General features: G+C 57.4%; 106 protein-coding genes and 2 tRNA genes. 58 read left to right on the top strand and 50 right to left on the bottom strand.

Annotated elements, in window-relative coordinates:
- Positions 1-76 precede the first annotated feature (76 nt).
- From ARC85_RS08935 to ARC85_RS08895, 9 genes are all read right to left on the bottom strand, one after another.
- Positions 77-153 (bottom strand) — tRNA-Met (locus ARC85_RS08935).
- 91 nt (positions 154-244) lie between these two features.
- Entirely contained in the window at positions 245-1,336 is a 1,092-nt protein-coding gene (ychF, locus tag ARC85_RS08930; RefSeq protein ID WP_011785831.1) for a redox-regulated ATPase YchF, read from the bottom strand.
- An 83-nt stretch (positions 1,337-1,419) separates the two neighbouring features.
- The gene (pth, locus tag ARC85_RS08925; protein ID WP_141067724.1) at positions 1,420-2,010 is read right to left on the bottom strand and encodes an aminoacyl-tRNA hydrolase; all 591 of its coding nucleotides are present in this window, start codon (positions 2,008-2,010) and stop codon (positions 1,420-1,422) included.
- 21 nt (positions 2,011-2,031) lie between these two features.
- Positions 2,032-2,670 (bottom strand): 50S ribosomal protein L25/general stress protein Ctc, encoded by a 639-nt coding sequence (locus ARC85_RS08920; RefSeq protein ID WP_141067811.1) that lies wholly within the window; start codon positions 2,668-2,670, stop codon positions 2,032-2,034.
- A gap of 165 nt (positions 2,671-2,835) precedes the next feature.
- Positions 2,836-3,786: a ribose-phosphate diphosphokinase gene (locus ARC85_RS08915; protein ID WP_011785828.1), complete on the bottom strand. Its 951-nt coding sequence runs from the start codon at positions 3,784-3,786 to the stop codon at positions 2,836-2,838.
- Positions 3,787-3,838: 52 nt separating this feature from the next.
- Positions 3,839-3,913, bottom strand: a tRNA-Gln gene (locus ARC85_RS08910).
- Between the two features lie 22 nt (positions 3,914-3,935).
- The gene (ispE, locus tag ARC85_RS08905) at positions 3,936-4,799 is read right to left on the bottom strand and encodes a 4-(cytidine 5'-diphospho)-2-C-methyl-D-erythritol kinase (protein ID WP_141067725.1); all 864 of its coding nucleotides are present in this window, start codon (positions 4,797-4,799) and stop codon (positions 3,936-3,938) included.
- Between the two features lie 3 nt (positions 4,800-4,802).
- Positions 4,803-5,429, bottom strand: a complete 627-nt coding sequence (gene lolB, locus ARC85_RS08900) for a lipoprotein insertase outer membrane protein LolB (protein WP_022991936.1) — start codon at positions 5,427-5,429, stop codon at positions 4,803-4,805.
- Positions 5,426-7,183, bottom strand: coding sequence for a tetratricopeptide repeat protein (locus ARC85_RS08895; protein ID WP_141067726.1), 1,758 nt, complete (start codon positions 7,181-7,183; stop codon positions 5,426-5,428). The genes lolB and ARC85_RS08895 overlap by 4 nt, the downstream gene beginning before the upstream one ends.
- Positions 7,184-7,417: 234 nt before the next feature.
- Here ARC85_RS08895 and hemA point away from each other — a divergent pair, with 234 nt between their 5' ends.
- The 4 genes from hemA to ARC85_RS08875 are packed head-to-tail and all read left to right on the top strand — an operon-like array spanning position 7,418 to position 11,397.
- Complete coding sequence (hemA, locus tag ARC85_RS08890) at positions 7,418-8,707, top strand: glutamyl-tRNA reductase (RefSeq protein ID WP_014420702.1); 1,290 nt, start codon at positions 7,418-7,420, stop codon at positions 8,705-8,707.
- Positions 8,704-9,795 carry a peptide chain release factor 1 gene (gene prfA / locus ARC85_RS08885; protein ID WP_011785823.1) on the top strand — a complete coding sequence of 364 codons (1,092 nt, stop codon included), beginning with the start codon at positions 8,704-8,706 and terminating at the stop codon, positions 9,793-9,795. The genes hemA and prfA overlap by 4 nt, the downstream gene beginning before the upstream one ends.
- On the top strand, positions 9,782-10,639 hold the full coding sequence (gene prmC / locus ARC85_RS08880) for a peptide chain release factor N(5)-glutamine methyltransferase (protein WP_141067727.1): 858 nt from the start codon (positions 9,782-9,784) through the stop codon (positions 10,637-10,639). Before prfA ends, prmC begins: the two co-directional genes overlap by 14 nt.
- An 11-nt stretch (positions 10,640-10,650) precedes the next feature.
- Positions 10,651-11,397: a HesA/MoeB/ThiF family protein gene (locus ARC85_RS08875; RefSeq protein ID WP_141067728.1), complete on the top strand. Its 747-nt coding sequence runs from the start codon at positions 10,651-10,653 to the stop codon at positions 11,395-11,397.
- A gap of 147 nt (positions 11,398-11,544) precedes the next feature.
- Here the strand turns inward: ARC85_RS08875 and phrB are convergent, their stop codons facing one another.
- The gene (phrB, locus tag ARC85_RS08870; protein WP_286714729.1) at positions 11,545-12,936 is read right to left on the bottom strand and encodes a deoxyribodipyrimidine photo-lyase; all 1,392 of its coding nucleotides are present in this window, start codon (positions 12,934-12,936) and stop codon (positions 11,545-11,547) included.
- 151 nt (positions 12,937-13,087) lie between these two features.
- Between phrB and ARC85_RS08865 the strand changes: the two genes are divergently transcribed.
- The 11 genes from ARC85_RS08865 (at position 13,088) to ARC85_RS08815 (ending at position 26,300) form a co-directional block, all read left to right on the top strand.
- Positions 13,088-13,900: a DUF432 domain-containing protein gene (locus ARC85_RS08865; RefSeq protein WP_141067730.1), complete on the top strand. Its 813-nt coding sequence runs from the start codon at positions 13,088-13,090 to the stop codon at positions 13,898-13,900.
- A gap of 20 nt (positions 13,901-13,920) precedes the next feature.
- Positions 13,921-14,808, top strand: coding sequence for a mechanosensitive ion channel family protein (locus ARC85_RS08860; RefSeq protein ID WP_023008868.1), 888 nt, complete (start codon positions 13,921-13,923; stop codon positions 14,806-14,808).
- Positions 14,789-15,280 carry an ATP-dependent zinc protease family protein gene (locus tag ARC85_RS08855; protein ID WP_141067731.1) on the top strand — a complete coding sequence of 164 codons (492 nt, stop codon included), beginning with the start codon at positions 14,789-14,791 and terminating at the stop codon, positions 15,278-15,280. The genes ARC85_RS08860 and ARC85_RS08855 overlap by 20 nt, the downstream gene beginning before the upstream one ends.
- A gap of 2 nt (positions 15,281-15,282) precedes the next feature.
- Entirely contained in the window at positions 15,283-16,188 is a 906-nt protein-coding gene (gene rimK / locus ARC85_RS08850; RefSeq protein WP_011785816.1) for a 30S ribosomal protein S6--L-glutamate ligase, read from the top strand.
- 6 nt (positions 16,189-16,194) lie between these two features.
- Positions 16,195-17,262, top strand: coding sequence for a succinylglutamate desuccinylase/aspartoacylase family protein (locus ARC85_RS08845; protein WP_011785815.1), 1,068 nt, complete (start codon positions 16,195-16,197; stop codon positions 17,260-17,262).
- Positions 17,263-17,280: 18 nt separating this feature from the next.
- Positions 17,281-17,706: a secondary thiamine-phosphate synthase enzyme YjbQ gene (locus ARC85_RS08840; RefSeq protein WP_141067732.1), complete on the top strand. Its 426-nt coding sequence runs from the start codon at positions 17,281-17,283 to the stop codon at positions 17,704-17,706.
- Positions 17,707-17,928: 222 nt separating this feature from the next.
- Positions 17,929-18,906 (top strand): TAXI family TRAP transporter solute-binding subunit, encoded by a 978-nt coding sequence (locus ARC85_RS08835; RefSeq protein WP_011785813.1) that lies wholly within the window; start codon positions 17,929-17,931, stop codon positions 18,904-18,906.
- Between the two features lie 84 nt (positions 18,907-18,990).
- The gene (locus tag ARC85_RS08830; RefSeq protein ID WP_286714728.1) at positions 18,991-21,186 is read left to right on the top strand and encodes a TRAP transporter permease; all 2,196 of its coding nucleotides are present in this window, start codon (positions 18,991-18,993) and stop codon (positions 21,184-21,186) included.
- Positions 21,187-21,293: 107 nt separating this feature from the next.
- Positions 21,294-23,108, top strand: a complete 1,815-nt coding sequence (locus ARC85_RS08825) for a sensor histidine kinase (RefSeq protein ID WP_286714727.1) — start codon at positions 21,294-21,296, stop codon at positions 23,106-23,108.
- Positions 23,105-24,457 (top strand): sigma-54-dependent transcriptional regulator, encoded by a 1,353-nt coding sequence (locus tag ARC85_RS08820; RefSeq protein ID WP_011785810.1) that lies wholly within the window; start codon positions 23,105-23,107, stop codon positions 24,455-24,457. Before ARC85_RS08825 ends, ARC85_RS08820 begins: the two co-directional genes overlap by 4 nt.
- 148 nt (positions 24,458-24,605) lie before the next feature.
- A complete protein-coding gene (locus tag ARC85_RS08815; RefSeq protein ID WP_121208403.1) occupies positions 24,606-26,300 on the top strand; it encodes a methyl-accepting chemotaxis protein in 1,695 nt (564 codons plus the stop codon).
- A gap of 71 nt (positions 26,301-26,371) precedes the next feature.
- Here the strand turns inward: ARC85_RS08815 and ARC85_RS08810 are convergent, their stop codons facing one another.
- The 3 genes from ARC85_RS08810 to ARC85_RS08800 are packed head-to-tail and all read right to left on the bottom strand — an operon-like array spanning position 26,372 to position 30,832.
- Complete coding sequence (locus tag ARC85_RS08810) at positions 26,372-28,030, bottom strand: acetolactate synthase large subunit (protein WP_153741562.1); 1,659 nt, start codon at positions 28,028-28,030, stop codon at positions 26,372-26,374.
- Positions 28,027-29,214 (bottom strand): L-lactate dehydrogenase, encoded by a 1,188-nt coding sequence (locus tag ARC85_RS08805; RefSeq protein WP_286714725.1) that lies wholly within the window; start codon positions 29,212-29,214, stop codon positions 28,027-28,029. The genes ARC85_RS08810 and ARC85_RS08805 overlap by 4 nt, the downstream gene beginning before the upstream one ends.
- Positions 29,215-29,218: 4 nt before the next feature.
- Positions 29,219-30,832: an FAD-binding dehydrogenase gene (locus tag ARC85_RS08800; RefSeq protein ID WP_286714724.1), complete on the bottom strand. Its 1,614-nt coding sequence runs from the start codon at positions 30,830-30,832 to the stop codon at positions 29,219-29,221.
- A 90-nt stretch (positions 30,833-30,922) separates the two neighbouring features.
- Here ARC85_RS08800 and ARC85_RS08795 point away from each other — a divergent pair, with 90 nt between their 5' ends.
- Positions 30,923-31,930: an AraC family transcriptional regulator gene (locus ARC85_RS08795; RefSeq protein WP_286714722.1), complete on the top strand. Its 1,008-nt coding sequence runs from the start codon at positions 30,923-30,925 to the stop codon at positions 31,928-31,930.
- A 3-nt stretch (positions 31,931-31,933) separates the two neighbouring features.
- Here ARC85_RS08795 and ARC85_RS08790 read toward each other — a convergent pair whose 3' ends face one another.
- The 3 genes from ARC85_RS08790 to ARC85_RS08780 all read right to left on the bottom strand — a co-directional run bounded on the left by ARC85_RS08790 (position 31,934) and on the right by ARC85_RS08780 (position 34,644).
- The gene (locus tag ARC85_RS08790) at positions 31,934-33,319 is read right to left on the bottom strand and encodes a PhoH family protein (protein ID WP_502688011.1); all 1,386 of its coding nucleotides are present in this window, start codon (positions 33,317-33,319) and stop codon (positions 31,934-31,936) included.
- 24 nt (positions 33,320-33,343) lie between these two features.
- Positions 33,344-33,835, bottom strand: a complete 492-nt coding sequence (locus ARC85_RS08785) for a CBS domain-containing protein (protein WP_286714721.1) — start codon at positions 33,833-33,835, stop codon at positions 33,344-33,346.
- Positions 33,836-33,918: 83 nt separating this feature from the next.
- Positions 33,919-34,644 (bottom strand): START domain-containing protein, encoded by a 726-nt coding sequence (locus ARC85_RS08780; RefSeq protein ID WP_199452146.1) that lies wholly within the window; start codon positions 34,642-34,644, stop codon positions 33,919-33,921.
- Positions 34,645-34,781: 137 nt separating this feature from the next.
- Between ARC85_RS08780 and ARC85_RS08775 the strand changes: the two genes are divergently transcribed.
- Positions 34,782-35,789: a DUF2804 domain-containing protein gene (locus tag ARC85_RS08775; RefSeq protein ID WP_286714720.1), complete on the top strand. Its 1,008-nt coding sequence runs from the start codon at positions 34,782-34,784 to the stop codon at positions 35,787-35,789.
- Positions 35,790-35,803: 14 nt separating this feature from the next.
- Here ARC85_RS08775 and minE read toward each other — a convergent pair whose 3' ends face one another.
- The 5 genes from minE to ARC85_RS08750 all read right to left on the bottom strand — a co-directional run bounded on the left by minE (position 35,804) and on the right by ARC85_RS08750 (position 38,350).
- Positions 35,804-36,055: a cell division topological specificity factor MinE gene (minE, locus tag ARC85_RS08770; RefSeq protein ID WP_011785800.1), complete on the bottom strand. Its 252-nt coding sequence runs from the start codon at positions 36,053-36,055 to the stop codon at positions 35,804-35,806.
- A gap of 3 nt (positions 36,056-36,058) precedes the next feature.
- Complete coding sequence (gene minD, locus ARC85_RS08765) at positions 36,059-36,871, bottom strand: septum site-determining protein MinD (protein WP_011785799.1); 813 nt, start codon at positions 36,869-36,871, stop codon at positions 36,059-36,061.
- 65 nt (positions 36,872-36,936) lie between these two features.
- Complete coding sequence (gene minC / locus ARC85_RS08760) at positions 36,937-37,686, bottom strand: septum site-determining protein MinC (protein WP_014420726.1); 750 nt, start codon at positions 37,684-37,686, stop codon at positions 36,937-36,939.
- On the bottom strand, positions 37,683-38,072 hold the full coding sequence (locus tag ARC85_RS08755) for a HopJ type III effector protein (RefSeq protein ID WP_011785797.1): 390 nt from the start codon (positions 38,070-38,072) through the stop codon (positions 37,683-37,685). The genes minC and ARC85_RS08755 overlap by 4 nt, the downstream gene beginning before the upstream one ends.
- Complete coding sequence (locus tag ARC85_RS08750; RefSeq protein WP_011785796.1) at positions 38,072-38,350, bottom strand: DUF1244 domain-containing protein; 279 nt, start codon at positions 38,348-38,350, stop codon at positions 38,072-38,074. Before ARC85_RS08750 ends, ARC85_RS08755 begins: the two co-directional genes overlap by 1 nt.
- Before the next feature lie 112 nt (positions 38,351-38,462).
- Here ARC85_RS08750 and dinB point away from each other — a divergent pair, with 112 nt between their 5' ends.
- Both dinB and ARC85_RS08740 read left to right on the top strand, forming a co-directional pair.
- Positions 38,463-39,524 carry a DNA polymerase IV gene (dinB, locus tag ARC85_RS08745; protein ID WP_286714719.1) on the top strand — a complete coding sequence of 354 codons (1,062 nt, stop codon included), beginning with the start codon at positions 38,463-38,465 and terminating at the stop codon, positions 39,522-39,524.
- A 161-nt stretch (positions 39,525-39,685) separates the two neighbouring features.
- Positions 39,686-41,095, top strand: coding sequence for a pectin acetylesterase-family hydrolase (locus tag ARC85_RS08740; protein ID WP_286714718.1), 1,410 nt, complete (start codon positions 39,686-39,688; stop codon positions 41,093-41,095).
- On the opposite strand, the gene ARC85_RS08735 is transcribed toward ARC85_RS08740, so the two are convergent.
- From ARC85_RS08735 to ARC85_RS08725, 3 genes are all read right to left on the bottom strand, one after another.
- Positions 41,083-41,745, bottom strand: a complete 663-nt coding sequence (locus ARC85_RS08735; protein WP_286714717.1) for a hypothetical protein — start codon at positions 41,743-41,745, stop codon at positions 41,083-41,085. The two genes, ARC85_RS08740 and ARC85_RS08735, sit on opposite strands and share 13 nt — an antisense overlap.
- A 66-nt stretch (positions 41,746-41,811) precedes the next feature.
- The gene (locus ARC85_RS08730; protein ID WP_011785792.1) at positions 41,812-42,360 is read right to left on the bottom strand and encodes a phosphatase PAP2 family protein; all 549 of its coding nucleotides are present in this window, start codon (positions 42,358-42,360) and stop codon (positions 41,812-41,814) included.
- Positions 42,326-43,573 (bottom strand): glycosyltransferase family 4 protein, encoded by a 1,248-nt coding sequence (locus ARC85_RS08725; protein WP_286714740.1) that lies wholly within the window; start codon positions 43,571-43,573, stop codon positions 42,326-42,328. Before ARC85_RS08725 ends, ARC85_RS08730 begins: the two co-directional genes overlap by 35 nt.
- Before the next feature lie 104 nt (positions 43,574-43,677).
- Between ARC85_RS08725 and ARC85_RS08720 the strand changes: the two genes are divergently transcribed.
- From ARC85_RS08720 to ARC85_RS08705, 4 genes are all read left to right on the top strand, one after another.
- The gene (locus tag ARC85_RS08720; RefSeq protein WP_011785790.1) at positions 43,678-44,715 is read left to right on the top strand and encodes an NADP(H)-dependent aldo-keto reductase; all 1,038 of its coding nucleotides are present in this window, start codon (positions 43,678-43,680) and stop codon (positions 44,713-44,715) included.
- A gap of 233 nt (positions 44,716-44,948) precedes the next feature.
- Complete coding sequence (locus ARC85_RS08715; RefSeq protein ID WP_011785789.1) at positions 44,949-45,302, top strand: hypothetical protein; 354 nt, start codon at positions 44,949-44,951, stop codon at positions 45,300-45,302.
- A 139-nt stretch (positions 45,303-45,441) separates the two neighbouring features.
- Positions 45,442-47,655 (top strand): acetyl-CoA hydrolase/transferase C-terminal domain-containing protein, encoded by a 2,214-nt coding sequence (locus ARC85_RS08710; protein ID WP_011785788.1) that lies wholly within the window; start codon positions 45,442-45,444, stop codon positions 47,653-47,655.
- On the top strand, positions 47,655-48,131 hold the full coding sequence (locus ARC85_RS08705) for an FKBP-type peptidyl-prolyl cis-trans isomerase (RefSeq protein ID WP_222448386.1): 477 nt from the start codon (positions 47,655-47,657) through the stop codon (positions 48,129-48,131). Before ARC85_RS08710 ends, ARC85_RS08705 begins: the two co-directional genes overlap by 1 nt.
- Here ARC85_RS08705 and ARC85_RS08700 read toward each other — a convergent pair.
- Together ARC85_RS08700 and ARC85_RS08695 are read right to left on the bottom strand one after the other, a co-directional pair.
- Positions 48,091-48,909 (bottom strand): lysophospholipid acyltransferase family protein, encoded by an 819-nt coding sequence (locus tag ARC85_RS08700; RefSeq protein ID WP_222448387.1) that lies wholly within the window; start codon positions 48,907-48,909, stop codon positions 48,091-48,093. The genes ARC85_RS08705 and ARC85_RS08700 overlap by 41 nt on opposite strands.
- Positions 48,910-48,924: 15 nt before the next feature.
- Positions 48,925-49,686 carry a GNAT family N-acetyltransferase gene (locus ARC85_RS08695; RefSeq protein WP_014420733.1) on the bottom strand — a complete coding sequence of 254 codons (762 nt, stop codon included), beginning with the start codon at positions 49,684-49,686 and terminating at the stop codon, positions 48,925-48,927.
- 242 nt (positions 49,687-49,928) lie between these two features.
- Between ARC85_RS08695 and ARC85_RS08690 the strand changes: the two genes are divergently transcribed.
- From ARC85_RS08690 to glpK, 3 genes are all read left to right on the top strand, one after another.
- A complete protein-coding gene (locus tag ARC85_RS08690; protein WP_011785784.1) occupies positions 49,929-50,663 on the top strand; it encodes a response regulator in 735 nt (244 codons plus the stop codon).
- A gap of 58 nt (positions 50,664-50,721) precedes the next feature.
- Entirely contained in the window at positions 50,722-52,293 is a 1,572-nt protein-coding gene (locus tag ARC85_RS08685; RefSeq protein ID WP_014420734.1) for an ATP-binding protein, read from the top strand.
- Positions 52,294-52,537: 244 nt separating this feature from the next.
- Positions 52,538-54,019, top strand: coding sequence for a glycerol kinase GlpK (gene glpK, locus ARC85_RS08680; protein WP_011785782.1), 1,482 nt, complete (start codon positions 52,538-52,540; stop codon positions 54,017-54,019).
- Between the two features lie 3 nt (positions 54,020-54,022).
- On the opposite strand, the gene ARC85_RS08675 is transcribed toward glpK, so the two are convergent.
- Both ARC85_RS08675 and argF read right to left on the bottom strand, forming a co-directional pair.
- Positions 54,023-55,099, bottom strand: a complete 1,077-nt coding sequence (locus ARC85_RS08675; protein ID WP_011785781.1) for an ABC transporter ATP-binding protein — start codon at positions 55,097-55,099, stop codon at positions 54,023-54,025.
- A 3-nt stretch (positions 55,100-55,102) separates the two neighbouring features.
- Positions 55,103-56,017, bottom strand: coding sequence for an ornithine carbamoyltransferase (gene argF / locus ARC85_RS08670; protein ID WP_011785780.1), 915 nt, complete (start codon positions 56,015-56,017; stop codon positions 55,103-55,105).
- Positions 56,018-56,217: 200 nt separating this feature from the next.
- Between argF and grxD the strand changes: the two genes are divergently transcribed.
- A complete protein-coding gene (grxD, locus tag ARC85_RS08665; protein ID WP_014420735.1) occupies positions 56,218-56,544 on the top strand; it encodes a Grx4 family monothiol glutaredoxin in 327 nt (108 codons plus the stop codon).
- An 8-nt stretch (positions 56,545-56,552) separates the two neighbouring features.
- Here the strand turns inward: grxD and ARC85_RS08660 are convergent, their stop codons facing one another.
- From ARC85_RS08660 to ARC85_RS08645, 4 genes are all read right to left on the bottom strand, one after another.
- A complete protein-coding gene (locus ARC85_RS08660) occupies positions 56,553-57,287 on the bottom strand; it encodes a TonB C-terminal domain-containing protein (protein WP_223268842.1) in 735 nt (244 codons plus the stop codon).
- Positions 57,288-57,322: 35 nt separating this feature from the next.
- Positions 57,323-59,530, bottom strand: a complete 2,208-nt coding sequence (locus ARC85_RS08655; protein ID WP_286714716.1) for a DUF1631 domain-containing protein — start codon at positions 59,528-59,530, stop codon at positions 57,323-57,325.
- Between the two features lie 128 nt (positions 59,531-59,658).
- Complete coding sequence (locus ARC85_RS08650; protein ID WP_011785776.1) at positions 59,659-60,939, bottom strand: HlyC/CorC family transporter; 1,281 nt, start codon at positions 60,937-60,939, stop codon at positions 59,659-59,661.
- Positions 60,940-61,031: 92 nt separating this feature from the next.
- The gene (locus tag ARC85_RS08645) at positions 61,032-61,838 is read right to left on the bottom strand and encodes a cytochrome C assembly family protein (protein WP_014420738.1); all 807 of its coding nucleotides are present in this window, start codon (positions 61,836-61,838) and stop codon (positions 61,032-61,034) included.
- Positions 61,839-61,999: 161 nt separating this feature from the next.
- Between ARC85_RS08645 and ffh the strand changes: the two genes are divergently transcribed.
- The 13 genes from ffh (at position 62,000) to ung (ending at position 75,412) form a co-directional block, all read left to right on the top strand.
- A complete protein-coding gene (gene ffh, locus ARC85_RS08640) occupies positions 62,000-63,385 on the top strand; it encodes a signal recognition particle protein (protein WP_014420740.1) in 1,386 nt (461 codons plus the stop codon).
- Positions 63,386-63,550: 165 nt separating this feature from the next.
- Positions 63,551-63,790, top strand: a complete 240-nt coding sequence (gene rpsP, locus ARC85_RS08635; protein ID WP_011785745.1) for a 30S ribosomal protein S16 — start codon at positions 63,551-63,553, stop codon at positions 63,788-63,790.
- Positions 63,791-63,820: 30 nt separating this feature from the next.
- Positions 63,821-64,348 (top strand): ribosome maturation factor RimM, encoded by a 528-nt coding sequence (gene rimM / locus ARC85_RS08630; protein ID WP_011785744.1) that lies wholly within the window; start codon positions 63,821-63,823, stop codon positions 64,346-64,348.
- Positions 64,349-64,351: 3 nt separating this feature from the next.
- The gene (gene trmD / locus ARC85_RS08625) at positions 64,352-65,110 is read left to right on the top strand and encodes a tRNA (guanosine(37)-N1)-methyltransferase TrmD (RefSeq protein WP_014420741.1); all 759 of its coding nucleotides are present in this window, start codon (positions 64,352-64,354) and stop codon (positions 65,108-65,110) included.
- A gap of 25 nt (positions 65,111-65,135) precedes the next feature.
- Positions 65,136-65,492: a 50S ribosomal protein L19 gene (gene rplS, locus ARC85_RS08620; RefSeq protein WP_011785742.1), complete on the top strand. Its 357-nt coding sequence runs from the start codon at positions 65,136-65,138 to the stop codon at positions 65,490-65,492.
- 96 nt (positions 65,493-65,588) lie between these two features.
- Entirely contained in the window at positions 65,589-66,494 is a 906-nt protein-coding gene (gene xerD, locus ARC85_RS08615) for a site-specific tyrosine recombinase XerD (RefSeq protein WP_011785741.1), read from the top strand.
- A gap of 83 nt (positions 66,495-66,577) precedes the next feature.
- Positions 66,578-67,312, top strand: coding sequence for a DsbC family protein (locus ARC85_RS08610; protein ID WP_031210113.1), 735 nt, complete (start codon positions 66,578-66,580; stop codon positions 67,310-67,312).
- 140 nt (positions 67,313-67,452) lie between these two features.
- Positions 67,453-68,754: a homoserine dehydrogenase gene (locus ARC85_RS08605; RefSeq protein ID WP_031210112.1), complete on the top strand. Its 1,302-nt coding sequence runs from the start codon at positions 67,453-67,455 to the stop codon at positions 68,752-68,754.
- Positions 68,755-68,765: 11 nt separating this feature from the next.
- Positions 68,766-70,166: a threonine synthase gene (gene thrC / locus ARC85_RS08600; RefSeq protein ID WP_011785738.1), complete on the top strand. Its 1,401-nt coding sequence runs from the start codon at positions 68,766-68,768 to the stop codon at positions 70,164-70,166.
- 6 nt (positions 70,167-70,172) lie between these two features.
- A complete protein-coding gene (gene recJ / locus ARC85_RS08595; RefSeq protein ID WP_023008843.1) occupies positions 70,173-71,906 on the top strand; it encodes a single-stranded-DNA-specific exonuclease RecJ in 1,734 nt (577 codons plus the stop codon).
- Between the two features lie 86 nt (positions 71,907-71,992).
- A protein-coding gene (prfB, locus tag ARC85_RS08590) for a peptide chain release factor 2 (RefSeq protein ID WP_113879872.1) occupies positions 71,993-73,088 on the top strand; the annotation gives its coding sequence in 2 pieces (ribosomal slippage) (positions 71,993-72,064 and positions 72,066-73,088; 1,095 coding nt in all).
- Positions 73,089-73,140: 52 nt separating this feature from the next.
- A complete protein-coding gene (lysS, locus tag ARC85_RS08585) occupies positions 73,141-74,676 on the top strand; it encodes a lysine--tRNA ligase (RefSeq protein ID WP_286714715.1) in 1,536 nt (511 codons plus the stop codon).
- Positions 74,677-74,680: 4 nt separating this feature from the next.
- Positions 74,681-75,412, top strand: a complete 732-nt coding sequence (gene ung, locus ARC85_RS08580; protein ID WP_023008842.1) for a uracil-DNA glycosylase — start codon at positions 74,681-74,683, stop codon at positions 75,410-75,412.
- Positions 75,413-75,454: 42 nt separating this feature from the next.
- Here ung and ARC85_RS08575 read toward each other — a convergent pair whose 3' ends face one another.
- From ARC85_RS08575 to nadB, 5 genes are all read right to left on the bottom strand, one after another.
- The gene (locus tag ARC85_RS08575; RefSeq protein WP_014420748.1) at positions 75,455-76,288 is read right to left on the bottom strand and encodes an HDOD domain-containing protein; all 834 of its coding nucleotides are present in this window, start codon (positions 76,286-76,288) and stop codon (positions 75,455-75,457) included.
- 100 nt (positions 76,289-76,388) lie between these two features.
- Positions 76,389-77,369 carry a CAF17-like 4Fe-4S cluster assembly/insertion protein YgfZ gene (ygfZ, locus tag ARC85_RS08570; RefSeq protein ID WP_286714714.1) on the bottom strand — a complete coding sequence of 327 codons (981 nt, stop codon included), beginning with the start codon at positions 77,367-77,369 and terminating at the stop codon, positions 76,389-76,391.
- Positions 77,370-77,395: 26 nt separating this feature from the next.
- A complete protein-coding gene (locus ARC85_RS08565) occupies positions 77,396-77,857 on the bottom strand; it encodes a hypothetical protein (RefSeq protein WP_286714713.1) in 462 nt (153 codons plus the stop codon).
- A complete protein-coding gene (locus ARC85_RS08560; RefSeq protein WP_011785730.1) occupies positions 77,841-78,113 on the bottom strand; it encodes an FAD assembly factor SdhE in 273 nt (90 codons plus the stop codon). Before ARC85_RS08560 ends, ARC85_RS08565 begins: the two co-directional genes overlap by 17 nt.
- 38 nt (positions 78,114-78,151) lie before the next feature.
- Entirely contained in the window at positions 78,152-79,759 is a 1,608-nt protein-coding gene (gene nadB / locus ARC85_RS08555; protein ID WP_181800070.1) for an L-aspartate oxidase, read from the bottom strand.
- Positions 79,760-79,967: 208 nt separating this feature from the next.
- Between nadB and rpoE the strand changes: the two genes are divergently transcribed.
- The 10 genes from rpoE (at position 79,968) to ARC85_RS08505 (ending at position 88,699) form a co-directional block, all read left to right on the top strand.
- Positions 79,968-80,585 carry an RNA polymerase sigma factor RpoE gene (rpoE, locus tag ARC85_RS08550; protein ID WP_011785728.1) on the top strand — a complete coding sequence of 206 codons (618 nt, stop codon included), beginning with the start codon at positions 79,968-79,970 and terminating at the stop codon, positions 80,583-80,585.
- 15 nt (positions 80,586-80,600) lie between these two features.
- Positions 80,601-81,167, top strand: coding sequence for a sigma-E factor negative regulatory protein (locus ARC85_RS08545; protein WP_286714712.1), 567 nt, complete (start codon positions 80,601-80,603; stop codon positions 81,165-81,167).
- Between the two features lie 17 nt (positions 81,168-81,184).
- Entirely contained in the window at positions 81,185-82,228 is a 1,044-nt protein-coding gene (locus ARC85_RS08540; protein ID WP_286714711.1) for a MucB/RseB C-terminal domain-containing protein, read from the top strand.
- Complete coding sequence (locus ARC85_RS08535) at positions 82,225-82,674, top strand: SoxR reducing system RseC family protein (RefSeq protein WP_286714709.1); 450 nt, start codon at positions 82,225-82,227, stop codon at positions 82,672-82,674. Before ARC85_RS08540 ends, ARC85_RS08535 begins: the two co-directional genes overlap by 4 nt.
- Positions 82,675-82,786: 112 nt before the next feature.
- Positions 82,787-84,235, top strand: coding sequence for a DegQ family serine endoprotease (locus ARC85_RS08530; RefSeq protein WP_502688012.1), 1,449 nt, complete (start codon positions 82,787-82,789; stop codon positions 84,233-84,235).
- A 446-nt stretch (positions 84,236-84,681) separates the two neighbouring features.
- Positions 84,682-85,302, top strand: coding sequence for a glutathione S-transferase family protein (locus tag ARC85_RS08525; RefSeq protein ID WP_041654905.1), 621 nt, complete (start codon positions 84,682-84,684; stop codon positions 85,300-85,302).
- 63 nt (positions 85,303-85,365) lie between these two features.
- Complete coding sequence (locus ARC85_RS08520) at positions 85,366-86,034, top strand: cupin domain-containing protein (protein WP_008170339.1); 669 nt, start codon at positions 85,366-85,368, stop codon at positions 86,032-86,034.
- Between the two features lie 43 nt (positions 86,035-86,077).
- Positions 86,078-86,644: a TetR/AcrR family transcriptional regulator gene (locus tag ARC85_RS08515; RefSeq protein WP_014422282.1), complete on the top strand. Its 567-nt coding sequence runs from the start codon at positions 86,078-86,080 to the stop codon at positions 86,642-86,644.
- A gap of 78 nt (positions 86,645-86,722) precedes the next feature.
- Positions 86,723-87,529 carry a dienelactone hydrolase family protein gene (locus ARC85_RS08510; RefSeq protein WP_008170335.1) on the top strand — a complete coding sequence of 269 codons (807 nt, stop codon included), beginning with the start codon at positions 86,723-86,725 and terminating at the stop codon, positions 87,527-87,529.
- A gap of 84 nt (positions 87,530-87,613) precedes the next feature.
- Positions 87,614-88,699 (top strand): aldo/keto reductase, encoded by a 1,086-nt coding sequence (locus tag ARC85_RS08505; protein WP_041654908.1) that lies wholly within the window; start codon positions 87,614-87,616, stop codon positions 88,697-88,699.
- Positions 88,700-88,980: 281 nt separating this feature from the next.
- Here the strand turns inward: ARC85_RS08505 and ARC85_RS08500 are convergent, their stop codons facing one another.
- The 5 genes from ARC85_RS08500 to ARC85_RS08480 are packed head-to-tail and all read right to left on the bottom strand — an operon-like array spanning position 88,981 to position 94,971.
- Positions 88,981-92,019 carry an efflux RND transporter permease subunit gene (locus ARC85_RS08500; RefSeq protein ID WP_286714707.1) on the bottom strand — a complete coding sequence of 1,013 codons (3,039 nt, stop codon included), beginning with the start codon at positions 92,017-92,019 and terminating at the stop codon, positions 88,981-88,983.
- Positions 92,016-93,068 (bottom strand): efflux RND transporter periplasmic adaptor subunit, encoded by a 1,053-nt coding sequence (locus tag ARC85_RS08495; RefSeq protein ID WP_041654911.1) that lies wholly within the window; start codon positions 93,066-93,068, stop codon positions 92,016-92,018. The genes ARC85_RS08500 and ARC85_RS08495 overlap by 4 nt, the downstream gene beginning before the upstream one ends.
- A gap of 37 nt (positions 93,069-93,105) precedes the next feature.
- On the bottom strand, positions 93,106-94,008 hold the full coding sequence (locus tag ARC85_RS08490; protein WP_014422286.1) for an alpha/beta fold hydrolase: 903 nt from the start codon (positions 94,006-94,008) through the stop codon (positions 93,106-93,108).
- Positions 93,998-94,489: a PaaI family thioesterase gene (locus ARC85_RS08485; protein WP_014422287.1), complete on the bottom strand. Its 492-nt coding sequence runs from the start codon at positions 94,487-94,489 to the stop codon at positions 93,998-94,000. The genes ARC85_RS08490 and ARC85_RS08485 overlap by 11 nt, the downstream gene beginning before the upstream one ends.
- On the bottom strand, positions 94,486-94,971 hold the full coding sequence (locus tag ARC85_RS08480) for a PaaI family thioesterase (RefSeq protein WP_014422288.1): 486 nt from the start codon (positions 94,969-94,971) through the stop codon (positions 94,486-94,488). Before ARC85_RS08480 ends, ARC85_RS08485 begins: the two co-directional genes overlap by 4 nt.
- 258 nt (positions 94,972-95,229) lie before the next feature.
- Between ARC85_RS08480 and ARC85_RS08475 the strand changes: the two genes are divergently transcribed.
- On the top strand, positions 95,230-95,844 hold the full coding sequence (locus ARC85_RS08475) for a TetR/AcrR family transcriptional regulator (protein ID WP_014422289.1): 615 nt from the start codon (positions 95,230-95,232) through the stop codon (positions 95,842-95,844).
- A gap of 45 nt (positions 95,845-95,889) precedes the next feature.
- Here the strand turns inward: ARC85_RS08475 and cypR are convergent, their stop codons facing one another.
- The gene (gene cypR, locus ARC85_RS08470) at positions 95,890-96,957 is read right to left on the bottom strand and encodes a transcriptional regulator CypR (RefSeq protein WP_014422290.1); all 1,068 of its coding nucleotides are present in this window, start codon (positions 96,955-96,957) and stop codon (positions 95,890-95,892) included.
- A gap of 129 nt (positions 96,958-97,086) precedes the next feature.
- On the opposite strand from cypR, the gene ARC85_RS08465 reads away from it, so the two are divergent.
- From ARC85_RS08465 to ARC85_RS08445, 5 genes are all read left to right on the top strand, one after another.
- Complete coding sequence (locus ARC85_RS08465; protein WP_008170311.1) at positions 97,087-97,407, top strand: 2Fe-2S iron-sulfur cluster-binding protein; 321 nt, start codon at positions 97,087-97,089, stop codon at positions 97,405-97,407.
- A gap of 14 nt (positions 97,408-97,421) precedes the next feature.
- The gene (locus tag ARC85_RS08460) at positions 97,422-98,834 is read left to right on the top strand and encodes a cytochrome P450 (RefSeq protein WP_041654913.1); all 1,413 of its coding nucleotides are present in this window, start codon (positions 97,422-97,424) and stop codon (positions 98,832-98,834) included.
- Between the two features lie 17 nt (positions 98,835-98,851).
- Positions 98,852-100,489 (top strand): GMC family oxidoreductase, encoded by a 1,638-nt coding sequence (locus tag ARC85_RS08455; protein ID WP_225316732.1) that lies wholly within the window; start codon positions 98,852-98,854, stop codon positions 100,487-100,489.
- Between the two features lie 88 nt (positions 100,490-100,577).
- Positions 100,578-101,828, top strand: a complete 1,251-nt coding sequence (locus tag ARC85_RS08450; protein ID WP_041654915.1) for an NAD(P)/FAD-dependent oxidoreductase — start codon at positions 100,578-100,580, stop codon at positions 101,826-101,828.
- Between the two features lie 286 nt (positions 101,829-102,114).
- Positions 102,115-103,140 carry an IS110 family RNA-guided transposase gene (locus ARC85_RS08445; protein ID WP_008170306.1) on the top strand — a complete coding sequence of 342 codons (1,026 nt, stop codon included), beginning with the start codon at positions 102,115-102,117 and terminating at the stop codon, positions 103,138-103,140.
- Positions 103,141-104,037: 897 nt separating this feature from the next.
- Here the strand turns inward: ARC85_RS08445 and ARC85_RS08440 are convergent.
- The 7 genes from ARC85_RS08440 to ARC85_RS19640 all read right to left on the bottom strand — a co-directional run bounded on the left by ARC85_RS08440 (position 104,038) and on the right by ARC85_RS19640 (position 111,560).
- Positions 104,038-104,709, bottom strand: coding sequence for an OmpW/AlkL family protein (locus ARC85_RS08440; RefSeq protein WP_008170303.1), 672 nt, complete (start codon positions 104,707-104,709; stop codon positions 104,038-104,040).
- A gap of 84 nt (positions 104,710-104,793) precedes the next feature.
- On the bottom strand, positions 104,794-106,479 hold the full coding sequence (locus ARC85_RS08435; RefSeq protein ID WP_227716479.1) for a long-chain fatty acid--CoA ligase: 1,686 nt from the start codon (positions 106,477-106,479) through the stop codon (positions 104,794-104,796).
- A 37-nt stretch (positions 106,480-106,516) separates the two neighbouring features.
- Complete coding sequence (locus ARC85_RS08430) at positions 106,517-108,115, bottom strand: GMC family oxidoreductase (RefSeq protein WP_014422295.1); 1,599 nt, start codon at positions 108,113-108,115, stop codon at positions 106,517-106,519.
- A 27-nt stretch (positions 108,116-108,142) separates the two neighbouring features.
- On the bottom strand, positions 108,143-109,597 hold the full coding sequence (locus ARC85_RS08425; RefSeq protein WP_014422296.1) for an aldehyde dehydrogenase family protein: 1,455 nt from the start codon (positions 109,595-109,597) through the stop codon (positions 108,143-108,145).
- 51 nt (positions 109,598-109,648) lie between these two features.
- A complete protein-coding gene (locus tag ARC85_RS19700; protein ID WP_014422297.1) occupies positions 109,649-110,167 on the bottom strand; it encodes a rubredoxin in 519 nt (172 codons plus the stop codon).
- A gap of 137 nt (positions 110,168-110,304) precedes the next feature.
- A complete protein-coding gene (locus tag ARC85_RS19645) occupies positions 110,305-110,718 on the bottom strand; it encodes a fatty acid desaturase (protein ID WP_353744295.1) in 414 nt (137 codons plus the stop codon).
- On the bottom strand, positions 110,709-111,560 hold the full coding sequence (locus ARC85_RS19640) for an alkane 1-monooxygenase (RefSeq protein ID WP_353744294.1): 852 nt from the start codon (positions 111,558-111,560) through the stop codon (positions 110,709-110,711). Before ARC85_RS19640 ends, ARC85_RS19645 begins: the two co-directional genes overlap by 10 nt.
- Before the next feature lie 237 nt (positions 111,561-111,797).
- Between ARC85_RS19640 and ARC85_RS08405 the strand changes: the two genes are divergently transcribed.
- Entirely contained in the window at positions 111,798-114,368 is a 2,571-nt protein-coding gene (locus tag ARC85_RS08405; RefSeq protein WP_197536006.1) for a LuxR C-terminal-related transcriptional regulator, read from the top strand.
- 32 nt (positions 114,369-114,400) lie between these two features.
- The gene (locus tag ARC85_RS08400; RefSeq protein ID WP_286714706.1) at positions 114,401-115,276 is read left to right on the top strand and encodes an NAD(P)/FAD-dependent oxidoreductase; all 876 of its coding nucleotides are present in this window, start codon (positions 114,401-114,403) and stop codon (positions 115,274-115,276) included.
- Positions 115,277-115,343: the final 67 nt, after the last annotated feature.

Here is a 115,343-nt window from a genome sequence, read left to right as displayed (position 1 = left end):
TTGTGGGCAACCGGGGGTCAAAAAGGGGACAGCCACAAAAAAAGGGCTACAGCGTGAGCTGTAACCCTTTGAATTCTGGTAGCAAGGGGCGGAGTCGAACCGCCGACCCCAGCATTATGAGTGCTGTGCTCTAACCAACTGAGCTACCTTGCCATTTCGCTTCGGGACACGCCCCAAACGAGGCGCGTATTTTCGGTATTTGGGCTCGGCCTGTCAAGGCTTTACGGCCAAAAAATACCGAAAATTACACGTTGAACCGGAAGTGAATAACATCGCCGTCTTTGACGATGTAATCCTTGCCCTCCAGGCGCCATTTGCCGGCATCTTTTGCGCCGGCTTCGCCGTTGTACTGCACGAAATCGTCGTAGCTCACCACCTCAGCCCGGATGAAGCCGCGTTCGAAGTCGGTGTGGATAACGCCAGCCGCCTGAGGGGCTGTGGCGCCGATTCTGACGGTCCAGGCACGCACTTCCTTCACGCCGGCGGTAAAGTACGTTTGCAAGCCAAGCAGGCCGTAACCGGCGCGGATCACACGGTCCAGCCCAGGTTCTTCCATGCCCATTTCGTCCAGGAACATGGATTTCTCTTCGTCTTCCAGTTCAGAGATCTCGGCTTCCAGCTTGTTGCAGATGGGTACCACGACTGCGTTTTCAGAAGCGGCAATCTCACGCACCTTGTCCAGGTGGGGATTGTTCTCGAAGCCGTCTTCGTTCACGTTGGCGATGTACATGGTGGGTTTGACGGTAAGCAGGCAAAGCTCGCGAATCAGTGCCATCTGGTCTTTGTCCAGGCCCATGCTGCGCACTGGCTTGCCTTCGTTCAGTACCGGCAACAGTTTTTCAAACATTTCCAGTTGGGCCTTGGCTTCTTTGTCGCCACTCTTGGCGACGCGCTGGACGCGTTTGATGGCTTTCTCTACGGTGTCGAGATCGGCCAGGGCCAGCTCGGTGTTGATCACTTCGATGTCGGAAGCAGGATCTACCTTGTTGGCCACGTGGATGACGTTTCCGTCTTCAAAGCAGCGCACCACGTGAGCAATGGCATCGGTCTGGCGGATGTTGGCCAGGAACTGGTTGCCCAGGCCTTCGCCCTTGGAGGCGCCGGCGACCAGGCCGGCGATGTCGACGAACTCCATGGTGGTGGGCACCACCCGTTCCGGCTTGACGATCTCCGCCAGTTTGGTGAGGCGCGGGTCTGGCATGGCCACCACGCCGGCGTTCGGCTCGATGGTGCAGAACGGGAAGTTTTCCGCGCCGATGCCGGCTTTGGTCAGTGCGTTGAACAGGGTGGATTTGCCGACGTTTGGAAGGCCGACGATGCCGCAGTTAAATCCCATGGAATGCCTCTGCTGGAACTGAAAAATTTGGGCGGATTATACCGGTGTATCGGTAAGGGTGCGAGTAAGGGGATGTGCCTTGCTCAGGGCGTTGGTTTGAAGCTGTGCAAACGGTTCATGGCGGCAGCCAGTTTGCCGTTGGCGGCATCCGGTAATACCCGCATGACTTCGTCAAACACGGCGGTCAATTGTTCGGTTTCCTGTTTGCCCAGTCGGCCCAGTACAAAACCGGTGACTTTGCGGCTGTCGCCGGGGTGGCCTATGCCAAGGCGCAGGCGCTGGAAATCGTTGGTGCCCAGATGGGCGATGGTGTCGCGCAGCCCGTTGTGGCCGCCGTGGCCGCCGCCTTTCTTGAGTTTGGCCGTGCCGGGAGGCAGGTCAAGCTCGTCGTGGGCAACCAGAATCTGTTCAGGGGAGATCTTGAAGAAGTCCGCCAGGGCCTTGATGGCAGTGCCGCTGCGGTTCATAAAGGTGCTGGGGTTCAGTAAGTGCAGGTCCAGGCCCTGCCACTGAATGCGGGTGTATAGCCCGTGGTACTTCTTTTCGGGACGGAGCGTCTGACCCGCTTCGCGGGCCAGCGCTTCGACGAACAGGGCGCCGGCGTTGTGGCGGGTATTCTCGTAGTCGGAACCGGGATTTCCCAGTCCAACCACCATGACAATATCCTGTGCCATTCGCCGTTGCCCCCGGAGTTATTACTCCTCGCCGCCTTCTTCGCCTTCCTCGCCTTCAGCGTCGTCCGCCTTGGCGCCTTTCGGCTTGTGGATAGAGGCAACTGGCAGGTCGTGGTCTTCGCCCTGCTGCAGAGCGGCAACTTTAACGCCTTTCGGCAGTTTCAGGTCGCTCAGGTGAACTACCTGGTCCATCTCGACTTCGTTCAGGTCGACTTCGATGAACTCGGGCAGGTCCTGCGGCAGACAGATCACTTCAACTTCGGTCATGGTGTGGGAAACAATGCCACCCTGGAGTTTCACGGCCGGAGCTGTGTCTTCGTTGATGAAGTGCAACGGTACGTTAACGTGAATCTCGTGGTCCTTGTCAACGCGCAGGAAGTCGGCGTGAGTCAGGATGGGCTTGTACGGATGACGCTGCAGATCCTTCAGGATCACGCTCTCTTTTTTGCCCTGAATGTCGACGGTCAGGATGTGAGAGAAGAAGGCTTCATTTTCGATGGCCTTTTTAAGTTCATTGTGCCAGATGGCGACCGGAGTTGCGTCTTTGCCGCCACCGTAGATGATGGCCGGAATCTTACGCTCTTCGCGACGCAGGCGGCGGCTCGCACCTTTCCCCTGATCGTCACGAGGAAATGCTTCAATAACAAAATCCTGAGACATGGTAATTACCTCGTTGGTCATCTGAGCGGCCCGCGACCAGGCTCTGAACAGATGAGCATTTCAAAAAGACCGGAGTTTTCCGATCGACTAAAAGAGTCGGGAGCCCTGTTGGACTCCCGACCCGGAAACTGCCTTTAAGTCTGAGGGTTACAGCGATAAGGCTGTTCAGACGTTCTCGAACATGGCACTGATGGACTCTTCGTTGCTCACGCGGCGAATGGATTCGGCGAGCAGCCCAGCCATGCTGAGGGGGCGGATTCTATCACAATTTTTGGCTTTGTCACCCAGCGGGATGGTGTCGCACACCACCAGTTCGTCCAGCTCCGAGTTGTTGATGTTCTCGATGGCCGGGCCGGAAAGTACCGGGTGAGTAATGTAGGCAACCACGCGGGAGGCGCCGTGCTCTTTGAGCGCGTTGGCGGCTTTGCACAGTGTGCCGGCGGTGTCGACGATGTCATCCACCAGGATGCAGGTCTTGTCGCGGACGTCACCGATGATGTGCATTACCTGGGAAACGTTGGCCTTGGGGCGACGCTTGTCGATAATGGCCAGGTCGGCATCATCCAGGCGCTTGGCAACAGCGCGGGCGCGGACAACGCCGCCTACGTCCGGAGATACGACGACAAAGTTCTCGAACCGCTGTTTTTCAATGTCTTCAAGCAGTACCGGGGTGGCGTAGATGTTGTCCACCGGGATATCGAAGAAGCCCTGAATCTGGTCGGCGTGCAGGTCTACGGTCAGCACACGATCCACGCCAATGCTGGAGATCATGTCGGCGACCACTTTGGCGCTGATGGCTACCCGGGTAGAGCGAACGCGACGATCCTGACGGGCGTAGCCGTAGTAAGGAATAACGGCGGTGATTCGTGTGGCGGATGCACGACGCAGGGCGTCAGCCATCACGATCAGTTCCATCAGGTTGTCGTTGGTGGGGTAGCAGGTGGGCTGGATAATGAAAACGTCGTGACCACGAACATTCTCATTGATTTCAACGGTGGTCTCGCCATCGCTGAAGCGGCCTACAGTGGCCTGGCCCATGGGAATATGGAGTTTTCTGGCAATATCACGCGCAAGTTCGGGGTTGGCATTGCCAGCGAAAATCATCAATTTGGACACGACAGCATCCTTCTCAGTATCGGCGTTTGATTCAGAAGAAGCGGGAGAAAGGTGGCTGGGGTGGCAGGATTCGAACCTGCGCATGACGGGATCAAAACCCGTTGCCTTACCACTTGGCGACACCCCAATATCATCGTGCTTTTTTGGCATCATTTCAGCTCTGTCAGCTTTTTGTGCAGAGGTGAATGGTTCACCCCTTTAGCTACGAACCCCGTGATGCCGGAGGGTTTGCTTTCCCAGATAATCCGGGCTGCGGATTCTGTCGGGAAACGTCCAAAAATGCAAGCCCCGGTTCCGGTTAATCTTGCAGGTCCGAATTGTGAAAGCCACTCCAGGCTCTGGTTAACCTCAGGATACAGTTTTCGAACTACATCCTCACAGTCGTTTCGGTACCTCGAGGCGTCTCCCTCAAAAGCGGGGCGTATTTTGATTTTTGGTGTGTCCCTTGTCAACCCTTCGGCTGAAAAAATCTTTCCGGTGCTGATGTTGCACTCGGGTTTGAGCACCACAAACCAGTCTTCCGGCGGGTTTGTGGGGGTCAGTTTTTCGCCGACACCCTCGCCAAAGGCTGCATGGCCACGCACAAATACTGGCACATCGGCGCCCAGGCGCAGGCCGATTTCTGCAAGCTGGTCTTCGCCCAGATTCAGTCCCCAGAGGCGGTTCATTGCAAGCAGGGTGGTTGCGGCGTTGGAGCTGCCGCCACCCAGGCCGCCGCCCATGGGCAAGCGCTTGTGGATGTGAATGGTAACGCCGGGGAGCGTGTTCTCGGTGGTTGCGGCCAGGGCTTTGGCTGCCCTGATCACCAGGTTGTCACTGTCCGGAACACCTGGTACGGGTTCTGCCAGTCGTATGCCGGGCTGCTCCGGAGTCAGTGTGAACGTGAGTTCGTCGCCATAGTCCAGAAACTGGAACAGGGTCTGGAGCTCGTGGTATCCGTCCAGGCGCCGGCCAACGATATGCAGGAACAGGTTGAGTTTGGCGGGTGAGGGCAGGGTAATCCGGGTTAACAATACTCAGTCCTCTTGTTGCCATTCGCTGATGACCACGCGTACCCGTTTGTCGCCGTTCAGGGCTGTGATCCGGGCAGGAAGCGCGGGCAGGCTGTCAATGAATGGCTGCCAGCGGTCATAGCGAATTTCCCAGCCATCCTGCCGCAAGATGGCCAGTTGGTGCTGTTCGTCGAACAGCAGGCGGAAATCACCCTCCGGCGCCGGCAATCCTCTAACCCACCAGGCGAGGTTGTCGATGGGCAGGTTCCACCCTGTAGCGGCGGCCACCAGGGTTTCCGGGTCTGAGGACTGGTAGGTCTCACCATTGGCCAGAGTCAATTCTATGAAGCCCGGAACGCCCGTGAGTCGTGTTGTGCCCATGCCCAGAAATGAGGATGACAGCGAGAGGTCGTAGCGTTCACCCTGCTGGCGCCAGCCATTGATAATGGCAGTGCCGCTGTCTGAGGGTTGTTTTACCGCCAGCTTTCCTCTCAGTTGCCATTGGTCAAAGCGGCTCAGGTGGTTGCTGCGCTCGGCCCAGTCGGCGGGCGGCTGGTTGGTCATGCCCTCGGGCAAAGGTTCCAGCTGGATGGTGGTGCAGCCGGTCATGGCAGCGGTTAGCAATGCCATGCCAAGTAATCTTCGGATCATTGGTCAGCCCCATCACTGGTCAGCCGGTCGATGGTTTCCCGAAGAATTTCATGGTCCGGGTTCTGATCCAGCCCTTCTTCCCAGATGATACGTGCCTGTTCTTCATTGCCGGTTACCCACAGGACTTCGCCATAGTGTGCCGCTACTTCCGGGTCCGGGTAGGCTTCCCAGGCGCGGGCCAGAAAGTCGAGGGCCTGATTCGTTTCGCCCTGGCGGAACAGTATCCATCCCATGCTGTCGAGAATGGCCGGGTTTTCCGGGTCCAGCGCGATGGCTTTCTCAATATAACCGCGGGCTTCATCCAGGCGATCAGTACGTACCGTCAGAATGTAGCCCAGGGCGTTCAGGGCAACGGCATTGTCCGGTTGCAGTTCGAGGATGGTTTTCAAATCCTGCTCTGCGCCAGCCGGTTCTCCCATGGTGTCCTGTAGCATGGCCCGCGCATAGCGAAGTTCAACGTTGTTCGGGTAGCTTTCCAGTGCAGCATCGGCTGCGGCAAGGGCTTGCTCATTCCGCTCCTGATCGATCAGCAGATTCACCTCCAGCAGCCAGAATTTCTCGGCGTGATCAGGGGCTCGCTCGCGCAGGTTCTGGATATGGGCAATGGCCTGGTCCAGTTCGCCGGCCTGGGCCTGCAGTTCGCTGGCACGGGCCAGCGACGGGAAGAAATAGTTTCCCCGTTGCACGCTCTGGTAGTACTCGATCGCCTGGTCGGTATTGCCGGCATCTTCCTCAATGCGTCCCAGGTAGTAGCTGGCTTCATCTTCATGGTGGCCCTGCTCGATCAGGCGGGTCAGTTCCTCCCGGGCCAGTGCGGGTTGCTGGTTTTCCAGGGCGACCAGGGCGTGTGAGAGTCTTAGTCCCGGGGTGTCCGGATAGCGTTTTACCAGCCGTTCAAATTCGTCCTGGGCCGCCTGCAGCTCTCCCTCGTTAATCAGCATGCGGCCATAGAGGGTGCCCATCTGGCGGTTGGCCGGGAAGCGCCGGGTGTTGGTGGTCAGGTAATTCAGTGCCTCACGTTTCTGCCCGGTCTGGTAGAGCAGGTCGCCCTTGAGGATGATGGCCGGCTGAAAGCTAGGCTCTTGCTCAAGCAACTGGTTGATCTGCCGGAGGGCGACGGTCGGGGTGCCAGTTATTTTCTGCAGCAGGGCAATGCTGTACTGCAGTTCGGGGTTATCCGGGTGCTTGACTGCCAGTTGACTGTAAAGCGTCAACAGCTCCTGTTGCTGCGCGGGCGGCAGTCCCGCGGCCATGGCAGCGAGGCTGTCAAAATCCGCATCTTCTCCCTGGTCCATGATCTGCTCCATATGGAACAGGGCGTTTTCCAGTTTCTGGCGCTTGACCGCCTGAATGGCCGATATCCGATGTGCTTCCAGATTGTCGGGGTCCACGTCCAGCCAGAGTGTAGCCAGCTGTTGCTGGGCATTGTCTGCATTCAGAGACTGGGCGATCCGCATGGCCCGCTCAATCACGCCGGTGTCCCGTGAGGTTTTCGCAGCCTGGAGGTAATTGACCAGGGTGACATCGTAACGGCCACGCTGGCCTGCCACTTCAGCCGACAGAAGCTGGTAAAGCACTTCCGGTTCGAATTCGGCATAGTTGATGGGCGTGGCAGGCGGGGTAGCTGCGGGGGTATCGGTCCCGGTTACCTCATCGGCGGGTTCTGGGGTACCAGAAAATACGGCGCAGCCCGGAAGTGTGACGAGAGTGAGTCCCAACAGGCAGGTAACCAGATACGGTGCGGATTTTTGCATGCAACTTCCTGTGTGCTATCGGCGATAGGTCTGTGAAAACCGTTTTCTGCCCGGTAATTGAGGCAGATCGGGTTGCGGCCACGGCCAAGGCCCTATAATGGCATAAGCGTCTGAACTTGCCCAACCTGTCCGCACTTGCCGAAGGCGACGGGTTTTCGGGTGGCGACTGAGCAGTTGCCCCGGTAGAATGGCGAGTGATTATCCATAATCAGGGCAGGGTTTTCTGTACTCCAAATGGCACTAGTAACGCTGGGAATCAACCATCGCACCGCACCCGTGGAGATCCGCGAGCGTGTGGCGTTCACGCCGGAGCGAATGGCCGAGGCCTTTTCAGAACTCCGTGCTGCCTCCGGTGCCAGCGAGGCGGCTATCCTGTCCACCTGCAACCGGACGGAACTCTATCTGGCCGGCGATGACGACTGTGCCCCCTCGGTGTTGCGCTGGCTGGCCGGGTTCCACGAGCTGGATGTGGCCGACCTTGAAAACGTGCTCTATGTGCATCGGGATTCCGATGCGGTGCGCCATATGATGCGGGTGGCCGCTGGCCTGGATTCCATGGTGTTGGGCGAACCGCAGATTCTGGGCCAGCTCAAGGATGCCTATGCCCTGGCGCGGGAACACAGCGCCACCGGTTCCTTCCTGTCCCGGTTGTTCGAGCAGACCTTTTCAGTAGCCAAGCGGGTACGCACCCAGACGGCCATTGGTGAAAACCCGGTGTCGGTTGCCTATGCCTCGGTCAGCATGGCGCACCACATTTTTGCGGACATGTCCCGCAACAAGGCGCTGCTGATTGGTGCCGGGAAAACCATTGAACTGGTCGCCAGGCACCTGGCAGAAGCCGGTGTGCGCAGTTTCCTGGTGGCCAACCGTACACTGGAGAAGGCCCAGGCGCTGGCAGAAGCCCACGGTGGTAAAGGCATTCTGCTGTCGGAAATTCCGGATCATCTTTCCGACGTGGATATCGTGATTTCCTCCACCGCCAGCCCCTTGCCCATTCTGGGCAAAGGCGCGGTGGAAAGGGCGTTGAAGAAGCGCAAGCACCGGCCCTATTTCATGGTCGATATCGCCGTGCCCCGGGATATTGAACCGGAAGTGGCCTCGCTGGCCGATGTCTACCTCTATACCGTAGACGACCTGCGCCAGGTGATTGAAGAGAATATTCGTTCCCGGGAAGGCGCGGCCCGGGAGGCGGAAAACCTGATCAGCAGTGGCGTTCAGGATTTTCTGGATCAGCTGCGTGCCCTGGATGCGGTTTCCACCCTCAAGGTGTTCCGTCAGCGTGCAGAATTGCTGCGTGATGCGGAAACCGAGAAAGCCCTGCGCGCCCTGCGCAACGGCACTGATCCTGAGACGGCTCTGCGCTCACTGGCGCGGGGCCTGACCAACAAACTTCTGCACCAACCCTCGGTTCAGGTACGCAAGGCGATGGCCGAAGGCCGTACCGAAGTGACCGAATGCCTGAGGGAGCTTTACCAGCTGGACGCACTGGAAGCTGACGAGCCCACCACCACGGAAAAACTATGAAACCATCCATCCAGTCCCGCCTCGAACAGCTTGTTGAACGGTTCGAGGAGGTGAACGCGTTGCTGAGTGATGCATCGGTGATTGCCAATCAGGATAAATTCCGGGACCTGTCCCGTGAATTCGCCGAGATTGAACCGGTGGTCAAGTGTTTTCAGGCTTGGCGACAGTCTCTGGAGGACATCGATGCGGCCACGGAGCTGGCCAAAGACGGCGATGCAGACATGCGGGAAATGGCCGAAGAGGAGCTGGCCAGTGCCCGGGCTCGCAGTGAAGAGCTGGACGAAGAATTGCAGCGTTTAATGCTGCCCAAAGACCCCAATGACACCAAGAATGTGTTTCTGGAAATCCGTGCCGGCACCGGGGGCGATGAAGCCGCTATCTTTGCCGGCGACCTGTTTCGCATGTATTCCCGCTATGCCGAGAAACGCCGGTGGCAGGTCGAGGTGCTCAGCGAAAATGAAGGGGAGCACGGCGGTTTCAAGGAAATCATCGCCCGCCTCTCTGGCGATGGCGTTTATGGCACCCTGAAATTTGAATCCGGTGCGCACCGGGTGCAGAGAGTGCCGGAAACCGAATCCCAGGGCCGCATTCACACCTCGGCCTGCACGGTTGCCGTGATGCCGGAGGCCGACGAAGCCGAAGCAGTCGAGATCAACAAGGCCGACCTGCGGGTGGATACCTTCCGCTCCTCCGGTGCCGGTGGTCAGCACGTGAACAAAACTGACTCGGCGATCCGTATTACCCACCTGCCCACGGGTATTGTGGTGGAATGCCAGGAAGAACGTTCCCAGCACAAGAACCGCGCCAAGGCCCTGAGCCTGCTGGCCTCCCGCCTTCAGAATGCCGAGCTGGAAAAGCAGCAGAAGAGCATGGCGGAAACCCGCAAGAGCCTGGTGGGCAGCGGTGATCGTTCCGAACGTATCCGCACCTACAACTTCCCTCAGGGCCGGGTAACGGATCATCGTATCAACCTGACTCTGTACAAGCTCGACGAAGTGATTGCCGGAGATCTGGACGCCGTGGTGGTTCCCTTGCAGCAGGAACACCAGGCGGAACTGCTGGCAGATATGGCCAATGAGCAACAGTGAATGTTCGCTCACCTGTGAGGCCCTGCTGAGAGAAGCGGCAGGCCGGATTGGTGGTGAATCTCCCAGGCTGGATGCCGAACTCCTGTTGAGCCATATCACCGGCCTGACCCGCACCAGTTTCCGGGCGTGGCCGGAGCGGGACGTGCCGGTGGAGCAGGCAGAGCGGTTCTTCGCGTTGGTGGGCGAGCGTGCCAGCGGCCAACCCGTTGCCTATCTGCTGGGGGAGCAGGAGTTCTGGTCTCTCCCTCTGAAAGTCAGTCCGTCCACCCTGATCCCCCGGCCAGATACGGAGTGCGTGGTAGAGGCCGGGCTTTCGCTGGAATTACCTGCCAGCGCAAGCGTGCTGGACCTCGGCACCGGGACCGGTGCTATCGCGCTGGCTCTGGCCAGTGAACAGCCTGGCTGGCAGATTATGGCCAGTGACCGTGTTGAAGACGCGGTCGCCCTGGCCCGGGAAAACAGCCAGCGCCTGAGCCTGCCCATTACCGTGGTAAAGAGCCACTGGTTTGACCAGATTCCCGCCGGTACTTTCGACCTTCTGATTTCCAATCCACCGTATATACCGGCCAGCGACCGACATTTAAGGGAAGGCGATGTGCGCTTCGAGCCTGAATCTGCCCTTGTGGCCGGAGACGACGGCCTGGACGATATTCGCCTGCTGGTGACCGAAGGACTGAAATGGCTCAATACCAATGGCTGGATGCTGCTGGAGCATGGCTACGACCAGGGCAGCGCCGTACGGGATTTGTTTGCCAAAGCCGGATGGCGCAACATAGAAACCCGCAAAGATTACGGCGGCAATGATCGCATGACCCTGGCCCGAAAACCGGCCAGCGACCAATAGCGAGAACAACTATGCTCAGCGACGAAGAACTCCTCCGCTACAGCCGGCAAATCCTGATGCCCCGGTTCGACATCGCCGGCCAGGAAAAACTCAAAGCCGCCCATGTACTGGTTATCGGCGCTGGCGGCCTGGGGTGTCCTGTGGCCCTCTACCTGGGCGCCGCAGGTGTTGGCCACCTGACTCTGGTTGACGATGACCAGATCGAGCTGGCAAATCTGCAGCGCCAGATAGCCTTTGAGCAAAGCTGGCTGGGCAATTCAAAAGCCGAGCGTCTGGCAGAGCGGGTGAGGGCCATCAATCCGGAAATTACCGTTAACGCAGTCAATCGCCGGGTGGATGGCGATGATCTGCGCCAGCTGGTGAGCGAATCCACACTGGTGCTGGACTGCACGGACAACTTCAACACCCGGTTTGCATTGAACCGGGCTTCGGTTTCTTCGAAAGTGCCCCTGGTTTCGGGTGCTGCAATAAGAGGTGAAGGCCAGCTTTCCGTTTACGATCCTCGCCAGTCGGAAAGCCCTTGTTACCACTGTCTGTATCCTGAACAGGGCAACGAAGACCTGACCTGCTCAGAAGCCGGCGTCATCGCTCCGTTAGTCGGCATGATCGGCTCGGCTCAGGCCATGGAAGCAATAAAAGTAATCTCAGAGGTAGGCAGGCCGCTTGTCGGTCGCTTGCTCCTACTCGACGCCTGGCAAATGGAGTGGCGAGAAATAAAACTCGCAAAAGATCCAGACTGCTCCGTATGCGCAGGCTAACGCCAAAGTAGTGTCGGGTTGGGAATGCCCTTCCAAAAATTTGCGGAGCCATGGATGGCGGAGCAGAAGCGCCACAGGGATGTGCCGTAAGGAGCGGTTTTTGGAAGGGCATTCCCAACCCGACACGGCGGTTAACACGCCAAATGATCAGTCCTTTAGCGCCTGAAACCTGGCAATGGCCTCTTTACGGGACTCTTTCAGATCGACAATGGGTCTGGGGTAGCCTTTCGGGATAACACCGCCCTTGGAAGGATCATGAATCCGCTTGTTGTCCAGCTTTGCCAGCTCCGGCACCCAGTTCCGAATAAACTCCCCCTTAGGATCAAACCGCTCACTCTGGGTCACCGGATTGAACACCCGAAAGTAGGGCGCAGCATCGGTACCCGTTGAGGCACTCCACTGCCAGCCACCGTTGTTAGACGCCAGAAAGCCATCCACCAGATTCTGCATAAACCAGGCTTCACCAAGCCGCCAGTCGATGAACAGGTTCTTGGTCAGGAACATGGCAGTGATCATCCGCAGGCGATTGTGCATCCAGCCGGTGGCTTTCAACTGGCGCATGGCTGCATCCACAATAGGGATACCCGTGCGGCCTTCCTTCCAGGCTTCGAAATGCTCGCCCGGCGTATTCCAGGCCAGAGCCTCGGTTTCCTCCTTGAACGCACGCCCCATACTCACCCGCGGGTAGTGATAAAGGATATGGATGTAGAAATCCCGCCAGGCGATTTCATTGATCCAGGTTTCCACGCCTTCCCCGGAAAGGCCGGATTGCTTTGCCGCAATCAGGCACTGGCGCCCGGAGAGCACGCCATTGGCAAGGTAGGGGGAGAGCTGGCTGGTGCCATCCAGCGCCGGGAAGTCCCGATTATCTTTGTAGTCCTTGGAGCGCTCCGCCAGAAATGCCTCCAGCTGCTCGTGGGCGGCATCCTCTCCCGTCGGGACCAGGGGCTCCGGTGCCTCTCTGAACGGAGCCGGCAGGGTGTCGGTCTGTTCGGGTTTGACCGCGTTGCCGATCGCGGCGGGCCTGGGGTGCAGAGTGGGCCGTGTTTCCTCTATCCAACTGCGCCAACGACGGGAGAAGGGCGTAAACACCGAATAAGGTTCGTTCTGCTGGGTCAGAATCTGGCCGACCGGGGCGACTGTCTGATCACGGTACTTGCTCACCCGGATGCCGAAATCCACCAGGCGATCGCGCAGTGCTTTATCCCTGCGGCGTTCGTTAATGCCGTACTCCTCGTTGAAATGGACGTCGGCAATGTCACTGTCCGTGCAGAACTGCAGCAGCGCATCGCTGCCATCCGAAAAACGCTCGGCGTTCAGGAATGTCAGTGGAACGCCAAGCTCAGCCAGTTCCCGGGCCAGGGCGTTGGCGTGTTCAAGAACAAAGCGTACCCGGGCGGCAGACCAGTCGTGTTCCTGCCATTGCTGAGGGGTGACAACAAAACACGCGCGCACCGGTTCTCCTGACTGGCACGCGGCCGTCAGGGCAGGGTTGTCGGCAAGCCGAAGGTCATTACGGAACCACACCAGTTGTGTCATCGGGTCATCCAGGTCGTTGACGGGTGCATATAAGGGTAAATACAACCCAAAAAATCATAGGCTTGTATATTCGCTGCAACTACCGGATTGGATTATAGTTAAAACCAGCCGCCACCGAATCACGCTGACAACAAGGAGCCGTTTCGCAGGCATGACCGAGCAAACCGAAAGCCAGCGCGAAGGTGTCTGGGCGCACCCCTATCAACTGGCATCCGGCCAGACACAGCAACATCAGCTAGGGCATACCCGGGTCTGGATTACCCTGCTGGACCTTGAGTGGCAGGTGCGTGAGGAGAAGCTGGATATTCATTCCGATCCCCTCCATTGGCAGGAAACCCTGGGCCATACCGTGCCATCCGCTGCTATCCCGGTGCAGCGTTTTGTGCGTATGGATGATCAAGGTATCGTCCGTTTCAACCCCGCTATGGGCTGTCGTCCCACGGTTATACGGCCGTTCCAGCCTTTGACCATTCCTGCCGGTGGGCGCTGTTTGCTTTACGTGGGAACCTCCTTGTGGATGAAAGTGTGTGTAGGCGATGGGCAAACAGAGCTGACCGAGATCCCGCTGGCCGTGCCCTCCATGACCTGGCTTGGCCGTAACACCATGGAGGGAGAGCTTTGCTACGCTTCCTCCACGTTTGGTCGTCTGGCACTTGAGGCGGTGCCGAAACGTCCCTGGCGGGCCGTTACTCCGGTGACCATTATCAATCGCCGTGAGCAGTCACTGCTGCTGGAGAGGTTCAGCCTGCCCACGCCATTGCTGGCCCTTTATCGTAACGAGCGTGGACAGCTGTGGACGCCGGGTGTCACGGTGGAGTGTGAAACCGATATGAACTCTGCCAGCCTGAATATTGAACAGTCGGTACCCGCCTGTGCCGGTCAATGCCAACTGGTGGCGCCGCCCCGGGAAAAGCTGGCCAAAGGGCGCCGCCTGGTGCGGGCTTTTGACCGAATGTTTGGCTGACAGAATCAGGAGCAACTCTGTTGATTGAGGCTATTGAGGCTACGTTTATTCAATTGATCAGTGGCATTGCCTGGGGGCAGTGGCTGGCGGCGGGATTTTTGCTGGTGCTGGGTATCTTCCTGGGTACCATGCTGGCCCGGAGCGTCGGGCGGCTGGTCGAAAGCCGCACTTCACGGCACCACCAGGTGCTCATCCGGCGCCTGGTGTTCTATGTGATTTTCGTGCTGTTTGCTATCGCAGCGCTGCGGGAAGCCGGGTTTTCACTGGAAGTGGTGCTGGGGGCGGCCGGTATTCTCACGGTAGCCATTGGCTTTGCTTCGCAGACATCGGCTTCCAACATCATCAGTGGCCTGTTTCTGGTGATGGAGCGTCCGTTTGAGATAGGCGATGTCATCGAAGCGGATGCCACCATTGGTGAGGTGGTGGCGATTGATCTGCTCAGTGTAAAGCTGAGAACACCGGACAACCTGTATGTGCGTATCCCCAATGAAACCCTGATCAAAACCCGGGTGGTGAACCGGTCCCGATTTCCGATCCGGCGGATCGATTTGGTGATCGGTATCGCCTACGCTGAAGATGTGGAGCGGGTGCGGGATCTGTTGCTCGGGCTGGCGGAGACCAATCCGCATTGCCTGGAAGAGCCCCGGCCATTTGTGCTGGTGACCGGTTTCGGGCCTTCGTCTGTGGATCTCCAGTTTTCCTTCTGGGTGGCCCGGGAGGATTTCCTGGAAGGTAAAGGCGGCATGATGGTCGCTATCAAGAAAGCACTGGACGGGGCTGGTATTGAAATACCGTTTCCTCACACCAGTGTCTACGCCGGCAGTCATTCCGAACCTTTCCGCATACAGCTGGTCGGGTCGGAACAACAGCAAGAAAAGGAATTACCGGATGTCGACAATAAAACCTGAAGCCATTAAAACCACTCCCCCGAAAGCCGCGGAGAACAAGGTTAGTCTGGGGTGGCGGGAATGGGTGGCGCTGCCTGATCTTGATATCCAGCGTATCAAGGCCAAGGTGGATACTGGCGCCAGGACATCCTGTCTGCACACGTTCCGAACCGAGCCCTATACCGAAAACGGCGAACGTCGTGTGAAGTTCTGGGTGCACCCGGTTCAGAACGACCTGCACCATGTGGTGGAATGCGATGCCCGGGTGCTGGATGAGCGCACGGTATCGGATTCCGGTGGCCACAAGGAACAACGCCTGGTGATTCAAACCACGCTGGTCCTGGGCGACCAGAGCTGGCCCATTGAAATGACACTGACCAACCGGGACTCCATGCGGTTCCGGATGTTACTTGGGCGCACCGCCATGGCGGGACGCTCAACGATTTACCCCGAAGCTTCTTATCTTGCCGGCGAGCCGGCACCAAGGACCTGACTATGAAAATTGCGGTACTGTCCCGAAACCGTCACCTGTATTCGACCCGGCGTCTGGTGGAGGAAGGCATTAACCGTGGCCACGAAGTGAAGGTCATCGACTGCCTGCACTGCTCCATGAACATCACCTCTGCCGACCCGAAAATCCACTACCACGAAGAGGTGCTGGAAGATTTTGATGTTGTGATTCCCCGCATTGGTGCCTCGGTCACGTTTTACGGCACTGCGGTGCTCAGGCAGTTTGAGATGATGGGCGTGTTTCCGGTGAATGAATCGGTTGCCATTACTCGTTCGCGCGACAAGCTGCGCTCTTTACAGTTGCTGGCCCGCAAAGGTGTCGGCATGCCGGTGACCGGTTTTGCCAATAAACCGGACAACGTGCCGGAATTGCTGAAAATGGTGGGGGGGGCTCCGGTGGTGATCAAGCTGCTACAGGGCACCCAGGGCATCGGCGTGGTGCTGGCGGAAACCCGCAAGGCGGCAGAAAGCGTGATCGAGGCCTTTATGGGCCTGAAAGCCGATATTCTGGTGCAGGAGTTCATCAAGGAAGCTGGTGGCGCCGATATTCGCTGCTTTGTGATCGGCGACAAGGTTATTGCTGCCATGAAACGCCAGGGCGCTGAAGGCGAATTCCGCTCCAATCTGCACCGCGGTGGCACCGCCTCGCTGGTGAGAATTACTCCGGAAGAGCGCCGAACTGCCATTACTGCCGCCAAAGCCATGGGCCTGAACGTCGCCGGCGTGGACCTGCTGCGTTCCAGCCGAGGTCCGTTGGTGATGGAAGTGAATTCCTCGCCTGGCCTGGAGGGTATTGAAAATGCCACCGGAAAGAACGTGGCGGGCATGATCATCAACTGGACCGAAAAGAACTATAAACCCTGGAAAACCAAAACCCGGGGCAGGGGATAAGAAGGCATGGCCAGAGCTCCATTTGAGATTGCCGGCGTAGAGGTGAAAGCCGGTACCCGGGAGACCGTGGAAGTCCCGGTGGCAAAACTCTACACCCATACCCCGCTGCATATTCCGGTGGAAGTGGTACACGGCCGCCGGGATGGCCCGGTATTGATGGTCTGTGGCGCCATCCACGGCGATGAAATCAACGGTGTTGAAATCGTCCGCCGTGTATTGAAGAACTCCGCGCTGAGGCACCTGAGGGGCACCCTGGTGGCGGTCCCGATTGTCAATATCTTCGGGTTCGTGCAGCGTACCCGCTACCTGCCGGACCGGCGGGATCTGAACCGGTGTTTCCCGGGCTCAGAGAGTGGTTCTCTGGGTGGGCGTATTGCCTATCTGTTGCGCACCCAGATCATGGAAAGCGTCACCCACATTATCGATCTGCATACCGGCGCCATTCACCGGTTCAATCTGCCGCAGATCCGTGCGGAACTGAAAAATCCCGAAACCTCTCGAATGGCTGAGGCTTTCGGTGCGCCGATCATTATCAATGCCGGTCTGCGCGAAGGCAGCCTGCGTGCCTACGCCGATTCACTGGATATTCCGGTCATTACTTTTGAAGGCGGCGAAGCCCTGCGCTTTGACGATGTCGTCATTGCCAGCGGCGTGAAGGGCATTATCCGGGTAATGAGGGAACTGGAAATGGTGCCGGCCAAGAAAGGCCCCAAGGCGCCGAAAAAGCGTTCGGAAACGGCGGCCAATTCGCAGTGGGTGCGGGCAGACATCGACGGTATCATGCGGCCGGTGGCCAGGCTCGGCCAGAAGGTCCGCAAGGGGCAGCGGCTGGCCATGGTAGCCGATCCCTTTGGCGAGACTGAAGTGGCTATTACTTCACCCTGTTCCGGGATCGTCATCTGTGTGAACAACCTGCCCTTGGTGAACGAAGGTGAGGCCATCTACCACGTGGCGCGGTTTGATGAGTTGGGTGAGGCCGAGAAGGCCATGGACTACTTCCGCAGCTCCTTCGAGAGCGAGATGTCGGAAGAAGCCGTGGTGCCGGTACACCCCTGGGATGAACTTCAGAAATAACCGACTGTTGGAGCACGTATGATCTGGCACCAGAAAACGATTGAGCTGGCCCCGCTGCCCAGGGGATTTAACCTGGTGACCAACGAAATCCTGGCCCAGGCGCCGGAACTGACCAACTGCGAAGTGGGGTTGCTGAATCTGTTCATTCAGCATACCTCCGCTTCTCTTGCCATCAATGAGAACGCCGACCCGGACGTGCGTGGCGATCTGGAGCGTCACTTCAATGTGATGGTGCCGGAACACGCCGACTATTACGAGCACACCCTGGAAGGCCCGGATGACACCACCTCCCACATCAAAAGCGTGATCATCGGGCCGTCGCTGACCATCCCCATCAGCCACGGCCATCTGGCTCTCGGTACTTGGCAGGGCATCTACCTTTGCGAACACCGGAATCATGCCGGTGGTCGTAAAATTGTGGCGACTTTGCAGGGTCGTTGGTAAGCGTTCAGGCGCTCCCCATAGGGGTGGGTTTCCACCCATAGGTGATTCTTCTCTGGGTGGAAATCCACCCATTAATTGCATGTCCTTCCGGCCAATCCGGCTTAGAAATCTGTTTTATAAGTAGTTTCCCGAACTGGCCCGGCCCTTGCTGAATGCTCCCGCAGCGAGGCCGGGCAGGTCTCATCAGCACCCAACCAACAAGATGAATCGGGAGCATTTCTTATGAAACTTCAAACCATTCTGGCGGCTGCGATCGCCTCCTCCGTTGTTGCTGGCCCTGTGATTGCCCAGGATCGTGCCGGCTGGCCTGAGAGCTTTACCGTTGGCACGGCAAGCCAGGGCGGCACCTACTTTGCCTATGGCTCCGGCTGGGCGAACTTTGTGGCGGAGAATCTGGGGGTGTCTGGTGGCGCTGAAATCACCGGCGGCCCGGTTCAGAACATGGCGCTGGTCCACACCGGAGACCTGAAGTTTGGCCTGACTACCATGGGCCCCGCCCGTGAGTCCGTGGACGGGCAGAGCCCGCTGGCACCGGGCATGAAGATGGACAACGTCTGTGCCATGTTCCCGATGTATGAAACCCCGTTCTCCATTGCCACGCTGTCCAGCTCCGGTATTACCAGCATCTCCGAGATTCCGGACGGCGCCACCATTGGTTTCGGGCCGGCAGGTTCCACCTCGGATACCTACTTCCCGCGCATGATGGAAACGCTGGGCGTCAAGTTCGAGCGCCGTAACGGCAGCTGGTCAGACCTCGGTGGCCAGCTTCAGGACGGTCTGATTGATGTGGTGGCCTTCGCTGCCGGTATTCCCATTCCGGCGGTCAGCCAGCTGGAAGTCCAGACCGACGTTAACGTGATTGGCATGAACGACGACGAAGCCAAGAAGATCGTCGATAACTTCCCGGTGTCTGAATTCGTGATTCCGGCCAGCACCTACCAGTCCCTGGATGCCCCGTCCCGTGTGGTCTCCATGTGGAACTTCGCTATGGTGAACTGCGATATGCCGGAAAGCTTTGTGTATGAAATCACCAAGCTGACCATGGAGAACAACGACAAGATGGTGTCGATCCATAAGGCAGCGCGCCACTCCGTCCCCGAGAACTACACCAAGAACAAGGTACTGCCCTGGCATCCGGGTGCGGCACGCTGGTTCAACGAGAACGGCTATCCCATCGAAGACGCGGCCATCAAGCAGTAATGAACCTGGCCGAAGGGTCGCCGGACGACCCTTCGGCATCCGGTCGATACCGATTCACCGCCTCTCAGACAGGCAGGACTTATCATGACCAAAGAACAACCCCATGCCGGCGGCGAAACGCAGCTGGCAGAAAACCTGACGGTCAATGAAGACCATGTATTGGCCCACAATGTGGATGAAGAACCGGTGGAGGCGAACCGTCGCCTGTACACCGGTCTTTTGCTGAAGTTCGTGGTGTTGCTGGCCATTGCCTATTCGGCGTTTCACCTCTACACCCTGAACGTGTCGCCCATGGAAACCTGGTCGTTCCGTATTGTCCACGTGGCCGGTGCCCTGGTGTTGGGCTTTATCCTGTTTGCCGGTGCACGTTTTGTGTCCGGTGAAGAAGGTGCCGCACGGCATCGCTGGACCACCTGGTTTGCGGCGGTGGCACTGATTCCAGCGCTCTATGCGCTGTACCAGACTTACGCCTTTCACCAGATGATTCTGGGTGGCACCCTGCGTATTCCCGCGGAACTGGAAACCTGGCATTTTGGCTGGCCGCTGCTGGCGGCTTCCGGTGTGGGTATTGTCATGAGCTGGTTCCACCAGCGCGACCGTGCCCGGTTCAGCGTGCCGGATCTGGTTCTGATCGTCTGCTCTGTGGCGGTTGCCGCCTACCTGCTGGTGGTGTTCAACACCTCCATGCGGATGACCACCGGCACCGCGTTCGCTCCCGTGGGCATTTCTTTCGCCGCTGTGGCCGGTACCGCGCTGATTATGGAGCTTACCCGCCGGGTAGCCGGCATGGCTCTGGTGGTGATTGCGCTGGTGTTTCTTGCCTACGTCTTCGCCGGCCCCTACCTTCCGGGCTTTCTGGGGTATCCCGGGTTGTCGGTTCAGCGCTTCTTCAGCCAGGTGTATACCGATGCCGGTATCCTCGGGCCGACCACGGCGGTGTCTTCTACCTACATTATCCTGTTCATTATCTTTGCCGCGTTTCTGCAGGCGTCGAAGGTAGGTGACTACTTTGTGAATTTTGCCTTTGCAGCGGCTGGACGGTCCCGGGGTGGTCCCGCCAAAGTCTCCATTTTCGCCTCTGGCCTGATGGGTATGATCAACGGCACCAGTGCCGGTAACGTGGTGTCCACCGGTTCCCTGACCATCCCCTTGATGAAGCGGGTTGGCTACAGCAAGGAATCCGCCGGCGCGGTTGAAGCAGCAGCGTCTACGGGCGGGCAGATCATGCCGCCGATCATGGGAGCGGGTGCCTTCATCATGGCGGAGATTACCGGTATTCCCTATACCGAAATTGCCATTGCGGCGATTATTCCGGCGATTCTGTACTTTGCCTCGGTCTACTTCATGGTCGATTTCGAGGCCAAGAAGCTGGGAATGCGCGGCATGCGCGAAGACGAGCTGCCCAATTTGCGCCTGATGCTGCGCCAGGTATACCTGTTCGTGCCCATCATCATTCTGATCGTGGCGTTGTTTCAGGGCTACTCGGTGATTCGTGCAGGTACTCTGGCCACGATTTCCGCGGCGGTGGTCAGCTGGATTTCCCCCAACAAGATGGGCCTGCGGCAGATTCTGCATGCGTTTGAGATAGCGGCCTATATGTCGATTCAGATCATCGTGGTCTGTGCGGCCGCCGGTGTCATTGTGGGTGTGATCTCACTCACCGGCGTTGGCGCGCGGTTCTCGGTGCTGTTGCTGGATGTGGCGGCCCACAGTCATCTGCTGGCTCTGGTGTTTGCCATGTTTATTTCCATTCTGCTGGGTATGGGCATGCCGACCACCGCGGCTTATGCGGTTGCGGCTTCGGTCGTGGCGCCGGGCCTGGTGCAGCTGGGGATTGAACCGCTGACCGCGCACTTCTTTGTGTTCTACTTTGCGGTGGTCTCGGCCATCACACCGCCTGTGGCACTGGCGTCCTATGCGGCGGCGGGTATTTCCGGTGCCAACGCCATGTCCACATCGGTCGCGTCATTCCGGATCGGCATTGCGGCGTTCATCGTGCCCTTCATGTTCTTCTACAACAGTGCCCTGTTGATGGAAGGAGGGTGGTTCGAAATCGGACGGGCGCTGATTACCGCTACCTTTGGCGTGTACCTGCTGTCTGCCGGTGTGCTGGGCTGGTTCGCACGGTCGTCCGCCCCGGTTCTGGTACGGCTGTTACTGGTGGCTGCAGCCCTGCTGACCATCGAGGGTGGTTTGTGGACGGATCTGGCGGGTATCGCGCTGGCGGTAATCGCCATGCTCATCCAGCGCAAGCGTGCGCTGGCTCTGGCCGCAGCCTGATATGGCCAGTACCCGGAGGACAACCTGCCGCTGAGCGGGTTGTCCTGCCGGTCCGGGGGCGCTAGGCTTGGCCGAAGCCCCTCTTTGATGTTTCGGAACTGAATTCCATGCTCCAGCGCTTCAGCGTCGTTGTGATTCTGGTTGTCATCATGCTGCTGTCCTGGCTTCTGGGCGGTTGGTACGGTTATCGCCAGCTGGAGCAGGAGGCCCTGCAAGAGGCTTTCCGGTACCGACAACTGGTTGCGAACGAGCTGAACCGGTATCTGCCGGTTCCGGCTCTTATCGCCGAACACCCCCTGTTAGCCGACGCACTCAAGCAACCGAATGATGCTGTGACCCTGCTTCGGGCCAACGAGCAGATGCAAAGAATGGCGACCATTGTCGGCGGCTCAGATATCTACCTGATGGATTTGTCTGGTTTGACGATTGCGGCCAACAATTTCGGCCAGCCGGACACCTTCGTCGGCAATAATTACGCGTTTCGCCCCTACTTTTCTGAAGCCGTGCAAACCGGAGATTCAGTGGCCTATTTCGCCCTCGGTATACGGTCCCTGGAGCGTGGTCTGTACTTCACTCATCCGGTGCGGGATCAGCGGGGCAAGATGCTCGGGGTCGTAGCCATCAAGATATTGGTCCATGAGCTGGAGTCGCAGTGGCACCGGCCAGAATCGACCCAGCAGGCGCAAATGGTGGTGCTGGACGGCGACGGCATCAGTTTTCTGTCCAGTCGCAGCCAGTGGTTGTATCGGGACTTTCGGCCAGGTGACAAGGCCGAAAAAACCGCCCGCGTGCGGCAGCGTTACCCCGAACGGGATTTAGCGCCTGTTGACTTTTCGGTCACTGGCAAGCCGTGGGGGCTGGCGGATTATTCCACACGGATTCAGTTACGGGACAGCAACAGTGCCGGCACGTACCTGACCGTCGAGGTGGACTTGCCCAGGCTGGACTGGAGCCTGATGGTCCTGTCCGAGACGCGATCAGTACTCTGGACCCGCGCCGGTTTCCTGGTCAGCGGGCTGGCCTTGTTCCTGGCCGGGTTCCTTACCTGGTTGTATCTCCGCGAACGATACCGGCGGGAACGTGAACTGGCCTTGAGGGGAGAGCAGTTGGAGCGTCGCGTTGCTCAGCGGACAGCCGATCTTAAACGTTCCAATGACCAACTGCTGGAAGAGATACAGGAGCGGGAGAGAGCCCAGACCGAGTTGCGTGAAACCCAGCAAGAGCTCATCCAGGCTGCCAAGCTAGCGGTGCTCGGGCAAATGTCGGCGGGTCTGAACCACGAGATCAATCAGCCCCTGACCGCTATCCAGGGTTATGCCCGCAACAGTCGGAAGTTTCTGGAGCGAGGGGCCACCGATATGGTGGATGCCAACCTGGGGGAAATTGTTGCCCTGTGCGACAAGATGGCGGAGCTCATCCGACAGTTTAAGGTGTTCGCGAGAAAATCCGAGGGCCCCCCGTCGGTGGTTGATCTCAGATTGGCTGTGGATGGAGCCCTCAAGATTATTCGTGCCCAGCACAGCAGTAGCGGCATTGGCATCGATTGGCATCGTCCGGAGCAGCCGGTCATGTGCCACGGGGATCTGATCCGGATCGAGCAGGTGATGGTCAATCTGGTGGCGAACGCGGTTCAGGCGGTTGAAGGCCGTGACGAGCCGTTGATCGAGATCATGATTGATGAGGAAGAGGGGAACTGGCGTTGCCGGGTTCGAGACAATGGGCATGGCCTTCCCGGTAACACAGAGAAGGTGTTCGAACCGTTTTTTACCACCCGCTCCGTCAAACAGGGGTTGGGCCTGGGGCTTTCCATTTCCCGTCAGATCGTTGAAGCTCTGGGCGGAAACCTGGTCGGCCACAATCGTGACGATGGTCCGGGTGCCGAGTTCGTTCTCAAATTGAAACAGCGTAGGGCAGAGGAATGACAACCGCTTCAGTCATTTTTGTCGATGACGACCCGGATATCCGGCCACTGATGGAACAGACCCTGGAGCTGGAGGATATCCCGGTGGCCTGTTTTGCGGATGGAGCCTCTGCTTTGCAGGAGGTTCATCCGGATTTTGAGGGCATCGTCCTGTGTGATTACAACATGCCGGGCATGGACGGCCTGGATGTGTTGCAGCGCATCCGGCAGATTGATGAAGATATTCCGGTCATTCTGCTGACTGGTCAGGGCGATATCAGCACGGCGGTATCGGCCATGCAGCAGGGTGCCTACGATTTCATCGAGAAACCGTTTGATCACGAGGAGTTGATTGAACTTCTGCGGCATGCCCTTGAGAAACGGCATCTGGCGCTTGAGAACCGGCGGCTGAAAGCTCAGCTCCGACACCTTGCCCGCCCCGGCCCCCGGATGCTGGGCGATTCGCCGGCTATGCAACGGGTGATGGCGACCATTGATCCGGTATTGGATATCTCCGCAAACGTGCTCCTTCATGGTGAGACGGGGTCCGGTAAGGACGCGCTGGCCAGATATATCCATGAAAACAGTCCACGCAGCAGCCACAATTTTGTTGCGATCAATTGCGGCGCTGTACCCGAGAATCTGATCGAAAGCGAGCTGTTCGGGCACGAGGCCGGTGCCTTCACAGGTGCTGACAAACGACGTGTTGGCAAGATAGAACACGCTCATCGGGGAACCCTGTTCCTGGATGAGCTGGAAAGTATGCCCATGCCGTTGCAGATAAAACTGCTCCGGGTTCTTGAGGAGCAACGGGTTGAGCGGCTTGGCAGCAACCAGGTCGTTGACGTGGACGTACGTATTATCGCCGCCACCAAATCCGATCTGAAGGAACTGAGTGACAAGGGAGAATTCCGGTCCGACCTTTATTACCGACTGAATGTGGTGAAAGTGGATATTCCGCCGTTGCGGGAGCGAAAGGAAGACATCCCCAAACTGTTCCATCACTTTGTGCTGATTGCTGCCGCTCGCTATGACCGCGAGAGTGTGCCTTTGGACGCACGTCAGGCTGCCCGGCTGATGCAGCATTCCTGGCCCGGCAACGTTCGGGAACTGCGTAACCTGGCTGAGCGATATGTCTTGCTGGGCCCGGCAGCCCTGGCCGAAGGGGATTCCGCCAGCGGACCGAACATTGCCAGCCGGCAGACGTTGTCGGAAATGATGGACGGCTTTGAACGCTCCGCCATTGTCAGCGCGCTGAACGCCTGCCACGGTAGCATCAAGGACACCATGGTTCAGCTCGGGATTGCCCGCAAGACGCTGTATGACAAAATGAAGAAACACGGGCTGGACAAAGCCGAGTTCAAGGACTGACCGTTACAAAAGATAACGCCCTGGTTGCACTGGTTTTACAAACTACGAGGTTTCCTCGATAAATCTGTCGTGTGTTTTTCTGTAGGATTGCTAATCTTTTTTTAGCGGACTTCTCCGACAGTCATTCCAACCACGGAAAACACACCACATGAAGAATCTGACCATCCAGGCGAGGGTGCTGTTGCTGGCACTGGTGCCGGTTATTGTTCTGACTGCATTGCTGACCACTTACAACCTGAATCAGGCCCGCTCGATCGGAGAGCAGGCGGTTGCAAGCTTCTCGGAAGACATGGAGGCCAGCAAGCGCCAGGAGCTGCGCAACTATCTGGAGCTGGCAAAAACGTCCATCCAGCATCTTTATGAGCAGCCGGGCTCGGCCAATGATCCTGAGGTCCAGCAGCAGGCCTGGGACATCTTGCGGCAACTGCGTTTTGACGACTCCGGCAGTGAGGGCTATCTGTTCGCCTATACCACGGAAGGTGTTTCGGTGATGCATGGTGTCAATTCCGCCCTGGAAGGCCGTAACCTCTGGGGCTTTCAGGACCCGAACGGCACCTACCTGATTCGCGAACTGATCGAGGCTGCGCGCAATGGTGGCGGCTATGTACCCTATGGCTGGAAACACCCGGAAACCGGTAACGTAGCCCCCAAGTTAGGCTATGCCGAAATGCTGCCGAAATGGGGCGTGATGATTGGCACCGGATTCTGGATTGACGGCCTGGAGTCTCAGGTTGCTTCCATGGAGCAGCGGGTGGGCGATTCCCTGGGTGAGGCAATCATTGGTTCGGTGACCACCTCCCTGATCGCCCTGGCGATTATCGTCTTTCTGGCCCTTGTCGTGGTTCGCGGCATTATCCGCCCGTTGAAGTCGGCGGTGACGGCGATGAATGGCATTGCCAGTGGCGACGGGGATCTTACCCGTCGGCTTGACGTCTCGGGCAGGGATGAGCTGTCCCAGTTGGCCACGGCGTTCAACAGCTTTGCGGATCAGGTGCATGGGCTGGTCCGCCAGGTCCGCCAGTCGGCCGAGACATTGAATGTTACCACCGGCGAGTTGAACGAGGTCATGGTGGAAGCCGAGCAGGGCGTTGAGCGCCAGAAATCGGAAAGTGATCAGGTGGCCACCGCCATGAACGAGATGACCGCCGCAGCCCAGGAAGTGGCCGGTAATGCCAGTGAAGCGTCGGATTCGGCTGGCCACGCTACCGCTCAGGTAACCGATGCCCAGGGGCTGGTCTACCAGGCCATCGAGGTGATTGGCGGGCTCTCCAAACAGGTGGAAGAGGGGGTTCAGGTCATTGAAAAACTGGGCACCGACTCCCGCCAGATCGACAGCGTGCTGGAGGTTATTCGGGAGATTGCCGACCAGACCAACCTGTTAGCCCTGAATGCTGCCATCGAGGCGGCTCGCGCCGGAGAAGCCGGCCGTGGCTTTGCCGTGGTTGCCGACGAGGTACGTACGCTGGCAAGCAGGACTCAGAAGAGCACTCAGGAGATCCAGGCGACCATCGAGCGGCTGCAGAAAGGTGCCCAGCAGGCGGTAACGCTGATCGGCGCCATCAGCCAGCGCAGCGAGGAAACCGTGGAGGAAACCCGCCAGGTGAACGAAGCGCTGCAGCGTATTTCCCAGGCCGTGAACACGATTACCGATATGAACACGCAGATTGCCAGTGCTGCGGAAGAGCAGACCAGTGTGTCGGAAACCATCAACCAGAATGTCCACGAAATCGTGGCAATCTCGGAACAGACTGCCCAGGGAACCCGTCGCGCCGGCGAAGCGACCCAGCGCCTCAAGGCACTGGCCGGTGAGTTGACCGACGAGGTCAGCCGCTACCGGGTCTGAGCAGAGTTACCTATCCAGTCGAAGGAAAAGGCGCAGTCACGAAAGTGATCTGCGCCTTTTTTTTGTCCGGATCAGGGCGCGATTTTCTTTTTCAGAGCTTTGGTCAGCGGCCTTGGCAGGCTCGGCAGCGACTTCAGCAGCCAGGGCAGAACCTTTCTTTTTACGCCATTCAGGGATTCCGGCACCACCGCTTCAATCAGGTGCGGGCCGGGGTTGTGTTTGGCGTATTCCATGGCTTTGATCAGCTCTTCCGCCGTGGTTACCCGGGTGCCGTGCACGCCCATGCTCTGGGCCAGCAACGCGTAGTTGGTGACCGGGCCACTGATGTCGAGTTGGGATTTCGCCTTGGCACCGGCTTCTTCTGCGCCAACCCGTTCCAGTTCTACGTTCAGGATCGAGTAGGAAGCGTTGTTGAAGATGATGGTGGTCACGTTCAGATTTTCCCTCGCCATGGTCCACAGGGCCTGGTTGGTATACATGGCGGTGCCGTCACCGATCAGTGCGTAAACCTGGCGATCCGGACAGGCGATGGCTGCACCGACGGCGTTGGGCATGCCTTGCCCGATGGCCCCGCCGGTGAGGGTGATCAGGTCGTGCCGTGGCGAGCCTGCGGTCATGGCGTTCAGCATCAGGCCGGAGGTGATGGCTTCATCCACGATAATGCTGTTCTCGGGCATCAGTTCGCCCACCGCCCGGCAAACCTTTTCGGCGGTGAGTTTACCTTTGGGCAGGCCGGGGCGGCCGGGCTCCTGCAGCTTGGGTTGGGCATTGCTGGCACCGAGAGTATCGGCCAGCTTTTTCAGGCTGGCGGTGGCATCCTGCTCCGGCGTGCTCAGGGTGTGAGCAGTGCAGTTGTCTGGCACCAGGTAGCTTTGTTTGCCCGGATAGGCGAAGAAGGATACCGGGGCCTTGGCATCCACCAGAATCAGGTGGTCAAACTCGGAGAGCTGCAGAGTAGCCAGTTCCGCCAGGTAAGCGATCCGCTCCACCGGCGGCAGGCCGGCGCCCCGTTCAATGCGGGTTGGGAAGGTTTCGGCAAACAGGGTGACACCGTTGTGGGCGGCAATGCGTGCCGCCTCCAGCAGAGCGGGCTCACGCAGGGCGCGGCCACCCAGCAGCAGGGCGGTTTTCTTACCGCTCCTGATGGCTTCTGCGGCCGCTTTAACAGCGCTATCTTCAGCTGCTGGCGCTTGCAGTTGAGTGGGTGCGGCACAAGGCTTGCCGCCGTCGCCCCAGGACACATCCGCCGGCAGAATCAGGGTGGCTACCTGCCCTGGCAGGCCCCGGGCGGCGGTGATGGCTTCGGCGGCATCCTGGCAAAGAGCTTCTGTGCTTTGTGACGTGCGCACAAAATTGGGGGAGATGTTGCGAGCGACCGTTTCGATGTCAGACTGCAACTGGGCGTCGTATTTCACATGGTAGGTGGCATGGTCGCCAACAATGTTGACCACCGGTACCTTACCCTTGCGTGCATTGTGCAGGTTCGCCAGGCCATTGCCCAGGCCACAGCCCAGGTGCAGCAGGGTAGCAGCGGGTTTGTCCGCCATCCGGGCGTAGCCGTCGGCGGCACCGGTGGCGACGCCTTCAAACAGGGCCAGTACCGCCCGCATTCCGGGTTCGCTGTCCAGGGCGGCGACGAAATGCATTTCGCTGGTGCCCGGGTTGGTAAAACAGACTTCAACACCCGAATTCACCAGGGTTTTCATTAGTGCCTGAGCGCCGTTGGTCATTGTTGTTCTCCAGCTTGGGTCAATTCGTTTGTATTGGTCCGGTCGAGATGGGTCTCGTTGATATCGGCAATTCTGGTGACACCGGTCAGGATCATGGCCAGTTTCAGTTCCTGCTGCCAGGTGTTCAGGAGTCGGGTTAATCCAGCCTGACCTTCTGCCGCCAGGGCCCACGCCCAGGGGCGACCAATCATCACGCCGTTGGCTCCCAGGGCAAGGGCGCGGAAAACGTCTACGCCGTTGCGGATGCCGCCATCCACCAGGATCTCGGTGTCGTTGCCGACGGCGGCCACGATATCCGGGAGTTTGCGGGCGGTGGCGGCCACACCATCCAACTGACGACCGCCGTGATTGGAGACCACGATGCCATCGGCACCGACGTTGACGGCTGCTTTGGCATCATCCACTTCCAGTATGCCTTTCAGGATCAGTTTCCCTGGCCAGCGTTCCCGCAGCCATTCGATGGCCTGCCAGGTGACGGAGGCATCGAACTGGGTATCGACCCACTGCTTGAAGGAGTCCAGGTTACTGGCCTCTGGCACTGCGTCGCTCAGGTTGCCAAAGGTCAGGGGTTTACCTTTTATCGCTACCTGCCATAGCCACCCGGGCCTGGATAGCAGTTGCTGCGCTTTGAGCGCAACAGAACGGGCGCCGGCGCTGTTCAGGCCGTTACGGGTGTCCCGATGCCGGGGGCCGGGCAGGGGCAGGTCGATGGTAAAGATCAGCGTCTGGCAGCCGGAATCCCAGGCTTTTTTCAGCAGGTTTTCTACGTAGCCCCGGTCGCGAATCATGTACAACTGGAACCAGAACGGCGCCGTGGCGGCTGCTTTCACTTCTGCCAACGGGCATATGCCAACGGTGGAGAGGGTGAAAGGCACCTCGGCCGCATTGGCGGCTTTTACTGCCTGGGCTTCTCCCCGTTGTGCCATCATTCCGGCCAGCCCCAGAGGCGCCAGGGCGACAGGCATGCTGCAGGATTGCCCGGCCAACTCGGTGCGGGTGTCTACGTTATCGACATCAATCAGCACACGTTGGCGCAGGGCGATATCCTGCCAGCCGCGGACATTGGCCCGCAGGGTGTGTTCTTCGGTGGCGCCGCCGTCCAGGTAATCTGCCAGAAACCGGGGCAGTTTACGGCGAGCGAGTTGCTGGTAATCGGCGGCGGTGGCCGGATAACTCAGGGGCATGGTCTCAGTTTCCCTTGGTGATGGAGCGGGCGGCAGCCCGCGCCGTCAGAATGCAACCGGGCAGGAAGGTGCCTTCCAGTGACCGTTTGCCATTGCTGCCACCGCCGCCAAAGCCGGCCGCTTCGCCGACACAGTACAGGCCGCGGATGGGTTGCCCGCTGGCATCCATTACCCGGCTTTGCAGGTCGGTGCGCAGGCCACCCAGGCTCTTGCGGGTAGTCAGTTGCATGTGAATGGCGATATACGGCCCGGCGCCTGGTTTCTGCAGAGGCGCCGGTTTGCAGGTGCGCAGCCGGTCCGGCCCCCACTGGCGGGCGTGGCGGATCATGCGGATTTGGGCATCGTTGTTCAGTTGATCGCCCTTGCTGAAATTGGCATCGAAAGCATCGGCGGTGGCTTTCAGAGTGGCAGCGTCAATGTCCAGAGAGCAGGTCAGGGCGTTCATTTTCTTCGCCAGCCCTTCCAGGGTGTCATCCACCAGGAAGTGACGGCTTTCGTTCAGCATCTGATTCACCAGCGGTTTGTTGCCCAGCAGCAGTTCTTTCAGGAACAGCGGGAATTGTTTGTCCCGGATGCGGGCATTGTGTTCAGCGCCGGAGATGGCAAATTCTTTCAGTGCGATACGCCGGTTCAGCAGGTGCCAGGTCCAGGGTTTTTCCTGTTCGGCTACCCGTTGGCACAGCCAGTGAGTATCAAAGCCGGTCACCAGGGGCTCCGGCCCGATACGCTCGCCCCGGTGGTTCAACCAGAGTGCGGATTTACACGGTATGGTAGACAGACCGTGGCCCGGGAAATGCGGATAGGGATGGGGAAAGCCGGCGGCATAGTTCCACATTTCGCCTGCGTGGGTGATGCGCGCGCCCAGGTGGTCTTTGGCCCAGTGGTGCAGTTTGCCATCGGCAAACGGGTGGGCACCGTTGAGCATGGTGTCCGGTTGCGGACGATGTCTGGGCCAGTTGGTACGGCACTCGGCGTGGCTGCCGTTGATACCGCCCATAGCCAGCACCACGTTCGGAGCCTCAAACCGCACTTCTTCGCCGGTTTCCTCGTTGATGGCAACGGCGCCGCAGACCTCACCGGCCTGATGGTCGACTGCGGTCATTCGGTGCCGGTGATGAATGGCCAGTCTGCCACTGGTGTTGGCTTCGTGCAGGGCATTGACCATGCAGCGCACCAGTTCCCGGGAGGTGCCCCAGGTGATGTGGTACCGGGGCACGCTGTTGCCATCGCCAAACCGGCCTCGCTCCACCCAGTTCACCGCCGGCATGAATTTGATGCCCTCGTCAGCGAGCCAGTCGTGCACCTCGGTACGGGAATGCTCAACGTAATAGCGGGCCCACTGCACAGGCCACTCATCGTTTGGGTCCAGTTCGCCGAAACGCAGCCAGTCGTTCAGCGCCAGTTCCGGCGAATCGGCGATTCTCATGCGCCGCTGCAGCGGCGTGTCAATCAGCATCATGCCGCCAAAGGCCCACAACGCCAGACCTCCGAAGCGTTCGGGGCTGTCACGATCAACAATGGTTACGGACTTGCCAGCCCGCAGCGCTTCCAGGGCGGTGACAATACCTGCCAGGCCGCCGCCGGCAATCAAAAGGTCTGAGCTAACAGGTTTCACCATGGTGCGTTTCCGGATTGTATTTTTGATTTTGTTGTTACAGACCATATAACGCTATGATTGGTTCTGAATTGACTTCAGAGGCCATAATAATTGACGTTAGAAGCCACCGTATCGATGGGCTGGGTCAATACCGTGATCGATGCCGCCAGGAATCTGGGCGTTCCTGAGAACCTGTTGCTGGAAACCGCTGCTCTGCCGGCCGGGGCCCTGTCTCTCGAACGATGGCCCATCGACTTCATTACCCGTCTCTGGCACGCCGCTGAGCAGTGTACGCGGGATCCCGGGTTTGGTCTGAAAGTTGGCGCCGGGGTGCGGCCGGCCAGTATTGATGCGGTCAGTTTCGCCATGCAGAGCGCCGCCACGCTGCGCGAAGCCATCACCCTGGTCCAGAAATACCAGCGGCTGATCTCTGATGGCGGTCGCTTCCAGATGATACCGGGTAGCAAGGGCACCTGGATTGTCTACCACCCCCGGCAGGGGCGTCTGGCGTTCAGTCCGCATCAGATTGAAGCCGTGCTGTCGGCCGTGGTCAGCCTGACCGACTGGATTGCCGGTTCTGCGGTTGGGCCTGTGCGAGTGCAATTCAGTCAGGCCCGTCTGGGGCCACTGTCAGGGTACCGGGAGGTGTTTGGTTGCCCGGTGGAGTTTGAGCAGGCGTTCAGTGGTTTGCTGGTGGGTAATGAGGTGCTGGACAGGCCTTTACCACAGGCAGATCCGGCCCTTGCCCGTGTACATGAACAGTACAATGCAGGGCGGCTGGCGGCGCTGGAAAAGGGCGCTGTGTCGGCAGAGGATCTGCGACAATGGCTGGTCGCCCGGATGGGGCCAAACCTTCCACGACGGGCAGAAGCGGCCAGGATGTTGGGCCTCAGCGAACGCACGTTGGCCCGTCGGCTGGAGGCGCAGGGCTATACGTTCAACAGCTTGTTGGACGAGGTGCGCCGGGAGCTCGCCCTGGCAGCGGTGCGGGAATCGGGATTGTCCCTGGCAGAGATCGCTTTATCGCTCGGATTTGCAGAGGCCAGTACCTTCTACCGGGCATTCCAACGCTGGACAGGCATGCCCCCGGCTCGCTGGCGCAAACAGGGGGCGCACTGAAGCCTAAAGATTGGCTTCGGCAAACTCGGCCAGTACCGAACGGGGTACGCCTTGCAGATGGATGTGACCGCCATGGCGGAAGCCCTTGAAGCGCTCAGTCATGTAGGTCAGGCCGGAACTCAGGGGGCTCAGATAGGGGGTGTCTATCTGCGCCAGGTTGCCCAGGCATATCACCTTGGAGCCGTTACCGGCCCGGGTGATGATGGTCTTGATCTGGTGCGGGGTCAGGTTCTGTGATTCATCGATGATGATGAGGCTGTGCTGGAAGCTGCGGCCCCGGATGTAGTTCATGGATTTGAAGTGCAGGGGCACTTTGCTGAGGATGTAGTCGACACTGGCGGTCATGTTCTCATCGTCTTCGTGCAAAGCTTCCAGGTTATCCACGATCGCACCCAGCCAGGGTTCCATTTTCTCGGCTTCGGTACCGGGCAGGAAACCGATATCCTCATCCAGGCCCTGGGTGGAGCGGGTCGCGATGATGCGTTTGTAGAGTTTGCTGGCCACGGTCATTTCAATACAGGCGGCCAGGGCCAGAATGGTTTTACCGGAACCCGCCGAGCCGGTCAGGTTCACCAGATGGATATCGGGGTCCAGTAACAGGTTCAGGGCCATGGCCTGATAGATATCCCTGGGCACCAGGCCCCAGACTTCTTCATTCATCAGGTCATGCTGGTGCAGATCCTTGAGCACCAACTGGTCCTCGGAGATATCGACGACCTTGCCGATGAAGCCCTGCTCGTCAATCACGAACTCGTTGATGTTCAGTTTCGTCAGTTCCCCTTCGCGTTTGAGCAGGTGTTCCGTCACTCCCTCCCGCTGTATGGTTTCCACCTTGGCGATACCGTCCCAGAACGAGTTCGGGAACTCCTTGTAGCCCTTGGGCAGCAGGTCAATGTCGTCAAGTAGCTGGTCGTTGTGGTAGTCCTGGGCTTCGACACCAAAGCCGCGGGCCTTTAACCGCATGTTGATGTCTTTACTGACCAGGATGATATCCCGGGACTTGTGGCGTGCCTGCAGGGCGGCGAGGGTGTTGATGATCTTGTTGTCGTTCAGGTGCTCCGGCAGTGAGTGATTGCCGGCACCTTCGGTGCTCATGATGATTGAGAGGGTGCCCAGTGGGTCCGCTTTCTTGCCGCGCAGAATAGGCACGCCTTTCTCGATGTCCTTGGGGCTGGCATCACCCAGCAGTTTGTCGATGTTTCGAATGGCCTGGCGGCAGTCGGCGGCAACCGTCTGTTTGCCGGATTTCAGGCTGTCGAGTTCTTCGAGGACGGTCATCGGAATGATGACATCATGTTCTTCAAAGTTCAGGAGGGCATTCGGGTCGTGAATCAGGACGTTGGTGTCGAGGACATACATTTTCCGGCGAGCTTGCGGTGCTCTTGGCATAGGGGGCGCTACCTCTCTGGTGGCTCAGTCGGTCTCGGCGCAGCGTTGCGTCAGGTCTCTGTCGGAGATCAGTTTCAGCATGTCATAAGTGGTTATGATACCGGTGATTTTTGAATCCCGGGTGACAAAGATCCGGTGCAGGTGCTCTCGCATCATGATATTGGCAATGTCTCGCACTGGCGTGTCTTCGTCAACCGACAAAACAATGGGCGTCATGATGTCCCGGACTTCAACCGGAACCTTGCCCATCTCTTTGAAGATGACCATACGCAGACGCCGGGCCTCTTCCTGCTCCTCTTCGGTCAGCCTGGGCTGATCGCCGGAACGGGAGGCATTCCAACGGAATTCGGTAATGTCCTTGAGGGTGGCTATGCCGATGATGTCGCCGTTGTCGTCGGTAACCGGGCTGCCGGTGATTTCGTTGTCGGTGAGGAACCTGGCGAGGCGATCCATAGTCCAGTTGTGGGGGACAGCCTTGATGGTCGGGGTCATGATCTCATGGGCGAGAACACTCATGTGCGGGCATCTTCCGTTTGCTGTGCTTTTGATGAAGCTTAGCCGTTCCGTGGCCTGCCGTCACCCCTGCATTGTGGGTCGGGTTAACGGGCTTCCGGGCTTACGCCCTGCAATGTGCCGTCTTCGCCCCATTGCAACTGGTAACCCTGATAGCGATCCTGTTTGGCGACAGCTTCCAGTGCGAGGATGGATTTGACCGGTATATCGACAATCAGGCTATTGACCAGCCACCCGGGCAATGCGCCGTTGGGTTCGGTGTGCTGCACCCAGACCATTCGGGTTCGGTCGCCCTTGGGAGTAAACCGGTAGAGTGTGTCGGAGCGGTCCACCCGCACGCGACTGTTGAACTCGGCCCGCATGTTGGGAGTGGCGTTGAGGTCCATGACAATCTCGCCGGTGGACGCGTCGCCGCGGGTACGGATGCGCAGTACATAATCCCGGTCGGCTACCGGCCACGGCATATCGTTGACCGAATAGGCATAGCGATCGTGGAAGTCCCCCTGCCCAAAGGCATGGGATTCGGTGCAGTTGTGAACCCATTCCTCACAGGATTCCGGATTGACCATGACGGCCATCAGGTTCTCGATAGGAACGTCCAGTTCCGCTACTGCCTTGAAAGCCTCGAACCCCGAGCCTTCCCGCGCCATGGTGTATATCCGCACATTGTCCACTTCCTTGCGCAGTGACCAGGCCTCGGCATCTTCCGATGGCAACGGGCCGGTTTCACTGGCGGACACAGACAAGGTCATCAACAGGCCCATAATGCCGGAAATCAGGCGGCTAACGCCGTGGGCTCTGGTTGTGGTCATAGGCTAAACTTCCGTTGTAAGAGTGAGCCGAGTCTACCACGGGGCGCAATGCCCCCCGCCTGTGAATGCGGGGGTTTGTGAACCAGGTAGCTTAGTTACACAACGCACACCACGATTGGCCTGATCTGACGAACATTATGACAACACAGAAACTGGTAGATGCCCGCGGACGAATAACGCCAGGGCTGATGGAGCACCCTGTCGACACCATCAATTATCTCGACTACGACCTGCGCACGGTGATGGACAAGCCTCGGACCCGCCTGGCCAGACACTGGCGTTTCAACCAGTTCCAGTTTGTCAGTGCGATGGCGCCGGGCTGGGTGTTTGGCCTGGCTATTGTGGATCTGAACCTGGTTGGTAATGGCTTTTTCTATCTGTTCGATTTCGAGAGCGGACAGATGTTCGAGCATTCGTTTTTACAGCCTCTGGCCAGGAACACGAACATAGAGCCTTATCCCGAACGCGGTTACGCCCGGTTCCGCAAAGGCGACTTGAGCATGGCCATCGAACCGGCCACGGGCGGTCGGAATGTGAGAGTGAGCGGGCCCGGTAATATCCGGGTGGATCTTGAGTTGCGGGACACCGAACAACCCTTGCGGCTGGTGTCGCCGGCCGGATACAACGGCTGGGTGTTCACCCGGAAATCGGCCGGACTGACGGTGGACGGTGAAGTGCGCCTGGGCGATATGGTCTGGCGTTGCGATGAGTCTAGCCGTGGAGCCATCGACTGGAGCTGCGGCTTCATGCGCCGGGAAACCGCCTGGAACTGGGCCAGTCTGGCTGGGGTTGCCGACAATGGTGTGTCAGTGGGGCTGAATCTGGCCGCTGGTGTGAACGAGACCGGGATGACCGAGAATGCGCTGTGGCTCGACGGGCGTCGCATTCTGCTGGGGCCGGCCCGATTCGAGTTCGATCGCTATCAGCCCGGGGCGGACTGGCGGGTCACCACCGACGATGGCCTCGTTGACCTCCGTTTCGCGCCCTCCGGCGCGCGCCGGGAAAAGCTCAACGCCTGGGTTATTGCCTCCAATTTCCGTCAGTTTGTGGGCACTTTCCAGGGTACGGTTGCGGATGAAAACGGCAAAAAAATCCCCGTAAACGGGTTACGGGGATTGATGGAAGACCACTTTGCCCGGTGGTAAGCCGGGCGTAGCCATCACTTTTCGGGCAGGGTGACGTTCAGTTCCAACACGGAGCAGTGGTCATTGCGATCCACCTCCACCTGTACCATGTCGTCGCTGATCTGAACGTACTTGCGGATCACCTGCAACAACTCCTGCTGTAGCTGGGGCAGGTAATCCGGCTGTTCACGCTGGCCCCGCTCATGGGCCACGATAATCTGCAGTCGCTCCTTGGCGACACTGGCCGTACTGTTTTTCTTGCTTCTGAAGTAATCGAAAAAACTCATCCCTTAGCCCCCTTTGAACATCCGTGAGAAGAAGCCTTTTTTCTGGGACGTCATGAAACGGTGTTCCCGTTCCTCGCCCAGCAGCCTCGCAACGGCATCTTCATAGGCCTGGCCGGCATCACTTTGCTCCTCCAGAATGACCGGCAGGCCCTGGTTGGAGGCATTCAGTACGATCTGGCTCTCGGGAATCACGCCCAGCAAGGGAATGGCCAGGATTTCCTCAACATCCTGTACCGACAGCATCTCGCCTTTTTCTACCCGGTCCGGGTTGTAGCGGGTCAGTAGCAGGTGTTCCTTGACTGGGTCCTGCCCCATTTCCGCTCGCCGGGATTTGCTCTGCAGTATGCCCAGGATGCGGTCTGAATCCCGTACCGATGAGACTTCCGGGTTGGTTACGACAATCGCCTCGTCGGCATAGTAGAGCGCCATCAGGGCGCCATGTTCGATGCCGGCCGGGGAGTCGCACACGATGTAGTCGAAGGTTTCGGACAGTTCGTTGATGACCTTCTCCACACCATCTTTGGTGAGAGCTTCCTTCTCGCGGGTCTGGGAGGCAGGCAGGATGTAGAGCGTTTCTACCCGCTTGTCCTTGATCAGGGCCTGGTTGAGAGTTGCTTCGCCCTGAATGACGTTAACGAAGTCGTACACCACCCGGCGTTCGCAGTTCATGATCAGGTCCAGGTTGCGCAGACCCACGTCGAAATCAATCACGACGGTCTTGTGGCCGCGCTTTGCCAGACCAGTGCTGATGGAGGCGCTGGTGGTGGTTTTGCCCACGCCGCCTTTTCCTGAGGTAACGACAATGATTCTAGCCAAGGTTCAGTTCCTGTTTCTCGGTGGATTCGTCATGGTTTCAACTGTTGTTATCGGTTGTCACAACATCAGGCCTTGTCCAGTGGCGTCACCACCAGTACATCGTCCCTGAGCTGGATCTGCACAGCGCTTTTCCAGCCAATGTCCTGAAGATCTTCGGAGATTTTATAGTGTCCGGCGATGGACACAAGCTCCGCCTCAAGTGACTGGCAGAACACCCGGGCAGACTCGGCACCGTGAATGCCGGCCAGCGCCCGTCCGCGTAACGGGCCGTAAACATGAATATTGCCGGCAGCCAGAACTTCGGCTCCGGCCTGCACCGGCGCAAGGATGATCAGATCGCCTTCCGGCGCGTATACCTGCTGGCCCGATCGAACCGGTTGATTGATGATTTTTGCCGGTGCCGGTTCGTTTGCAGGCTCCGGTGCAGCGGCCGCTTCCGGTTCGGCTTGTGCCGGGGCTTCCTGGGCCGGCTTTTCTTTCAGGCTGCCGCCGGGCAGCAATGCCAGGGAGGCTCCCCGGGCAAGCCGGCGCTGATCGTCGTTGGCGGCACGTACGCCAATCACATGGATGTTGTGGCGGCGGCAGGTCCCGATCATCTTGAAAAAATCGAGTTCGCTGTCCAGGCCTTCATATTTCTCCAGGCTGATAATCAGCGGAATGTCTTTGAAGAAGCCCGGCGCCTGGCTGATCTTGTCCCGAAGATTGGCTTCAAATTCGTCGTTGTCGAAGTAGTAAAGCTCAAGGGCGGTCAGGGAAACACTGGCACTCTTCAGTTGAAAGCTCTGTTTTGTGTCGGTGGCTGCGGAATCGCTCATGGATGGACCTGTTCTCCGGTGTCTGAGGCATGGGCATCTCCGAGGGCGCGCAGCGGAGGGGCATCGAAACGGATGCCGGACCAGCCCGTGCTGATAAACTGGCGAATGTTACCATGGCTGTCCCCGGCCGGGTCGCCGAGCACCTGCTCGTAGTGTTGGGCGAACAGGCGCAGGGTGTCGGTCTCGCTCAGATTACAGTACTGACCCAGGCCGAAGACCCGGCAGGAGCCAGCGTTTTCGCCAGTCTCGTTGCGAAGCGGGCCGTTGCTGAAACCGGTGGGCCGAAATTCGAAATACTGATTGATCAGTTTCAGGGTGTCGTCGAAATCGGCATGACCGGCCTGCACTGAGGCCAGGTGGATACGAACCGCTTCATTAACATTCATTATTTGTGATCCTGCTTGGGGCCGGTCTGGTAGTTGGCTTTCCATTCTTCGTACGGCATGCCGTAGATTTCTTCCCGGGCGTCCGGATCTGAAATGTCGAACCCCCGCTCTCCCGCTTCGGCCCGATACCATTTGGACAGGCAGTTGCGACAGAAACCCGCCAGATTCATCAGGTCGATGTTCTGGACGTCGTTGTTTTCACGCAGGTGCTGCACCAGGCGCCGGAAGGCGGCGGCTTCGATTTCGGTGCGTTCAGACTCGGGAATCGGGTTGCTCATGGGGCCTCGCTGTTGCTTGCCGGGACTATCGGGATTTCCTGACATTCTCGGCATGTTACCGTAAGATACAAGGCTGTATAAACGTACAGATTGTTAACGTGAGCCCGCCCCTATGGCCCAGCGCAAGATCATTCATGTGGACTGCGACTGCTTCTATGCCGCCGTCGAGATGCGTGACGACCCAAGCTTGCGGAATGTTCCGCTGGCGGTGGGTGGCGAGGGCGGCCGTGGTGTGGTGACCACCTGCAACTACCGGGCCCGGGCTTTTGGCGTGCGTTCGGCCATGCCCGGCAGCGAAGCCCGGCGGTTGTGCCCCGGCCTGGTCACGGTACCGCCGGACATGGGCCGTTACCGGGCAGTTTCCCAGCAGGTGATGGCGATACTGCGGGAGATGACCGATCTGGTTGAGCCCTTGTCCCTGGATGAGGCGTTTCTGGATGTGACCGATGTTGACGCGTTCAAGGGCAGTGCCACCTTGATGGCGCGGCACCTGCGGGAGCGGGTGAGCAGGGAAGTCGGCATTACCATTTCCGCCGGCGTGGCCCCCAACAAGTTCCTTGCCAAAATTGCCAGTGACTGGCGCAAGCCCGATGGTCTGTTTGTGATTACGCCGCCGGAGGTGGCCGACTTTGTAAGCGAGCTGCCGGTGGAAAAGCTCTTCGGTGTAGGGCAGGTGACCGCGGCCCGGCTGCACGCCCTGGGTGTGAAAACCTGTGGCGATATGCAGGCGCTGGGTGCCGACGTGTTGATCGAGAAGTTTGGCAAACAGGGCTATCGTTTGTTTGAAATGGCCCATGGCCGGGACAATCGCCCCGTTGTGGTGTCGCGGGTGGCCAAGTCGGTGAGCGTCGAGCGTACCTTTTCCCAGGACCTCCCTGACCGGAGCGCCTGCGATACCGTGATGCCGGCCCTGGTGGCCGACCTCAATCTTCGCCTCTCGCGCAAGGGGCTGCACAAGCCGATACACAAGCTGTTCGTGAAAATCCGCTACAGCGATTTTTCCACCCACACGCTGGAGCGGGTTCGGGAGTCCGTTACCGAGCCGGCCCTGGTGGATTTCCAGCCACTGCTCGAAGAGCTGATGCCCAAAGACCGCCCGGTTCGCCTGCTGGGAGTGGGTGTCCGGTTCCGCAATGACGATGCTCCGGTCACCCAGTTGCGCCTGTTTGACTGACTTCGGTCCCCGCGGGCATATCCGCCATTTTTTTAGGTTAAAACGGTATGGCTGCCGCTTTGACGTGACAGTGTGTCACCTCTAGCTTTTAGTTGACGCTATCCTGCTGTAAGCGTTGCGGGCCACGCCCGCCCCGAAACAACAATCGCAGGAGAACAAGAATGAACAAAGCTGGCTGTTGTGGCCCCTGGCGCTCCGGTGCGCTGGCGGGCTTGTTGTTATTGTTGCTGTCGGCTCCGGCATCGGCGGAGCTGGGGGATTATGGATTCTGGCGAACCCTGGGTAACCTGGTGTCGCCGCCCGGTGCCGATAATCCGGTGACATCGGATCAGCGCCAGGGTGCCTACCCTTTGTTGGCCAATCCCGATGGCTACGAGAATTTCTCGGCGGGGGCCTACTACCAGTGGCAGACCATCGCACTGGCGCCGGAAACCGGCGCTGTATGCGGTAACGGTTCGGAGTACAAGTTCTTCGTGAACCGGGTGCCGAACACTTCCAATACCGTGGTTTATTTTGAAGGTGGCGGTGCCTGCTGGGATTACGAGAGTTGCAGTGGCCAGACCGGGATCCGGGGAGCTCGTAATCCCGATGGTATCCCGGATGATTACATGTCTCTGTTGAATCCCGGCGCCAGCCTGGTGAGCCCGTTTGTGGTTCGTCTGCATCCCTGGACCCGGGTAAAAACCCAGAACTGGAACATGGTCTACGTGCCCTACTGTACGGGGGATATCTATTCCGGTGACCGGGTGGCGGTGTATGAAGATCCTGAAGGCGAGGCGGAACCTCTGATCTGGCATCACAACGGCCTGAGGAATACCCGGGCGGTGATCAGCTGGCTCAAGGACAACCTGCAACGCCCCGGGCAGATGCTGGCGACCGGTTGCAGTGCTGGTGGCATTGGTGGCTTGACCAACTATCACCCAACCCGGCGGGACATGGCGCCGACTCGAAGTTTCCTGATCAACGATTCAGGCCCTGCCTTCAGTGCGCCGGTTGGCGCCGACCCTCAGCAGTATCCTTCGGTGCTGCTACAGAGCTTCATCAGGCAATCCTGGGGGCTGGACCAGCCGGACGGCCCGCTGGCTTACCTGAAGTCCGGTTTACCGGCACTGAACCTGAATGACCTCGGCAGCCTGTATCCTGCGCTGGCGACGGCGCTGCCACAGGACCGGATGGGGCATACGCATTTCTGGCGGGACCTGAACTACTCCTCCTATTCCTATGAGCGCTTCTTCCCGGAGATCGAGAATGCGCCGGATCAGGCCACCAAGGAGGCTTTGCTGCATCAGAAGTGGGCCGTGGACACCGAACGGTTGACGCAGACGCTGGCCGGGCTGGATAACTTCGGCTATTACCTGCCCATGTTTCGGGACGTGAATGAAAGTCACTGCACGTCCATTATCGAGTTCGCCAATTCGGATATTCAGGAGTTGGGCCTGGAACTGGGGGATTTCGTCAATAACGTGATGAATGGCAGCGGAGCGGTGATGCAGGCCTCGGAGACCGATACGGTGGCCGATTACAATAAACCGTTCAACCTGTTGTACTGGTCGCTGGATCAGTTGCTCTGATTATTGCCGGCGGACCGGCCCATGGCCTCTACCCGAGCTTCCTGAAGGCGCTCGCGCAGGTATTGGTCCCGGGTCAGTCCGCCGAGAATATCATCCATGGCCATCACTTCTTCCACAATCGCCTTTTCCCGGGCTTTGTAGCGTTCGAAGTCCGGCCTGGGTTCGTCCAGCCAGGCCTGCAGTCTGGCTCCGGATTCAGCCCGGTACCGGTCCATGAGTTGCTGTGCGGCGGCTTTTGCTGCCTCCTCATCCGGCTCCAGAATCTGGATCATCGCCAGTTGAATTAGCGCGGCTTCCGGAGCACTCATCTGCACAGATCCCTCGTATTCGTTCATACGCTCTTGCAGGGCATCGGCCAGGGCCCGGCGTTCCTGTTCGGGGAGAGATGGGGCGTTGGCAAAGAAATCGTGCAGGTCATCTTCAAATTCAAGCCGCTGGGCGTAGGCCTTGACCTTGGGGTTGTCCAGCAGCGCCTGTTGTTCTGGTGACAGGGCATCGGAAGAGGGCGGGGGGGCCTCGGCCGGATCTGAAGCGGTATCCGGAGCGTTTCCGGCTGGCGGTAACTCGGGTGGCGGGGTATTGGTCGGCCACAGGAGCGCCAGCGCCAGAATAATTGCGGCCCCGGTGACCAGCAGGATCTTTGTGTTCATGACTCACTCCGGCAGGATTCTCCGGAATCAGTGTAGACCAGAATGCGGCAACTGCCTGGGTTGGGCTCATCCGGCCAGCCACTGCATAGAGGCCCAGCCCATAGTGCCACCAATCAAGGCGCCGGCCAGGACATCGCTGGGGTAGTGGAGCCCGAGAATGACCCGGGATGCCGCCACTGACAAGGTGAACGGAAGCACACACCAGGCCAGGGCCGGGAGCGCAACGAACAGCATGGCCTGAAAACACACCGCGTGCAGGGTGTGGCCGGAGGGAAAGCTGTACCGGTCCAGTGGCGGCGTTGCACAGTTAATAACCGGAAACGAAATAAAAGGCCGTTCGCGGATCAGCCAGCGCTTCAGGGCCTTGTAGGTCAGTGTGCAGGTGAGCCCGGTAAGCGCCATTTGAAGTGCCAGGGCCGGGCCAGAGTCCCCGGCGTAGAAAGGCAGTGAGAGAATCAGTGCGTACCAGAACCAACCGTCGCCAAGTCGGCTGACGACTCGGAAATACCCCAGAATTGGCCGGAATCGTACGCTGCGGTTAATGGCCTGGCAGACCGCGAATTCTCGCTGGTCTGCCAACTCAAAGAAGCGAGATGCCTTGCTTGTTAATGCCATGGTATCGGGCCTGTGCAGTTTGGTTTAAAACCAGCTGTTCAAACTGGTCGATCTGGCTGCTCCAATTCAATTCAAGAGCGTCCAGGCGAGCCTGGGCGCGGACTCGGTTCAACAGTGAGGGCTGGTCGGCCAGTCTCAGGGCGTGATTGACGAAGGCTTCGTCGTCTGTCAGTTCAGCCTTCATGCCGTTTTCGTCATGTCGGATATGTTCTGCGGCTGCCGCATCGTCGAAGGCGACGATGCCCAGTCCGCTGGCCATGGCTTCCAGCACCACGTTGCCGAAGGTGTCGGTTTTACTGGGAAACAGGAACAGGTCACCGGAGGCATAGTGCCGGGCCAGATCTTCACCCCGTCGGGTGCCACAGAATATGTAGTCCGGGTGCCGGTCTTCCAGGGAGCGGCGCATGGGGCCATCCCCTACCAGCACGAAGCGGGCATTAGGATGCAGGCCGCGGATACGCTCGAAGCAGGCAACAGCCATGCGCAGGTTTTTTTCCGCAGCCAGGCGCCCGACATAGAGTACGGCACGTTCGTTGTCGTGCAGCCCCCATTGCCGACGCAGGGATTGGTCGCGTTTGTGGGGGGTGAAGCGCTGGCAATCCACGCCCCGGCTCCAGAGGTCGGTGCAGGTGATCCCCATGTCCCGGGTCACCCGCTGCATGCGACCGGTAGGCACCAGGGTGATGGCTGTTCTGTTATGGAACCAGCGACCGTAGGCACACAGTAACCGTTCGAGCAGGCCCGCTCCGTAATAGCGAGAGTACTGATGGAAGTTGGTATGGAACCCGGAACTGACAGGCAGGGCGAGGCTGCGAGCCGCGTTCACGGCCGCCACGCCGAGTGGCCCCTGGGTTGCCACATAGATGCCGTCGGGCCGCTGTTTCTGCCAGAGCTTTTTCAGGCTCGAGGGGCGGGCGGTACCGAAGCGCAGATCTGCGTAGCCGGGAAGAGGCAAGCCATTAACCACCAGTTCGGTGGAAAACAACCCGCTCCCGGTACTCTCAAACAGTCCTTTCTGTTCGTGGGGCTGCCGGGGGCGCACCACGGTTACATGGTGGCCCCGTTGCATCAGCCCCTGACACAGGTGCCGCATGGTGTTGGCAACACCATTGATTTCCGGCGGAAACGTCTCGGAAACAATGGTAATGTGTTGCGGTCGCCGTTCGGTCAACTGGGCTTCGGTCACGGGGGTTCCTGAAGGTTCTGCTGTCATGCCTTTACTATGGAAAGATGCCATGACAGAAATGCGACAACTCCGTGACATTCCGTTTACGTGTTTATACCCCGTCTCTTATCGACCTATTGCAAGGAGATTCCATGCAAACGCGAAAACTTGGCTTTACAGATATCGAGGTCAGCCTGATCTGCCTGGGAACCATGACCTGGGGCGAGCAGAACAGCGAGCAGGAAGCCTTTCAGCAGCTCGACTATGCCATGGAGCAGGGCATCAATTTCATCGACGCCGCTGAAATGTATCCAGTGCCACCCAGGGCAGAAACCCAGGGGCTGACCGAGCAGTATCTGGGCAACTGGCTGGCCCGCCGTGGCCAGCGTGATGATCTGGTGATCGCCAGCAAGGTGGCCGGGCCGGGTAATGGTCTCGGGTATTTGCGCGGGGGGCCGAGGCTGACCCGGGAGCATATCCGCTCTGCCTGTGAGGGCAGCCTCAAGCGCCTGCAGACGGATTACATCGATCTTTATCAGGTGCACTGGCCGGACCGGAGCGCCAATTTTTTTGGCAAGCTTGGTTATGACCGCAATCCCGATGAGCAGATGACGCCCATTGAGGAAACACTGGAGGCACTGGATGAACTGGTTCGTGAAGGAAAGGTCAGACACATCGGGCTTTCCAACGAGACACCGTGGGGCACGATGCAGTACCTGCGCCTGGCGGAGCAGCATGGCTGGCCCCGGGTGGTCTCTATCCAGAACCCCTACAACCTGTTGAACCGGTCCTTTGAAGCGGGGCTGGCGGAGTTTGCCCATCGTGAAGGCACCGGCCTGCTGGCCTATTCACCGCTGGCCTTTGGCATGCTGACCGGCAAATACCTGGGGGGAAAATGGCCGGAAAAGGCCCGGCTGACTCTGTACGAGCGGTTCAGTCGCTATACCAATGACCGGGCGGCGGACGCCACGAGGGCCTATGTTGAGCTGGCTCACCAACATGGTCTCACGCCGGCCCAACTGGCACTGGCCTGGGTGAACAGTCGGGAGTTCGTAACCAGTAACATCATTGGCGCAACCACCATGGAGCAGCTCAGGGAGAACATCGGGGCAGCCAGTGTGACTCTGAGCCCCGACCTCGTGTCCGCCATCGAGGCGATCCATGCCGAGTTCACCTATCCCTGCCCTTGAAGACTGTATGCATAAGGGCTTGCAGTAGCCAGGTGCGATCCTGCCGCTCCGACCAGCGGCAGGGTCGTTACATACTGCAATATAAGTGATCATTTATTGACAAAAAAGCTGGTGCCAGGCGACGGAACGCTGGCGAAATTGTGTGCAAAATCACACCAATCTTCGTCGCAATCATTAGACTTTGGTACTGTGAATTACATAAAGCCAATGTCGATACCGGATTTCCTGTTGCCATGATTCTTCGCCTGTTCGTCGTCCTCCTAGCCCTGAATAGCGTCGCCTTTGCGATGCGGGCTGACGCTGCGCAGCCCATGTTGTCGGAACCGATGCTTTCCGAGCGCATGATGGCCGAGCGCGACGAAATGACGACGGCGGAGGATGTTTACGAACTTCAGGAATGGATGTCCGGCGATTATGAAGACGACCGCAGCGATGCACTTACCGCTATCGGCTCCCGTCTGCTCAGCCTGAGCCTCAGCCGCTCCCGCACTGCTGAAAAGACCTATGCTTCCGATCCGGCTCAGCCTGACCACGGCATCGCCCTGTTGAACGAAGGTGCCTGCCTGAACCTGCGCTGGAAGTTCTGACCGCTGTTCCTTGGCGTGCCCGCCATCTTTCTCCCGACATCCGCTTTGTCAAAATGTCATGACCTGACGCATTGTCAGCTTGAATCTGCCGTGTGATCATCCACCTTAATTGAGATTCTCAAGCGACGAGGAGCCGGTAATGGCAGCAGAGAACGGAGTCTATTGCGACGACGCAGAACGGTGTGTTGATCGGGTGATTGAACGGGTTGGCAAGCGCATTACCCTGGGCTTGCCGCTTGGTCTTGGCAAGCCGGTGAGGTTTGTGAATGCGCTCTATCAGCGTGCCAAGGATGATCCGGACATTGAGCTGCATATTGTGACCGCGCTCTCCCTGTTAGCGCCTGAGGGCAGTTCTTCACTGGAAAAACGTTTCATGGGGCCCTTCGCCAAGCGCCTGTTTGGCGATATTCCGGAACTGGCCTATGCCCGTGATGTCGCCAATAACCGCTTGCCAAGCAATGTCCAGGTGTCTGAATTTTTCTTCAAAGCTGGCAGCTACCTGAACAATCGCAACCAGCAGCGAAACTATGTATGCACCAACTACACCCATGCCGTTCGCGATCTGATGGCGCAGGGTGTGAATGTGGTGGGGCAGATGGTTTCCCCAGGCGAGCCCAATGGCTTTCCGGGCCAGGTGAGCTTTAGCTGTAACCCGGACCTGTCACTCGATATCCTGCCGCTGCTGCGGGAGCGTGAACAGCAGGGCGTACCGGTGGCCATGGTGGCTGAAATCAATCAGTACCTGCCCTGGTTTGGCCATCATGCAGCCGTCGAGGAACAGCAGTTTGATCTTCTCTTCAGTCATCCATCGACAGACTATCCGTTATTCTCGGCTCCTCAGATGGCCATCAGTCCGTCTGATCACCTCATCGGATTCTACGCCAGCTGCCTGTTGAAGGATGGCGGAACCCTTCAGGTTGGCATCGGTTCACTGGGAGCCTCGCTGGTTCACAACGCCATTCTGCGCCACAAGCACAATGATGCCTGGCGCGCAGTTTATGACCACCTGGATGTGGGATCCAGGTTCCCTGTGGTTGACAGCTGCGGCGGTACCGGTACGTTCGAGACCGGCCTGTATGGCTGTAGTGAAATGATGGTGGATGGCTTCCTGTATCTGATGCAGGAGGGCATCCTGAAGCGGGAAGTATTTGATCATGCCGGTTTGCAGACTCTGATCAACCGGGGCGAGATTACCCTGACGCCGTCGCTCGACATGCTGGATGTGCTGGTCCGGGAAGGGCTGATCGACTCGCCATTGCGGGCGCGGGATGTCAACTGGCTGATTCAGTACGGCATTCTGCGGGACACAGTGGAATTCCGTGGCGGACGCCTGCGCCTGAGTGAAGATCACGCTGTAGAAGCAGACCTCAGCCAGGATCAGACCCGTGAGGCGCTGGCGGCCCTGGGTCTTGGTTCAAGGCTCATCGGTGGTATTGCCATGCACGGGGGCTTCTACGTGGGGCCGGAGGCCTTCTACCAGGCTCTGAGAGATCTGTCGCCAGAGCAGCGTGACAAGATCTGCATGACCAGTGTCAATTTCATCAACCACCTTTACGATCACCGTTTCGGAGATCAGAAGCTCAAAGCCGCCCAGCGTTTGCACGGTCGGTTTATCAACTCTGCGATGATGTACACCCTCAATGGCGCGGCAGTGTCAGATGGGCTCGATGATGGTCGCGTGGTCAGTGGTGTGGGGGGGCAGTACAACTTTGTTTCGATGGCCCATGAGTTGCCCGGGGCGCGCTCCATCCTGGCTCTCAGAGCCACCCGCATGTCTGGTGGGCAGGTAGTGTCCAACATTGTCTTCAACTATGCCCATTGCACCATTCCAAGACATCTCAGGGACATTGTGATCACCGAGTACGGCATTGCCGATTTGCGGGGGCGGTCCGACGAAGATGTGTTCCTGGCGCTGATCCGTATTGCCGATTCCCGTTTCCAGGCGGATTTGCTGAAACAGGCCCAGAAGGCGGGCAAGGTCCGTGACGATTTCCGCTTGCCTGCGGACTGGCAGAACAATACGCCGGCGTCGGTTCGCCAGGCTTTGGCTGCACCCGGTAAGGGCGACTGGTTCCCGGCGTTCCCGTTCGGCCGGGATTTTACCGATGAGGAGCTGACCCTGGGGAAAGCCCTTAAAGGACTGAAAGCCGCAACCGCTACTCCCCGTGGTAAACTGGCGACCCTTTGGCAGGCCATCCGGGCAGAAGACGATACTGGCCAGTACGCGGTGCTGCTCGAACGCATGGGGTTGAACAACCCCTCAGGCATTCGGGAGAAGCTGGATCGCAAACTGGTGATACATGGCCTGCAGCAACTTGAACCCGCGACAAAGACAGGAAGCGAAAACAGCTGATGCAAGCCGATAACCCGAACACCCGGCCGGATGTTTTTACCGTCCATTACGTGCTCAAGAACCGCATCGGTGAGCTGGTGGATACGTCTGAAGGCAGCGAGCCTCTGCACTTTATCTACGGCAGCCCCGAGATCATTGCCGGCATTCAGGAGGCGGTGAAAGACCGAAACGTAGGTGATTGCCTGGAAGTGACCGTGCCACCGGAGATGGCCTACGGCGAATACCGCGAGGACCTGGTGCGCAAGGTGCCCCGTTCCCTCTTTGAGGGCATTGAAAACCTGGATGTGGGCATGAAATTCCAGACTAACTCCGGTGATCAGGCCCAGGTGGTACAGGTGGTGGCGATCGACGGCAACCTGGTCAAAGTGGATGCCAATCACCCTCTGGCCGGTTTCACTCTCTATTTTGATCTGGAAATCGTGGGTCGTCGCGAGGCTACTGAAGACGAGGTAGCTCAGGGTCGCCCGCTGTTCTGAGAGGGCGTTCGGGTACCTGGTCGAACTCGCCCGAGTGAATGCGGGCGAGGCCCTGGCTGATCTGCTGGTGTATGCACCCGGTCAGCTCATTCAGGGATAGACCCGGATCCGGTCCAAGGGGCGGATGCAGTATTACGATGATCTGCCCCGGTGGCTGTCGCAGCAGCCTGAACAGATGACAGTGGAAACTGTCATCGCCCACAAAGGGCGCCAGTGAGTCAGGGCGCCGTTCTCGCCGATAACCGATGGACACTGGCTGTATGGCCGTGTTGCTGTCCCGGGCGGCGCTCATCAACAGTCCGTGCATGGGTAATACGGCTACCCCGGTGCTGGTGGTTCCCTCTGGATAGACCATTACCGATTCTCCAGCCTGCAGGCATTGCGCGATACTGGCTTTGATAGCTCTGGCCTGACCGCCGCCACGTTTGATGAACAGCGTGCCGGCCTGCCGGGCCAGCCAGCCGATCACCGGCCATTGACCTACTTCCGCTTTTGACAGAAACCGCATGGGCGTGATGCTGCCAAGAACCGGGATGTCTGACCAGCTGATGTGGTTGGCGACAAACAGGGCGTTTTCCGGGCAGGGCTGGCCATAAACCTGAACCTGCCAGCCCAGGCATTGACATGCCTTCCGAAAACAGATTGTGGCCCAGGGATTCCTGTCCACCGGTCTGGTCCTGGCCAGATCGGAGATCCGGAGCAAAGCCGCCAGCGCGCAGGCTCCGACAAGGAAGCCTGCAAACATTGCTAAGCGAAAGCTCAGTCGAAGCCAGCTCATCGGCAATCCTCCGAATCAGGCGGGGCGACGCAGGAAGTGCCGGCTGTAGCGGCCGGCCAGGTTACTGACCTCCAGCAGCACCAGCATGTCGGCACAGCGGAATTCAGGATCCCAGCAAGGCTCGCCACAGACCCTTGCGCCCAGGCGCATGTACGCCTTGATCAGGGGCGGTATGTCCACAGAGCGTTCTGATTCCGGATGGGCAAGATGTGGCAGTTGGCGCTTTGGCGTTACCCGGCAATGCGGCTCAGACAGATGCTGTTGTTGCAGAAGCCGGGCCACATGCCAGGCTTTCGCCCCGCCGTCGGCCATGCTGATACTGGCGCAGCCGATCAGATGGGTAACGTTGCGCTGCACCAGGTACTCCGCCACCGCTGACCACAGCAGCGTGATGGTGCCGCCATTGCGGTAGTCCGGGTGCACGCAGGTGCGGCCGAGTTCAGCCAGTGTTCCGGGCAGGGCTTCCAGAGCCGCGAGATCAAACTCGCCTCGGGAGTAGAAGCCGCCAACGGAAGCCGTATCGTCCTGGTGAAGTATGCGGGTGGTGGCCACCAGTTCACCGGTGTCTGCGTCGTTGACGATCAGGTGATCGCATGCCGCATCGTAGGCATCGGCATCAATACCCGGGATTGTGGCGCCGAGATCGCTGCCATACTCCTCGGAGAATACCCGGTAACGCAGGCGCTGCGCCGCTTCTATGAGCTCCGGGTCACGGATCAGTTCGGTGCTCAGGTTACGGCCCCGGCGGGGTTGAAGGCTCGCGGTGGTTGCAGTCATGGCTTGGCCTCTGTGTTTCTGTTTCAGGTCAAGGCTATGAAGCGGGTATGACAGATGGGTGACGCCGGGGTGACGTCTCTGTGACAGTGCGAGACCGTTTTCAGGAAAACGGATATGTGTCACAGGCTGTAACCCTTTGGCGGTTCCATGTATATTTCTGAATAGCATGTATAATTGCTGTAACTGAACGTTGCCTGTATCGTCGGGTGTACAACCCTGAAACCGGAATAAAATAATCAGAGATGGATGGCGTGGAACAAACAAACGAGAGTTGGCGAATCCTGATCGTAGAGGACGATGAGCGGCTTGCGGATCTGACCCGCGAGTACCTTGAGAACAATGGCCTGACAGTGTCGTTGGAAACCCACGGGGGAGCCGCTGTTGAGCGGATCCGCAACGAGCAGCCTGATCTTGTGGTTCTGGATCTGATGCTGCCTGGCGAAGATGGTCTGTCTATCTGCCGGCGGGTACGGCCGTTCTTCAATGGCCCCATTATTATGCTCACCGCCCGGACAGACGACCTGGACCAGGTCCTGGGCCTGGAAATGGGCGCGGATGACTACATTGGCAAACCGGTCCAACCGCGCGTTCTGCTCGCCCGCATCCGTGCCATGCTCCGCCGGGTAGAAACCTCGCCCGTTAGTGGGCAGGAGACGTCCGGGGAGGAGCCGGTGCGTTTGCAGTTCAACGACCTCGTGGTCGATCGTTCCATGCGTGAAGCCTGGTTAAGTGACGAAAGTATCGACCTCACCAGTGCTGAGTTCGACCTGCTCTGGCTGCTGGCCAGTAATGCCGGGCGGGTGCTGAGCAGGGAAGAGATTTTCACCGCACTCCGGGGCATCGAGTACGATGGGCAGGATCGTTCCATTGACGTTCGCGTGTCCAGGATCCGCCCGAAAATCGGTGACGATCCCATCCACCCGCGCCGTATCAAAACCGTTCGCAGCAAGGGCTACCTGTTCGTCAAGGAAGCCTGATCGCGCCTGAGGCGTTGCCGCCCCGAAGGTGGCAACGCCGGTTACCAGGGTTGGCCCGATGTCCCTGAAATTTTTCCTGAAAGCCTACGCTCGTATTGCGGCCATTGCGGCGGCGGTCGTGCTGGTGTGCGTCCTGCTGTTTAACGGCATCAACTCCGTTCGCGAACAATACTGGCATGAGCAGGCCATGACACCGGTTATGCGTTGGCTGGCAGCGGCCCCGGATCCGCTCAGTCAGTATCACTGGATGGCCCCGATGTTTGGTCTGCACAGTGGCGTTGCGGCCGACTTCGGGCTTTCCCGGGTTGCGCTTGAGCGCCTGGGCTATGGCCAGGTGGTGGCGCAGTCAACCGATAGCGGGTATGGCTATTATGTCCTTGGTCTCGGGGGCGAGGTGCTCGGCATACATCTGGAGCAACCCTACCGGGATCTGGCCCGGGCAATCTCGTTGATGGTGCGTTGGCATCTGGATACCAGCCCTGCGGCTCAGCGTGCGGATGTGGCGCAGCAATTGGCAGAGTCTCTGAATCTCGATATCCGTCTGGTTCAGAAGACCGAGGATCTGCCGGATCAGCAGGCGCTTGAGCGGCTTGGCGACACCGGGCTGGCGATTTTTGAACACGGTGATAACCGTGCCAGGGCGCTGGTTCGTTTGTCGGAAGGCGCATTGGTTGTGGTGACATTGCCTCCCCCCTTCAATCCCTGGGGCTGGCCGATTATCTTGCTGCTGACCGCTGTTGTCGGTGGCGTGCTGGCAGTGGCCCTGTTTCTTGCGTTGCGTTTTGTAGAGAGTCATCTGCGCAAGGTTGAGTCGGTAGCGATTCGTATTGCCCGGGGAGAGATGGGAGCCCGGGTGGAATCCGAGCAGGGCACGCTCGTTTCCCGGCTGGGGACTTCGTTCAATGGAATGGCGGAACATATCCAGCGCCTGGTGCAGGTGCAGCGGGAAATGATTCACGCGGTTTCCCACGAACTGAGAACGCCGGTGGCCCGCATCCGGTTCGGCGTCCAGATGATTGAATCCGGTAGTACTCAGGAAGTGCTTGAAAAGCAGCTCGAGGGCATTGATGGCGACATCCAGGAGCTCGACGAACTGATTGACGAGATCCTGACCTATGCCCGGCTGGAGCAGGGCGGGCCGGTGTTCAGTCTCCGGGAGGGATCGGTCACGGATATAGTCAGGCAGGTTGTCTCCGAACAGCGGCTTATCCGGGAGGGAGTCGACATTGAGTGTCAGATTGACGAAGCTTCGGAGCGCTGGGCACAGGCCGATATGGAACCTCGTTACATTCACCGGGCGATTCAGAACCTGGTCGGCAATGCCGCGCGCTATGCCGCAGGCCGTGTGCAGGTGAGTTGCCACCTGGATGAAGATAATTGCCGGATTGATGTGGAAGACGATGGCCCGGGCATTCCGGAACAGGATTGGGAAAAAGTGTTCACCGCCTTTGCCCGGCTAGATGACAGTCGTACCCGTACCTCAGGCGGCTACGGGTTGGGCCTGTCCATTGTTCGCAGGATTCTGTACTGGCACGGTGGGCAGGCGTTTGTGGGCCGCAGTGATGTCTTGGGCGGAGCCCGGTTCAGCCTGGTCTGGCCGCGCCTGAAGCCCGCAGACCCGGATTTGTGAACCAGTGCTCGGTACCTCACCTGATGTAACAAAGCTCTACACAACCACAACTGAACCCTCCGCAGCCCTGGGTAATACTTCAAAGCGTAAGGGATGACTTTTGAGGTTGTAGTTCTTACGAACTTTCCTTGTTTCATTCGTCATTTGAGGGCCGGTTTTTCCGGCCCTTTTTTTATTTCCGCGCCGCGTCACACCGCTCGATCCCCGTCCTGTTAGAATCTCCTGAAAACAACAGGAGGTTTTGATGTCCCGATATCTGCTTGCCATAGACCAGGGTACCACCAGTTCCCGCGCCATCGTGTTTGATGACAAAGGCGCTCAGGTGGCCGTTGCCCAGCAGGAGTTTCACCAGTACTTCCCCAAAGATGGCTGGGTTGAGCACGATGCCATGGAAATATGGGACAGTACGCTGGCGGTCTGTCGTGCAGCGCTGAACAACGGCAAGATCAAGGCATCTGACCTCGCAGGCATCGGCATTACCAACCAGCGGGAAACCACTGTGATCTGGGACAGGGCGACGGGGCAGCCGATTCATCACGCCATTGTCTGGCAGGATCGCCGTACCGCGTCCTGGTGTACCAAGTTGCGCCAGGATGGCCATGAATCCCTGGTGGTTGACCGCACCGGATTATTGATTGATCCCTACTTCTCTGCCACCAAGATAGCGTGGATTCTGGACAATGTTGACGGTGCCCGCCAGCGCGCGGAAGCCGGTGAGTTGGCCTTTGGCACCATTGATACCTGGTTGCTCTGGAATCTGACCGGCGGCAAGCACCATCGTACCGATGCCACCAATGCGTCCCGCACTGCACTGTTCAATATCCATACACAGCAATGGGACCCGCAGCTGCTCAAGCTGTTTCGGGTGCCTGCTGCTCTGTTGCCGGAGGTATTCGACAGTGCAGCTGAGTACGGGTTGACGGAACCCGAATGTCTGGGCGCTTCGGTGATGATTGCCGGTATTGCCGGTGATCAGCATGCCGCTTTGATCGGCCAGGCCTGTTTTGAGCCGGGAATGGCCAAGAGTACCTATGGCACAGGCTGTTTCCTGATGCTCAACACCGGCCAGCAGGCCCTGCGCTCTGAAAACCGGTTATTGACGACGGTAGCTTACCGCCTCAACGGCAAACCCTGCTATGCCATTGAAGGCAGTATTTTTGTTGCCGGTGCCGCCATGCAGTGGCTCAGGGATGGGCTTCGGCTGATTTCCCATGCCCGGGAATCGGCGGAGCATGCGGCGACGGTCGGTGTGAATAATCCGGTGTATCTGGTGCCCGCGTTCACCGGCCTGGGGGCCCCGCACTGGGACCCCAACGCCCGGGGTGCAATCCTGGGGCTGACCCGGGATACCGGCATTGCCGAGATTGTCACGGCGGGTTTGCAATCGGTGTGCTATCAGACCAAAGACCTGGTGCGCGCCATTCGCAACGATGGCGCCCGACTGGAATCGCTGCGAGTTGACGGAGGTATGGCTGTGAACGACTGGGTGATGCAGTTTTTATCGGACATTCTCAATGTGCCGGTTGACCGGCCGAGCGTGACTGAAACCACGGCGCTGGGGGCCGCATATCTTGCGGGTTTGCAGACCGGGGTTTTCGATAGCCTGGAGCAGATTACGTCGCTTTGGGAATGCGAGCACCAGTTCCGGCCGGATATGGCGCCGGGGCTGCGGGAATCACTCTATGCCGGCTGGCTGGATGCTGTTGAGCGAGTCTGTAATCACTGAGGTTCAGTGGCCGGTGCGTTCGAAGGCGATCAGGTGATCAGCCTCCACCCGGACCGGTACCTGCTCACCCAGGTTAAAGTCCAGGTGGCTCCGGAAGAGGGCCTCAAATTCAGTGTCTTCTGAACACCGGAAACGATAGAGCGTGGAGGTTCCGGCAAAGGTTTTTTCCACCACCTTTGGCTTCAGCTCTGAGTCTTCATCGAAAACAATGTCGTCCGGCCGGATCAGGACGTCCAGCAGGGTGCCTGGTTGCCATTTGTAGGCCCGGTTGCCATGGATGACGCCCAGTTCCGATTCTATGGTGTCAGGGCCCAGGGCCTTGCCGGGAATAAACCCACCTTGCCCGACAAAACTGGCCACGAACCGGTTCGCCGGCTCATGGTAGAGGTTGTAGGGCACATCCCACTGTTGAATCTGCCCGTCCCGGAGAACCGCCACCTGATCACACATGGCAAAGGCTTCCTGCTGATCATGGGTAACCAGGATGGCGCTGATGCCGAGAGTCTTGAGGATTTCCCGCACATCCAGGCTCAGCCGGCGGCGCAGATCCGTGTCCAGGTTGGAGAAAGGCTCATCCAGCAGGATCAGTGTTGGCTCTGGTGCAAGTGCCCGGGCCAGGGCCACCCGTTGTTGCTGGCCGCCGGACAGCTCGTGGGGATAGTTGTCTGCAAGGTCCTGGAGGTGCACCAGGTTCAGCAACTCCATGACCTTTTGTCGACGTTCCGCTTTGCTTAATGACTTCAGACCGAAGCCGACGTTATCGGCAATGCTCAGATGCGGAAAAAGGGCATAGTCCTGGAACACCATGCCAATCTTGCGCTTTTCCGGTTGCAGTGCCCGCCCGGGCAAGCTGATGGCCTGTGACTGCAGGCGGATTTCACCCCGGGAAATCGGCAGGAAGCCGGCCAGTGCCCGGAGAATGGTGCTCTTGCCACAGCCGCTGGGGCCCAGCAGGCAGCCAATATCGCCGTGGCTGAGGGCAAAGCTGACGTCCTTGACGACGGAATCACCGCCGTAGCCACAGGACAGATTGTTTACTTCCAGCAGCCAGTCTGCGGGGGGCACCAGGGCTTCGGGCATGGATCAGTCCAGACGATTGAGAATCAGGAATTCCAGCAAGGCTTTCTGGGCATGCAGCCGGTTTTCCGCCTCATGCCAGACTGCCGAGCTTTCGTGGTCCATCATGTCTGCCGAAATCTCTTCACCCCGGTGGGCGGGCAGGCAGTGCATGAAGAGGGCGTCTTTGTCGGCCTGAGCCATCAGAGCCGGGTTGATCTGATAGCTGCGGAAGGCTTTTTCCCGGGCTTTCTGCTCGTCTTCCTGGCCCATGGAAGCCCAGACATCGGTGACCAGCAGTTGGGCGCCTCGTGCTGCCTCTTCCGGCGCGCGCACAACGGTCACCCTGTCAGCATGCTGTTCGATCAGTTGTTGATCCGGTTCGTAACCCTCTGGGCAGGCAACGTTCAGGCGGAAATCGAAACGCTCTGCAGCGTTTATGTACGAGTGGCACATATTGTTGCCGTCACCAATCCAGGCCACGGTGGCACCACGGATGCTGCCGCGAAGCTCCCGATAGGTCTGCATGTCGGCCAGCAGCTGGCAGGGGTGGAATTCGTCGGTGAGAGCGTTGATCACGGGCTTGCTGGAGGCAGTGGCAAAGCGCTCGACCGTTTCGTGGGCAAAGGTACGGATCATCACCGCGTCGACCATGCTGGAGATCACAATGGCAGAATCCTCGATCGGTTCGCCGCGGCCAAGCTGTGTATCCTTGGGCGAGAGGAACATGGCGCTACCCCCGAGCTGGGTCATGCCGGCTTCGAAGGAAACCCGGGTCCGGGTGGATGATTTTTCGAAGATCATTGCCAGCACCCGGTTTTTAAGGGTGTCCCTGGTCTGGCCTGAACGCCACTCTTTGCGTAATTTGGAAGCATGATCGAGCAGATCTTCCAGTTCCGCCGTGGTCATGTCGTTCAGTGTCAGAAAATGTCTTGCTGCCATGAAAGGCCCCTGTTTCAAGCAAACTGCCCGTTCGGAAAAGCCAACAAGTCTAGCCCGTCGCTACCCTGAAAACAACGCCGGGCGCGGTGCTGTTGTTCTGGGTCAAAACGGACGGTTTGTTGAGGCCTGAGGCACCCGTGTACAATAAGCGCAAAGGCCGTTTGGCGGCAAAGCTGACTCCCAACCAGAGGAATGAGTTCATGGACATCAATGAAACCATCAAGAGCCAACTTGAAGAGAACCCGGTTATTCTTTACATGAAGGGCACCCCGCAAGCTCCGCAGTGCGGTTTCTCGGCACGTACTGTTCAGGCTCTGATGGCGTGCGGTGAGCGCTTTGCGTTTGTGAATATTCTCGACAATCAGGAACTGCGTGAGGCCCTGAAAGTCTATTCCAGCTGGCCAACCTATCCGCAGCTCTACATCAACGGTGAGCTGGTGGGTGGTTGCGACATCGTTCTGGAAATGTCAGAAAGTGGCGAGCTGGCCAAGATGGTCAAGGATGCTGCGGGTCAGGCCGAGGCCTGATCATTCTGCTACTCGTAACGGTATTTAAGCTTTATCGTAAAACGACCTCCTATCCCGCTCTCTGGAGCGGGATAGGGGCTTGCCTCTAAAGCCGCCCGGTATATTGCGGCGTCTACATCCTTTAGGTCCGTTGATTTAACGATTTTCGCGCCCGTCACCGCGCCATTTCCCATTAATCTGAGTTCTATTTCTGCTATCCATGTCTTTGATCCCTCCGAGTCTACAGGCACCCTAATCGTCTCTCGGAAGAGATATTCCGACAAATGACTTGAGAGTTTTGCGACAAAAGGGTCTCTTTCATCGGGAGTCTCAGTCTTTTGCTTTACTGGCTCCGGCGTTTCTACGGCCTCGCTTGCACGTGCAGTCAATGCAGGTGTAGCAACTGATGCAGGGGATTCGAAGGATGTTGCCCGGGTTTGGGTGCTTTCGGTTGTCCGCTTCGGGGAATCTGGCTGTGTCGCAGTGACGGTTTGCGATTCGGGCGGAGCACTGAAGGTAGATTCTGTCGAGGTTACCACCGGCTCGGCCGGCGGGATCTCGAACTCGGAGTGCCTGGGCTTTGGCGGTTCCGGGCTTGCCACGCTCTCTGGTGTCGGGACGGCCGCCGGGGTTGTCAGCGTAAAAACCAGCCGGTGAGTCAGTTCCCGGGCCTCCTTCAGAGGCGATGGAAGCCCGGCCAGTACCAGAGTGTGAGCCAGTATGGCCAGGGAAACCGCTAGCAGGAGCCGATAGGATGCCGGCATTGAGGGTGAACGAAAACCCGTGTCCGGCATCTATATCAGGCGGTTTTTGTGCGCAGGTTGCCCACGACGGCATTCAGGGCCCGGTCAATCAAGGCACCCTGTTCGAGCAGCGTCAGGCGGCCACGGCGCATCTCATGAGCCAGCTCGACACGGGTTTTCTCAATGACTTTCAGGCCCATACGGTTGACGAACACAAAGCAGTCCGCTTCATCAATAATGGCTGAGAGCTTGCAGCGGAAGCTGGTGCCGTTGACCAGGCGGAACTCCACCCAGTTGCCAATTTCGATAGTGTCGAGCTTGGCCACATATTCGGCAATCGCAGCATCTTCCAGTTCCTGTTGCCGTTCAACGGCGGTCTGGTGCACGGTCGGGGCTTCGTCTTCGGCATCCGACGGTGCATCCTGACGGGCTTCGATGGCGGCGTTGGTCCGGAAGGCCTCAGCCAGCTCATGCTTCAGGTGCCCCATCATCTGATCAAGCCGGGTGGCGTTGTAGGAGACTTCCTCAAGTCCTGCCCGCAGTGATTTCAACAGACCGGGCACAACCCGAACCCACTGGTCACGCTCTTCATCTTCTTCATGGGGGTGCAGGCACCAGATCAGGTCATCCACGACCCGTGCTGTTTCGTGCCAGCGATGTTCGGTGTCGTCCTTCAGGTAGGCCAGGAACATAACCCGGCTCCAGCCATTCATCAGAATATCGCTGACCGAGTCCGGAAGCCGGTAACGGGATACTTTTTCCCGTAACAGCCGGTCCACCTCTTCCTGGGCCTTCTGGGATTTGATGCGACCACGTTCCGATTCTCGTGTTCTCTGTTCCACCAGGGAGGCCTTACGGTTTTCTCGCTCCAGGAATTGCTCAAATTCTTCGTTCAGGGTTTCGAACAACTGAATGTTGCCATCGAATTCATTGAGGATTCGTTGCACCACGTTGTGTATCTGACCGTACAGCTTGTCTCGGGTTTTCTCATCGCTGCTGCTCCAGCCAATGCCCGCGCGGGCGAGGGAGTTGAGCAGCTTGCGGGCCGGGTGGGTTGCCTTGCTGAAGAAACTCTTGTCCTTGATCACAACCTTCAGAATCGGAATCTGCAGGCGACTGATCAGCACCTGAACCGGGGCGGACAGGTTGTAGTCATCAAGGATGAACTCGAACAGCATGGAGACCAGATTGATCAGATCTTCATCCACTTCATTCAGTGCGGGCTGGCGACCATCTTGAGCGTCGGCCTTGGCCAGCAGTTGCTGAACGACCTGGCGCAGGTCGACGGTTACGGGCTCACCCGTGCTCAGGTCGTCGGTTTCCGGCCAGTTTTGCTGAAGCGGAATGGCGTTGAGGATATCGGCCAGTTCCCGGCCTCCGACCACTCTCAGAGAGGGATCGGCGCTGCGTGGGGGCATGCCGGCATTGGACCTTTGCAGAGCCAGCATCTGACGGATCTGGTCAAACAGTACGGTGTCTTCCGGGCGTTGATCGTAGCCGGCAGTCGTCTCGCTGGGGCTTTCGGCAGAGCTGTCTGCTGTTGCAGATGGCTTCTGGTTCTGGCTCTTCTTGCCGTGATAACGGAAGTTCGGGATAACGCCGGCCTGGATCAGAATGCGATTGGCTTCATCCAGGAGCATGCCCAGGTTGGAGATAACGTAACGGTCAAATTGCTTGAGCAGGATGAGCCGTTCGCGAATCTGGATATCGAGGGCCTGGATCGCTTCGGTAAAAGCGCTGCACAGGTGCTCCGGTGCCATCGGGTTGACTGGCTCCTGCTCGGTGGCGTCCGGATAGATCTCGGTAAAACGGGCCTGCAATTGCAGTAAAGGGCCTTGGAAGTGCGCCTTGGCCTTGGTGGTCATGGCGTTGAAGGCAACCTGTTCTTCCAGATCGTCATTGCCAACCAGCGAAAGAGTGTCGGCACTGGCCTGCGGGCTGGCTTCGGTTGACGGAAGCTGGCCGGCATGGGGCGGGTTGGCAAAGAACTGGGCAACCGTATTCTGAAAATGACGCTCTACGCCCTTGCGCTTGATGCGAATCTCGCGCATGGCTTCGAAGTAGCGGTTTTGTTCATTGTTGCTGCGGGCATTGTTGGCCAGTTCGAAGAGTGAATCATCGACGGCATCGAAAGCCCCCTGCAACAAATCACCCAGCCCCGCAACAACGGTGTCGCGGATGCGGGCTACCTCCGCAGGAACCGGTCGGGTGCTTGCCGCTTCCCTGTGCTCGCGGAGGTAATGTATGCCGGACTGCTTGTTCATGGCCGACTCCTGTTTACGCCTCAACCGGATACATGACCGAGCCTGATTCTTGTCTGTTCTGATTATTGGATAAATTTAGCGCATTTTGATCTGCATTAACATGAATAAACGCTAACCTGCGATCAGGTTCATAAACTCCGGCCACGCTTTTTCTTGCGTTTGGGGTGGACAATGGCGGCTTTAACCACGTTGTCCTTGATTTGCAGGACTTCAATACGATGACCGCCAACTTTCAGACACACGTTGGTGTCCGGAATATTTTCCAGAGTTTCGGTGATAAGTCCGTTCAGGGTTTTCGGGCCATCGGTTGGCAGATGCCAGCCCAGGGTCTTGTTGATCGTCCGCACGGCGGCACTGCCATCGATGATAAAGGTGCCGTTGTCCTGGGGAATGATGTCGGGCGAGGTGGCGGCATAATCGGTGGTAAATTCCCCGACGATTTCCTCAAGAATATCCTCAAGCGTAGCCAGGCCCAGTACATCGCCGTATTCATCCACCACAATGCCGAACCGGCGTTTGCCTTTCTGGAAGTTCAGTAGTTGGGTATTGAGCGCAGTGCTCTCCGGAATGAAGTAGGGTTCCTGGCACAGCTGCATGATCATCGCCTTGTTGATGTCTGCCTCCTGCAGCAGCCTGGCCGCGCTGCGAAGGTGCAGAATGCCCTGAATGTTGTTGATGTCACCCTTGAAGATAGGCAGCCGCGTGTGTTGGCTGCTTCTGAGCTGGCGCAGGATAGTGTCTGTGTCGTCTTCCAGGTCGATGCCGACGACTTCGTTTCGGGGAACCATGATGTCATTGACGGTGACGTTCTCCAGATCCAGGATGCTGACCAGCATGTCTTTGTGCCGGGCCGGAATCAGTGCGCCGGCCTCGTTCACCACGGTTCTGAGTTCTTCACGGCTGAGATGATCTTCCGAGGCCTGGGCCGAGGAGACGCCCAGAACGCGAAGAATGCCGGTGGTAAACAGGTTGACCGTCCACACCAGCGGGTACAGAAGTTTCAGCAACGGCCCAAGAATATGACTGGCCGGGAAGGCAATTTTTTCAGGGAACAGGGCTGCGAGAGTTTTCGGGGTGACCTCGGCAAAAATGAGGATAACGATCGTCAGCAGTAAGGTGGCGATTGCGATACCGGCGTCGCCCCAGAGGCGAATCGCGATCACCGTGGCGATGGACGACGCGAGGATGTTCACGAAGTTGTTGCCGATCAGGATGACGCCGATTAGTTGATCGGTTCGGTTAAGCAGGCCTTGCGCTCGCTGGGCCCCTTTGTGGCCGGTGTTCGCCATGTGTTTCAGTCGGTAGCGGTTCAGGGACATCATGCCGGTTTCAGAGCTGGAGAAAAACGCAGAGAGGATGATCAGTCCGACAAGTAGAATAAACAGCGCGGTGAGCGATGTTTCGTTCAAGAGAGCAGCCCTTATATTGAGGATAAGTTGCGAAAATAGGATTTGAAGGTAACAGGTGTCAAGCGGGTTAGGTCAGTAAGGGGGGGCGGGTCTCAGACGCCCCGGTGGAAAACCAGCTCGAGAACAAACTTGCTGCCGTAGAAGGCCAGCATCAGCAGTGCGCAGCCTGCCAGTGTCCAGCGACTGGCGGTGATGCCGCGCCAGCCTTTGGTGTAGCGGCCTACCAACAGTCCGACAAAAACCAGCAGGGACAGCAGGGAAAAAATGGTTTTGTGGGCCAGATCCTGAGCAAAAAGGTCTTCAATGAAAACAGCGCCAGTGACAATGGCGAGTACCAGCAGCACAACGCCCGCCCAGACCATTTCAAACAACAATGACTCCATGGTTTGCAGCGGTGGCAGGTTCCTTACCAGCAAGCTGTTGTAGTTGCGCTTGAGCTGCCGGTTCTGTACGTACAGTAAAACCGCCTGTATGGCTGCCAGGGTAAACAGGCTGTATGCCGTGACTGACAGGGCAATGTGAGACAGCATGCCGTAGCTTTCTTCGGACACCAGACGAGACGGTGTGTGGGTAATCAGCGCCATGACAATGGTCAGTGCTGCAATCGGATAGGCCGCAATGAACAGGCTTTGTACGGGTTTGCTCAGATTTAGTCCCAGAAGCAGAAAGACAATGAGCCAGGAGATCAGAACGGAGCTCTTGAAGAAACTGAAGTCGAAGCCGCCGTCCAGGTGTACGGTCTGGGCAATGAGCAGGCCATGGCCGATCAGGGCAAGCACGCCAATCAGTGTCGTAACCGCCAGGTTGCTGTGGACCTTGCCACGTAAATGGAGGGCCTGAAGCGCGGTTCCAACGCTATAGAGGAAAAGTGCGGTAACCGCGAGAATCAGCGTTCCCATGACATCCTTAATCGTGTTGCCTGATGAAGTGAAATCGGCGCGGAGTTGTTCAGAGGCTCCGTAGTCTGGGTATAATGTCGCGATTATGCAACAGGAATCAAGCAGGCCGACCTGGCTTCTTGATCTGTGTGAACAAATTCTCCGGGGTACGGAAGAGCAACATGTTTGAGAATCTCCAGGACCGGCTATCCGGTAGCTTGCGCAAGATCTCGGGCCAGGCGCGCCTGACTGACGACAATATCAAGGACACGCTCCGTGAAGTGAGGATGGCCCTGCTGGAGGCTGATGTCGCCCTGCCGGTGGTCAAGGCCTTTATTGAAGGGGTTCGTGAGCGTGCGATTGGCCAGGAAGTTCAGCGCAGCCTGACCCCGGGCCAGGTCTTCGTTAAGGTTGTCCAGCAGGAGCTGGAACGGGTCATGGGGGAAGGCAATGAATCCCTGAACCTCGCCACGCGTCCGCCCGCGGTTATTATGATGGCGGGCCTCCAGGGTGCGGGTAAAACCACGACGGTGGCCAAGCTGTCCCGTTTCCTGAAAGAGCGTGAGAAAAAGTCCGTGCTGGTGGTCAGTGCCGATATTTATCGGCCGGCGGCCATCCGTCAGCTGGAAACGCTTGCCGGTGAGGTGGGCGTTGAGTTCTTCCCCAGCACCACCGAGCAGGACCCGGTGGATATTGCCAATGGTGCCATCGAGGCTGCCCGCCGCAAGCACATTGATGTGGTTATCCTGGATACCGCGGGTCGTCTGCACGTGGATGAGCAGATGATGGGTGAAATCGGTCGCCTGCATAAGGCGGTGAACCCGGTTGAAACCCTGTTTGTGGTTGATGCCATGACGGGCCAGGACGCGGCCAATACCGCCAAGGCATTTAACGATGCGTTACCGCTGACCGGCGTGGTGCTGACCAAGACCGACGGCGATGCCCGTGGCGGCGCGGCGTTGTCCGTGCGTCATATCACCGGCAAGCCCATCAAGTTCCTGGGTATTGGTGAAAAGTCAGACGCCCTGGAGCCTTTCTATCCGGATCGTGTTGCCTCCCGCATCCTTGGTATGGGGGATGTGCTCTCCCTGATTGAGGAAGCTGAGCGCAAGCTGGACCGAAAGAAAGCCGAGAAGCTCACCAAGAAGATCAAGAAGGGTAAAGGTTTTGATCTGGAAGACTTCCGCGACCAGCTCCAGCAAATGAAGAATATGGGCGGTATCGGCGGACTGTTGGACAAGTTGCCGGGCATGGGGCAGATGGCCCAGATGGCACAGGCTCAGGTTAACGACAAGTCGGTTGGTCAGATGGAAGCCATTATCTGCTCCATGACGCCCAAAGAGCGCCGTTATCCGGATGTCATCAATAACTCTCGCAAGCGTCGGATTGCCGCCGGTTCGGGTACCCAGATCCAGGACGTGAACCGTCTGCTCAAGCAGCACAAGCAGATGCAGAAGATGATGAAAAAGTTTGGCAAGAAGGGCGGGGTGGCTAACCTGATGCGCGGTATGGGTGGTATGATGCCGCCCGGCGGCGGTGGTGGCATGCCCCCGTTTGGCCGTATGTAAAAAGCCTTACATATAAAATGGGGAAACCGGTGGTTTCCCTGTTTTCATTGGCGCTTTTTTCGCATAGAATAGCGCCCCTTTCGAGTATGGGTCTTCCCGTCAGCCGTGAAACGGTGTGTCGGGAATCGTACAAAGTTCGTACAACAGAACAGGATATTGGTCGAAATGGTAACAATCCGTTTGGCTCGTGGCGGCTCCAAGAAGCGCCCGTTCTACCATCTGACAGTCACTGACAGCCGTAACTCCCGTGACGGCCGTTTCATTGAGCGTGTTGGTTTCTTTAACCCGATTGCCCGTGGTCAGGAAGAGCGTCTGCGTGTTAATCGTGAGCGCGTTGATTTCTGGCTGGGCCAGGGTGCACAGGCCAGTGAGCGTGTTGCTCAGCTGCTGAAGGCTGCTCAGTAATAGCATTGTTGGTACCGGGGTTGTAAAGGCATGACGCAGAATTCGCAGGAAACTGTGATCGGCCGGATCACCTCGGTGTTCGGGGTAAAGGGTTGGCTTAAGGTCTTCTCTTACACAGACCCGAAAGACGGAATACTGAACTACCGTGACTGGACTCTGCTCCTGGACGGCAAGCGTATTCCGATCAGGCTTGAGGAAGGTCGCCGCCAGGGGCAGGGGATCGTCGTCAGGCTTAAAGGTATTGATGATCGTGAAGTAGCCCGCACCTATTGCGGAGCGGAGATCCGGGTTCCCACCGAGCAACTGCCGGAACTGCCCGAAGGGGAGTTCTACTGGCATCAGCTGGAAGGTCTGGATGTCTTCACGGTAGAAGGTGAGTGCCTGGGTAAGGTGCATCACCTTCTGGAGACAGGCTCCAATGATGTCCTGGTGGTGCACGCTACGGCGGGCTCTATTGACCAGCGCGAGCGTCTGATTCCCTATCTGCCGGATCAAGTGGTTCAGCAGGTAGATCTCAAAGGCTCTCGCATGGTGGTTGACTGGGATCCGGAGTTCTGACGGGTGTGGATTGGCGCAGTCAGTCTGTTCCCGGATATGTTTTCTGCGGTGACGGATTACGGGATTACCGGGAGGGCAGTGCGTGAAGGTCTGTTGACCTTTCAGAGCTGGAATCCTCGGGATTACACCCACGATCGTCATCGCACGGTGGATGACCGGCCTTATGGTGGTGGCCCGGGGATGCTGATGAAAATTCAGCCTCTGCGGGACGCAATCCAGGCGGCCAGGGCATCGGCACCCGGCAAGGCCTGTGTGGTCTATCTTTCGCCGCAGGGTGAAAGGCTGGATCAGTCGGTGGTGGAGTCACTCGCCGCCGAGCAGCAGCTGATTCTCGTTGCCGGTCGTTATGAAGGTGTGGATGAGCGCCTGATTGCGGCAGAAGTCGACCGGGAGGTATCCCTTGGGGATTTCGTTCTCTCGGGTGGCGAGCTGGCAGCGATGGCTGTAATTGATGCGGTAACACGCCTCATCCCCGGAGCGCTGGGTCATGCGCAGTCGGCAGAGCAGGATTCCTTTGCCGACGGATTGCTGGATTGTCCGCACTACACCCGGCCCGAGGTATACGAAGGTCAGGCGGTGCCGGAAGTTCTGTTGGGCGGTCACCATGAACAGATCCGGCGTTGGCGATTGAAAGAATCGTTGAGGCGAACCAGTGAGCGGCGCCCCGACCTGCTGGAAAAGCGGGAACTTACGGAAGAAGAGCGTCAGTTACTGGAAGAAATTTTGAACGAACCGGGTGCCTCTGAGTCATCAGGGCATTGAAAGATTGGGTATCAGGAGCATTACGATGAGCGGCAAGAACAACATCATCAGTCAACTTGAAGCAGAACAGATGACCAAGGAAATCCCTGCGTTCGCGCCGGGCGATACCGTGGTTGTACAGGTTCGCGTAACTGAAGGTAACCGTGAGCGTCTGCAGGCGTTTGAAGGCGTGGTTATCGGCAAGCGTAACCGTGGCATGAACTCTTCCTTCACTGTTCGTAAGATCTCTTACGGCGTGGGCGTTGAGCGTACTTTCCAGACCTACTCCAAGCTGATCGACAGCGTCAGTGTGAAGCGTCGTGGTGACGTGCGTCAGGCCAAGCTTTACTACCTGCGCGACCTGTCTGGTAAGGCAGCTCGTATCAAGGAAAAGCTTAACTGATTCAGATTCGTCTGTTCAGTACCAAAAAGCAGCCTCAAGGGGCTGCTTTTTTTATGGTTTAATGCCTGCGATGTCTCCGGAATCGAAGAGGGTGCTGTGCCAAGGCCAGAAGATGAGCAGTTGATAGAGCGTTTCAGTGACGCGGTCTGGCTTGAGGATGGCCTTGGCGAGAAAACCCGGCAGGCCTATGCCAGTGATCTGTACCGTTTGTCCGGGTGGCTGGAGCAGCAAGCTGGGGCGCCAACCCTGCGCAGCGCACGACGCACAGATCTTCTGGCCTGGATGTCGCGGGGCTTGTCCGACGGCCTGAAAACCAGCACGGCGGCCCGCCGCCTGTCTGGTGTAAGGCGCTTCTATCGTTTTCTTTTGCGTGAAGGCATTATTGCCGAAGACCCAACGTTGCGGATTGACAGCCCTAGGTTGCCCCGGCGCTTGCCGGATACCCTGACCGAGGCCGACGTGGAGTCGCTGCTGACTGAGCCGGACCCGGAGCTGCCGGTAGAACTGCGGGATCGGGCCATGCTGGAGATTCTCTATGGCTGCGGACTTCGGGTTTCGGAGTTGACGGGGCTGACGGTGGACCAGGTCAACCTGAGGCAGGGCGTGGTTCGCATACAGGGCAAGGGCGGCAAGGAGCGTTTGGTGCCGCTGGGTGAAGAAGCTGTGGACTGGTTATTACAGTATATGCGGCAGGCCCGGGGCGAGCTGCTGCGAGGCAAAACCAGTGATGCCCTGTTTCCGGGCAATCGTGGCACCGCCATGACCCGGCAGGCCTTCTGGTATCGAATCCGGCATTATGCGATCCGCTGCGGAATCACCAAACACCTTTCTCCTCATACACTCAGGCATGCGTTCGCCACCCATTTGCTCAATCATGGGGCGGATCTTCGGGTGGTGCAGATGCTGTTGGGGCATTCAGATCTGTCGACCACCCAGATCTACACTCATGTTGCGCGGCAAAGATTGCAGGATCTTCATCAGGCCCACCACCCCAGGGGTTGACTGCGGCCGCTCCGGAGGCTGAACTAATCCGATTTTCCGGTGTCGCAGACACCACACAAACCGACAGAGGTAGTTTCAAGCTCATGAACATCAAATCAGTAGCAGTGTCCATTGGACTGGCGCTGACCCTGGTCGGGGCACCAGCCTCCCAGGCAGGCGAAGCCGAAGACCGCATTGCCCAGCGGCTGACCGAGGCGGTTCCCGGTCTAAAGGTAAACTCTGTTCGCGAATCTGAGGCAAAAGGGTTGTACGAAGTTCAGAGCAACAACGGCGACACCATCTATACCACGGAAGACGGCACCTATCTGCTGACGGGCGATCTGCTGAAAATCACCAAAAACGGCATTGCCAACGTTACTGAAGAATCCCGTGCGGGTTCCCGTAAGGACCTGATGGCGGATTATGGTGGCAAGGGCGTGATTTCGTATCCGGCCAAGGGTAAAGAGAAGGCGGTCGTTAATGTGTTTACCGATATCGATTGCCCCTATTGCCGGAAGTTGCACGATGAAGTGCCCCAGTTGAATGAGTACGGTATTACCGTCAATTACTACGCGTTTCCCCGTTCCGGGCCAGGTACGGCCTCCTTCAATAAATATATCTCGGTCTGGTGCGCTGACGATCAGCAGGCCGCTATGGATGCCGCCAAAGCGGGGCGTTCGGTAGAGCAGAAGAGTTGTGAGAACCCGGTGGCAGAGCAGTATCGTCTCGGCGGTCAGGTGGGTGTGACCGGCACGCCGGCTATTTTGCTGGAAGACGGCAATATGGTTCGGGGTTATGTGCCGGCCCGAAATCTGGCTGAGGGTCTCGGTATTCTGTGACCCTGTCGGTGTTCGTCGCCAGTCGTCATCTTTGTTGAAAGCGTGACCGATTCAGGGCTTATTCAGCCGGCCCTGAATCGGTATACTATGCCCCCTTATTGCAATCCATCAGCACCCCCATCGGGATCAGAGGTGAGAGCTTGAAAGACGTCAATGTCGGAATTTGCGGACTGGGAACCGTAGGCGGCGGTACATTCAATGTCCTGACTCGCAACGCCGAGATTATTGCGGGTCGTGCCGGCTGCAACATCCGGATTGCCCGGGTGGCGAGCCGCCATAGCCGCGATGACCTTGATCTGGGCAATGTCCCGTTCAGTACCGACATTTATGACGTGGTGAACGATCCTTCGATTGATATCGTGGTGGAGCTGATTGGTGGCTACGATGCGGCCAAAGAGCTGGTGCTGGCGGCCATTGCCAACGGCAAGCATGTGGTGACTGCCAACAAGGCCCTGATTGCCGTGCACGGTAATGAGATTTTCGACGCAGCGGAGAAGGCTGGCGTCGTGGTTGCCTATGAAGCCGGCGTTGCCGGCGGCATTCCGGTGATCAAGTCTGTGCGCGAGGGCCTGGCCGCCAACCGCATTGATACCATTGCCGGCATTATCAATGGCACCGGCAATTACATTCTCACCGAAATGCGCGCGGGCCGGGAATTTGGTGAAGTTCTCAAGGAAGCGCAGGCACTGGGCTACGCGGAAGCGGACCCGACGTTCGATGTGGAAGGCATTGATGCCGCTCACAAACTGACCATCCTGGCGGCGTCCGGGTTCGGCGTTCCCCTGCAGTTTGAGAAAGGTTTTACCGAGGGAATTTCCGGTATTACTCCATATGATATTTCCCACGCAGAGTTGCTGGGGTACCGGGTGAAGCACCTGGGCATCGCCCGTCGTCGTGAAGACGGTATTGAACTGCGGGTGCATCCGACGCTGGTGCCACAGAGTCATCTGATTGCTCAGGTTGATGGCGTTCTTAACGCAGTCCTGGTGGATGGCGATGCTGTTGGCCAGACCATGTATTACGGTCCTGGTGCCGGGGATGAGGCTACAGCATCTGCGGTCATCGCAGACATCGTGGACGTCGCCCGCGCGGTGTCCAGCAACAGCCAGCAGCGCATTCCCTACCTCGGATTTACGCCGGACGCCCTGGAAGACCTGCCCGTGCTGCCAATGGAAGATGTCCAGTCGGCTTACTACCTGCGAATCCAGGCCTTTGACCATCCGGGTGTGTTGGCCAAGATTGCTGCCATTCTAAGTGAGCATGGCATCAACATCGAATCGATCATGCAGAAAGAATCCGAATTCAAGGATGGCCGGATTCCGGTCATCATCCTGACCCACACGGTTCAGGAGCGCCAGATGAACCTGGCCATTGACGAGATGGAATCCCTCGCCGACATCGATGGCAAGGTTGTCCGTATTCGCGCAGAAAACTTTAACTGACAGGTACGCACGTGAGATACATCAGTACACGGGGCGAAGCTCCCGCACTGGGCTTTGAAGACGTTCTTCTGACCGGACTGGCCACCGACGGTGGCCTCTATGTGCCGGAATCGTTGCCGCACTTCAGCCTGGAAGAAATTCGTAGCTGGCGCGGGCTTCCCTATGCGGAGCTGGCCTACAAAGTGATGTATCCGTTTGTAGAGGATGCCATCCCGGCGGACGACTTCCGCAAGATGCTGGATGAAACCTACAGTGTGTTCAGTCATCAGGCGGTGGCGCCGCTGGTGCAGCTGGACACCAACGAATGGGTGATGGAACTGTTCCGTGGCCCGACGCTGGCGTTCAAAGACTTTGCCCTGCAGCTGCTGGGCCGCTTGCTGGACTACGTTCTGGAGAAGCGCAACCAGCACGTTGTGATCATGGGGGCCACCTCCGGTGATACCGGTTCTGCTGCCATCGAGGGCTGCCGCCGGTGCGAGCACGTGGATATCTTTATCCTGCATCCGCATCAGCGAGTGTCTGAAGTGCAGCGCCGCCAGATGACTACGGTGCAGGGCGACAACATCCATAACATCGCAGTCAAAGGCAACTTCGACGACTGTCAGCGCATGGTGAAGGAGAGCTTCGGCAATCAGTCCTTCCTGGGCGGCAAAACCCAGCTGGCGGCGGTGAACTCCATCAACTGGGCCCGGATCATGGCCCAGATCGTGTACTACTTCCAGGCGTCTCTCGCTCTGGGTGGCCCGGACCGCAGCATGGCGTTCTCTGTGCCCACAGGCAACTTTGGCGATATTTTCGCCGGCTACCTGGCCAAGAAAATGGGGCTGCCCATCAGCCAGCTGGTGATTGCCACCAACCGCAACGATATCCTGCATCGCTTCATGAGCGGCAACAAGTATGAGCAGCACCAGCTGGAGCATACCCTGTCGCCGAGCATGGACATCATGGTGTCCAGCAACTTCGAGCGTCTGCTGTTTGATCTGCACGGCCGTGACGGCGCGGCGGTCAAAGCCTTGCTGGAAAATGCAGCCAAAGGCCCGGTCAGCATTGAAGACTACCGCTGGAAGCACGCCCGCAAGCTGTTCGACAGCGATGCGGTGGACGATAAAACTACCTGCGACACCATTCGTGACGTCTACGAGCAGAACGAATATCTGCTGGACCCGCACACCGCCATTGGCGTACGCGCTGCCCGCAACTGCCGCCGCGACTCTGCTGTGCCCATGATCACCCTCGGTACCGCGCACCCGGCCAAGTTCCCGGATGCGATTGCCGAATCCGGCCTGAGCGTGAAGCCGCAATTGCCGGCTCACATGGCTGATCTGTTCGAGCGGGAAGAGCGCTACACCGTGCTGGATAACAATGTGTCCGAGGTGCAGGGCTTTATCGCCAAGCATTGGAAGAACGCCTGATCCGGCATGACTCCTAAAAAGATCCTGCGTCGCCCCCAGCCGTCCGATGTGACGGGGTGGGGGCAAAACCTGCCCCCCATCCTTCGCCGTCTCTACGCCGCCCGCGGTGTGCAATCCGACGACCAGCTCCAGTACACCCTGAAACACCTGGCTTCGCCGATGCAGCTTCGCGGCATTGATCGCGCAGTTGAACTGCTGGCCGAGGCCATAGTGCAGAAACAGCGGGTAATGGTGCTGGGGGACTTCGATGCCGATGGGGCCACCAGTACTTCGGTGGCTATGCTGGGTTTGTCGATGCTCGGTGTGGCGGCGATTGATTTCCGGGTGCCCAGCCGATTCTCTGATGGCTACGGCCTGACACCCGGCATCATCCACCGGTTGCAGGAAGACGGGGATTTGCCGGATCTTCTGGTGACTGTTGATAACGGCATCTCCGCCATCGAAGGCGTGCGTGCTGCCCGGGAGCTGGGCATCAAAGTGGTTATCACCGACCATCATCTGGCCGGAGAAGAGCTGCCAGATGCCGATGCCATTGTGAACCCCAATCAACCCGGTTGTCCGTTCCTGAGCAAAAATGCGGCGGGAGTGGGCGTGATGTTCTACGTGCTCACGGCGCTGCGTAAGCACCTGCGAGACAACAACCGGCTGCCGGACCCGGAGCCTAACCTGGGTAGCCTGCTGGACCTGGTGGCCCTGGGTACCGTGGCCGACGTGGTGCCGCTGGACCATAACAACCGCATCTTTGTGGAGCAGGGCATCCGCCGCATCCGCAAAGGGGAAGCCAGACCGGGCATCCTGGCTCTGCTGGAAGTAGCCGGCCGCGACTACACCGAAATCAGCGCCACCGATCTGGGCTTTGTGGTTGGCCCGCGCCTGAACGCTGCCGGCAGGCTGGACGACATGAGTATCGGCATCGCCTGCCTGCTCGCCGACAGTCGCGACGAAGCGCTGCGCCTGGCCCGGGAACTGGATAACTTCAACCGCGAACGCCGCACCATTGAAAAAGACATGAAAGCCCAGGCCCAGGACCTGTTGGCCTCCATGTCCCTCGATATTGACGGCTTGCCCTGGGGTCTGGCCCTGTTCGATCAGGACTGGCACCAGGGCGTGATCGGCATCCTGGCGGCCCGCATCCGCGAACAGACCCATCGCCCTACCATTGCTTTTGCGCCCGACGACGACGGCGAACACCTGAAAGGCTCTGCCCGATCCATCCCCGGCCTGCACATCCGGGATGCCCTGGCCGTGGTCGACGCCAAGAATCCGGGCCTGATGAAAAAATACGGCGGCCACGCCATGGCCGCCGGCATGACCATCGCCCGGGACGACCTCGAACGTTTCAGCAACGCCTTCGACCAGGCCGTGCGTGACACGTTGAAACCGGAAGACCTTGAAGCCGCCATCACCACCGACGGCCCGCTGGCCCCGGAAGAGCTGAACCTGGACACCGCCTACCTGCTCAAACGCGCCGGCCCCTGGGGCCAGCATTTTCCCGAGCCGGTGTTTGATGGCGAATTCCGGGTAGTGAGCCAGCGAATTGTCGGCGAGAACCACCTGAAACTGGTGCTGCAGCCGGTTGAAGGCGGGGGCATTATTGATGGCATTGCCTTCAACACCGGGCCGGAAGTGCCGGACTTTACCCGGAGTGGCGCGCGGGTGGTTTATAAGCCGGATGCCAATACGTTCCGGGGGCGGACCAATTTGCAGCTTCTGGTGGATTACCTGGAACCTTTGGGCTGATTAGGCTTGCTGATTTAACCCGCAAATTCCGGTAGAATCCGCCCTCTGTTTTTATCGCACCATTTTCCAAAGCGAGACAAGGTTTCATGGAAATTAATCCCATAGTGACGAAGATCAAAGAGCTTCGCGAGCGCACCGAAGCGCTGAGGGGGTATCTTTGACTACGATCAGCGAAGTGAACGCCTGACCGAAGTCGAACGCGAACTCGAACAACCCACCGTCTGGGACGATCCCGAGCGGGCCCAGGCATTGGGCAAAGAGCGCTCAGACCTTGAACTGATCGTTAAAACCATCGACAACCTCACCAACGGCCTGGCCGATGCAGAAAGCCTGCTCGACATGGCGGTGGAAGAGGACGACGAAGGCACCGTCCAGGAAATCGAAGCCGATCTCGAAAACCTTGATAAAGAACTCGAGAAGCTCGAATTCCGCCGCATGTTCTCCGGCGAAATGGATGCCAACAACGCCTACCTGGATATCCAGGCCGGCTCCGGCGGCACTGAAGCCCAGGACTGGGGCAACATGCTGCTGCGCATGTACCTGCGCTGGGCCGAGCGTCGTGGCTTCAAGGCCGAAATCGTTGAACTGCAGGAAGGTGAAGTGGCCGGCATCAAGAGTGCCACCATCCACATCCAGGGCGACTACGCCTACGGCTGGCTACGCACAGAAACCGGCGTACACCGCCTGGTGCGGAAATCCCCGTTTGATTCCGGCAACCGTCGCCATACCTCCTTCTCTTCCGTGTTTGTATCACCGGAAGTGGACGACAGCTTCGAAATCGAGATCAACCCGGCGGATCTGCGGGTCGATGTGTATCGCGCTTCCGGCGCCGGTGGTCAGCACGTAAACCGGACCGAATCCGCAGTGCGACTGACCCACAACCCCACGGGCATCGTGGTGGCCTGTCAGGCCGGCCGAAGCCAGCACCAGAACAAAGACCAGGCCATGAAGCAGCTCAAGGCCAAGCTTTTTGAACTGGAAATGCAGAAGCGTAACGAAGAGAAACAGAAAGCCGAAGACTCGAAGTCTGACATCGGCTGGGGTAGCCAGATCCGTTCCTACGTGCTGGACGACAGCCGTATCAAAGACCTGCGCACCAAGGTGGAAACCAGCAACACCCAGTCGGTGTTGGATGGTGACATCGACAAGTTTATTGAAGCCAGTCTGAAGATGGCGCTGTAGACGGCGCCATCCAAACCAAACCGGACCATTCCGACTTCTTTAGTGAGCCAAGATGACTGAACAGACCCAGAACGCCGCACAGCATGAGGATAACAAGCTGATTGCCGAGCGCCGCGCCAAACTGGCTGCGCTGCGCGAGCAGGGCAATCCGTTCCCGAATGACTTCCGTCGCGATGCCACCGCCGCCGAACTGCAGGCGAAGTACGGTGATAAATCCAAGGAAGAGCTGGAAGGTTTGGGCATCAAGGTGGCCATTGCTGGCCGCATGATGCTCGACCGCAAGGCGTTCAAAGTGGTTCAGGATATGACCGGCCGCATCCAGATCTATGCCTCCAAGGACGTCCAGAAAGACACCAAGCACTGGGATATGGGCGACATCGTGGGCGTGCGTGGCACTCTGTCGAAATCCGGCAAGGGCGACCTGTATGTGACCATGGACGAATACGTACTGCTGACCAAGTCACTGCGCCCGCTGCCGGAGAAGCACAAGGGGCTGACCGACACCGAAGCCCGCTATCGGCACCGGTACGTGGACCTGATGGTGAACGAGGACAGCCGCCGTGTGTTCCATGCCCGGTCGAAGATCATCAACGCCATGCGCCAGTACTTCACCGAGCGTGATTTCATGGAGGTGGAAACCCCCATGCTGCAGGTGATTCCGGGTGGCGCCACTGCTCGTCCGTTCGTGACCCATCACAACGCCCTGGGCATCGACATGTATCTGCGCATTGCTCCGGAGCTGTTCCTCAAGCGCCTGGTGGTCGGCGGCTTTGAGCGGGTGTTCGAAATCAACCGCAACTTCCGCAACGAAGGGCTGTCCACCCGGCACAACCCCGAGTTCACCATGGTCGAGTTCTACCAGGCCTACGCCGATTACAACGACCTGATGGACCTGACCGAAGACATGCTGCGTACCATCACCCAGAAGGTGCTGGGTACCACCACTGTAATCAACACACGGGTACTGAAAGACGGTAGCGAAGAGACCATCGAATACGATTTCGGCAAGCCGTTCGAGCGCCTCACTGTGGTCGACGCCATCCTGCGTTACAACCCGGACATCACCCGTGAGCAACTGGCTGACGACGCACAGGCCCGAGAAGTGGCCAAGAACCTGGGTATCCACGTGAAAGACATCTGGGGCCTGGGCAAGGTGCAGATCGAAATCTTCGAAGCCACCGCCGAGCATCGTCTCACCCAGCCGACGTTCATCACCGAGTACCCGAAAGAAGTGTCGCCCCTGGCCCGCTGCAAAGACAGCGATCCGTTTGTGACCGAGCGCTTCGAGTTCTTCGTGGGCGGTCGCGAGATTGCCAATGGCTTCTCTGAGCTTAACGATGCCGAAGACCAGGCCGAACGCTTCCAGGCCCAGGTGGCTGAGAAAGACGCCGGCGACGACGAAGCCATGTTCTACGATGACGACTATGTCATGGCCCTCGAATACGGTTTGCCGCCTACCGCCGGTGAAGGTATCGGCATCGACCGCCTGGCCATGCTGCTGACCAACTCGCCATCCATCCGCGACGTCATCCTGTTCCCGGCCATGCGCCCGGAGCACAAGGCGGAACAGAAACCGGAAAGCGAGTAAGCCTATGCACCCTGCCGAGGCACTGGCTCAACAACTGAAGCCCGGCCGAGGCTGGGATCAGTGGCTGGCGGACGAGTTCCGCCAGCCCTACATGCGGCAACTGGCCGAATTCCTCGCCGCCGAGGAACAGGCCGGCAAGGTTCTGTATCCCCCCAGCTCCCACTGCTTCAATGCCCTCAACAGCACACCGCTGGCCAACGTAAACGTAGTGATCCTTGGCCAGGACCCCTACCACGGCCCCGGCCAGGCCCATGGTTTGTGCTTCTCCGTGCGCCCTCAGGTTCCGCCACCACCATCCCTGGTCAACATCTTCAAGGAAATTGAAACTGACCTGGGCATCGCGCCACCGGATCACGGCTGCCTGCAGCCCTGGGCAGAGCAGGGCGTGCTGCTACTCAACAGCGTCCTCACGGTCGAGCAGAGCAATGCCGGAGCCCATCAAGGCAAGGGTTGGGAGAGGTTTACCGACAAGGTGATCGAAGTTATCAACCGGGAGCGCGACAACGTGGTCTTCCTGTTGTGGGGCAGCTACGCCAAGAAAAAGGGCCAGCACATTGACCGGAACCGCCACCTGGTTCTGGATGGCCCACACCCGTCACCGCTCAGTGCCTACCGTGGATTCTTTGGTTGCCGGCATTTCTCGAAGGCTAACGAATGGCTGAGGGAGCAGGGCAGGCCCTCCGTTGATTGGGCATTGCCAAGCAAAGCTGCGTTGATTGCCAAATATAAACAGTGACGCACTGAAGGCGGTCGGCAGACTCCCGAAGAAAGCCGGAACCTATTGAAGCAGCGCCATAGCCGCTTCCATCTGCGCATTCAGATCCTCTTCCTCGCTCATATCGACATTCGGATCCAGTCCCAGCCGATCGAACGCAGAAATCTTCGTCCAGTCCATCTCGTTCCAGGGGTGATCGCTCCCGGCAACCAGCTGCAGGTTGGCCACCATCACCAGATCGGCATAATCTGCTGCCGGCACCTCACGCTGGAAGTTGGCGTATTCCAGAGGCACATTCTGCAGTTCCTTCGGAAAATCCCATTTTTTCAGAATCATAGAGCCAATACGCGGGTGCAGCTCATCAATCACATTGTCCAGCATGATGCTGCTGATCTGGATATCCTGATCCTCCACATAACGCAGAATCGGCAGAATACCGATCAGGTGCACCAGGCCAGCCAGCGTTGCCTGATCCGCCTTCAGGCGGGTGTAATGCTGCGCCAGAACATGACACACGCCCGCCACTTCGGTGCTGGTCTGCCAGGTGGCGCGCAGGCGCTTGTCGATCATGTCGGACGTGGCCTGGAACATCTGTTCCATGGCCAGGCCCATGGCCAGATTACTGGTGTAAGCCATACCCAGGCGGCTGACCGCCATGTTCAGGTTCTCGATGGCGCGGCTGCCGCGAAACAGCGGGCTATTGCACACCCGGATGATACGGGCCGACAGCGCCGTATCGTTGCTGATGACCTTAACCAGATCGGCAATGGCGGAGTCCTCGGACTCGGCAATCTCCCGCACCTGAAGCGCTACCTCAGGCAGGGTTGGAAGTACCAGCTTGTCGTTTTCAATGGCAGCCGTCAGGTCAGACTTGATGGTTTCAACAATATTGGCCATGGTCAGTTAGGTTCCACTTGTCTGGAGGCATCCCGCGTACGGGGATAAAACCGGTATGTGTTTTAATTTATAGCAAATTTTTCCGGTATTTCCTGTCAACTTATGTATCAGCCTGTTCGGCTTGCTCTCGTTCCGGAACCGGATAGGGTATCGGCCGCATCTCAAGTTGCAGGCCCTCATGACCGTCTACGCCCAGGTGCTTGCTGGCCGCATCATGTCGGATCACCGCCAGCATTTCTCCCTGCTGCTCACCAGTCAGTACCGAATTAACCACCTCGCCCACGGCACTGCCATCGGCGATCAGTCGGGTACCGGGTTGTGGCGCGGCTTCTGTACCGGTGAAAGCGACCCGGAACAGGCTTTTCTTTAATTGGCCGAGGAAATGCATCCGCGCGATCACTTCCTGCCCGGTGTAACAGCCTTTCTTGAAGTGAATGCCTTGCAGGTGCTGAAGGTTGAGCATCTGGGGAACATAGGCTTCCCGGGTTGCTGCGGTCAGCCAGGGTACGCCGGCGCGGACCTCCGAGGCCAGCCAGGTCTGCAGAGAAAGCTCAGAGGAGGGCAGCAAGTCAGGCTGGGCATCGGTTTGCCAGAGTTCAAACCGAGCGCAGTGGTCGCTGTCATCTTCCACACGAATCAGGTACCCGTTGTCGGTACTTAACACCTGTCCGGGACGGGTCAGTTCGTCCGTGGCCGCGCCGGCAACCTGGCGGGCGGTCTCGATTCCCAGCAAACCGGTGATCCGGCCCGAGTCAAGAACGCCAAGCGACGTGCCGCGGAACAGCATCAGGTACTTGTTCAGGTGCTTAACGGTGTCCTCGGCGGTCTCCCGCTCAAGGCTGAGCAGCAAGTCTTCGCCATCCCGGACCAGCCGGGTAATGCAGTAGGCCCTGCCCTTCGGGGTGCAGGCGGCTGCCCTCAGGGACTGGCCGGAGGTGACCTCGTCAACATTCTGGCTGAACTGGCCCTGGACAAACTTGTTGGTACCCGGCCCGCTGATTCTGGCCAGAACCCGGTCGGTCAGATGAGCCCAACCCTCGTAAGTGGGATTGGCTGGCGTTTCGGTATTGGCGTTAGTCATCGAAAACTCCGGATGGAATCGGGGGTTCACCGTGAAATAGCTGCTGGCCCTGCAAGGAGCCACATGCGCAGCCGACGGAATGCCTGTTCGGAAACATTGCCACGACTTAGCCGGGATGGGCTGAGCAGGATCGCGGTCATGGTGTCTGATCTGGTGACAACGGACTCTACTTTCAAGACCAGAAAGGATGCACCGAGCGAGCTGCAGCCGCAAACTCTGGCGGTAACTTCCTGGCCATTGGCCAGCTGGCATCGAAGATGCCGGTCGTCAGTTGTCAGGCTGATAATGGCATTGGCTCCACGGAGCCGGCCACAACGACGGAATTCCTGCCAGCCCAGAAGCAGGGAAACCGGTAACAACACCAGTGCCAGCGGGGTGATGGACAGGCTGATTGCCAGTAGTACAGCAGACAGCGCCAGCCAGGGCAGGCTGGCGCAAATACCCGCGGCCCTGGAGGGCGACAGGTTCAGTTCAATCGGGTTGGACACGGTTCAGGATCATGTCAACGATGTGACGAAGATCCGGGTCCTCCGGCTTGCTGCGCTGCATGAACCACTCGAACATGTCCGTATCCTCGCAACTTAACAGCTTGCGGTAACGGGCCTGGTCTTCCGCTGAAAGATCCCGGTATACCTCTTCAAGGAACGGGAGCAGCAGGACGTCCAGTTCCAGCATGCCGCGGCGGCTGTGCCACCACAGGCGATGAAATTCAGTGTGATCCTGAGAAGTATTGGTTTCGGACATAACGGATTCTGCCTTTGGAAACGGAGTAAGGCCCGGTCTCAGGGAGACGGGGTGCGGTAAGTCGTCGGCACCAGCACGGTATCCTGGGCGTCATTCAACAGGCCCGGATAATCCAGTGTGTAATGCAGGCCTCGGCTTTCCTTGCGTTGCAGTGCCGAGCAGATGATGAGGTCGGAGACTGTGACCAGGTTGCGCAGCTCGATCAGGTCATTGGAGACCCGGTAGTTACTGTAAAACTCGCCGATTTCACGGGACAGCAAATCAACCCGGTGTTTCGCCCGCTGCAGGCGTTTGGTGGTTCGGACGATGCCGACATAGTCCCACATAAAGTGCCGAAGTTCGTCCCAGTTATGGGAGATGATGACGTCTTCGTCGGAGTCCCGCACCTGGCTTTCGTCCCAGTCCGGGGCTGACGGTGGTGGTGGAATGTCAGCCTCCCTGCGGGTGATGTCCTGAGCCGCGGCCCGGCCATAGACCAGACATTCCAGCAACGAGTTGCTGGCCATGCGGTTGGCGCCGTGCAGGCCGGTGAAGGCGGCTTCGCCAACGACATAGAGTTGGTTGATGTCGGTACGCGCCCGTTCATCACTGACAATTCCGCCGCAGGTATAATGGGCAGCAGGCACCACGGGGATGGGTTCGCGGGTAATGTCGATCCCGAAGCTCAGACACTTTTCGTAAATGGTCGGGAAGTGCTGTTTGATGAAGTCGGCCGGCTTATGGCTGATATCCAGGAACAGGTGGTCTGCACCCAGGCGCTTCATCTCATGGTCAATCGCCCGGGCAACAATGTCCCGGGGCGCGAGTTCCGCCCGTTCATCAAACCGGTCCATAAATCGACTGCCATCCGGCAGCCGGAGCACGCCACCTTCGCCCCGAACCGCCTCGGTAATCAGGAAGGACTTGGCGTGCGGGTGGTACAGGCAGGTGGGGTGGAACTGATTGAACTCCATGTTGGCAACACGGCAACCGGCTCGCCAGGCCATGGCAATTCCATCTCCGGAAGCGCCGTCCGGATTGGTCGTGTAGCGATACGCCTTGGAGGCGCCGCCGGTGGCGATGACGGTGAACCTGGCTCGAAACAGTTCCACATGATTGTCTTCGAGATTCAGGATGTAGGCGCCGACGCAGCGGTTGCCGGGAAGCGCAAGCTTGCGGTTGGTAATCAGGTCCACAGCCACCCGGCCGGCTTTCAGGTGAATATTCGGCCTGGCCTGGGCCTGGCTCGCCAGGGTGGTGGAAACCGCGTGGCCGGTGGCATCGGCGGCGTGGATAATCCGGCGATGGCTATGGCCGCCTTCGCGGGTGAGGTGGTAGTCCTCGCCATCGTCCTGCCTGGTGAACTTCACGCCGGAGTCGATCAGCCATTTGATGCTTTCCTTGCTGTGTTCCACGGTAAAGCGGACCGCATCCTCGTGGCACAGACCGCCGCCCGCGTTGAGGGTGTCCTGTATGTGATTCTCCACGGAATCGGTATCGTCCAGAACCGCAGCGATGCCTCCCTGGGCCCAGAGGGTGGCGCCAGAGCTGATATCGGCTTTGCTGATGACGCAAACCCGCAAGTGCTCCGGAAGATTCAGCGCAACGGTAAGGCCGGCAGCGCCGCTGCCGATGATCAGAACATCGTATTCGTAGGACTGTGGCATTGAGTCGTGGTCGCGGGCCATAATGTGGACGTGTATTGAACTAAACTTTACGCTTGCTGTCTATTTGGGCTAACGGATAACCCTGTCAGCCGGGTGCGGTCTGCATCAAGGGTTAGTGAACGAACGCTGGAACAGCCCAATGACACAAGCCACTCGTATCGAGGCCAGACCACTGGCTCCCAAAACAGGACTTTCTGTTGCTTCGTCCATGACGCCTGAAAATGACTGGAAACCCGGTGAGCAGTCCGACAGCCAGACGGATCTGCAGTTGGTTCGCAAGGTCCGGAACGGAGATCGTGCGGCCTTCGATCTGCTGGTGGTGAAATACCAGTCCAGGGTCGCGTCTATTATCAGCCGCTATGTCTACGACAGCCAGGAAGTCATGGATCTGACTCAGGAAACCTTTGTCAAAGCCTTCCGCGCGATTGATCGCTTTCGCGGCGACAGCGCGTTTTACACCTGGTTGTACCGGATTGCCGTAAACACCGCCAAGAATTTCCTTGAGGCCCGCGGCAGGCGGCCCCAGGGATCGGCGGATGTCACCGATGCGGAAAACTTTGATGATGGCGGCCGACTGCGTGACCCGGCCTCGCCGGAGCGGTTGCTGCAGAGGGAGCAGTTGCAGAAAGCTCTTGCGGAAGCCATTGCCAGCCTGCCGGAGGAACTGCGGTCGGCGTTCCTGCTCAGGGAATACGATGGCCTGAGTTATGAAGATATTGCCCGGATACTGGAGTGCCCCATAGGTACCGTGCGCTCAAGAATTTTCCGGGCGCGGGACTCGGTGGATCGCCACCTTGGCCCGCTCCTTGATCAGTCAGTAACGTGAATGAGGTTGCATCCTATGGATGAGCGTCTCAGAGAAACACTGTCTTCGATGATGGATGACGAGGCCGATGAGCTATCGGTTCGTCGGTTGTTGTCACATGGCAACCAGGAGGACGTGCGCGGCCAGTGGCAGCGATGGCAGCAGATACGTGATCTGATGCACGAGCAGCACGGTCCTGCCGATGGTATTGATGTTGCCGGCGCGGTGAGGGAAGCGCTCGATGGCCATGCTCGCTCAGAACAGGCCCGGTCGCCGGTGGAGGTGCCCAGGGTGTCGGTCTGGCGCTGGCCGGTGGCCGCCATGGTGTTCATTGCGCTGATTGTGGGCTTCGGTGCCGGAGCCGGCTGGGATACCCGCACCGGAGTATCTGTTCAGGCACTGGCCGGCGGCAGTGCCGAGCCTTCAGCCTCTGCGGTAACGCTGTCGGCGGCGGTTGAGGAAGTGGCACTGCAGCGGTTGGACGAAGACCAGTTGCGCCAGATGCGTCAGTACCTGCTTGAGCATGCCCAGCACAACAGCGTGGGTGCAGGTCGTGGCTCGGTGGGTTACGCCCGCCTGGTCAGCGCCAGTGGTAACTATTGAGCCGGGAGCATGGATTTATGAATAACCGGGTATCCAGCAGGTCGGTATTCGGAGCGGTTGCCGCTCTTGTGGCTCTGCTGTGCCTGTTGATCAATCCGGTGAGGGCCGAGTTGGCCAGCGAGACAACGAAAAGCGGTGAAGCTCCGGCGGCCATGGCCTGGCTGGAGCGGCTTGGCCCTGCACTCAACATGACTTCGTACCGCGGGGTCTTTGTTTATGCCCGGGGCGATCAGGTACATTCCATGCGCATTGCCCACCGTTACCGGAACGGGCGTGTTGAGGAACGCCTGGTGATGCAGGACGGCGGCAGTGGTGAAATCGTCCGTAAAGGCATGAACGTGGTCTGTGTATTGCCTGACAGGGGCAGGGTCCGGCTGGACGAGGTGATACCTTCGGGCCCGTTCGCAGAAGCGTTTACCAGTCAATTGATGCCGTTTGGCCGCTGGTATCTGCCTGAACTGGCGGGTGAAGACCGGGTCGCCGGCTACGATGTGGTGATCGTGGCGCTCGGGGCCCGGGATGATGATCGCTACAGCCACCGCCTCTGGCTGGAAAAAGAGACGGGGCTACTGGTCAAGAGCCAGGTGCGGGATGTAAACGGTGAGGTACTGGAGCATTTTCAGTTCACCGATCTTGAGATCACTGACGATATTTCCGACGAGGAACTCGAGGTTCAGACCCGTGGTCGTGAGATTAGCCGTACCCTGGACGATGGCCGAAAACAGGAGTCATCGGTTGGCCGAATGAATGGCTGGACTCTGTCCTGGCAGCCGGAGGGCTTTGTGCCGGCGGCTGCACCACGTTCGGGCAGTGGCAAGGCCGTGGCGTTCTCCGATGGCCTGGCTGCGTTTTCCGTATTTGTCGAGCCTGTCGGGCGGCTGAAAATGCCGACAGGCGCTTCCCGTATCGGGGCAACCACCATCTACATGCGCGAAGTCATGGTCTCTGATCGCCCCTTCCTGATAGCGGTGGTTGGTGAAATTCCGCCGGGCACCGCCCGAAAAGTGGCGGATGCCGTGGAGGTGGATGAAGATTTCGTTGCTGAGCTGTCCGGGTCATGATCACGGAAACCGGTAAAGTCGTGGCCCTGGCGGGTGATCAGGTCTGGGTGCAGACGATAAGAACCAGTGCCTGTCAGAGTTGCTCGGCCCGCTCGGGCTGCGGGCAGCGCGCGCTGGCGGCGGTATCCGGGGGCCGGGCGAATCAGGTACTGGTAGATAATTCCGTGGGCGCCCGGGTGGGCGATGAAGTGGTCATCGGGCTGGATGAACAGTCGCTGCTGAATGCCTCGCTGATTATTTACGGTTTGCCGTTGGTGCTGATGGTGCTTGCCAGTGTGATGGCCCATAACTGGGCCGCGGGGTCAGACCTGGGCGCCATAGCCGGAGCGGTGGCAGGCCTGGGCGTCGGATTCTGGCTGGTGCAGCGTTGGCAGGCCGGGGCCGGTGATCGCTACCAGCCGCGGTTGTTGAGGGTAAAGACAATTCCATCCTCGACATGTCCATGATCCCTACCGTTTTTTAAGTTGAAAATTCACGCCCCAGCCCCAGAATAGCTCTATAAACGCAAGTAAAATCAGGGGGTTCTACATGCCAGAAAAAAATATAGAAGCTGCCCGTATGTCTTCCCTGGCCAGGCCCGGAGCCATACTGGGCGTTCTGCTGATGCTGGCTGCCATGGCGTCGGTATTCTGGAGCCAGGGCGTCGCAGCCAGAGGCCTGCCGGATTTCACTGAGCTGGTGGAAGATAACTCCAGTGCAGTGGTGAATATCAGTACCACGACGGATCCGGGCAGCCAGAGCTCTGGCTTCCATGGGCTCCCTTTTGATGAGCGGCAGCTGGAGCAGTTGCCGCCTTTCCTTCAGGATTTCTTCCGCGGCCCGCAGTCTCCTTTTGGTGGGTCCCCTCGGCCGCAGCAGCCGCGCAGGAGCATGGGCTCCGGCTTTATTGTGTCAGCCGATGGTTATGTACTGACCAACAATCACGTGGTTGAGGGTGCCGATGAAGTGATTGTGCGCCTGAATGACCGCCGCGAGTTTTCCGCCACTATCGTGGGTACCGATCCCCGCTCGGATATGGCGGTTCTCAAAATCGAGAACGGTGAAGACCTGCCGGTGGTCAGCGTTGGACGTTCCCGGGATCTGAAAGTCGGCGAATGGGTTTTCGCGATCGGCTCGCCATTCGGGTTTGACTACACGGTGACGGCGGGCATTGTCAGTGCTCTGGGCCGCTCGCTGCCATCTGAGAACTACGTGCCGTTTATCCAGACTGACGTTGCCATTAACCCCGGTAACTCCGGTGGCCCGCTGTTCAACCTGGAAGGCGAAGTGGTGGGCATCAACTCCCAGATTTACACCCGCTCCGGCGGCTTCATGGGGGTGTCGTTCGCCATTCCGATTGACGATGCCATGAACGTGTTCCGCCAGCTCCGTGACAAAGGCACCGTCGCCCGGGGTTGGTTGGGCGTGCTCATTCAGGAAGTGAACCGGGATCTGGCCGAGAGCTTCGGCCTGCGTCGTCCCCGTGGCGCGTTGATTGCCGAAGTGATGCCGGATTCACCGGCGGAGAAGGGGGGCCTTGAGGCCGGTGACATTGTGCTGGAATACAATGGCGAGGATGTTCAGTTGTCCTCTGACCTGCCGCCCATGGTTGGCCGCACACCGGTAGGTGAATCGGCGCGCCTGACGGTGTTGCGCGGTGGTGATGAAATCACCCTCGACGTGGAAATTGGCAAGTTGCCGGAAGACGGCGATGACGCTGCCCAGCCCTCCACCAGTAGCCGCGACAACAGTGCGGGCGCACCGCTTGGGTTGTCCGTTGAGCCACTGGCTCCCGAGACTGCCCGTTCAGTGGGCGTGGAAGGCGGTGTTGTAGTCGCTGGGGTGGATCGTGGCCCGGCTTTTGAGGCTGGTATTCGTGCCAGGGACATCATTACCGAGATCAACCGCCAGCAGATTCGCTCGGTGGAGGACTTCCGGTCGGTGGTCCGCGACTTGCCGGAAAACCGGGCGGTTTCGGTCCGGATTGTAAGGCAGGGTCGGGCGATCTATCTGGTCATGAAGCCCTGAGTTAATAACGACCTTTCAAGAAGGTTCAGGCCCCCGGCGTGTCAGGACACGTTCGGGGGCTTTTGGTTTTTAGGCCATAGTTTGTCCGCTTTGGACGAACTACCTGAAAGGGCATTCTACGCTTTGTCCCCGCTAAGTGGGCTCGGAATCGCTGACCTGCAGCATCAACGACTACGCCGCTTTTTAAACATAAGCGAACATTCACGGCTGCTCTTTCGCACACGCTTCTTTCAACAAAAACACTTCGATATTTATCAAATCGTCTAACTGAGAAGCTGGCTTTTTGGTTTGGCTATGTACTGCAAGAAGGTCCGGGCTGTTCTTGGCGTTTGGAATGTCTTGTCAACAGCGCAAAGAAAAGCAGAACAATCAAATTGCCTCTTGCACATCTACCTACTAATAGGTAGATTAATTGGCGCATGTTTAATGACCAACAGAGGCAATCAATGAAAATCTACGATATCGAAGGCTTCCCGAACCCGCTCCGCGTTCGCATCGCTCTGGCAGAAAAAGGCGCAACAAACCAGGTGGAATTCGTCCCGGTCGATGTCATGGGCGGCGAGCACCGTTCCGAGGCGTTCAAGACGAAAAACCCGGATGCCACCGTGCCCATGCTGGAACTTGACGACGGCACCTGCATCGCCCAGTGCAATGCCATCACCGAATATATCGACGGCGTCTTTGATGGTCCGTCCCTTATGGGTACAACCCCAGCGGAGCGTGCCCGTATCGCAATGATGAATCTGCGGGCAGAAAACGGTCTGATGAACGCCGTGGGTGCCTATTTCCACCACGCGACCCCGGGGCTTGGTCCGGATCTGGAAACCTGGCAATGCGCTGAGTGGGGTAATAAACAGAAAGAAATTGCCAGCGCAACCATGGCCTACCTTGACAGCGTTCTGGCGGACAACGAGTTTCTCGCAGGCGACAGCTTCTCGGTCGCAGACATCACCGCCTTTGCCGGCCTGGGGTTTGCGGATTTCGCGAAGGTTGACATTCCCGAGTCTCTGACCAATCTCCAGGCCTGGCGCGCAAAAGTCGCAGCCCGTCCTTCAATTGCCGGGTAATCCGAAACCTTCGGATTTAATGCAAGCGCTGAAAACATGAAGGGCACAAAAGGGAGGAATATCATGGAGATTAATGCAGATTTCTCCAAACCGGTGGTTATGCATTCCGACCAGATTGAATGGCAGCCCTCGCCCATGAAAGGGGTGGAGCGGCGCATGCTGGACCGGATCGGGGACGAAGTTGCCCGCGCCACGACCATCGTGCGTTATGCGCCGGGCAGTCATTTCTCGGCGCATACCCATACCGGTGGAGAAGAATTCATCGTACTCGATGGCGTGTTCCAGGACGAGCACGGTGACTTCCCTGCTGGCACCTACGTGCGCAACCCCCCAACCACGTCACATATTCCGGGCTCTGAAACGGGCTGTACGATATTTGTGAAACTGTGGCAGTTCGACCTGGCCGACCGCACCCAGTTCAGCAAGAATATGGAGGCCGAGCTGGGCGCCCCAGTGGGCGGCGTTGCCACCGCAAAGCTGCATGAGGACGATCGTGAGATCGTGACCTACAGCCAGCTCGATGCGGGGGCGACACTGACCTCTGAGGCGCCCGGCGGAATCGAACTGCTGGTGGTCGAAGGTTCGGCTATCAGGGATGGCGAGGTGCTGGCCAGGCATGACTGGCTGCGCCTCCCTGAAGGACACAGGTTGTCCGTGACGGCCGGGGACGACGGCGCCAAGATCTGGATGAAAACGGGGCACCTGCGATTTGCCGGGGCACCGAGGGTATAAGCCCGGCAATAGCGGGATTGAAAAGGCAGACAGGTGAACAACCATGAACCGTGATACCAGAACAGCCCTGATGGATCTTGCCGAGCACACCGTCCGGTCACGGGGCTTTGACGGGTTCAGCTACGCGGATCTGGCCGAGGCCATCGGCATTCGAAAGGCCTCGATCCATTATCATTTCCCCACCAAGGCGAAGCTCTCCGAAGCCTTGATCGAGCGCTATCAGACCAGTCTGCAGCAGGGTCTGACCGAGATAGACGCAGCCCATGCCAGCGCTGGCGCGCGCCTCAAGGCACTCATTGCCCTGTACCGCGGGGCGTTGCATGATGGCCAGACCGTGTGTCTGTGCGTTGCCTTTTCGACCTGCCGCGAAAGCCTGTCCGACACCGTTATTGCCAGAGTCGGCGCCGTTCGCGCAATGGTTCTGCAGTGGATTACGGCAACGTTTGAACTGGGACAAAGGGATGGATCCGTCTCGGCCATCCTGGGTGCCGCCGATGAAGCGCAGGCGACCCTGGCGATGCTGGAAGGGGCCCACCTTGCCGCGCGCACCGAAGAAGACCTCGCCGTGTTTGATGCCGCAACGCGACTGCTGCGCGCCCGCTGCCAGTAACGACGGGACAGGAATCGCGCTTTGATGTACAGAATCGCTACGCAAATTGACTCATAACGAGCGAAAAGGAGCAAACAGATGATGAGCACCCTGAAAACAGCACTGGCAGCAGCCACGCTGTCACTCACTGTTGCAAGTACGCAGGTACTGGCAGAAACGCAAACCAGAACCATCGAGTATCAAGTCGGCGACGAGACCTTCACCGGCTACATGGCCTGGGATGATGAATTCGGGCAAAAGCGTCCGGGGGTTCTGGTGGTCCATGAATGGTGGGGGCACAATGAATTTGCCCGGAATCAGGCAGAACGACTTGCCTCGGCCGGCTATACGGCGTTTGCGCTGGATATGTATGGCTCTGGCAAACAAGCCGACCATCCCGATACCGCCCAGAAGTTCATGCAGGAAGCCACTCGGGACATGAGTCAGGTCAAGGCGCGCTTCATGAAGGCGATGGACATCCTGAAGAACCACGAAAGTGTTGATGCGTCCCGAATTGCGGCACAGGGTTATTGTTTTGGCGGCGCCGTGGTTCTCAACATGGCGCGCATGGGCGTCGATCTGGACGGCGTTGTCAGCTTCCACGGCGCGCTCGGCAGCCCCCTCACGGCTGAACCCGAGTCCGTGAAAGCCAGGATCCAGGTGTACACCGGCGGTGCCGACAAGCTGGTCCCCTCGGATCAGGTCGCGGGCCTGGTCAAGGAGATGCAGGATGCCGAAGTCGACCTGACACTGGTGAGCTTTCCCGGAGTACTGCACTCATTCACCAACCCAGGCGCCGACAAGATCGCCGAGGAGTTCGGCATGCCGGTTGGTTATGATGAAGAGGCTGCCAGCCGTTCCTGGGATGGCACCATGCGTTTCTACAAGGCCATCTTCACCCAGTAACACAAGCGAGTGCAAACAAACCGAAACCGGCAGTATTTACAGTGAATTCTGGAACACCAACCGAAAAGCATGATGAGGTGCAACATGGCAACTGAGAGTTTACCACTGTTCGATGGAGACAATCGTCCAGGCTACAAGTCGCTGGGCAACTCGGGGCTGTTCGTATCCGAACTGTGCCTGGGCACCATGACCTTCGGCGGCGATGAGGACATCTGGGGCCTGATCGGCCAGTTGCAGCAGGAACAGGCCGACGAACTCGTGAAGATCGCCCTGGAGGCGGGGGTCAACTTTATCGATACCGCCAACATCTATGGTTTCGGCGCCAGTGAGCGCATCGTCGGCCAGTCCCTGAAGAATCTCGGCGTTCGCCGCGAAGATGTGGTGCTGGCGACCAAGGTGCTCGGCCCCATGGGCGCAAGCCCCAATGCCCGTGGTGCTTCCCGCGGCCATATAATGAGCGAATGCAAGGCGAGCCTGGCGCGCCTGCAAACGGATTATATTGACCTGTACCAGATCCACGGTTTTGACCCGGCCACGCCGATCGAGGAAACTCTGGAGGCACTGAACACCCTGGTGCAGCAAGGCCATGTGCGTTACGTGGGCCTGTCCAACTGGGCCGCCTGGCAAGTGATGAAAGCCATCGGCATCACCCGGGCCCGCAACCTGTGCCCGATCATATCCATGCAAGCCTACTACACCCTCGTAGGTCGCGATCTGGAGCGGGATATTATTCCGATGCTGAAATCTGAGAACGTTGGTCTGATGGTGTGGAGCCCACTGGCCGGGGGTTACCTGTCCGGTAAATACGAGGGGCCGGACGTTTCCGAAGAAAACCGGCGCGCCAAGTTTGACTTTCCACCCGTCAACCGCGAGCGGGGCAGCGAAGTCATCAAGGTTATGCGGGAGATTGCCGATGGCAAACAGATCGACGGCGAACCGGTCAATGTGGCACAGATTGCCCTGTCATGGCTGCTACACCAGAAGCCTGTGACCAGCATCATCGTTGGCGCCAAGCGGCCCGAGCAGCTCAGGGACAATATCCGCGCGGCCCAAATCCGCTTGTCCGACGATGAACTGGTAGCCCTGGATGAAGTCAGCCGCCTGCCCGAGGAGTACCCGGGCTGGATGATGGCAATGATGGCCGGGTACCGAAACTCTACCGAGTCCTGATTCCAAAACCGACCCAACCCAACCCAACCTTCACATCGTGCTGCGCCCCGACGGCGCAGCCGCTATGCTGGAAAAACCGTTAATGCTGTCAAAACGTAGACGTCCGTGCCTACTGGCCACTTCGACGACTCTCCTGGCTGCTTCAACACCTGACTTTACCGGTTCTGGTGTTGTCGGCAAAACAGGTCGTGTGTAAGGGTTATTTCAGAACTCAATCACCTTCCTGGAAGACTTAAGTGAGTTGTAATTGCTAACAAAATTGGCGCTCATTCAAACCTACCTCAATCTTTTATCTGTAAGCGAAACCAAAGGGCATAAAGCGCCGGGACAAACAATAGCGTGATCAGAGTGCCCACTGCTACGCCACCTATAAGCACATAAGCCAGCGGCCCCCAGAACAGGTCAAAGGTCAGAGGAACAAACGCCAGAACGGCCGCCAGAGCGGTGAGCACCACGGGGCGGGAACGTTGCACTGCCGCCTCGACAACGGCTTCTCTCGCAGCCATCCCCGCTTTGAAGTTGTCCTGCACCTGCTGCGTCAGAATCATGGTGTTTCGCATCAGGATGCCGCCCAGGCCAATCAGCCCCAGCAGCGCGGTAAAGCCAAAGGGTTGATTAAACAGCAGCAGAGCCAGCACAGCCCCAATCAGCCCCAGTGGCGCGGTGGCAAGAACAGTCAATGTGCCGATAAAGGAACGCATCTGAAGCATGATAAAGATCAGCATCAACGCCAACATCACCGGTTGTAATGTCTGGATTGAAGCATTGGCTTTGGCTGATTGTTCCACCGTACCGCCGATTTCAATACGGTAACCCTCCGTCAACTGTTCGCGCAGGCCCGTCATCGCACTCCATATCTCCTTGGTAACATCCGGTGGCTGGGCACCTTCTACATCGGCCTGAACGGCCAGGAAGGGGTCACGGTTGTAACGCTTTATGACGGGGTCCTCGTAACGAACCTGCCACTTGCCCAGTTGCTGTACGGAAAGTTTGCGGTCGTCGCGGGTTTTGATTTCAAGATCTTCCGGCATGATCACTTCGCCACGGGCATTACGCGCCACCAGTTGAACACTCCTTATGCCCTGACGTAGTTCGGTGACGGCCACTCCGCGGAGTTGGAACTGCAGTTGCCGGGCAACTTCCGCCGGGGTCAGGCCCATCCAACCCAGGTTTTGCGGGTCCATATCAAGATAGAGAGTGGGCACGCGCTCATCCCATTCGAGATGCGGCATGACGATATTCGGATGCCCGGTCATGAGAGTGCGGATCTGGTGCGCGATCTCTCTGAGTTGATCGGATTCCGGACCCAGCACACGAAAACTGACCGGCCAGACCACCGGGGGACCGTACAGCAAACGCGTCACCCGCACTCGTGCCTCCGGAAATTCACCCGCCGCGATTCTGGTTTCCAGCGCCGAGATGATGCGATCGCGCCCTTCAACGTCCTGCCCAATGGCAATCAACTTGGCAAATGCCGGGTCCGGCTGCTCGGGGTTGGCCGATACGAAGAATCGGGGCGCACCGGCACCGATGTAAGCAGAAAGGCTTTTCACCTCCGGCATGTCCATCAGAATCGCTTCCAGGCGTCTGACACTTTGATCCGTGGTGGCAATAGCGCTCCCCTGCGGAGCATAGACACTGATCAGAACTTCGGGGCGATCAGAACTGGGAAAAAATTGCTTCTGCACCTGGGTTGCCATACCGAAAGCACTGATCGCCAGCAAACCCACTGTTATCAAAACAACGGTTTTCCGGTACTGTACACACGCTGTGATCACCCCGCGCAACCGCTGATAAAACGCGCTTTGGTATAGGTCCTGGCCCGTATGCCCGGTGTAATCGGGCAAGAGCTTGACGCCCAGATAAGGCGTAAAGGTTACCGCCACCACCCAGGAAATCAACAACGAAAAAGCCAGCACCCAGAAGATGTTGCCGGTGTATTCTCCCACCCCGGACTGGGCAAATCCGATGGGAACAAATCCGGCCACCGTCACCAGCGTTCCAAACAGCATGGGCGCGGCGGTTACGCTCCAGGCATGACTGGCTGCCCGTACCCGGTCCCAGCCGCTCTCCATCTTCACAATCATCATTTCAATGGCGATGATCGCATCGTCCACTAACAGGCCTAGTGCGATAATCAACGCACCCAGGGTGATGCGATCAAGGTTAATGCCTGCCATTTTCATCAATAAGAAAGTCAGGCCGAGAGTCACGGGAATCGCAATACCCACCACCAAACCCGCGCGCAGACCGATCGCCAGTATGCTGACCCCCATCACCACGACCAACGCAACCAGAAACTTGACCTGAAAAAGATCAACCGCCTGAGTGATGGCTTCCGCCTGATCGGTCAGGGTCTGTATTGACATTCCCAGCGGCAGCCTGCCCTGTTCGGCACTGACAAACTCGCACAGCCGCTCACCAAACTCCAGGCCATTTTCACCCGCGCGCATGACGACACCTAACAGGATCGCATCCTCACCGTTGGAGCGGACGATGTAGCTCAAAGGATCTTCATAACCTAAACGCACCTCGGCCAGATCAGACACGGTGATAAGCTGGTCTCCGATACGCAGAGGTACTGAGGTGAGGCGCTCAAGGTCAGACAGGTCGATGTTGCTGCGGACATAAACCCGCGGGCCGGCAAGATCAACAAAGCCAAGAGGCTGAAGACGGTTGTTGGCCTCTATCGCCTGCAACACCTCTTCTGCCGACAAACCGAGGTTGTTGAGCCGGTCCTGATCAAATTCGAGATACACCCGCTCAGGACGCTCCGCCAGGAGCTGTGCTTTTTGCAAGCCGGGCAGCCGTTGCAAGCGATCCCGTATCGATTCTGCCTCTCGGGTCAGTTCACGCATTGGCATCCCGGGTGCCGTCAGCGCCAGCAGGGAGAAATACACATCCGCGAAATCATCGTTGACGATGGGGCCGATCACACCCCGGGGCAGATTGGGCTTCTCATCGAGCATGCGTTTGCGGACTTGATAAAAGAGGTCCGGCACTTTTTCGCTGGGCGTCGAATCCTGGAATCGGATAAGCATGGCGGCCTGCCCGGGCCGAATGGTTGTTTCAATGGTATCGGTATACGCCACCTCCTGAATTTGCTTTTCCAGACGATCCACGACCTGATTCTGCAGCACCTCGGGGGTTGCTCCTGGCCAGGCTACCGAGACCACCATCGCCCGGACGGTGAACGCAGGGTCTTCCGCCCGACCCAGGGACGAGAACGCGTAGAAACCGGTAACAACGGACAGCAAAAGAAAAAAGAGGGTGACCGAACGCTCGCGCACTGCCAGCGCGGAAAGATTCGGTAAGCTCATTGAGCCAGCTCCCGCACCGCCATGCCAGGCGTGAGTAGGTGTGTCCCCAGCGCGACGATGGGCGTTCCCGCCTTGATGTCGACCTTGATCTTCGCATACTCCTCACCCAGATCGATAACATCGACCGCCAGGGGCGTTACCGTGCCGTCGGAAACCAACCAGATCTGCGGCGTTTGCCCTCTCTCATCCAGGGCACCCAGCGGTACGCGATGGCTGGGGGCGGTTTGCTTCTGCGCTAACCGCACACTCACCACCGACCCCAGGGTTAAAGACGAGGGGTAGGGCCCCTCCAGGCTGTATCGGGCACGCCAGCTCCGGCTTGCGCGGTCGGCAGCCCCGGCAATTTCTCTCAGGCTTACAGCTAGCTGTTCGCCATTGGGCAAAGGAACATAACCACGCCTGGCCGGGTTACTGCCCTCTGGTAAAAAAACTTCCACTTCCAGCGATTGATCTTCGGCCAGAACGGCAAGGGTTTGTCCGACACCCACAACCTGACCGGGTTCAACGTTGACCTCAGTGACCACGCCTGCATGGGCGGCTTTCAGTTCCGCATACCCCAGGGCATTCTGAGCCTGCTGATTGCGTGCAGAAGCCGTTTGCACCTGGCTGCGCGCCTCACGCTCTGCCAATTCAAGGCGTTGCAGGGTTTGTTCGCTGACAAACTGACGCCCCACAAGTTGCTGTTGGCGCTGGAGCTCATTGGTGGTAATTGCCAGGGCCGCTTCTGCACGCTTCAGATCCGCGGCGGCTCCCTCCGCCGTTGCTACAAGGTCTCGTGTATCGAGTTTGAACAGTAAGTCGCCTTTTTCCACGCGTTGACCGGCATCAATGTAACGATGTTGAATCCGACCGGCGATCTGAAAGGCCTGAGGAACTTCGTGGCGGCCTCGCAGGGTTCCTGAAAATCTGTGCGCTGTTGGGCCGGCGTCCTTTAGTTCAACTGTTTTTACCCAGGGGATAGGGGCGCGGGCCTCTGGGGGCGGTTCCGAAGACTGCTGACAACCAGACAGAATGAGCAGCGAGATAAACAGTGTCAGCATACAGCGCATGGCAGGTGTCCCGATTGGCAAAATCAAGGTGTGGGTATCAGTTCTCGCGGTGTCTGGACAAAGCAAGTTGCAGGATGGCATCGCGAACGGCTTCCTTCTGTTCCATGGGCAGAAAATGAGTCGTACCCTCAAGAACCCTCACGTCAGCCGAGGGCAACAAGGTCTGCAGACGTTTTTGCGCCGCCGGCGAGAAGGTTGACCCGCGTTCCGCCGCCAGCGCGATAACCGGGCACCGCAACTGACGAATACCGGGCCAGGGGTTGTGTTCGGTATGGGCAAAGGTGGTGCTCTCCCACTCCGGCGCACACGCCAGGCGAACTTGATCGTCCTGCGGCAGAAAAGCGTGTTGGATGTAGGCCTCCAGCCATGCATCGGGCCAGGTCTTGAAGCCACCGCGGCCCCGATAGTTGTCCAGCGCAGCAGCGTGCGAGTCGAATACCCGGCGCCGACGGGCGGCTCCGGCGGCCAGTGACAACCGATGTGACTGGCGTAGCAGCTTGGCCAGCCACAACTTCAGGCCCTGCCCCGGATCCATGATCACCGGTTCCGCCAGAATCAGGCCCAGCACTTTGTCTGGCCGTCGGGCAGCGGCCATGATGCTGGTGGTGGCACCGATAGAATGGCCGGCGAGCCAGACCGGCTCGTCCAGGCTACCCAGCAGAGCGGTCATGTCGCGATAGTAGGTTTCCCAGCCCCGGAATGTCGAAAAGTTCGCCGCACCGGCGCTGGCCCCGTGCCCCCGCATGTCCCAGGCCAGGACATTGACGTCCGTGGCAAGCCCATCAAGGAGGGGGCGGTACAGGCGGCCATGGAAACCCGTTGCATGCGCCCAGTGCACCGTGGGGCGCGCTTTGGATTGCGGCCAGCGCCACAGTGCGATCTCCGCGCCATCCGGCGCCTGGAATTGGTCGCGTTCAGGGTTGTTGTGCTTATTGTTCATGAAGATCTGCTTCTTTGGCCGCCACTGTCGGGAGCAACAACTGAACCTGACCGCTGGCGATCGGTTTGCGCTTATCGCCCTGCCAGCAGGTCACCCGGACCAGGCTGCTCCGCCTGCCTTGTCGAACAATTTCGGCGCTGGCGAACGTCGATCGGGCCTGCGCGGAACGGAGGTAGTTAATGTGGCTGTCGAGAATGCGTGGGCAACGTTTGTCGGTATCCTGGCTTTGCGCAGCGACCCGCGCGGTGAGTTCGATCAGGGCGCCAAGCACGCCGCCATGGAGGGCGGGTAGCATAAAGTTGCCAATGAGCGCTTCACGACACGGCATATGAACCACTAGACCTACATCGTCGCGTTGAACCTCAAGCCCAAGGTGCCGTGCGTAGGGAATGCGCTCCAGCAGAGCCTGCCAGTCGGAACATTCTTTCCCGCTTTCGGTAGGGCCTGAGATGGGTTGTGCCGAATCGCCAGTCGTGCTCATGCGCCCTCCTTTTTTCGTCCACCGGCCTGGAATCGCTGGCCCTGGGTGTTGCGCATGAAGGTGGCGTTTGCCGTCGCTAACAGTGCACTATCGCTCTCGCTGAGGATGTCGCAATGGATGAACGCGACCTCGTCCGTTAAATGACGACAGGTGGCCACCGCCAAGAGGGCACGGTCGCCGATGGCGGGCCGCAGATAATCCATGCGCAGATCCAGCGTGGCAATGGGCATCAACTCCAGGGCCCCCGCGAATACCGCCAAGCCTCCGGCGGAGTCGGCCAGCGAGTAGAGCACGCTGGTGCAGATTTCTTTTGTATCCTCTTCGGCGAACATCCACGGCTGTGGGGTCAGGCGCATGCAGACCTGGTTTCCGTTCACAGAGACAACCTGCATACCCAGATCCCTGCCGTGGGGAACCTGTTCGGTGAACTGCCACGCCGTCGTCACAGCGTCACTGTGCTGAGCTCTGTTCGACTCCGTCATCAGATCTGCCCACCCCGGTTTGCATTTCGCACAGGGGCGGAAGTGGCGGGAAACAGCTGATTGTCATATGTCATTGCCATGTCAGTTTCTTCCGAATAACATTGTTGCTGGATTTTGGTTGGTTAACCAACCAAAAGTCAAGAATCTGTTGAGGCAAATGGCACGCCACCCGTGCAATGGCGTACGATCAGTGTAACAAGTCAGGTGGTGGCCGCTCTGATGAATAACGAACTGGCTTGCTGAGGAGATACTTAAGCGATGGTTAACAGACAGATGGCTCCTCCAAGCAAACTGGGCGACCAGGGCGACGTTTTGTCTAACGCAGCCAGGCTTTTTCGTGAGAAAGGCTTTGAAAGGACGTCGCTCAAGGAGATTGCCGAGGCCTGCAATATGCTGCCCGGAAGTCTGTATTATCGTTACAACAGCAAGGAAGCGCTGCTTGTCGAGCTGATGCGCCGGGGGGTGGACCTGGTTACCGCAGAGGTCGAGTCGGCTTACGCCAGTTCGGATGACCCGGTTGAGCGTTTACGTCTTTGTATCAACGCGCATCTGCGAGCCCTGTTGGTCGATTCGGACGCGGTTTACGTGCTGCTGTTTGAATGGCGGGCGCTGGGCCCGGAGGCTCGCGAGGAAATCATCGAACTGCGTGACCAGTACGAGTCCCTGTGGGCCGGTATCCTCGAAACAATGATTGCGCAGGGCGTGGTCCGCAAGAATATTGATGGCCGCCTGCTTCGCCTGATCGGCCTTGGGGCGCTCAACTGGGTTGCAACCTGGTTCGACCCGAACGGGGCTCATTCACTCGACACCATTGGCGACTTGATCTGGCAGATCGCTATGGACGGTGTGATCAATAAAGGGGGGCAGGCATAGGTTCTGGCTTCACAAACGCAAGCAAGTAGCCTCTGTTTATGATCGCTAATCATGCGGATGCACGGTTTGTGATCTGACATTTTGCCTGAACTGCTCAGGCGACTGGTCAAACCAGCGCTTGAAGGCGCGTCTGAAATTGGCACTGTCGTGATAGTTCATCAACGCGGCAATGGCCTCGATTGACAGCTGGCTGTCACGCAAGTAGGTCGCTGTCTGCTGGGACAGAATCTCGTCGCGAACTTTCCGAAAACCGCTGCGTTCCTGTTTGAGTTTGCGTGCCAGGGTGCGTTTGCTCATGAACAACGAGGCTGCTGCTTCGTCTTCACTGAGCGTTCCGGGCGGTCGGGACAACATCATCATCTTCAGCTGGGTCTGATAGCTCGGTTTATCCGACTGAAGTTGCGCAAGCATCGATTCACACTGTTGCAAGGCCAGACGATAGTTTTCGTGATTGGCGGAGGCATTCGGTTCCTGACACAACGACATCGGCAACGTAAGTTTTAACTGGTCGCAATCAAAGCGAATCTGCCCGGGCAAAAAATCGGCATACATTGCCTGATACGGGGGTTCAGGATGAGCGAAGCATATTTCAGCCTCATGCAAAGGGCGACCAATTATAAACTCGCCAAATTCAAAAAGGGCCTTAACCATCGCATCCGACAGGCACCGCTGTATGTCATCGTCCAGCGACTCCTGGTAGTCCAGAATACATTCCAGGCGCTCGTTGACTTGCCGCAAATGCAGTTGGATGAAGCTCGCGCGCGTGGGCAGAAAAGTATGAATCGCTTGCAGCGCAGTGAGAAAGTCGGGGCTGCTGTAGGCCACGAATCCCATCGCACCATGGGTTGCCGGGGTCAGTCGCTTGCCTAGCCATAACCCTAATTCCGGCTGGCCGGACAAATCCAGTGCGTTGCGCAGAATCCGCACCTGCTGCGCTGCGGTAAGCAGGCTTTCCTCGCTCAGGAATTGCGTCACACCAAGCCCGGTGCCGAGCAGCAGACGTGGCAGTTGTTTGGCTGTTAAATCGAGCTCACGTGCAATGAGCCGTGAGTAATTCGATGGAATACCGGGACCGGATTTTTGCAAATCACCCGTCTTCTGCGTCGTCATCATCGATCTTCCCCGTCCTAAATGATCGTCATTTTGTCTTTAAATGACCTCAGCTTGTCAAGAAATGACCTGACAGGAGTGTCGTCAGACAGACAATATCTATTACTGAACACTACTGGCAGGAGAACAATAATGGGCAAGATTACTTTTATAGAACATGATCAAACTGAACATGTTGCTGAATTCAAAGCTGGTTCCTCGGTAATGCAAATCGCCGTTGACAATCTGATTCCCGGTATTGACGGGGATTGTGGGGGAGAGTGTGCCTGTGGTACCTGCCACGTGATCGTCTCGGACGATTGGTTCAGAAAGACAGGTACGCCTGGTGGTGAGGAAGAGCAAATGCTGTCAATGACCCCGGAGCGGGCAAGCACTTCGCGCCTGGGCTGCCAGGTGGTCATTACTGATGAAATGGACGGCATGACCGTGCATTTACCCGAGTTCCAGATGTGAACATAGGAGGACGCATGCCAACACTGTCCAAAACATTTGACGACATTCAGTCCCGAGTGATTAATGCTACCTCCAGGGTGGTGCCGATGCACAGGCAGATCCAGGGGCTGAAACTGTTAATGGGCGCCAAGAAGAAGGCCTTCGGCCCACGCCGGCCCGTGCCCGAATTTGTTGAATCAGCCATCCCGGACGTTAACACGCTGGCCCTTGAGGACATCGATGTCAGCAATCCGTTTTTATATCGGCAGGATCAGTGGCGCGCCTATTTCAAACGGTTGCGTGATGAGGCTCCGGTCCATTACCAGAAGAACAGCCCATTCGGCCCCTTCTGGTCGGTGACTCGCTTTGAAGACATCATGTTCGTGGATAAGAGTCACGACCTGTTTTCCGCCGAGCCGCAAATCATTCTGGGTGACCCTCCAGAGGGGCTGTCGGTGGAAATGTTCATAGCCATGGATCCGCCAAAACACGATGTGCAGCGCAGCTCGGTTCAAGGCGTGGTGGCACCAAAGAACCTGAAGGAAATGGAGGAGCTGATCCGATCGCGTACCGGCGATGTGCTTGACAGCCTGCCTCTGGGCCAGCCCTTCAACTGGGTGCCCACTGTATCGAAGGAACTCACCGGTCGCATGCTCGCAACCCTTCTGGATTTTCCTTACGAGGAACGTCACAAGCTGGTTGAGTGGTCGGATCGGATGGCCGGGGCAGCATCGGCAACCGGCGGCGAGTATGCCGATGAAGAGATCATGTTTGACGACGCGGCTGACATGGCCTGGTCCTTCTCCAGGCTCTGGAGGGATAAGGAAGCGCGCCGCGCGGCGGGCGAAGAGCCCGGTTTCGATTTGATCAGCCTGCTACAGAGCAACGACGACACCAAAGATCTGATCAATCGCCCGATGGAGTTTATCGGCAATCTGACGCTGCTTATCGTTGGCGGCAATGATACCACTCGCAACTCAATGAGTGGTGGCCTGGTGGCCATGAACGAATTCCCAAAGGAGCTCGAAAAACTGAAGGCAAAACCGGAACTGATTCCGAACATGGTGTCGGAAATCATCCGCTGGCAAACGCCGCTGGCCTATATGCGCCGAGTCGCCAAGCAAGATGTTGAGCTGGGCGGCCAGACCATCAAAAAGGGCGATCGCGTTGTGATGTGGTACGCCTCGGGCAACCGTGACGAGCGCAAGTTCGAAGACCCCGATCACTTCATTATCGATCGCAAGGACGCACGAAACCATATGTCATTTGGCTACGGTGTTCACCGTTGCATGGGCAACCGCCTGGCCGAATTGCAACTGCGTATCCTATGGGAAGAGATTCTCAAACGCTTTGACAAGATCGAAGTCGTCGGCGAGCCGGAGCGCGTGCAGTCCAACTTCGTGCGGGGCTATTCGGAGCTGATGGTCCAGCTGACACCAAAAAGTTAATGAACAGGCTAACCAGGATGACGACCGAACAATTTGACTATGTCGTGGTTGGCGCGGGCTCGGCCGGATGTGCTGTCGCCAGCCGCCTGTCGGAGAGCGGTCGCCATTCTGTGCTGCTGCTTGAAGCCGGTCCGGAGAGCCGCCGCAACCCTTTCGTGAACATGCCGCTGGGTTTCCTGCAGCTAATGTTCAGCCGCCGCTACAACTGGCAGTTCAATACCGAACCGCAGCGTCACATGCACGACCGGGCGCTTTTTCAGCCGCGGGGCAAGATGCTTGGCGGTTCCAGCGGCATGAACGCGCAGGTCTATATTCGCGGGCATGCCCGGGACTACGACGAGTGGGCACGGCTGGGGTGCAAAGGGTGGTCATACGCCGAGGTGTTGCCCTACTTCCGCCGATCGGAACATTTCGAGCCCAAACTTACGCCGAATGAGGCAGAATTTCATGGTCAGGGTGGTCCGCTGAACGTTGCCGAGCGCCGCTATACCAATCCGCTGAGCACGGCGTTTGTCGAGGCGGCGACCCAGGCAAAGTACCGGCTCAATACAGATTTCAACGGCAGTGAGCAGGAGGGCGTGGGCTTCTACTACGCCTACCAGAAAGACGGCACACGCTGTAGCAACGCGCGGGCCTATCTCGAACCCGCCACGGCGCGTTCCAACCTGACGGTTTGCAGCGGCGCGTATGTCACCCGGGTGCTACTCGAAGACACCCGCGCCACCGGTGTCGAATACCGCGATACAAAGGGGCTGACGCAGGTTCGTGCCGGGCGCGAAGTTGTGCTCTGCGGCGGCGCGTTCAACTCGCCGCAACTGCTGATGCTGTCCGGGATCGGTCCGCGGGAGGAGCTGTCCCGGCATGGCATAGAACTGCGCCATGCGTTGGAGGGCGTCGGGCAGAATCTCCAGGATCATATCGACGTGTTCGTGCGCGTCAGCGCCCGCAGCCGCCAAAGCATCTCGATGCATCCGAGCTACTGGCTCAAGGGGCTGTGGGGCGCTTTGACGTATCTGAGCGGTCGGCGGGGCGTGCTGTCGAGCAACGGCGCCGAGGCCGGCGGGTTCATCCGCTCCCGGCCCGAGGAGCCGGTACCCGACCTGCAGCTGCACTTCGCGCCAATGCTGTACGACGATCACGGGCGAGACCTGAAGACCGCGATGAGCGGTTATGGCTACGCGGTGATGATCTACGGGCTTAGGCCGTCGTCGCGCGGGCGCGTCGGTCTGCACAGTGCCGACCCGTTTGCCGCGCCGCTGATCGACCCCAACTACATGGCCGAGTCCGCCGATGTCGAGCGACTGGTGCGCGGTGTCCACCTGGTGCGCAAGATCCTGGCGCAGGCGGCGTTTGCCCCGCACCACGAGGTTGAGGTCTTGCCCGGGCCGGCGCTGCAGAATGACGACGATCTCGCCGCATGGGTACGGCGCAGCGGTGAATCAGCGTACCACCCGGTTGGCACCTGCAAGATGGGTGTTGATCCGATGGCGGTGGTCGATCCGCGCCTGCGCGTGCATGGCCTGCAATGCCTGCGGGTGGTCGATGCCTCCATCATGCCGACGCTGGTCGGCGGAAACACCAATCAGCCGGCAACCATGATCGGCGAGAAAGGTGCCGCGATGATACTTGAGGATGCCGGGGAGATGGTCGGCTGAGCTCCGCGCGCGCGGGCGTCACAGGGCTCAGTTGGCATCTGGACTTCTGATCAATCTGATTCCAAAGAACAGTAGAAAGAGACAGGCTATGGCAAACCAACAGAAAGAGACGACAGTCATCGTTGGCGGCGGGCACGCAGCAGGTGCGCTCCTGACAACCTTGCTGCAAAAGAAATATCAACATGAGGTGGTCCTGGTGGGCGAAGAGCCACATCCACCCTATCAGCGGCCGCCCCTGTCCAAGAACTACCTGGCAGGCGAGGTGGATCAGGAGTCGCTGTACCTCAAGCCGCGCTCGGTGTACGAGAACGCCGGCCATCAGTTGCGGCTCGGTGTACGTGCCGAACAAATTGATCGGGACAACAAGACCATCAGTTTGTCGGACCAGAGCACATTGAAATACGATCGACTGGTCCTGGCCACGGGGTCACACGTTCGACGCCTGAACGCACCCGGGGCTGACTTGAAGGGCATTCATTACCTACATGACATAGCTGACTCGGATGCCCTGCGTGAACAACTGGTTCCGGGGAAACGCTTGGTCATCGTGGGTGGTGGTTACATTGGCCTTGAAGTGGCAGCCAGCGCTACCAAAAAAAGCGTTGATGTCACGGTACTGGAAGCGGCCGAGCGTCTTATGCAGCGTGTAACAGGCCCGGAAATGTCGGAGTTTTTTTACACCAAACACAGTAACGCTGGCGTGGATCTACGCCTGAACACGGCGGTAACCGGTTTCGAAGCTAGCGATCAGGGGCATGTGGCTGGCGTGACATTGGCGAGCGGCGGCACTGTACCGGCCGACATCGTGCTCGTTTCAGTGGGTGTTGTGCCGGAAACCGCGCTGGCTGAGGCCGCCGGCCTGCCCTGTGATGACGGCATTATTGTTGACGAGTTTACCCGCACAGAAGATCCAGCCATCCTGGCGATCGGCGACTGTACCCGCCACCGGAATCTTTTCTTCGAGAAGATGCAGCGCCTTGAATCTGTCGCCAACGCGGTTGATCAGGCCCGGACAGTGGCGGCAACCCTGATGGGCGAGAAGAAACCCTATAATAGCGCTCCATGGTTCTGGTCGAACCAGTATGACGTGCGTCTGCAGATGGTGGGGTTGTCGCAATATCATGATCAGCGTGTGCTGCGCGGAAGCCCGGAAGACAAGGGATTTGCGGTGTTCTATCTCCGCGATGGCTGTGTCATTGCTGTTGATGCGGTCAACCTGCCCATCGCTTTTATGGTCGGCAAGACCCTCGTTCAACAACGCAGGCAGGTCAATCCTGAAATGTTGAAGGATCCGGATATTGAACTGAAGTCCTTGGTGAGCGGTCAGTCCATAAATTGAAATTGACGACCGAGTAGAGCTGTGCCCTTAGTTTGCCCAAAATTGCGAAAGCAATGCACAACTCATACGGCCTATGGATATCATATCCTACGACCGACAGCTTTCAGTGAGCGCAAAGGATGCGTGAGCCACAACCGGCGGAATTTCCCGTAGCCAGACACATTACTGTTGCTCTGGTAAACCGAGAGCACCATAGCGAATGATATGGACTCCCCCTGCTCCCACGGCATCGATGTGCCACATTGAAGGTGTCTGACATCTTCAATCAAAAGCAGGAGGAGTCATCATGAATGTTACAACCATTGGCATCGATCTGGCGAAAACTGTGTTCAGTATTCATGGCACCGATCAACACGGCAAGGTCGTGGTTCGCAAACGACTGAACCGGCCCAAGCTGTTGCCTTATATCGCTCAGCTCCCACCCTGCCTGATTGGCATGGAAGCCTGCTCGGGTGCCCACCATTGGGCTCGGGAAATGACCAAACTCGGCCACGATGTCCGAATCATTGCACCCCGGTTTGTCGCGCCCTATCGCAAGAGCAGCAAGAACGACGACAACGATGCCGAGGCCATCTGTGAGGCAGTAGGTCGGCCGAATATGCGGTTTGTTCCAATCAAGACCGAAGACCAGCAAGCCGTACTGTGCCTGCATCGTATTCGCCGTGGACTGACCAAAGAACGCACCGCGCAGATCAATCAGATTCGTGGGCTGCTGGCCGAGTTCGGACTGATCATTCCCCAGGGCCGTTACGCCGCACGGCGCCGGGTTCCCGAAATCCTGGAGGATGCCGAAAACGACTTACCCATGCTCGCTCGCCGCTTAATCAACAACATCAACCAACGCATTCGACAGCTCGATGAAGAAATCCTGGCTTACGATCGGGAGGTCGAAGCGATGGCCCGGAGCGATGAGCAGGCCAAGCGCCTTATGGCCATACCGGGTATCGGACCACAGACCGCAACAGCCCTGCTGGCCAGTGCGCCTGACCCCAGACAGTTCAAAAGTGGGCGACACTTTGCCGCATGGTTGGGTCTGGTGCCCCGACAATACTCGACCGGTGGCAAGGTGCGACTTGGCCGAATCACCAAGCGCGGGGACAAATACCTGCGAACGCTGCTGATCCATGGCACCCGGGCAGTGATTGCAAAATTACCGGATAAGAATGATCGACTCAGTGACTGGGCCAAAGACCTGGTGGAACGACGTGGATACAAGCGGGCCGCCGTTGCGATGGCGGCCAAGAACGCCCGGATTATATGGGCACTACTCATGAATCAAACCGAGTTTAAGACACAGCCTGTGGAGGGCTAAAACCGAGCACCAACGACAGGCAGAACAAGCCTGCCAGAAGAGTCTTGCAACGGCAAGCGATGACGGAACGGTCAGACCGAGAGTGGGAGAACCTGTTTATTTCTGCGGCTCAGCGAAGCCGACTAACGAATAAGGTCCCCGCTCACACGCATCATCATCCTGGCCCGGGCAAAAACGCCCACAAAGAGGCCGAATGTAGAGCCGCAGTCTCAAACCGCTTCGGATTCAAATGGCGTTGCTTGACCGCAGGGGGAGTCCATGTAGGTGAAATAATTCTCTATATGTCCCACTAATAACCTCACCTTGCAATTACCGACGAAAATATGAACTTGATTTTACCCACAAAGAAAAAGCGAAGTCTCTATCGGCCATTATGGGTAGAGGTTCCGATCACTCAATCCTTCATAAGCAACATCGCCCATTCGGTGTCGACCTCTTGTTTTGGTTCATCTGAGCATATGCTTTTTCATGCGGATGGGTGGTGGCAGCCAAGACAGGGCTTTTCAGACTGCAAGCTTCAAGCGGTGTGTAAATCAAACACAGTAAGATTCCGGCTTATTGATGGTGGACATCAAGAACCGATAGTTACGAGCGGTATTAATGTTAAGACACTTGCTCGATTAAATGAAACTTGCGGGACTACTGAAAAGGTTTTCTATAGTAAGGACGTGCCGGTCCTGATGGCTATATACTACTCGACTAAACGATACGAGACCTTTAAATGATGCATAAGGCTGGGGCTATATACCTAAGGAAGATCTGAATAACCGCTGGTTTTTGCCCCTTTTCCGCAATCTTGGCGGAAAAGGGGCGCATTGGTCTTACGCTGCAGGTTTTTATCAATCAGCAGGTTGCTGAAAGCGACCAGCAAATGCAGACGGTTGGTATACTTGGCATTTAAAAGCGATATGCAACACCGATGCTCACGATAGTGGGGTCCACTTCCACTTTTGCCTGAACAGGGGCCGGGCCCAGGTTACCGGTGATATCCGCCTCGAAGGGTGCATATCTAACGTCAAAATTTGCCGACCAGTTATTGTGTATCCTCCAGCGAAAACCAGCCTGAACCGCAGGGGCCCATGTATCTTCGACGTCGAAGTCGGTTAGTGCGCGATCCTTCTCATCTAAAAAGAGAATCCGTCCTACACCCGCTCCAAAGTACGGAGAGAAGTTGCTACCCGTCAAAACATGATACTGAAGCGAAAGAATTACCGGACCATAATCTGTTTGACCAAGAAAAAGACCGGAGAGAGACTCTTCGCCCTGGAGGTCCGCACTAGCGGGAATGCCGCCAAAAATGTTAAATGCCAGCTGATTACTCAGAAAATACGACACGTCGAATGATACGGTCGTATCGTTGTTAATAGACAGGTTGGAATTTGGAACGGGGGCACTCCCCGCAGAGGCTGATCGCAAATCTTCATCGGTTAGAACTCTAGTGGCATTCAGCCCAACCACCCAGTCGCCTCTACTGTAAACCGGCTCAGATTGAGCGTTGGCCAGGCTCGCAGCAAGTGAAAGTAAAAGGAACGCCACTAACGAGACTTTACTAATTATTTTAGGTTTCATTTTTTATTATCCTTTTTGGTATTAAAACAAATTGGCTTTAGGTAAAACTGCAATTTTTCGTAACACAAATGCCACTCATTGAAGCTAGCTTGCCGGTTTATTGACTAATACTTCCCCATACTCAGAACGCAGCTTGTTTTTTAATACTTTCCCAGTGGCATTGCGTGGCAATCCTTCCACAAAGATCGCGCGATCCGGGATCTGCCACTTGGCGACTTTCCCTTGATAATGAGCAAGAAGTTCCTCCTCAGTAATATTTGCGTCGGGTATTTTTACTGCCAACAGGATCGGTCGTTCGTCCCATTTATCATGGGAGGCCGCCACTACGGCAGCTTCATTGATGGCAGAATGGCCCATTGCGATTCCCTCCAATTCGACTGTAGATATCCATTCACCACCAGATTTAATAATATCTTTTGAGCGGTCACGTATTGTCATAAATCCATCATCATTGATCGAAGCAACATCACCTGTCTCGAACCAACCGTCTTCCTCAAGAGTCTGATTTGGTTCAACACCGAAGTAATCGGCTACCACCCAATGACCACGGATGCGGAGATTTCCCTGAGCAATGCCATCTTCGGGCAGTTGATGGCCGTCTTCACCCACAATTTTGAGCTGCACCCCGTAGGGAGGCCGTCCCTGGCTTTCACGGATTTTGTTTCTTCCTTCCTCCGAAAGAGTATTGTGTTTCGACAGCAGTGCATTGACGGTTCCGATCGGTGATGTTTCTGTCATTCCCCATGCATGGACAACTTCTACGCCATACTTACCACGAAACTCCGACATCATTGAGGGCGGACAAGCGCTACCCCCTATCACCGTCCGTTTAAGCGACTGTGCCGAGGAGCCAAGCTCGTCCAAAGCCGAGAGAAGTCCCTGCCAAATCGTAGGCACACCCAGCGCAATCGTTACGCTTTCTGAATCGATCAGCTTGACCAAACTTTGCCCATCCAGGCCAGGACCAGGCAACACCAGTTTGGCTCCAACCATCGCCGTAATGTAGGGTACCCCCCACGCATTTACGTGAAACATAGGAACAACCGGCATCACCACATCCCGTGCCGATAAATTCAGTGCGTCGGGTTGAGCAGCTACCAGCGCGTGCAGAACGGTGGAGCGGTGTGAATAGAGCACCCCTTTGGGATTTCCAGTGGTGCCCGATGTATAGCAGAGGCTTGAAGCCTGGTTTTCGGCGATTTCAGGCCAATTCGCGTTAGGCGTTCCTCGCTGGAGAAACTCTTCATAAAACAACAATCCTGGAAATTGCGCTGCAATTTCTTCGTCCGGTTCGGACATCAATACAAATTCCTCAACCGTCTCCAGTCGGTCTCGGATATTTGAAACAATGGGAAGGAACGTTTTGTCAAAGAATATGACTTTGTCTTGAGCATTGTTGATAACGTAAACGAGTTGTTCTGGAAACAGTCGCGGGTTAATAGTGTGACACACCATCCCGCCACCAGAGATGCCAAGATAACATTCCAGGTGCCCCACGTTATTCCAACAAATGGTCGCGCACCGATCCCCCTGGACATAGCCTGCCGTTCGAAGCGCTGACGCAAGTTGTCGCGACCGCTCCGAAACAGTTGCCCAGTCAGATCGACTGGGATTTCCATCCGTTCCTATCGACACAATCTCAGCGTCTCCATGGTAGCGAGCAGCATGGTCGATCAAGGAATTCACGGTGAGCTCCATGTTCATCATTTGGCCAAGCACGTTTATCTCCTGTCGTTTTTGTAGTTGGTTGACGCGAGTATCTGGCGTCATTAAGGTCCAATGTAGAAGGCATAATCCGGGTTTGAACCTAAACATTTCCCAAGAGGATGTCGGCTGCATTTTCGGCAATCATCATGGTGGGTGCGTTGGTGTTACCGGCAACCAAACTGGGCATTATCGAGGCATCGACAACTCTTAGCCCTTCAATCCCTCTGACTTTCAATTCCGGATCAACGACTGAATCCGGATCCGCGCCCATACGACAAGTGCCAACGGGGTGGTAAATAGTCTCTGCATTTTCCCGGATAAAGTCCGCAATCTGACCGTCCGAAGACACCAAGTTTCCGGGCTTAATTTCTCGTTCACTATGTAAAGCCATTGTTGGTGCCCCGAGTATCCGTCGTCCAAATTTAACGGCCGAGATCATTGTTTTGATGTCTTCGGGGTTACTGAGATAATTGGGTTGAATCAACGGGTCGGCCAATGGGTCAGGGCTTTTGAGGCCAATAAAACCGCGGCTTCTGGGCATTAGATCGCAAATATGCAAGGTGTACCCATACCCGGCCATCACTTTTCGTCCATGATCCTTCAGGTAAGTTGGCAAAAAGTGGAATTGCACATTTGGCCGTTCGCACGAGCGCTCGGATTTAACAAAGCCTCCGGACTCGGCAACATTACTGGTAAGAAATCCACGTCGCGCAAAGATATATGAGAATAATGCGCTCACGCCCCGAAACAGGAAACTGGGAGCAACGCCAATGGGCAAACGTGAGTTCGCCGCGTGCATGATCGTAATATCCAAATGATCAACCAGATTCTGGCCGACCTCAGGAAGATGATGCACAAGGGGGATCCCGTGTTTTCCAAGCTCTTGGCTATCACCGATTCCCGAAAGCATCAGCAGTTGTGGTGAATGAACCGCACCACCAGACAATATGATTTCACCGCCGTTATTGAGTCTAAGCTGGCGATATTCGCCCCCCTGGTTCAGTGTCACACCGACTGCCCGCTTACCGTCCATTACCACCCGGGTTACCCGCGCGTCCGTTAGCACATCAAGATTAGGCCGGTTCTCCGCGACACGCAGAAATGCCTGCGCTGAACTCCAACGCCGACCATTTTTTTGTGTCACCTGGTAGAGTCCCAATCCCTCTTGCGTCTCTCCATTAAAGTCCGTGTTTACCGGGAGCTCTACATGAGGTGCCGCTCGAACAAAATCTCGACTCAACGGATTGACTGATTTGAGTTCACTTACGGTGAGCTCACCGCCCTCCCCATGGTAAGAATCTGCGCCAAAACGTTTATTATCTTCCAGTCGACGAAACAATTTTAAAGCGCGATCCCATCCCCAGAGGTCGGTCCCGGCAACTTGACCCCAGTGGTCATAATCGGCTTTGTGACCTCTGATATAGACCATGGCGTTGATAGAAGAGGACCCGCCAAGCGTTTTACCACGAGGCCAAAACAGGCGGCGCTCCTTCAGATGTTCTTGAGGTTCGGTTTCAAGAGCCCAATTCAGCTTTTTACTATTGGAAAGGAGTGCTATACCTATAGGCATATGTATGAGTGGATTTTTATCCTTTGGGCCCGCTTCTAGCAACACTACTCGCTTTGAAGAGTCCGCCGTAAGCCGATTGGCCAATACACAGCCCGCCGATCCCGCACCGACAATAATGTAATCGTACATAATAACTCTCTTATTATTTGATTATGCTCAGCCCAGAATTCGAACAGCTGCCTCTATAAGACGCCGGACCCAGGCTGTATAGGGTGGGAAAAGAAGATGCATAAGAGAATGTTTATCCTCCATCAACGCCTTTTCATGCGAAAAAGCGCGGAAGCCGTATTCACCGTGTGCCGCCCCTATCCCGGAATTATTAACTCCACCAAACGGCAGACCCGGATGTAGAAAATGCACAACTGTAAGGTTGACTCCTACAGCGCCGGAGCTCGTTCGCTCGATAATATCCGTGGCAAAAGACTCTTTTTTGTCGAATATGTAAAGCGCAAGCGGTTTAGGGTTATCGTTGATTTTCTTGATAACCAGATCAATATCGTCGAATTCAATAACGGGTAAGATCGGGCCGAATAACTCCTCACGTGAAATATCCATGTCACTGGATACATTTGAAATTAACGTCGGAGCAATAAAATTCTCTTCAGCATCTGTAACACCGCCTTCAAAGACTCTTGCACCTTTGCTTTTGGCATCATCTATCAGGTTTGAAACTCGCTGGAAATGACGTCGATTTACAATCCGGCAATAGTCGGCGGTCGATTTCTGGGCTTCTGGTGTTTTTCCATAGACTCGCCCAATTTCCGTTTTAAGTGCTTCATTGAATTGATCTGCGATATTAACGTGCACAAAAACATGATCTGGGGCGATACAGGTCTGTCCATTATTGGCAAACTTACCCCAGACAATGTTTCTTGCAGCCCTCTTTATGTTGGCATCTGGACCGACAATGGTCGGGGACTTACCCCCCAATTCCAGTGTCACTGAGGAAAGATTCTTGGCGGCAGCCTCCATGACCAGCTTGCCGACCGCAGGACTGCCCGTGAAGAATATATGGTCGAAGGGCAAGGCCAACAGTTTCTGCGCTACCGCGGCATCACCCTCAATCACGGAAACCAGATCGGGAGGGAAGGTTTCGGCGACAATGTTGGCAATCACCTTTGAGGTATGGGGTGTCATTTCCGAGGGTTTAATGATGGCTCCGTTCCCTGCAGCTAACGCTGAGACGAGAGGTCCGAGCGCAAGATTGAGCGGATAATTCCACGGTGCAATAATCAGGCACACTCCCTTTGGTTCTGGCCGAACATAAGATTTCGTGCCCAGAACACCAACGGATGCAGCCACTCGCTTCGGACGCATCCATTTACGCAAGTGTTTTTTAGTGTGTCGAATTTCCTGAAGCACCGGCAGGAGTTCAGTTAATTTGACTTCTGGAGCGGGTTTTCGAAAGTCCGCCGCGCACGCCGCAATGATGTTTGATTCGTGGCGTTTAATTGAATCCCGCAGCTGGTCGAGCTGCGCTATTCGAGCCTCCAAGGTAAAGCTTCCGCGACGCGCAAGTTGTGCCCGCTGTAGGGCCGCGAACGTTGAATCAATCGTATCGCTGGTTGACACATTGGTCACCCCAACCTCCGCCAGACTAGCAATCTGCATTATAAAATCACCTCTTGCTGAACGAGACTGTTGTTATTTTCAATCGGATTACTAGTCTTCATAGAGGACATAGTCCTCTTTTGTGGCACCACAGTCCGGACAGCACCAATCGTCTGGAATATCTTCAAAACGAGTGCCCGCAGGGAAGCCTTCGGCTTCATCTCCGAGAGCTTCATCGTAGATATGGCCGCAAGTGATGCAGACCCACTTCCGATAGGTATCTTTTTGAGTCGAGTCTTTGGGCGATTTTGAAGAGGTGGGCTTCGGTTTCGCTTTGGGCTTTGTTTTATTTTTAGCTGAAGGAGTAGATGCGTCCGTTGCTTTCTGCGATGCTCCCTCGGTCTTAGCTTGGCTGGCAGGGCGGACCGCTGTATTGGTTGCGGACACCGAAAGTTCCGGGTTCGCTTCTTGAAGCGCAACGAAGTCAACCTTATCCCTGACGGCACAGTCTGGACAGGACCAGTCTTCAGGAATTTTTTCCCATGTCGTTCCTGCAGGAAAGCCTTCGTGCGGATCACCAACCACTTCGTCGTATACATAACCACAATCAGGGCATTGATATTTAGCCATTTAGAGCACCTTTCAAACGATATTATTGTCTTTGTTTTGGTAGCGCCCGACGCGCACCCTCTTTCAGGTGCACGTCAGAGGCTCTTTTTCTGCAACGTAAATAAAGTAAACGAGGTATATAAGTTCCGATTAGCCGATCATTTAGCCGCGGCGGTATCGACTGATTCAGAATCAGTCCCACCAAATTTACGCTCATAGAATTCACGCTTGCCGGGTTGAATCTGAATCTTGTCGAGATCTCCTTTAGCCCAATCCAGCACCCGGTGGTCCATTATCGAACGAAACCATGAGGGAAACATTGCGGCCAGGAACATTCCGGGATATCCCGAAGGTAAGGAAGGCAGGTCTTTGAAATCGCGAAGCGATTGATAGGACCTTGTAGGATGGGCGTGATGGTCGGAATGTCGTTGCAAATGAAACAGAATCAGGTTCGACATAATATGGTTTGAGTTCCATGAGTGGTGCGGTTGTTGACGCTCATAACGTCCATCCGACATCTTCTCGCGCAGCAATCCGTAATGCTCAATGTAGTTGGCGCTGGTCAGCGCCACCAGCCAAAGGCCATTTGAATGGGCAAAAAGATCAGCATTAAGGGACCAAAAAACGCCAGCAATCCCGCATAAAGCACAGCGGTCAAAATCATAGGCTGAAGAACTTCGTTCTCCAGGCTCCAGACACTTTTTCCACAACGACTGAGGCGCTGTTCCTCTAAATCCCATGCCCGCTTGAAAGCACCGGGAATTTCACGCAGTGAGAATGAGTAAATGGACTCACCCATGCGGGATGTCGCCGGGTCCATCGGCGTAGCCACATCACGGTGATGCCCCTTATTGTGCTCAATGAAGAAATGACCATATCCGACCACGGCGAGGACAAGCTTCGCCATCCAACGGTCAAACGTTTCTTTTTTATGGCCAAGTTCGTGGCCTGTGTTCAGAGCCAGGCCATTCACGATTCCCAGGGAAAGGGCCAATGCCAGAAACTCGAAAACACTCATTGGTTGCGTGGATACCCACCAGGCACTGACAATCAAGGCGGCATAGTGAATAGGAACCGTCAAGTAGGTCAGTACCCGATAGTAACGATCCTGTTCAAGCCGAGGCACAGCCGACTCGGGGGGGTTTGAAAAATCCTCTCCAAACATGGCATCAATCAAGGGAACTGCGCCATACCAAAGGATCAACACCAATCCGTACCAAATGCTCCATCCAGTCTGGGATACCAAATAAAGGCCAATAAGAGGCGTCGCTGGCCACAGCACAGAAAGGACCCAGAGGTGGCGTTTTCTGTCGACATAACCTTCGGCATCAGGGTCTCTCTGAAGAGACTCTGTTGTTAAGACATTTTCTGACATTGACATTAGGATCACCTTATTGTTTTTCAGCTTGATCATTTTTCTACATTGTGCGAACACCGAGTCCCTCAGGTGAACTGACAAGTTGTAGGCATGAACAGGTTTGGCCAGAACCGGATATCAAACAACTACCCTAAGGGGTAGTTTTCGCACTAGACATCTATCAATATGCTTTCACCCCATAGCGCCCTCGCGTTTCGGGGAGACGAAGCAGGAGATCGGATTGTCATGACCCGCCATAGCTTGGAAGACTGGTGTCGGAGGATGTCTGAAAGGATGTGGGCTCGTCAGTGTTTCATTACTCAAGGGTGTTTAGACCGCTATTGCCTGAGCGCTTCTGCTACGCCTGAATCAAAGGTAGTTCTGTATCGGGCCCCGCCAGGCTATGGAAAATCTGTACAAGTGGCCTTTGCAGCAAACACTCGCGAACTGGAACTTGAGAGCGTCGTTTACATCAATACCCGATCTTTCCCTGACTCATATGGCGTTAATGACAGTTTGTTTGCAGCGTTAGTTTTATATCAAATCGAAGGAGTTGAATCTTGGCGCACGATAAAAAGTGACATCGACACCATCGAAGCTCTTCGAAACGCACTGTGTAATGCAAAAAAGACGATAAGAATTTGCCTTGATGGGATTGGCGAGGCTAAACATACCGCGGATTTGATTGAGGATTTAATCTGTGAAACACCGAGCAATGTGAAATTTTTCATTGCACCGAGTCGCGTCGGGGCGTTGGCGCGTTTGTCTATGATGACGGGTGTTGTAACGTATGGTGCTGATGAACTTGTATTTACAGAAGAGGAGGTTAGTGAATTATCGGGTATGGGTGGCCCCGAAGCCAGCAACATCATAAAAGCCACCGGTGGATGGCCAGCACTTGTCAGGCTTATGTGCCAAACCCCAAACCCAAATCTCCCCGCAGCGACTTGGCCGGAAACTCGCTCGTATTTCAGGGACAACCTCTTAACTGCATTACCCGATAGTACGAGGACCTTTCTTTGCAATGCAGCGATGCTCGAAGTAATCAGCGCTGAATGCTATGGCTATGTCTATAAGACAGAAGAGGCCGACCGGGAAATTACGTTTCTTAACGAACATTATGCTCTTTTAGCTCCCACCGGAACTTCTGGTGATCGTATGGATATGCACCCTGTGCTGCGAGAGTATTTGCGTAGTTTATTTAACACCACCCAACGAGAACGTCGCTCGTATGTACTGAAACGGGTCGCGTTCTGGCATTGGCGTAGGGGAGAGTACCTCCATTCAATCAATGCAGCTCTGGAAGCCAGTGACCATCGTTGGGCTCGCGTCGTAAGTGACAGCATTATTCTGGACGTGGCTCTGAGGCAGGGTGAAATCGAAGTACTTCGCACCTGGTTTGGAAAAGTACCGGCTCGTACGATAAAAAAAATCGCTGCCTTGAGCATAGGTTACGCGTGGATTTTGTATTTCAGCCAACAAGCTCGTCAAGCAGAGGAAATACTGGTTAGTTCGCTTCATCCGAGCTCCAGGGGGGTGGGCAATCTTGATGAGGAAGGATGGCGGGAATTGGTTAATGCGATAGGCAAAGCTACACAGGATGAATTACTGGAGAGTCAGGTTCTCTGTCAAAAATGGATAGACTCCTTTGGCGACCGTAACATGGTTGGCAAAGGCGCAGCACTTACTTGCCAGGCATTCATTGCCTCCAGTGGACGCCATTTTGAAGAGTTGGAGCGATTGTCCCATCGAGCGGCTGTGGCCATCCAGTCATCCAATCAACATTACGCTTTTATCTGGCTTAAAACTGCAGAAATTCAGGCTGAACTGTTCAAGGGTGACATCGCCCGAGCAATGAGTGTGTTGATCCAGGCGAATAAAACAGCAGAAAAGATTCAGGTGCCAAAAACTTTTTTAAATAAAATGTTTGGCACCCTTGAGTTACAAATCCTGCACGAACAGAACCATCACCTGGTTACCCAGGAATCTGCACAGGCTTCGTTCGATTTCGCTTTGAACTATGGCGTTACAGATATTCTGTGGGGGTGTACACAGGCCTACAGCCGTTTTCTGTACCACCAAGGGTTCCGAGATAGAGCCATGGCCTTGTTGGAACAATCCCGCTTAGCCTCCTGCGAGCGAGAGCTCTCTCGTCTAAATATCCTGACTAAAGTTCAGTTAGCTGAGTTTACTCTCCTGAACAACGAGGAATTGGGTCCACCCATACTCCCCGATGAATGTGAGCTGACGTTCCTGCCAAATCAAAACCAGGCCATTCAAGCACGTATGGCCCTGGTAACCTCAATGTATAGACTACGGCTTGGGAAACAGTTTGGTGTCGCCGAAAAATATGCCAAACAAGCACTACAAAGCGCCAGCGCAATTTCAGACGCTAGAACCAGGATCGCCGCCCACTATTGTCAGGCCCTGGCAGCGTTTGCCCTCGGCTCATCAAAATCGGCGAAGCGCATGATTCTTGATGCAAACCTACTTTCGGAACATTTGAACTGTCACTTCACACGGCTCTGGATCAAAGAAGCGCTACTTTCTCTTAGCCCCCTTGCTCAGGATCTTTTTAACGATCTGCCAGACGACTCTGAAGCTAAAGCTACGAAGGATCCCGATGTCAGAATAGAAGACTCCAGCGTGCCACCTGTGCCCGGCAATGCCCACTCAACTATCACGATAAAGCAGATTTCTCTGTTGAAATGCGTAAGCAACGGAATGACCAACAGAGAGATCGCTGAACGGCTTCTCGTGACGGAGGATACCGTCAAATGGCATATGAAGAAGATTTTCAGCGAACTTAAAGTAACCAACCGGGTTCAGGCAGTCACTGAAGCTCGACTGCGCGGACTTTTATAGTGCTACAAAAACAAAAGAGGAATCGAGCGAATATGCAAAAAATAGTTATCATTGGCGCTGGAATAGCCAGCCTGACCGCCGCAGAGGCTCTCCGCCAGAATGGATTCGACGGAACGATTACCATTTTGGGCGAGGAAAACACGCTGCCTTACCAGCGTCCCCCGTTGTCCAAAGCCTATTTGACCTCAGATGAGTTGCCCTCGCCAACTCCGATCCGTTCTCCTAATTTCTTTCGGGACAACAAAGTTGAATTTGAACAAGGCGGTAAAGTAATAGCGCTTGAACGATCGGCAAAGCAAGTAGTGATTCAAGGCGGCAGGAAAATTAAATACGACACGCTGATTTTGGCAACAGGAGCGAGGCCACGTCCTATTGATTTACCTGGTGAGAGCGCAAAAAATGTTTTCTATCTCAGGAATCTTGACCACTCCGCCGCATTACGTAATGCCCTGTTAGCCCCGGAATGCGAGAAGGTGGCCATTCTCGGCGCGGGTGTTATCGGGCTTGAAGTCGCCTCCGCTGCCAATCTACAGGGAAAACAAGTCTCTGTGTTTGAGGCCAACAGCCGAGCGATGTGTCGAGTAGCGTCACCATTAACAAGTAATTTTGTCAGAAACCGCATGGCCTCCGCCGGCGTAATGTTCTACTTCAATGCTAGCGTCAACCAGATTCTCACTGAGGGAGACCGAGTTTCCGGTATCCGTTTGTCCGACGGCACTACGAAACCCGCAGACGTCGTTGTTATCGGTATAGGAGCCATCCCCAATGCTGAACTTGCGCAAGACGCAAACCTGGATTGCGACGGTGGTATTATAGTAGACAGCGGCATGCGTAGCTCTGACCCTGACATACTAATCAGAAACAAAGTAAGCGAACATCACCCGGCGATATACGCCAGGTCCGGATGACCGAAAAAAGACTTCAATAACCGGGGTAGTTTCTGTAACCGCCGAAGTTGTCGATAAACGATATTCC

The sequence above is a fragment of the Marinobacter sp. tcs-11 genome, assembly GCF_002049515.1.
GTDB lineage: Bacteria > Pseudomonadota > Gammaproteobacteria > Pseudomonadales > Oleiphilaceae > Marinobacter > Marinobacter nauticus.
Note: the sequence above shows the minus strand (reverse complement) of the source record. Positions and strands in the feature narration are given on the sequence as shown.

Bases quoted from the DNA above. Each gene is read 5' to 3' on its own strand.
- ARC85_RS08675 (WP_011785781.1), bottom strand. From the start codon at position 55,099: ATGCCCGAAGCCCTGGTGCCCCCCGCAGACTGGCTGCTGGAAGTAAAC.
- dinB (WP_286714719.1), top strand. From the start codon at position 38,463: ATGGCCCAGCGCAAGATCATTCATGTGGACTGCGACTGCTTCTATGCC.
- ARC85_RS08820 (WP_011785810.1), top strand. From the start codon at position 23,105: ATGACAACCGCTTCAGTCATTTTTGTCGATGACGACCCGGATATCCGG.
- ARC85_RS08705 (WP_222448386.1), top strand. From the start codon at position 47,655: ATGCAAGCCGATAACCCGAACACCCGGCCGGATGTTTTTACCGTCCAT.
- ARC85_RS08855 (WP_141067731.1), top strand. From the start codon at position 14,789: ATGTCGACAATAAAACCTGAAGCCATTAAAACCACTCCCCCGAAAGCC.
- cypR (WP_014422290.1), bottom strand. From the start codon at position 96,957: ATGATGACGACGCAGAAGACGGGTGATTTGCAAAAATCCGGTCCCGGT.
- ARC85_RS08400 (WP_286714706.1), top strand. From the start codon at position 114,401: ATGCAAAAAATAGTTATCATTGGCGCTGGAATAGCCAGCCTGACCGCC.
- ARC85_RS08805 (WP_286714725.1), bottom strand. From the start codon at position 29,214: ATGCCCCTGAGTTATCCGGCCACCGCCGCCGATTACCAGCAACTCGCT.
- ARC85_RS08720 (WP_011785790.1), top strand. From the start codon at position 43,678: ATGCAAACGCGAAAACTTGGCTTTACAGATATCGAGGTCAGCCTGATC.
- prfA (WP_011785823.1), top strand. From the start codon at position 8,704: ATGAAACCATCCATCCAGTCCCGCCTCGAACAGCTTGTTGAACGGTTC.
- ARC85_RS19700 (WP_014422297.1), bottom strand. From the start codon at position 110,167: ATGGCTAAATATCAATGCCCTGATTGTGGTTATGTATACGACGAAGTG.
- ffh (WP_014420740.1), top strand. From the start codon at position 62,000: ATGTTTGAGAATCTCCAGGACCGGCTATCCGGTAGCTTGCGCAAGATC.
- ARC85_RS08815 (WP_121208403.1), top strand. From the start codon at position 24,606: ATGAAGAATCTGACCATCCAGGCGAGGGTGCTGTTGCTGGCACTGGTG.
- ARC85_RS08575 (WP_014420748.1), bottom strand. From the start codon at position 76,288: ATGGCCAATATTGTTGAAACCATCAAGTCTGACCTGACGGCTGCCATT.
- ARC85_RS08845 (WP_011785815.1), top strand. From the start codon at position 16,195: ATGGCCAGAGCTCCATTTGAGATTGCCGGCGTAGAGGTGAAAGCCGGT.
- ARC85_RS08735 (WP_286714717.1), bottom strand. From the start codon at position 41,745: ATGAACACAAAGATCCTGCTGGTCACCGGGGCCGCAATTATTCTGGCG.
- ARC85_RS08440 (WP_008170303.1), bottom strand. From the start codon at position 104,709: ATGAAACCTAAAATAATTAGTAAAGTCTCGTTAGTGGCGTTCCTTTTA.
- ARC85_RS08645 (WP_014420738.1), bottom strand. From the start codon at position 61,838: ATGGGAACGCTGATTCTCGCGGTTACCGCACTTTTCCTCTATAGCGTT.
- glpK (WP_011785782.1), top strand. From the start codon at position 52,538: ATGTCCCGATATCTGCTTGCCATAGACCAGGGTACCACCAGTTCCCGC.
- ARC85_RS08875 (WP_141067728.1), top strand. From the start codon at position 10,651: ATGCTCAGCGACGAAGAACTCCTCCGCTACAGCCGGCAAATCCTGATG.
- recJ (WP_023008843.1), top strand. From the start codon at position 70,173: ATGACTCCTAAAAAGATCCTGCGTCGCCCCCAGCCGTCCGATGTGACG.
- ARC85_RS08490 (WP_014422286.1), bottom strand. From the start codon at position 94,008: ATGAACAATAAGCACAACAACCCTGAACGCGACCAATTCCAGGCGCCG.
- ARC85_RS08780 (WP_199452146.1), bottom strand. From the start codon at position 34,644: ATGACCACAACCAGAGCCCACGGCGTTAGCCGCCTGATTTCCGGCATT.
- minE (WP_011785800.1), bottom strand. From the start codon at position 36,055: ATGAGTTTTTTCGATTACTTCAGAAGCAAGAAAAACAGTACGGCCAGT.
- ARC85_RS08480 (WP_014422288.1), bottom strand. From the start codon at position 94,971: ATGACGGAGTCGAACAGAGCTCAGCACAGTGACGCTGTGACGACGGCG.
- grxD (WP_014420735.1), top strand. From the start codon at position 56,218: ATGGACATCAATGAAACCATCAAGAGCCAACTTGAAGAGAACCCGGTT.
- ygfZ (WP_286714714.1), bottom strand. From the start codon at position 77,369: ATGACTAACGCCAATACCGAAACGCCAGCCAATCCCACTTACGAGGGT.
- ARC85_RS08730 (WP_011785792.1), bottom strand. From the start codon at position 42,360: ATGGCATTAACAAGCAAGGCATCTCGCTTCTTTGAGTTGGCAGACCAG.
- ARC85_RS08430 (WP_014422295.1), bottom strand. From the start codon at position 108,115: ATGTACGATTACATTATTGTCGGTGCGGGATCGGCGGGCTGTGTATTG.
- ARC85_RS08790 (WP_502688011.1), bottom strand. From the start codon at position 33,319: ATGCCAAGAGCACCGCAAGCTCGCCGGAAAATGTATGTCCTCGACACC.
- ARC85_RS19640 (WP_353744294.1), bottom strand. From the start codon at position 111,560: ATGATCAAGCTGAAAAACAATAAGGTGATCCTAATGTCAATGTCAGAA.
- ARC85_RS08825 (WP_286714727.1), top strand. From the start codon at position 21,294: ATGCTCCAGCGCTTCAGCGTCGTTGTGATTCTGGTTGTCATCATGCTG.
- lysS (WP_286714715.1), top strand. From the start codon at position 73,141: ATGACTGAACAGACCCAGAACGCCGCACAGCATGAGGATAACAAGCTG.
- ARC85_RS08695 (WP_014420733.1), bottom strand. From the start codon at position 49,686: ATGACTGCAACCACCGCGAGCCTTCAACCCCGCCGGGGCCGTAACCTG.
- ARC85_RS08700 (WP_222448387.1), bottom strand. From the start codon at position 48,909: ATGAGCTGGCTTCGACTGAGCTTTCGCTTAGCAATGTTTGCAGGCTTC.
- ARC85_RS08810 (WP_153741562.1), bottom strand. From the start codon at position 28,030: ATGACCAACGGCGCTCAGGCACTAATGAAAACCCTGGTGAATTCGGGT.
- ARC85_RS08660 (WP_223268842.1), bottom strand. From the start codon at position 57,287: ATGCCGGCATCCTATCGGCTCCTGCTAGCGGTTTCCCTGGCCATACTG.
- ARC85_RS08540 (WP_286714711.1), top strand. From the start codon at position 81,185: ATGAATAACCGGGTATCCAGCAGGTCGGTATTCGGAGCGGTTGCCGCT.
- ARC85_RS08435 (WP_227716479.1), bottom strand. From the start codon at position 106,479: ATGACGCCAGATACTCGCGTCAACCAACTACAAAAACGACAGGAGATA.
- ARC85_RS08460 (WP_041654913.1), top strand. From the start codon at position 97,422: ATGCCAACACTGTCCAAAACATTTGACGACATTCAGTCCCGAGTGATT.
- ychF (WP_011785831.1), bottom strand. From the start codon at position 1,336: ATGGGATTTAACTGCGGCATCGTCGGCCTTCCAAACGTCGGCAAATCC.
- minC (WP_014420726.1), bottom strand. From the start codon at position 37,686: ATGAGCGATTCCGCAGCCACCGACACAAAACAGAGCTTTCAACTGAAG.
- ARC85_RS08895 (WP_141067726.1), bottom strand. From the start codon at position 7,183: ATGCAAAAATCCGCACCGTATCTGGTTACCTGCCTGTTGGGACTCACT.
- ARC85_RS08755 (WP_011785797.1), bottom strand. From the start codon at position 38,072: ATGAATGTTAATGAAGCGGTTCGTATCCACCTGGCCTCAGTGCAGGCC.
- ARC85_RS08520 (WP_008170339.1), top strand. From the start codon at position 85,366: ATGGAGATTAATGCAGATTTCTCCAAACCGGTGGTTATGCATTCCGAC.
- ARC85_RS08920 (WP_141067811.1), bottom strand. From the start codon at position 2,670: ATGTCTCAGGATTTTGTTATTGAAGCATTTCCTCGTGACGATCAGGGG.
- ARC85_RS08535 (WP_286714709.1), top strand. From the start codon at position 82,225: ATGATCACGGAAACCGGTAAAGTCGTGGCCCTGGCGGGTGATCAGGTC.
- ARC85_RS08785 (WP_286714721.1), bottom strand. From the start codon at position 33,835: ATGAGTGTTCTCGCCCATGAGATCATGACCCCGACCATCAAGGCTGTC.
- ARC85_RS08525 (WP_041654905.1), top strand. From the start codon at position 84,682: ATGAAAATCTACGATATCGAAGGCTTCCCGAACCCGCTCCGCGTTCGC.
- ARC85_RS08560 (WP_011785730.1), bottom strand. From the start codon at position 78,113: ATGTCCGAAACCAATACTTCTCAGGATCACACTGAATTTCATCGCCTG.
- ARC85_RS08800 (WP_286714724.1), bottom strand. From the start codon at position 30,832: ATGGTGAAACCTGTTAGCTCAGACCTTTTGATTGCCGGCGGCGGCCTG.
- ung (WP_023008842.1), top strand. From the start codon at position 74,681: ATGCACCCTGCCGAGGCACTGGCTCAACAACTGAAGCCCGGCCGAGGC.
- rimK (WP_011785816.1), top strand. From the start codon at position 15,283: ATGAAAATTGCGGTACTGTCCCGAAACCGTCACCTGTATTCGACCCGG.
- ARC85_RS08450 (WP_041654915.1), top strand. From the start codon at position 100,578: ATGGCAAACCAACAGAAAGAGACGACAGTCATCGTTGGCGGCGGGCAC.
- ARC85_RS08710 (WP_011785788.1), top strand. From the start codon at position 45,442: ATGGCAGCAGAGAACGGAGTCTATTGCGACGACGCAGAACGGTGTGTT.
- ARC85_RS08715 (WP_011785789.1), top strand. From the start codon at position 44,949: ATGATTCTTCGCCTGTTCGTCGTCCTCCTAGCCCTGAATAGCGTCGCC.
- ARC85_RS08485 (WP_014422287.1), bottom strand. From the start codon at position 94,489: ATGAGCACGACTGGCGATTCGGCACAACCCATCTCAGGCCCTACCGAA.
- phrB (WP_286714729.1), bottom strand. From the start codon at position 12,936: ATGACACAACTGGTGTGGTTCCGTAATGACCTTCGGCTTGCCGACAAC.
- ARC85_RS08545 (WP_286714712.1), top strand. From the start codon at position 80,601: ATGGATGAGCGTCTCAGAGAAACACTGTCTTCGATGATGGATGACGAG.
- ARC85_RS08455 (WP_225316732.1), top strand. From the start codon at position 98,852: ATGACGACCGAACAATTTGACTATGTCGTGGTTGGCGCGGGCTCGGCC.
- ARC85_RS08500 (WP_286714707.1), bottom strand. From the start codon at position 92,019: ATGAGCTTACCGAATCTTTCCGCGCTGGCAGTGCGCGAGCGTTCGGTC.
- ARC85_RS08655 (WP_286714716.1), bottom strand. From the start codon at position 59,530: ATGAACAAGCAGTCCGGCATACATTACCTCCGCGAGCACAGGGAAGCG.
- rpoE (WP_011785728.1), top strand. From the start codon at position 79,968: ATGACGCCTGAAAATGACTGGAAACCCGGTGAGCAGTCCGACAGCCAG.
- ARC85_RS08690 (WP_011785784.1), top strand. From the start codon at position 49,929: ATGGATGGCGTGGAACAAACAAACGAGAGTTGGCGAATCCTGATCGTA.
- hemA (WP_014420702.1), top strand. From the start codon at position 7,418: ATGGCACTAGTAACGCTGGGAATCAACCATCGCACCGCACCCGTGGAG.
- ARC85_RS08725 (WP_286714740.1), bottom strand. From the start codon at position 43,573: ATGACAGCAGAACCTTCAGGAACCCCCGTGACCGAAGCCCAGTTGACC.
- argF (WP_011785780.1), bottom strand. From the start codon at position 56,017: ATGGCAGCAAGACATTTTCTGACACTGAACGACATGACCACGGCGGAA.
- lolB (WP_022991936.1), bottom strand. From the start codon at position 5,429: ATGATCCGAAGATTACTTGGCATGGCATTGCTAACCGCTGCCATGACC.
- ARC85_RS08425 (WP_014422296.1), bottom strand. From the start codon at position 109,597: ATGCAGATTGCTAGTCTGGCGGAGGTTGGGGTGACCAATGTGTCAACC.
- ARC85_RS08750 (WP_011785796.1), bottom strand. From the start codon at position 38,350: ATGAGCAACCCGATTCCCGAGTCTGAACGCACCGAAATCGAAGCCGCC.
- ARC85_RS08495 (WP_041654911.1), bottom strand. From the start codon at position 93,068: ATGCGCTGTATGCTGACACTGTTTATCTCGCTGCTCATTCTGTCTGGT.
- nadB (WP_181800070.1), bottom strand. From the start codon at position 79,759: ATGCCACAGTCCTACGAATACGATGTTCTGATCATCGGCAGCGGCGCT.
- ARC85_RS08405 (WP_197536006.1), top strand. From the start codon at position 111,798: ATGTGGGCTCGTCAGTGTTTCATTACTCAAGGGTGTTTAGACCGCTAT.
- ARC85_RS08505 (WP_041654908.1), top strand. From the start codon at position 87,614: ATGGCAACTGAGAGTTTACCACTGTTCGATGGAGACAATCGTCCAGGC.
- ARC85_RS08740 (WP_286714718.1), top strand. From the start codon at position 39,686: ATGAACAAAGCTGGCTGTTGTGGCCCCTGGCGCTCCGGTGCGCTGGCG.
- ARC85_RS08865 (WP_141067730.1), top strand. From the start codon at position 13,088: ATGACCGAGCAAACCGAAAGCCAGCGCGAAGGTGTCTGGGCGCACCCC.
- ARC85_RS08515 (WP_014422282.1), top strand. From the start codon at position 86,078: ATGAACCGTGATACCAGAACAGCCCTGATGGATCTTGCCGAGCACACC.
- ARC85_RS08475 (WP_014422289.1), top strand. From the start codon at position 95,230: ATGGTTAACAGACAGATGGCTCCTCCAAGCAAACTGGGCGACCAGGGC.
- ARC85_RS08610 (WP_031210113.1), top strand. From the start codon at position 66,578: ATGAACATCAAATCAGTAGCAGTGTCCATTGGACTGGCGCTGACCCTG.
- ARC85_RS08445 (WP_008170306.1), top strand. From the start codon at position 102,115: ATGAATGTTACAACCATTGGCATCGATCTGGCGAAAACTGTGTTCAGT.
- ARC85_RS08835 (WP_011785813.1), top strand. From the start codon at position 17,929: ATGAAACTTCAAACCATTCTGGCGGCTGCGATCGCCTCCTCCGTTGTT.
- ARC85_RS08530 (WP_502688012.1), top strand. From the start codon at position 82,787: ATGTCTTCCCTGGCCAGGCCCGGAGCCATACTGGGCGTTCTGCTGATG.
- rplS (WP_011785742.1), top strand. From the start codon at position 65,136: ATGAGCGGCAAGAACAACATCATCAGTCAACTTGAAGCAGAACAGATG.
- ARC85_RS08830 (WP_286714728.1), top strand. From the start codon at position 18,991: ATGACCAAAGAACAACCCCATGCCGGCGGCGAAACGCAGCTGGCAGAA.
- prmC (WP_141067727.1), top strand. From the start codon at position 9,782: ATGAGCAACAGTGAATGTTCGCTCACCTGTGAGGCCCTGCTGAGAGAA.
- ARC85_RS08510 (WP_008170335.1), top strand. From the start codon at position 86,723: ATGATGAGCACCCTGAAAACAGCACTGGCAGCAGCCACGCTGTCACTC.
- ARC85_RS08685 (WP_014420734.1), top strand. From the start codon at position 50,722: ATGTCCCTGAAATTTTTCCTGAAAGCCTACGCTCGTATTGCGGCCATT.
- pth (WP_141067724.1), bottom strand. From the start codon at position 2,010: ATGGCACAGGATATTGTCATGGTGGTTGGACTGGGAAATCCCGGTTCC.
- ARC85_RS08840 (WP_141067732.1), top strand. From the start codon at position 17,281: ATGATCTGGCACCAGAAAACGATTGAGCTGGCCCCGCTGCCCAGGGGA.
- ARC85_RS08775 (WP_286714720.1), top strand. From the start codon at position 34,782: ATGACAACACAGAAACTGGTAGATGCCCGCGGACGAATAACGCCAGGG.
- rimM (WP_011785744.1), top strand. From the start codon at position 63,821: ATGACGCAGAATTCGCAGGAAACTGTGATCGGCCGGATCACCTCGGTG.
- ARC85_RS08465 (WP_008170311.1), top strand. From the start codon at position 97,087: ATGGGCAAGATTACTTTTATAGAACATGATCAAACTGAACATGTTGCT.
- rpsP (WP_011785745.1), top strand. From the start codon at position 63,551: ATGGTAACAATCCGTTTGGCTCGTGGCGGCTCCAAGAAGCGCCCGTTC.